Raw genomic sequence first — 115,343 nt, forward strand, 5'->3', positions numbered from 1 at the left:
TCACCTTCAAGAACGGCCTCGAATACTTCCATGCCGTCGCAGCAGGATGGAGCCTCAGAGATATGTGCATGCCCTAGTGCGAAAGCAGGGACCCATATCCACAGGGAGTGATTGTCGCGCGAAGCTGGTCACTCCGAGTCTTCGCCAAACTTTTCCCTGTGGTTATGGGTCCCGGATCTGCGCGCGCTTAGGGCGCGCTTGTCCGGGACGACGGATAGAGCAAAAGCAAAACAACAAAACGGGAAGAAACACCATGAGCAATCCTGATCTCGTGATCCGCGGCGGCACCGTTGCGGACGGCGCTGGCGGCGAGCTGTTCGAGGCTGATGTCGCCATCACCGGCGGCAGGATCAGCGAGGTCGGGAAAGTCTCGGCCAAGGGCAAGGAAGAGATCGACGCGCGCGGCAAGCTCGTCACGCCGGGTTTCGTCGACGTGCACACCCATTACGACGGCCAGGTCACCTGGAGCCAGGACATCACGCCGTCCTCGCAGAACGGCGTTACCACGGCGATCATGGGCAATTGCGGCGTCGGCTTCGCGCCGTGCAAGCCGGCCGACCACACCCGCCTGATCCAGCTGATGGAAGGCGTCGAGGACATTCCCGAGCCGGTGCTGAGCGCCGGCATTCCCTGGGCCTGGGAGAGCTTTCCGGATTACATGGACTGGCTCAGCAAGCGCGACTTCGACATCGACGTCGGCGCGCAGCTGCCGCATGCCGCGCTGCGAGTCTATGTCATGGGCGAGCGCGGCGCGCGCCGCGATCCCTCGACCGCGGAAGACAATGCGGCGATGGCCAGGCTCGCGGGCGAGGCGGTGCGGTCAGGCGCACTCGGCTTCTCGACCTCGCGCACGCTCAACCATCGCACCTCGACCGGCGATTTCACGCCGACCCTGAAGGCCGGCGAGGACGAGCTCACCGCGATTGCCGGCGCCATGCATCGGCAGGGGCGTAGCGTGCTGCAATTCGTGCTCGACCTCTCCACCATCCACGAAGACCTGCCGATGATGCTGCGGGTGGCGGACTCGACGAAATGCCCGATCTCGTTCTCGATCACGCAGAACGACAAGTCGCCAGACCGCTGGCGCCAGACGCTGGACGAGATCAATGCGGCGGCCAAGCGTGGCCTCTCCATCACCGCGCAGATCGCGGCGCGCCCGGTTGGCCTCCTGCTCGGGCTCGAGCTGTCGCGCAATCCGTTCCAGACCCATCCGAGCTACAAGGCGATCGCACATCTGCCGCTGCAGGAGCGGCTGGCGCGCCTGCATCAGCCGGAGGTGCGCAAGGCGATTTTGAGCGAGACGGCGACCGCGACCGACGATCCGCTGTTCTTCCGGCCCAACTACGACAAGATGTTTTTGCTCGGCGATCCCCCTGACTATGAGCAGCCACCGGAGAACGCGCTGGGGCCGCAGGCGCGCAAGCAGGGTCGGCAGCCGGAAGAGCTCGCCTATGACGCGATGCTGTCCGACGAGGGCCGCGGCATGCTCTACGTGCCGTTCCTCAACTATGCCGACGGCAATCTCGATGCGACACGCGAGATGCTGCTCGATCCGCAATCGGTGCCGGGCCTCTCCGACGGCGGCGCGCATTGCGGCATCATCTGCGACGCAAGCTTTCCGACCTATCTGCTGACGCACTGGACGCGCGACCGCAAACGCGGCGAGAAGCTCACCATTCCGTTCGTGGTCGCGGCGCAGTCGCGCAAGACCGCGCTCTCGGTCGGCCTCACCGGTCGCGGACTGATCGCGCCCGGCTACAAGGCCGACGTCAACGTGATCGACTACGACCGGCTGCACCTGCATCCGCCGAAGGTGCATTACGACCTGCCGGTCGGCGGGCGGCGGCTATTGCAGGATGTCGACGGCTATGACGCCACGATCGTCTCGGGCGTGGTGACGCGGCGGCAGGGCGAGGCCACGGGACGGCGTCCGGGGAAGTTGATTCGGGGGGCGAAGGGGGGCGCAAACTAGCGCTGTGGGATAGATGTGAGGCGCGAAAGCCGCGCCTCACTCTCGCTGTCGTCCCGGCCTAGCGCGCAATTGCGCGCGGGGGGCCGGGACCCATACGCCGCAGCAATCGTTTTGCGACGACTCGGAGTTACCAGCTTCGCCCCACACCACTCCCTGTGGTTATGGGTCCCGGATCTGCGCTCCGCTTCGCTACGCTTGTCCGGGACGACAGTTGTGGTTGGAGCAGCGCCCCCCCTTAAGTCGGCGACACCGCGCCCTTCAGCGCCGTGCCTTGCGCCGCCGCACCGCGGGTCAACCGGGCCCTTTCCGTGTTCGGCCAGAGCAGCAGCAGGCCGATGACGCCGGAGGCGGCCATCACCACCGCGTTGATGGTGAAGCCCGTCATGTAGCCGTCGAGCATGCTGCCGGCGCGCTGGATCACGGTGCCCATCACGCTGGGCGCGATGATGCCCGAGAGCGTGTAGAGCGCGCCGTAGATCGCGATCACCGCGCCGCGCTGCGAGGCGGGCGTGAACTCGCCGAGCATCGGCGGGCAGACCACGTAGATCGCACCGCAGAGGCCCGAGCCGACGACGAGCAGCGCGATCTGCAGACCGGCGCCCTCGACATGCGCCATCCCTGCGAGGATCAGGCCGCCGATGATCAGCGGCACCGAGCCGAGCACACCGCGCGAGATGCGCGTGGTGTAGCCGCGCGCCATCATCACCTGCGAGATCCAGCCGGTGAGGATGACGACGGTGGCGCCGAACACCCAGGGCAGGATCGAGATGAATCCGGCCTGGCTCTGCGAGAAGCCGAGCCCCTTGACGATGAAGGGCGTGAACCAGGTGAGGCCGAGCGACAGCGCCCAATAGGCGCCGAAGGTCGCGATCACGCAGCCGAGGAAGGTGCGCGAGGTCAGCAGCTGCACATACGGAATCTTCGGCTCGGTGACGGCGAGGACCTGGGTGTCCTCCAGCGGACCTTCCTTGCCGAGCGCGAGCCAGGCACAAACCCAGATCAGGCCGACGACGCCGAGCGCGCCGAAGGCGTAGTGCCAGGAGTGGTTGACGATGACCCAGTTCAGCGCCGGCACCGCCAGGATCACGCCGAAGGCCGAGCCCTGCGACAGGATCGCGGTCGGCAGCGTGCGCTTCTCGTCGGGGAACCATTTGTAGATCGCGTGTGCGGCAACCGAGAAGGCCGGACCTTCGCCGGCGCCCAGCACGATGCGGCAGATCAAGAGCGTGGTGAAGGAGACGGTGCCGACCATCGGGAACTGCGCCAGCGCCCAGATCACCGCCAGCGTCAACAGCACCCAGCGCGTCGGCACCTTGTTGACGATGAAGCCGACCACGATGGCCGAGATCGAGAACAGGAAGAAGAACGACGACCCGAGCAGGCCGAATTGCTCGGCGCTGAGCTTCATGTCGGTCATGATCGGCACGCCGGCCAGACCGACGACGATCTTGTCCGCGAAGTTCACCACCATGAAGAGAAAGAGGAGAAATGTAACGGTCCAGGCGCCCTTTGGCGTCGCCCCGGAATCCCCTGCCGTCCTGCCCATTTCGGGCGTTCCCTGAGCGCTCATCATTCTCCCCATATGTCTTTATTGTCGGCACTTTTTGATTTGGCCGTCCTGGGAGCTAACAACGGCTTGAAAGCCAACGCAACCCCGGCATTTCCACGGCAGGTGTGCTACGCAACATTGAGGCAAATTCCGTCCGGCGCATTGATCTTGCTGAGCATCCGAAACCTCTCAAAGACCTTCTCCTCGGCCGGCGAGCCGGTCCACGTGCTGCGTGGGGTCGACCTTGACCTCAGGGCCGGCGAGCGCGTTGCACTGACCGGGGAATCCGGCAGCGGCAAGAGCACGCTGCTGCACCTGATCGCCGGGCTCGACGCTGCCGATGGCGGTTCGATCCGGCTCGGGGACACCGAGGTCACCAAGCTCTCGGACGCAGGCCGCGCGGAGCTTCGGCGCGACCGCATCGGCCTGGTGTTCCAGCAGTTCAACCTGATCCCGAGCCTGTCGGTCGCGGACAATCTGGCCTTCCAGGCGCGGATCGCCGGCCGGCATGATGCGGCCTGGACCAAGGAGCTGGTCGAGCGTCTCGGGCTCGCCGGCCTGCTCAAGCGTTATCCAGAGCAATTGTCGGGCGGCCAGCAGCAACGGGTCGCGATCGGCCGGGCGCTGGCGACAAAGCCCTCGCTGCTGCTCGCGGACGAGCCGACCGGCAATCTCGATGAGGACACCGCCGAGGACGTGCTGGCGCTGACGCGCGACCTCGTGGCGCGTACCGGCTGCGGCTTCCTGATGGTGACGCACAGCCTGCATCTGGCCGGCACGCTCGACCGGCATCTCACCTTGCACGCGGGACGAATCGCATGAGGCGCGCGCTGTGGGTCCTCGCGGTGCTCCTGAGCCATTGGCGGCGCCACGGGATGCAGTTCGCGACGCTGCTGATCGGGCTGATCGCAGCAACCGCGCTGTGGAGCGGCGTGCAGGCGATCAACCAGCAGGCCCGCAATGCCTATGATCGTGCCGCGGCGACCTTTGGCGGCGTGCGCACGGCGATGCTGGTGGCGCCAAATGCCGCGACGTTCCCGCAGGAGCTGTTCGTCAAGCTCCGTCGCGCCGGCTGGCCGGTGTCGCCGGTGCTGGAGGGACGCGTCCAGATCAACGGACATTCGGTGCGGCTGCTCGGCATCGAGCCGGTGACGCTGCCGGTCGATGTCGGCAATGCGCCGCGCCTTGGTGCCGCGGATCTGAGCAGCTTTGTCGCGCCGCCCGGCCAGACATTGGTGGCGAAGGAAACGCTGACCGATTTGCAGCAGACGGAAGGCGCGGCACCTCCGATCAGCAATGGCGCAAAGCTGCCGCCGCTGCGCGTGCTGCCGCAGCTGGTGCCTGATGTGCTGGTGGTCGATATCGGCGTGGCGCAGCGGCTGCTCAACAAGCCGGATCAGGTCTCGCGGCTGCTGATCGGCAAGCCGAAGGGCAAGCCCGCGCCGCTCGCGAGCGTCGTCGGCGAGCAGTTGCAGCGGGTCGAGCCGACCGCGGAGACGGAGCTGGAGCGTCTCACCGACAGTTTCCATCTCAACCTCACCGCCTTCGGTCTGCTCTCGTTCTTCGTCGGCCTCTTCATCGTCAACTCGGCCGTCGGCCTCGCCTTCGAGCAGCGGCTGCCGATGCTGCGCACCTTGCGGGCCTGCGGCGCCTCGGCGCGGCTGGTCAACACGGTGCTGGTGATCGAGCTGGTGGCGCTGGCGCTGGTGGCGGGACTGATCGGGCTCGTCTGCGGCTATTTCATCGCGGCTGCGCTATTGCCTGATGTCGCGGCGTCACTGCGCGGACTCTATGGCGCGCAGATCCCGGGGCAGCTTAGCTTGCAAGGCGAATGGTGGCTCGCCGGCATCGGCATCAGCGTTGCCGGCGCGCTTGTTGCCGCGGCGACCAGCCTGATCAAGGCGATCAGGATGCCGGTGCTGGCCACGGCGCAGCCGCGCGCCTGGCAACAGCGGCAGCGCCGCTGGCTGGTCTTACAAAGCGTTGCGGCGTGCATGGTGTTCGCGGTGGCGTTGCTGCTGCTCCACTACGGTGAATCGCTGATCGCAGGTTTTGGCGTGCTGGCAGCGCTGATGCTTGGCGCTGCGCTGATCCTGCCGGCGTTCCTCGACATCATCCTGCTCGTCGGCCAGCGCAGCGCGCGAGGGCCGATCGCGCTATGGTTCTGGGCGGACAGCCGGCAGCAGCTCTCGGGGCTGTCACTGGCGCTGATGGCGCTGCTGCTCGCACTCGCCGTCAATGTCGGGGTCTCCACCATGGTGGAAACGTTCAGCCGCACCTTCATTGGCTGGCTCAACGGACGGCTCGCGGCCGACGTCTACATCAGTGCCTCCGACAACGCACAAGGTGTCGCGATCCGCAACTGGCTGAAGGAGCGCAGCGAGGTTCAGGCGATCCTGTCGGGCGGACGCGCCGAGACGCAGGTGCAGGGCCAGCCGGTGGAGCTGTTCGGCCTGCCCGATCACCCGCTCTATCGCGAGCGCTGGCCGCTGCTGGAGACTGCACCGCGCACCTGGACCCAGCTCGTACCGGGCAATGCCGCCTTCATCAGCGAGCAGCTGAGCCGCCGCCTCAACGTCCGCGTCGGCGACGTGATCGAAGTGCCGGCGCCGGGCGGGAGCTGGGAGCTCGACATCGTCGGCATCTATGCCGATTACGGCAACCCAAAGGGCCAGCTCGCCGTCAACGTCGCGGCGCTGATCCGGCATTTTCCGCAAACGCCGCAGACGCGGATCGGGCTCATTGTCGCGAAGGAAAACATCCCCGGCCTGATCGCGGCGTTGCAGAAGCAGTTTGCGCTCGACGACCGCAGCGTCGCGGATCAGGCGACGGTGAAGGCGGAATCGATCCGCATCTTCAACCGCACTTTTGCGGTGACCTCGGCCCTGAACGCGTTTACGCTCGGCGTCGCCGGCATTGCGCTGCTGACCAGCCTGCTGACGCTGGCGAATTCTCGTCTGCCGCAACTCGCCCCGCTGTGGGCGGTCGGCCTGACGCGGCCGCGCCTTGCCGCGATCGAATTGACCAAGACGCTGTCGGTGGCACTGTTCACGGCACTGCTGGCCGTACCGCTTGGACTGGTGGTGGCGTGGTGCCTGATTGCGATCGTGAACGTGAAAGCGTTCGGCTGGCGGCTACCGTTCCATGTATTCCCGCTGCAGCTGATCGAGCTGGTCGCGGTCGCGCTGCTGGCCTCGCTGCTTGCCGCGCTGCTGCCGATGCTGCGGCTGGCGCGGATGCAGCCGGCGAACCTCGTCAAGGTGTTTGCCAATGAGCGCTGACAAAATATCGCGGCGCGCCTTTGCCGGCGGCATCGCCGCACTCGCTCTCGCACGCCCGGCGCAAGCGCAAGGCTATGCCGGACTTGGCGAGACCGCCGACGGCTTTGCCAGAGTCACGCCGGGAAAGACATTCGCCTTCCCCGGAGATCATGGGCCGCATCCGGAATTTCGCATCGAGTGGTGGTATCTCACGGCGAATCTCACAGATAGCAGCGGCGCGGCCTGCGGCCTGCAATGGACGCTGTTCCGCCAGGCGGCGCAGCCGGGTCCGCAAGGCGAAGGCTGGGCCAATCAACATATCTGGATGGCACACGCGGCGGTGACGCGCGCCGGCACGCATCGCTTCAGCGAGGCGTTTTCGCGCGGCGGCATCGGGCAGGCCAGCGTCACGGCAAAGCCGTTCGCGGCCTGGATCGACGATTGGGAGATGAAGGGTCTTGAGCGCACCGACGATCGCACCCTGGCACCGCTGACGCTGAAAGCGTCCGGCACGGACTTCAGCTATGCGCTGACGCTGGAGGCCGATCGTCCGGTGGTGCTGCAGGGCGATCGCGGCTTCAGCCGCAAGTCGGAGCGCGGGCAAGCGTCCTACTATTACAGCCAGCCGTTCTACCGCGCGCGCGGAACGCTCAGCATCGACGACAAGCCGGTCGATGTCACGGGGCAGGCCTGGATGGACCGCGAATGGAGCAGCCAGCCGCTCGACACTGATCAGACCGGCTGGGACTGGCTGTCGCTGCATTTGTCGACCGGCGACAAGCTGATGCTGTACCGGCTGCGGCAGAAGGACGGCAAAGACTATCCGTTCGGCAACTGGATCAGCGCCGTCGGCGAGACGCAGATGATTGCGGGCGGCGACATCCAGATGGCACCAAAGGCAACGGCTGAGGTTGCCGGACGCAAGCTGCCGGTGGAATGGCAGATCGCGATCCCCTCGCGCTCGTTCTCGATTGTGTGCAAGCCGCTCAATCCGAATGCCTGGATGGGGACCGGCTTCTCCTATTGGGAAGGGCCGATCAGCTTTGCCGGCACGCATGACGGCGTTGGCTATCTCGAGCTGACCGGGTATTGAAGCGCGGTCTGCCTGGATTCTAGTTTGACGCGTTTTCTTTACGCGAACCGGTATCCACTTCGCTGGAAAACGCTCTGGGGAAATTCGCGATGTATCATCTCACCGCCCTCGTCACGCTGCTGGCAATTGCATTTTACTTCTTCACCAGCATCAACGTCTCGCGCGCGCGGTCGAGGACCGGTGTCAAGGTGCCGGCGATGTCGGGCCATCCGGATTTCGAGCGCGCCTTCCGCATCCAGATGAACACGCTGGAGTGGATGCCGATTGTCCTGCCGGCGCTCTGGCTGTTCGCGGCCTATATCAGCGACGCGATTGCAGCGGGACTCGGTACGGTGTGGATCATCGGCCGCATCGTCTATTTCATCGGCTATTCGCAGGCCGCCGCAAAGCGCGGCCCGGGATTTGCGATCCAGGCGCTCGCCGCGATTGCGCTGTGGGCGGGGGCGCTGGGGGCGGTGGTGTTGCGGTTGGTGTGAGGCAACGACGCCGCCACACATTCCGCCGTCGTCCCGGACAAGCGCGCCCCAAGCGCGCGCCGATCCGGGACCCATAACCACAGGAAGTAGTTTGGCGCGAGCTGATCACTCCCAGTCCCCGTAACCACGTCTGCCTGTGGTTATGGGTCCCGGATCGGCGCTACGCTCCCGACAACGCTGGCGCGTTGCCTGGGCTCCGCTTGTCCGGGACGACAGTGAGGGTGTGGCGCTCGCTGTGCCCTCTTCCACTACTTCGTCAGCGGACACCCGCTTTCCTTGGCAGTGAAGAAGGCCTTGTCGCCGGGGACGGTGGCGAGGAGCTTGTAATAGTCCCAGGGCTTCTTCGACTCCGAGGGCTTCTTGACCTCGAACAGGTACATGTCGTGGACCATGCGGCCGTTCTCGAGCACCTTGCCGCCCTGCGCGAAGTCGTCGTCGACCGGCAGCTCCTTCAGCTTCTTGGCGACCGCATCCGGATCCTTGGTGCCGGCGGCCTTGACGGCCTTCAGGTAGCTCAGCGTCGCCGAATAGGTACCGGCGTGGATCATGCTCGGCATCCGGCCAGTGCGCTTGAGGAAGCGTTCGCCGAGATTGCGTGTCTTGTCGTTGAGATCCCAGTAATAGCCCTCGGTCAGCACCAGGCCTTGCGCGGCCTGCAGGCCGAGGCCGTTCACTTCGGCGAGCGTCATCAGCAGGCCGGCGAGCTTCTGGCCACTGGCGACGATGCCGAATTCGGAGGCCTGCTTGATCGAGTTGGTGGTGTCGAGGCCGGCATTGGCGAGGCCGACGATCTTCGCCTTGGAGCTCTGCGCCTGCAGCAGGAAGGATGAGAAGTCCGAGGAGTTGAGCGGCACGCGCACCGAGCCGAGCACCTTGCCGCCATTGGCGGTGACGATCTCGGCGGTGTCCTTCTCCAGCGCGTAGCCGAAGGCGTAGTCGGCGGTGAGGAAGAACCAGGTGTCGCCGCCGGCCTTGGTCAATGCACCGCCGGTGCCGACGCCAAGCGCGCGGGTGTCGTAGGCCCAGTGGAAGCCATAGGGCTGGCAGGCATCACCGGTGAGGCGCGAGGTCGCGGCGCCGACGACGATGTCGATCTTCTTCTTTTCCTTGGACAGCTCGTGAATCGCGAGCGCGACCGATGAGGTCGTCAGCTCCGTGATCATGTCGACATTCTCGACGTCGTACCAGCGCCGCGCGATCGAGGTCGCCAGATCCGGCTTGTTCTGATGGTCGGCGGTGACGAGCTCGATCTTCTGGCCGAGCACCTCGCCACCAAAGTCCTCGATCGCCATCCTGGCCGCTTCGACCGACCATTTGCCGCCGTAATCGGCGTAGACGCCGGACTGGTCGTTGAGGATACCGATCTTGACACCTTGCGCGGACGCCGACGCTGCCAGCAGCAGGGCCGAGGTTGCGACGGCGACCAAAAGGGGTGATTTCATTCTGTTAGCTCCCAGCAGTGTTCTGTTTTGAAATCGCGCGGATACTAGTGAAGAACCCCGTGCGTGCCCATCCATTGCATGTTGGTCGTTAGTATGAACGGCGCACCACACAATCGGTGTCGTCCCGGACAAGCGCAGCGAAGCGGAGCGCTGATCCGGGACCCATAACCACAGGGAGGAGTTTGGCGAAGACTCGTGGTTGCCAGCTTCGCGCTACAACTTCTCCCTGGGGTTATGGGTCCCGGCCCCGCGCGCGCAATTGCGCGCTAGGCCGGGACGACACCGAGAGTGTTGAAGCGCCATCCCACTCCAACCGGCAACTCGTCAGGCCACCACCTCCGGCTTCTTGTCCCGCCGTCCTTCCGCGAGGTTCCGCACCACCACGTAGAAGATCGGCGTGAACAGAAGCCCGAACAGGGTGACGCCGATCATGCCGAAGAAGACGGCGACGCCGACGGCCTGGCGCATCTCGGAGCCGGAGCCGGTCGAGATCACCAGCGGCAAGACGCCGAGGATGAAGGCGAAGGAGGTCATCAGGATCGGCCGCAAGCGCAGGCGGCAGGCGTCGATCACGGCCTCCAGCCGCGGCTTGCCTTCGTTCTCGATGTCGCGCGCGAACTCGACGATCAGGATCGCGTTCTTCGCCGCCAGTCCCACCAGCACGACGAAGCCGATCTGAGTGAGGATGTTGACGTCCTGCCCCATGATGCGGACGCCGATGGTGGCCGCGAGCAAGCACATCGGCACGATCAGGATCACCGCGAACGGCAGCGTCCAGCTGCCATATTGCGCGGCGAGCACGAGATAGACGAACAGCACGCAGATCGGGAACACGAGCAGGCCGGCATTGCCGCCGGTGACTTGCTGATACGACAGATCCGTCCATTCGAAGGTGAAGCCGCTTGGCAAAGTATCGTCCGCGAGCTTCTTGATGGTGTTGAGCGCGGTGGTCGAGCTGGTGCCCGGCGCCGGCTCACCCTGCAGCTCGGACGCCGCATAGAGATTGTAGCGCGCGACGCGGTCAGGACCCGAGACGTCCTTGAACTCGACCACGCTGCCGAGCATCACCATGTCACCGGAGGCGTTGCGGGTGCGCAGGCGCGAGAGGTCGCTCGGCTCTTTCCGGAACGGGAAGTCTCCTTGTGCCGTGACGTGATAGGTGCGGCCGAACAGGTTGAAGTCGTTGACATAGGTCGATCCGAAATAGGTCTGGATCGTCTCGTTGATGTTGGCGATGGGCACGCCGAGCTTCTGAGCCTTAGTACGGTCGATGTCGACGAAGAGCTGCGGCGTGTTGGCCGAGAACGGAGAGAACACCGTGGGGCCGAGCAGCAACGGCGATTTGCGCGCCGCGGCGACAAGCTCGTCGGTGGCCGCGGCGAGCAGCTCAGGCCCTCGGCCCTGCCGGTCCTGGATGCGGATGGTAAAGCCGCCGCCGGTGCCGATGCCAGGCACGGCCGGCGGCGGAATCACGATAATGAAGGCGCCCTGGATCGCGGACAGGCGCTTGCGCAGCTCGACCGTGATGGCGTTCGCAGACAATCCCTTCTTCATCCGTACCTCCGGCTCGTCGAACACCGGGAACAGCGCCGCGGCATTGCCGGCCTGCGTGCGCGTGGCGCCGGAGAAGCCGGCGAAGGCCGCGACGCGGACGATGCCCGGCGTATCCAGCGAGATCCGCTCGATCTCGCGCACGACCTCGGTGGTGCGCGCCAGCGAAGCCGCGCCGGGCAATTGCACTGATATGATGACGTAGCCGCGATCCTGCGCCGGGATGAAGCCCTGCGGCGTGGTCACGATCAGCCAGCCGGCGCTGCCGATCAGCACGACATAGATCAGGAGCATCACCACCGAATGCCGGATCACGAAATTGGCAAGGCCGGCATAGCCGTGCGAAAGCCGGTCGAACGTGCGGTTGAACACGCCGGTGAAGGCACCCCACGCCCGCGCGATGACATTCCAGCTCGCCGGCGGCCGCTTCTCTTCATGCGGGGTGAGGATCTGCGAGGCCAGCGCCGGCGACAGCGTCAGCGAGCAGAAGCAGGAGATCGCGGTCGCAACCGCAATGGTGACGGCGAATTGCTGGAAGAACTGGCCGGAGATGCCACCAAGGAAGGCGGTCGGCACGAACACCGCACACAGCACCAGCGCAATCGAGACCAGCGCGCCGCCGACCTCCTCCATGGTCTTGAGCGCGGCATCGCGCCGGCTGAGGCCGTGCTCGAGATGGCGTTCGACATTCTCGACCACCACGATGGCGTCGTCGACCACGATACCGACCGCAAGCACGAGGCCGAACAGCGTGAGATTGTTGATGGAGAAGCCGAGCGCCGCCATCACTGCGAACGTGCCGACCAGCGAGACCGGGATCGCGATGATCGGAATGATCGCGGGCCGCCATCCCTGCAGGAACACCAGCACCACGATGACCACGAGCAGCATCGCTTCGTAGATGGTCTTGATCAGCTCATGGACCGACTGGGCGATGAACTCCGTCGGATTGTAGCCGATATTGTAGTCGAGGCCTCTCGGAAAGCTCTCCTTCAGCTTCGACATGGTGTCGGAGATGTGCTTCGCGGTCGCGAGCGCGTTCGACCCGGGCCGCTGCGTCACCAGCATGGCCACCGCCGATTTGCGCAGCAGGAAGCTGTTGGTGGAATAGGCCAGCGCACCGAGCTCGATGCGGGCGACGTCGCGCAGCCGCACCGTGCGGCCGTCGGAGCCGGCCTTGATCAGGATGTCCTCGAACTGCTTCTGGTCCTTCAGGCGCCCCGTGAAAGTGAGGTTCGGCTGGAAGGCGCGGTCGGCAATCGGCGGCTCGGCGATCTGGCCGCCGGCGATCTGCACGTTCTGGGCGCGGATCGCCGCCAGCACCTCGGTCGAGGTCAGGCCGAGATTGGCGATACGGTCGGGATCGAGCCACAGCCGCATCGAATAGTCGCGGGCGCCGAAGATCTGGATGTCGCCAACGCCGTCGATGCGCAAGAGCTGGTCGCGGACCTGGAGCAGCGCGTAGTTGGAGATGTAGAGCTGGTCGAACGTGTCGTCGGGCGACAGCATGAACACGACCATGAGGATGTCGGGTGAGTTCTTGCGGGTGGTGACGCCGTTGCGCTGGACCTCCTCGGGCAGTCGCGGCTGCGCGATCGCGACGCGGTTCTGCACCAGCACCTGAGCCTTGTCGAGATCGGTGCCGAGCTTGAAGGTGACGGTGATGGTGAGCTGGCCGTTCGAGGTCGCCTGGCTGTAGAGATACAGCATGTCCTCGACGCCGTTGATCTCCTGCTCGATGGGAGCGGCGACCGTGTCGGACACGGTCTGCGCGGAGGCGCCGGGATATTGCGTGGTGACCACCACGGTCGGCGGCACCACCTGCGGATATTCGGAGACCGGCAGCGTGGTGTAGGCGAGCGCGCCGACGATCAAGAGCACGATCGACAGCACCATCGCCAGGATGGGCTGATTGATGGAGAGACGGCCGAGATTCATGACTTGCCACCGGCCGGCGCTGGAGCGGTCTGCGGAGCGACCTTGGCGCCGACGCGGGCGCGCTGGATGCCGTTGACGATGACGCGGTCGTCGGCCTTCAGGCCTTCACGGATCACGCGCAGGCCTTCGTCGAGCGGCCCGAGCACGACGGGCCGCGCTTCGACGGTGTCATCAGGCTTGACCACGAACACGATCTTGCGGGACTGGTCGGTCGCGATCGCAACGTCAGGAATCAGCAGCGCCTCGTAGGGCGCGCTGCCGATCAGGCGGACGCGGCCGAACTGGCCGGGCAGGATCGACAGATCGGTGTTCTTGATGACGGCGCGGCTGCGCAGCGTGCCGGTGGAGACGTCGAGGCGGTTGTCGAGGAAGTTGATGGTGCCTTCATGCGACGGCTTGGTCTCGCCGGCGAGAGTCACCTGCACCGGGTTCGCCGTATCGCGCGAGCTCGGGCGCTTACCTTCGAACCACAGCTTGCTGTATTTGATGAAGGTCGCCTCATCCATGTCGAAATAGACGTAGATCGGATCGAGCGCGACGATCGAGGTCAGCAGCGTCGAGGTGCCGGTATCGCTGCCCTGCACGAGATTGCCCGGGCTGACGAGATGGCGGCTGACGCGGCCCGTGAGCGGCGCGGTCACATGCGTGAATTCGATGTTGAGTCGTGCGGCCTTCAGCACGCCCTCGGCCTGCGTCACCGCGGCGTGGGCGGCCTGCAAGGCCTGGCGGCGCTGGTCGACGACCTGCTCGGACACGGCGCTGGTTTGCACCAGGTTCAAACCGCGGTCGAGCTCGCGCTTGGCCAGCTCGACCTTGGCGCGGGCGTCGGAGAGCTGGCCGTCGGCCTGCTCCGCCACCGCCTCGAACGGACGCGGGTCGATGACGTAGAGCAGATCGCCCTGACGCACGATGGCGCCATCCTGGAATTCGACCGAGTTGACGAAGCCGCCGACGCGCGGGCGCACCTGCACCTCCTCGACCGCCTCGAAGCGGCCGGTGAACTCGTCCCAATCGGTGACGGTGCGCTTGACCGGCTGGGCGACGGTCACGGGCGCGGGCGGCGGCGCAGACGCTTGCGAAGTTGGCTGTCCGCAGCCGGCGAGCGCGAATGAAGCGGCGAGGAGGCTCGCTACTGCGTAATGTCGCAACTGAACGAAATCGTGCTTTTTGACAAACGGCTCGCTTCCGTCCGGTCCAGTCATCCCAGGTCCTCACTCAAAAAACCGCGGAAAAAGCAGGGTATTCGCCATCGCGCGGGCCCTACAGGATGGGCGGCAATGATGAACACTTCAAGACCAATGCGCGTGCAATGCTCAAACGAGCGCCCTGGCCGGATGGCGGGTTGACAGGGGCATTAGCCGGCCTCGCGCACGATGATTAGCGGGCGGAATGCGATTGGACTTATTCGCGGGGCTCATGAATGGAGCGCGCGATTTCCGCGTTGCACTTACCACCCTCCCCTGGAGGGCGAGGGTAAGGAAGATGGCCAGCGTCTTCGCACATGACGGGCGGCGGCCGCTCGGCTAGACTTCTGCTTACAAAACAAGACGAATTGTCCAGGGAGGACAGGCGTGCACCAGGGACGTGTCGTTTACGGCGCGATCGAGGAGGTCGTTTTCGGCCATCCGGCGGCCGGCGCCATCGTCGCGCAGATGGACCGGCTGGGAACCCGCCGCGCCTTCCTGATGGTCTCAGGGACGCTGAACCGGCAGACCGACGAGATCACGAAAATCAAGGACGCGCTCGGCCCGCGCTGCGCCGGCCTGTTCGACGCCATGCCGGCGCACACGCCGCGCGAGGCGGTGATCGCCGCCGCCAATGCGGCGCGTGAGGCGGGTGCCGACCTGATCGTCACCGTCGGCGGCGGCTCGATCACCGACGGCGCCAAGGCGGTGCAGCTCTGCCTTGCCAACGGCATTGACACAATCGAGGGCATCGAGCGTATCCGCGTGCACAAGGGCGTCGCGCCCGAGATGAACGCGCCGACCGTGCGCCAGGTCAGCGTGCCGACCACGATTGCCGGCGGCGAGTTCTCATCAATCGCCGGCGTCACCGACCGCAGCACCAACGTGAAGCAGATGCTGCGGCATCCGCTCGCCGTGCCGCGCGCGACCATCCTCGACCCCGCTATCACCGTACACACGCCGGAATGGCTATTCCTGTCGACCGGCATCCGCGCCGTCGACCATTGTGTCGAGGCGATCTGCTCGCGCGAGACGCACCCCTACGCCGATGCGCAATCGGTCAAGGGCCTTGCCATGCTTGCCGATGCGCTGCCGCGGGTGAAGGCCGACCCCAGCGATCTCGACGCACGCATGGACGCGCAGATCGGGACCTGGCTGTCGATGGGCGCGCTCGCCGCCGGCGTGCCGATGGGCGCGAGCCACGGCATCGGCTACGTGCTGGGCGCCGCCTTCGGCGTGCCGCACGGCCACACCTCCTGCGTCATGCTGCCGGCGGTGATGCGCTGGAATGCGCGCGACAATGCCGAGCGCCAGGTAATCGTCGCCGCCGCGATGGGCTTTCCCGGCCATGACGCCGCCGACGTGCTCGATGCCTTCATCCGCTCGCTGGGCATGCCGCGCAGCCTCGCGGACGTGCGCGTGTCGCCGGAGCATTTCGACGCCATCGCCAAACAGGCCATGCGCACGAACTGGATCCCGCGCAACCCGCGCAAGATCGCAGGTCCCGCCGATATCCGCGAAATCCTGCTTCTCGCCGCATGATCCAAGCCGGAGGATAGATGTACACTGGTCACCATGCCCGCCTGCGTCCGCTGCAGCCCGCCTTCATCATGGCCGCGACCGGCGAGGCCGTCACCTATCGCGAGTTGGAGGCACGCAGCAATCGGCTCGCGCATCTGTTCCGCAGGCACGGCTTGAGACGGCTCGATCACTACTCGATCTTCATGGAGAACAATTCGCGCTATCTCGAGGCCTGCGGCGCCGGCGAGCGCTCCGGACTGTACTACACCTGCATCAACTCCTTCCTGACGCCGGACGAACTCACCTATCTCCTCGTCAACAGCCAGTCGAAGATCCTGATCACGTCAGTGGCGAAGCTCGACATCGCGCGCGAGGCGATCAAGGCCTGTCCCGACGTCAAGCTCTGCATCGTCGCCGACGGCCCCGGCGAGAGCGAGCGCATTGTCGGCCTCGCCGAGGTGAGCGCCGACTTACCGAAGACGCCGATCGCCGATGAGTGGCTCGGCACGGCGATGCTGTATTCATCGGGCACGACGGGACGGCCGAAAGGCATTTTGCGGCCGCTGCCGGAGGAGCCGCCGAGGCACAATCTGCCGCTGTTCGATTTCCTCACCAAACTCTGGCAGTACCGCGAGGGCATGGTCTATCTGTCGCCGGCGCCGCTTTATCACGCCGCGCCGCAGGCGGCCGTGAATCTCACGATCCGCACGGGCGGCACCGTGATCATCATGGAGAACTTCGATCCGGAGCGTTACCTCCAGCTCGTCGAGCAATGGGGCATCACCCACACCCAGTTGGTGCCGACGATGTTCTCGCGCATGCTGAAGCTGCCGGAGGAGGTGCGCAAGCGCTACGACCTGTCGTCACTGGAGATCGCGATCCATGCGGCGGCGCCCTGCCCGGCCCTGGTCAAGGACGACATCATCAAATGGTGGGGGCCGATCATCCACGAATATTACGGCGCCACCGAAGGCCTCGGCTTCACCGCCTGCAACAGCGAGGAATGGCTCGCCCATCGCGGCACGGTCGGCAAGGTGCTGCTGGGCGATCTCCACATTCTCGATGAAGATATGAAGCCATGTCCAATCGGGACCCCCGGCCAGGTGTGGTTCAAGACGGGATCGCCGTTCGAATATTTCAACGATCCGGAGAAGACCAAGGAGGCGCGCTCGGCCGACGGTAGCATGAGCACGGTTGGCGATGTCGGCTATGTCGATGCCGATCGCTTCCTCTACCTCACCGACCGCGCGACCTTCATGATCATCTCGGGTGGGGTGAACATCTATCCGCAGGAGTGCGAGAACCTGCTGATCACGCATCCGAAGGTCGCGGACGCCGCGGTGTTCGGCGTGCCCAATCCCGATCTCGGCGAGGAGGTGAAGGCGGTGGTGCAGCCGATGCCGGGCGTGGTGCCGGGCGAGGCGCTCGCAGAAGAGCTGATCGCGTTCTGCGGCCAGTCGCTGTCGCGGCAGAAGGTGCCGCGCTCGGTGGATTTCGAGAAGGAACTGCCGCGTCTGCCGACCGGCAAGCTGTACAAGCGGCTTCTGCGGGACCGGTATTGGGGGAACAAGACGTCGCGGATTGTGTGAGGGGCGTTGCTGCGTAACGTGCGCGAGCAAGCGTCACAAGCTCCGCTGTCGTCCCGGGCAAGCGTAAGCGCAGACCCGGGACCCATACTCCCAGGGAGGAGTTACGGCGCGCGGCTGGCAACCACGAATCTTCGCCAAACCACGTCCTGTGGCTATGGGTCCCCGGATCTGCGCGCGCTTAGGGCGCGCTTGTCCGGGACGACGGTGGAGTTTGTTGCGGCAGTCGAGACCAGCGCCCGCGCAGGAACCGTTCGCACCTGCACTCTCACATTGTGAGAGAGCTAAACCCGCGACCTTCCGTCATCCGAATTGTCGAGAGCGCGGCTGCCCTTGCCCGTTGCCTCCCTCCACGCCCGTCGGCTATCGTCCTGACAAACAGGCCGGAAAAGGCCGTTGGTCCAGGGAGGACGAGGATGCGGAGCGTGCGGGCGTTCGCCGCGACGGCGGCGCTATCTTTGCTGGCGTTTTCGACCATTGCACTCGCCGGCCAGCCCAAGCAGGGCGGTATCCTGCGGATGTATCATCGCGACAGCCCCGGCAATGCCTCGATCCATGAAGGCGCGACCTACTCGCTCAATGTTCCCTTCATGCCCGTGTTCAACAACCTCGTCATCTACAAGCAGGACGAGGCGCAGAACCGGATGGACAACATCATTCCGGAGCTTGCCGAGAGCTGGGCCTGGGTGAACGACAACAAGACGCTGTCCTTCAAGCTGCGCCAGGGCGTGAAATGGCACGACGGCAAGCCGTTCACCTCGGCCGACGTCAAATGCACCTTCGACATGCTGATGGGCAAGTCGCAGCAGAAGTTCCGGCAGAACCCGCGCAAGACCTGGTACGAGCAGGTCAACGACATCTCGACCAACGGCGATTTCGAGGTCTCGTTCAACCTGAAGCGGCCGCAGCCCTCGCTGCTGGCGCTGCTGGCCTCCGGCTATACGCCGGTCTATCCCTGCCACGTCTCGCCCGGCGACATGCGCACGCACCCGATCGGCACCGGCCCGTTCAAATTCGTCGAGTTCAAGGCCAATGAATCAATCAAGCTGGTCCGCAATCCCGACTACTGGCGCGAGGGCCGCCCCTATCTCGACGGCATCGAGTTCACCATCATCCCGAATCGCTCGACCGCGATTCTCGCCTTCGTCGCCGGAAAGTTCGACATGGCGTTCCCGACGCATATTACGATTCCGCTGCTGAAGGACCTCAAGTCCCAGGCACCGGGCGCGGTCTGCGTGGTCGAGCCAACCAACGTCTCGACCAACATCATCGTCAATTCGACCGCCCCGCCATTCGACAATATCGACATCCGCCGCGCCATGGCCATGGCGCTCGACCGCAAGGCTTTCGTCTCCATCCTGTTCGAGGGGCAGGCGGATGTCGGCGGCACCATGCTGCCGCCGCCACAGGGCCTCTGGGGCATGCCGAAGAACATGCTGGAGAGCATTGCGGGCTACGGCCCCGACGTGAATGCCAACCGCGAGGAGGCGAAGAAGCTGATACAGAAGGCGGGCTATGGCCCGGACAAGCATCTCGCGGTGAAGATCTCGACGCGCAATCTCGCGGAGTATCGCGATCCCGCTGTGATCCTGATCGACCAGCTCAAGAGCATCTATATCGACGGCGAGCTCGACGTGGTCGAGACCGCGAACTGGTTCCCGAAGATCGCCCGCAAGGACTACATGCTCGGGCTCAATCTGACCGGCAACGCCGTCGACGATCCCGACCAGTCCTTCTACGAGAACTATTCCTGCGGATCCGAGCGCAACTACACCAACTACTGCAACAAGGAGATCGAGAAGCTGTTCGACGTGCAGTCCCAGGAGACCGATATCACCAAACGCAAGAAACTGGTGTGGGACATCGACAAGAAGTTGCAGGAGGACGTGGCCCGCCCGATCATCTTCCACGCGCGCACCGGCAGTTGCTGGCAGCCCTATGTGAAGGGCGTGACTGTGATGTCGAACAGCTCGTATAATGGGTACCGGTACGAAGACGTTTGGATGGACAAGTAGCGCGGCGGACGGGCGGATAACGGCTCGCCGGGAGGGCGCAAGATGTTTGCCTATCTGGTGCGGCGCCTGTTCCTGATGCTCGTGACCCTGTTCGGGATCTCGATCGTCATCTTCTTCCTGCTGCGCATCGTGCCCGGCAACATCGTCGACATCCTGTTTGCCGCCGCCGGCTATGTCGACCCCGCCGACAAGGCCAACCTGGAGAAAGAGCTCGGCATCGACCGTCCGCTGATCGTGCAATATTGGCACTGGATCAGCGGCTTTCTGCGCGGCGATTTCGGCTATTCCTACGTCTCGGAGAAGCCCGCGCTGCAGGAGATCCTGCCGCGGATTCCGATCACGGCGCGGCTCGCGGGCCTCGCGCTGTTGTTCTCGGCCTCGATCGGCATTCCCTTAGGCGTCATCAGCGCGGTGAAGCAAGGCACACGGCTGGATTACGCGCTGCGCGTCGTCAGCCTCAGCGGGCTGTCGCTACCCTCGTTCTGGCTTGGCCTGCTCATTCTCACCGCGGCGGTGGCGATGTTCGGCCAGATACCGATCTTCAATCCCAATCCGGCCACGTGGCTCGAGGCCTTTGCGACCTACGCCGTGCCGGCCGCCGCCGTCGGCTTCCGTAGCGCGGCGCTGACCATGCGCATCACGCGCTCCTCGATGCTGGAGGTGTTGCGGCAGGACTATATCCGCACCGCGCGCGCCAAGGGCGCCTCCGATGCCGCCGTGAACTATCACCACGCGCTCAAGAATGCGATCCTGCCCGTCATCACCGTGATCGGCATCGAAGCGGCGTTCCTGATCGGCGGCCTGATTGTCACCGAGACCGTGTTCAACATCCCCGGCGTTGCGCGCTTCCTGGTCGAGGCGATCCGTTGGCGCGACTATCCGATCGTGCAGAACCTCGTGATGTTCATAGCCGTTGTGGTGGTGAGCGCGAATTTCATCGTCGACATGCTCTACGCGGTGTTCGATCCGCGGATCAGGTACACGGATTAGGAGAGCCGCTTGGCCGCGATCGATTTCGAGGTTGAACTGAGGCGGGCCGGGGCGCATGCGACCGGTGGGTGGCGGCGCGTGCTGTTCATGGCGCAGCGGCACGTGCTGGGCGCGGCCGGGCTCGTCATCATGGCGGCGTTCGTGCTCACTGCGATCTTTGCCGACTTCATCGCGCGTTATGATCCCCTCACGGTCGACTCCGCCCGCGCGCTGGCGCGCCCGAGCCTGGCGCACTGGATGGGAACGGACTCGTTTGGTCGCGACGTGTTCAGCCGCATCATCCACGGCGCGCGCATTTCGCTGGCCGTCGGCATCGGCTCGACCGCGCTCGGCGGCACGATCGGCGTTATCGTCGGGCTCACTTCCGGCTATCTCTCCGGCTGGGTCGATCTCGTATTCCAGCGCGTCTCCGACGTGCTCCAGGCACTCCCGCTGCTGGTCCTCGCCCTGATCATGACGGCGGCGCTCGGTCCGTCCTTGCCGAACGTGATCATCGCCATCGCTATTCCGCTGATCCCGACCGTGTCACGCGTCATCCGCGCCAATACGCTGGCGCTGCGTGAGCAGCCCTTCGTCGAAGCCGCCAAGTCGATCGGCATGAGCGAGATGCGGATCGCGCTCCGCCATGTGTTGCCGAACACGCTTGCGCCGCTGATCGTGCTCGCCACCGCCCAGCTCGGCTCGACCATCCTCACCGAAGCCTCGCTCTCCTTCCTCGGCCTCGGCATTCCCGAGCCTTATCCGTCATGGGGGCGCATGCTCTCCGAATCCGCCGCCGAATATGTCCGCACGGCACCGTGGCTGGTGATCTTCCCTGGCATCGCGATCAGCCTCGCCGTATTCGGCGCCAATTTGTTCGGCGACGCCCTGCGCGACATCCTCGATCCCCGGCAGCGCGGCTGATGGCACAGAAATCCGATATCGTGCTCGAGGTGAAGAACCTGAAGACGGTGTTCTTCACGAACTCCGGCCTGTTCAAGGCGGTGGACGACGTCTCCTTCACCGTGAAGCGCGGCGAGACGCTGGCGATCGTCGGCGAATCCGGCTGCGGCAAGAGTGTGACCGCACTGTCCCTGATGCGGCTCGTGCCCGATCCGCCCGGCCGCATCGTCGGCGGCTCCGTGACGCTCGAAGGCACCGACCTGCTGGCCCTGGATGAAACGCAGATGCGCGCCGTCAGAGGCAATCGCATCTCCATGATCTTCCAGGAGCCGATGACCTCGCTCAATCCGGTGATGCGGATCGGCGACCAGATCGTCGAGGCCGTACGGCTGCACCGGAACATCTCGTCGAAGGAAGCGCAAACTATCGCGGTCGATATGCTCCGCCTGGTGCGCATCCCCGAACCGGCGCGGCGGGCGCGCGAATATCCGCATCAGCTCTCCGGCGGCATGCGCCAGCGCGCGATGATCGCGATGGCGCTGGCGTGCCGGCCGGCGCTGCTGATCGCGGACGAGCCGACCACCGCGCTCGACGTCACCATCCAGGCGCAGATCCTGGCGCTGATCCTCGATCTGCAGAAGGAGCTCGGCACCGGGCTCGTGCTCATCACGCACGATCTTGGCGTGGTCGCGCAGACCGCGCAGCGCGTGATCGTGATGTATGCGGGCCGCAAGGTCGAGGAAGCCAGCGTCGAGGCGCTGTTCGCAGCACCAAAGCATCCCTACACGCGCGGGCTGATGGCCTCGATCCCGGCCGTGCCGGCCTCCGGCGTTCCCACTCAGGCGCGCTTGAACGAAATTCCGGGCACCGTGCCCTCGTTGGTGCGGCTGCCGCAAGGCTGCGCCTTCGCGCCGCGCTGCAAGCTCGCGATCAAGCGCTGCGAGGCCGAATATCCACCGCTCGCGGATTGGGGCGGCGGCCATCTCGCCGCCTGCTGGCGCGCGGAAGAAGTCGCGGAGGTGGCATGACCGAGGCGCTGCTCGAAGTCACCGAGCTCAAGAAGCACTACCCGGTGCGCGCCGGCGTGCTGCGCCGGCAGGTCGGCACCGTGCATGCGGTGGATGGCGTCTCGTTCTCGCTTGGCGCCGGCGAGACGCTGGGCCTCGTCGGCGAATCCGGCTGCGGCAAGTCGACGGTGGCGCGCAGCGTGCTGCGGCTGGTCGAGCCGACCTCGGGCCAGATCCGTCTCGACGGCGAGGACATCACCCATCTGTCCAAGACGGCGCTGCGCCCGCATCGCCGCTCGATGCAGATCGTATTCCAGGACCCGTTTGCCTCGCTCAACCCGCGCATGACCGCGGGCGACATCGTCGGCGAGCCGCTGGCTGTGCACGGGCTTGCAACCGGCAAGGACCTCGAGACGCGCGTCGCAAGGCTGTTCGAGCAAGTGGGCCTGCGGCCCGACCAGATGCAAAATTTCCCGCATCAATTCTCCGGCGGACAGCGCCAGCGCATCTGCATCGCACGCGCGCTGGCGCTCGAGCCGCGCCTGATCGTCTGCGACGAGCCGGTCTCCGCGCTCGACGTCTCGATCCAGGCGCAGGTGATCAACCTCCTGATCGACCTGCAGCGGCAGCACGGCTTCTCCTATCTCTTCATCGCCCACGACCTCGCCGTGGTCGCCCATATCAGCCACCGCGTCGCCGTGATGTATCTCGGCCGCATCGTCGAGATCGCCGACAAGGACGAACTGTTCCGCAATCCCAGGCATCCCTATACGCAGGCCCTGCTCGCCTCCGTACCGATCGCCAATCCGCTCGCGAAGAAGCTGGCGCCCTTGGTGGACGGCGACGTGCCGAGCCCAGTCAATCCGCCGTCAGGCTGCGCGTTTCATACGCGCTGCCGGTTTGCGATGGAGCGGTGCAAGACGGAGCGGCCGGCGCTAATGGATGCTGGCGACGGGCACCAGGTGGCGTGTTTGCTCAATGAGGGGACGGGGCGGAGCAACGCGATTCCGTAGGGTGGGTTAGCCCTGCGGGCTGCGCGACGCGCAGTTCGCAGAGCGTAGCCCACCACCCCTTTCGCCGCGAAGATCAAAGAGCGCGGCACACCGCGGCAAACATCATCTTGAAAGTGTGTATATTTTTGAGGTTGCGGCAACCAGAACACAGGTGCCGTAGGGTGGGCAAAGCGAAGCGTGCCCACCATCGCAATGCAATCGCCGAGCGTTGGTGGGCACGGCGCGCGAAGAGCGCGCCTTTGCCCACCCTACGATTGCGGAGTTCGCCGCGCTTACGCTGCCCCGATTTCCGCGACGATCCTGCCCGTCGTGACCTGCTCGCCCTCGGCGACGTCGATCGCGGCGATCACGCCGTCGATGCCTGCCTTGTGGACGTGCTCCATCTTCATCGCTTCCAGCGTCAGCACCGGCTGGCCCGCGGTGACGCGGTCGCCCGGCTTGACGAGGACAGCGACGACGCGGCCGTTCATGGCGGCGCGAACCTTGCCGTCGCCGCCATTCGTTGCCGCCGCTTTCGGCGCGGCGAGGGTGAGATCACTGACGGCGAACGGAATGCCGCGGTGCTGGAGGTAAAGCCGGTCGCCGTCGCGCAGGAATTTCGCGCTGTCCATCACGCCGTCGTGGCGGAAGCGGACGGCGTCGGGATCGAGCTGGTCGATCTCGAACTTGTCCCGTCGCCCGTTGGTAGCGACGCTGTAGCTGCCATCGCGCTCGCGCGTGACATCGAGTTCGTGCGCGTGGCCGGCGATCTCGATTTTCGCTGGCAGCGGAAAGGTGGCGGCGAGGCTCCGCCCGCCCTGCCATGACGGCGCACGCGGGTTGGTGACGTAGAGCAGCAGCCCCGCCAGCGCCATGTCGAATGCCGCGTCCGCGCGCGGTGCCAGCAACTCGTCGCGCTGCGCGCCGATGAACGCCGTCGTCGCCTCGCCCCTGGCGAAGCCGGGATGGCGCAGGCAGGACATCAGGAACGCCTGGTTGGTGGTCACGCCAAAGGCGGTGAGTTGCTCGAGGCCGACGATCAGCCGCCCCCTCGCCTCCTCGCGGGTCGCGCCATGGCTGATCACCTTGGCGATCATGGAATCGTAGAACGGCGGAATCTCCGAGCCCGATTGCAGGGCGTGCTCGATGCGAATGCTGTCAGGCACTTGCCAGCGCGCCATGCGGCCGGACTGCGGCATGAAATCATGCGCCGCATCTTCCGAGCACAGCCGCACCTCGATGGCGTGGCCGGAGAACTTGATGTCCTGCTGCTTCACCGGCAATGGCTCGCCGCGCGCCACGCGCAGCTGCAGCTCGACGAGATCGAGCCCGGTGATCGCCTCGGTCACGGGATGCTCGACCTGAAGGCGCGTGTTCATCTCCATGAAGTAGAACTCGCCGCGCTCGTCGAGCAGGAATTCCAACGTGCCGGCCCCCTCGTAGCGCAGCGCCTTGACCGCCGCGACCGCGACCTCGCCCATCTTCGCGCGCAGCTCGGGCGTGACCGCGGGCGACGGCGCCTCCTCGATCAGCTTCTGGTGCCGCCGCTGCACCGAGCAGTCGCGCTCGCCGAGATGGATGGCGTTGCCGTGGCTGTCGCCGAACACCTGGATCTCGATGTGGCGGGGATTCTGGATGGCGCGTTCGAGAATGACGGTGGGATCGCCGAACGCCGCCTTGGCCTCCGACCGTGCGCTGCGCAGCGCATCGGGAAAAGACGCTGCGTCACTGACGAGCCGCATGCCACGGCCGCCGCCGCCGGCGACCGCCTTGATCATGACAGGGAAGCCGATTTTTTTGGCTTCCGCGAGCATGACCTCGTCGCTTTGATCGGCGCCTTGATAGCCGGGCACGACGGGCACGCCGGCCTTCCTCATGATCTCCTTGGCACCGGCCTTGTTGCCCATCGCCTCGATCGCCTGCGGCGACGGGCCGACGAAGACGAGGCCGGCATCCTTGCAGGCTTGCGCAAACTCCTCGTTCTCGGCGAGGAAGCCATAGCCGGGATGCACGGCATCCGCGCCGCTCGCCTTGGCCGCTGCGATGATCGCGGAGATGTTGAGATAGGATTGCGCCGGCAACGCTTCGCCGATGCGCACGGCCTGATCCGCGTGCTTCACATGGAGCGCATCGCGATCCGCATCGGAATAGACCGCAACGACGCTTAAGCCCAAGCGCCGCGCGCTGCGCATCACACGCAGTGCGATCTCGCCGCGATTGGCAACCAGAACCCTAAAGAACGGCCGGTGACGCACTGATCCGTTCCTCATGGGCGGGCCACCGAGAACTGCATACGCTGGGGCGAGCGCGCATCGCCCTCGCGACAGATCGCGAGCACCTCGGAGAGAACCGCGCGGGTATCGCGCGGGTCGATCACGCCGTCGTCGAGCACGCGCGCGCTGGTCGAGAACACATCCATCTGGCCGTCGAACACGCCGATGATCTGCGCTTTCATGGCGTCGAGCTTGTCCTTCTCGATCGGCTTGCCGCGGCGGGCGGCGGCGGCCTCGGTCACGATCGCCATGGTCTCGGCGGCCTGCTCGCCGCCCATCACCGCGGTCTTGGCGTTAGGCCATGAGAAGCAGAAGCGGGGGTGGAAGCCGCGCCCGCACATGCCGTAATTGCCAGCGCCGAACGAGGCGCCGCAATAGATGGTGATCTGCGGCACCGTCGCCGATGTTACGGCCTGGATCATCTTCGAGCCGTGCTTGATCATGCCGGCTTCCTCATAGGCCTTGCCGACCATGTAGCCGGTGGTGTTGTTCAGATAGAGGATCGGCGTGCGGGTCTGGCAGCAGGCCTGGATGAAATGCGTCGCCTTGTTGGCGCCGGCGGGATCGAGCGGACCGTTGTTGGTGACGATGCCGATCGCCTGGCCCTCGATGCGGGCATGGCCGCAGACCGTGGCCGGGCCGTAGTTCGGCGCCATCTCGGTGAAGTCGGAATCATCGATGATCCGCGCGATCACCTGCTTCATGTCGACCGGGCGCTTGTGGTCCATCGGCATGATGCCGAGCAGCTCGTCCTGGTCGTAGCGGGGCGGCTTGAACTCTGGAGCCGCCCGGCCTGGCCGCTCCCATTCCATCGCCGCCATGATCTCTCGCGCGATGCGAAGTGCGTCGCGATCATCCTCGGCGAGATAGTCACCGAGGCCGGAGATCTGCGTATGCATCTCGGCGCCGCCGAGCTCCTCCTCGGTCGCGATCTCGCCGGTCGCGGCCTTCAGCAGCGGCGGGCCCGCGAGGAAGGCCCGGGTGCGACCGCGGACCATGACGATGTAGTCGGACAGACCGGTCTGGTAGGCGCCGCCTGCGGTGGAGGAGCCGTGCGTGACGGTGACGACCGGCAGCCCCGCCGCCGACAGCCGCGCGAGATTGCGGAAGATGTTGCCGCCGCGGACGAAATCCTCGACGCGGTAGCGCAGCAAATTGGCGCCGGCGCTTTCGACGAGCTGGATATAAGGCAGCTTGTTCTCCAGCGCGAGCTCCTGCACCCGCAGCGTCTTGTCGAGGCCGAAAGGTTGCAGCGCGCCGGCGTCGATGCCGGAATCACTGGCGCTCACCATGCAGCGGATGCCCGACACGAAGCCGATGCCGGCGATGACGCCGCCGCCGGGCACGCTCTTGTTTGGATCGGGGACGTCGAACATGTAGCCGGCGAGCGTCGACAGCTCGATGAAGGGCGCACCGGGATCGAGCACCAGCGCGACGCGCTCGCGCGGCAACAACTGGCCGCGCTTGTGGAAGCGGTCCTTCGCCGCAGCCGACGCCGCGCGCGTGCGCTCTTCCAGCGCGCGCATGCGGTCGATCAGGCCGAGCATGCCGTCGCGGTTGGCGTGGTAGGCGGCGCTGCCGGGGGAAATGGTGTTTTCGATGGTAGACATTAGTGCTCCTGCCCGTCATTCCGGGGCGCGCGGAGCGCGAGCCCGGAATCCATACTCCCGATCGTGGTTATGGATTCCGGGCCTGGCCCTTCGGGCCATCCCGGAATGACAGAGTGTGGCTTACCTGTTCGTCCCAAAGATCTTCCGCGCCTCGGCGGGGCTTGCGATCTCGCGGCCGGCACGGCGAGCGCACGCGGCGACCGCTTCGATGAGCTGGCCGTTCGAGGTCACCTTTGTGCCGTCGGCGAGATAGAAGGTGTCCTCGAGACCGGTGCGCAGATGGCCGCCGAGCTCGGCGCAACGCTGGTGCAGCGGCCAGATCTCCTCGCGGCCGATGGCGGTGACCTGAAAATGCGCCTCGGGCCGTTTCAGCTTGATCAGGATCGGCAGCAATTCAGGATCGGCAGGCATCCCCGAGGCGACGCCCATCACAAAGTTGTATTCGAGCGGGCCCTTGTACATGCCGACCTGGTGATACATGCCGACGCAGCGGACGATGCCGACGTCGAAGCATTCGAACTCGGGGATGGTGCCGACGGCGTTCATGACGTCGAGATAGTCCTTCACCTTCTCGACCGCGTTGTCGAACATCATCGGCGGCCAGGCCCAATTGTTGTCGGCCTTCACCTTCAGGTAATTCAGCGAGCCGGCGTTGCAGGCGGCGATCTCCGGCCTGGTCTCGCGGATGCAGTCGAGCGCGCCAGAGTAGTTCGGCCCCGACACGCCCGAGGTGTGGTTGATGATGACGCCGGGGCACGCTTCGCGGATCGCCTGCTGGATCTCCTTGCTGACCGCGACCTCCCAGGACGGCAGATGCCCCTTGCCCGGCGCTTGCTGGCGCAGGTGGATGTGCATGATGGACGCGCCGGCATCGAAGGCAGCCCTGGCCTCGCGCGCCATCTGCTCGGGCGTCACGGGCACGTTGTGTTGCTTCGGGTCGGTAAGCACGCCGTTCAGCGCGCAGGTGATGACGGCCTTGTCGCTCATGCCAAAAATGTCTCGCACGTTGAGAATTCAACGCTTGGGATCATGTGACGCGCGACATGCGGCTTCTTGCGCGGAGAAGCTGGGAAAACGAGATGCCGTAGGGTGGGCAAAGGCGCCCTTGCGCCGTGCCCACCACGTCTCGGTGTTTGGCAAAGATGGTGGGCACGCTTTCGCTTTGCCCACCCTACGAGAGTTGCGCTAGCTCGCCTCCGCCAGCCGCACCGTCTCGGTGCTGCGGTAGATCGCGAGATCCCGCGAGCCGACGAAGATCGCGCGCGGCTTCAATCCATAGAAGCGGCGGATCGAGTGGCTGAAATGCGTGGAATCGGGATAACCGATGTCCTGCGCGAGATGGGCGAGGTTGAGGTCCTGGTTGGCGAAGTGCAGCAGGTGCCGCGCGCGCTTCCAGGCCCGGAAGGAGCGGAACGAGATGCCGGTCTCTTCCTTGAACAGGTGCAGGAAGCGCGAAGCGGAGAGGCCTGCCTCAGTGGCGCAGGTGTCCGCCGTCACCGGCTCGCCGGAGAAGCGCTCGATACGGGCGACCGCACGCGTGACGCGCGGGTCGAGCACGCGGCGCGGCAGCGCCTCGCCAAAACACATCTCGTCGAATTCGGCGGTGGTGATGTCGCCGTAACGGCGCTGGCGCAGCAGCGCGTAGGCGGCGAGAATCTTGCGGGCGTAGACGGCACGATCGGGTCCGGTCAGCCGCTCGGCCAGGGCCTCGATCACGCCATCGGGCATGCTCTCGGGCTCGAGCGTCACGCTGATTGCGGTACGATAGTCGCTGGCAATGGAATGCCGCTGGTTCGGCAGGGTGACGAACAGCTCGCCGGTGGCGAGGGTGTCATCGATGGTCAGGTGCAGATTGCCCTTCACCGCCACATAGACGTGGCAACAGCCCGGGGTCCGCTTGCGGGGGCGGCCGAGCAGGCCGGCATAAAACACCCGCTCCGGCGTGATCAGCATCAGGTGGTCGGATTCGCGACCGTTATATTCCATTGGGCTCCTCCTCGCGCGGCTCTCTGGCCGCTGCGGACGGAGGTCACCTTAGCGGAAATTTGGGCGCTGTCACGACGGGATAGCGCTGTCAGGAAAACATGCGCAGTCGTTCCGGGGCGGTCCGCAGGACCGAACCCGGAACCTGGAGATTGTTGCACGAGATTCCGGGTTCGATGCTTCGCATCGCCCCGGAATGACGGCCTCCCTTTACGCCCTCACCCGCGGCGCAACATTCTGCTCGACGCCGGCCTTTTGCTCCGCAGCAACGGCGCGCTTGAAACCGTCGCGCTGCTGCAGGCGGGCCCAATAGGCTGCGACATTTGGCCCAAAATCCTTGGCGAGGCCGATACTGACGGCGAGGCGCAGCGCATAACCAATGACGATATCGGCGGCGGTAAAGCGGCCGGCGCACAAGGTTTCGGCATTTGCGGTCGCTGCCTCAACGGCGCGCAGCCGCCCCAGGAACCACTTTGCATAATCGGTGGCGACCTGCGGATTGCGGCGCTCCTCCGGCTCGAGCTGGGTGTATCGGAGCACCAGCGTCTGCGGGAAGGTTAATGTGGCGTCGGAAAAATACATCCAGTTCAGGAACGCGCCATAGGCGGGATCCTCGGGGCCGACCATCAGGGGCGTCGGACCGTATTTGATGCCGAGGTAGTGGCAGATGCCGGAGGATTCCGTCATCTTCGTCTCGCCGTCGATCATGAAGGGGATCGTGCCGAGCGGGTTGAGCGCGAGATAATCCTTGGCGAAGACGCGCGGCGGGAATGGCAGCATCTTCAGCTCATAGGGCAGCCCCATCTCCTCCAGCATCCAGAGCGGGCGGAACGAGCGCGCGGCGTCGCAGTGATAGAGCGTGATCATGATGCATTCCCCTTGCTGCCTGGCAGCGTGCCCATCATCTTGCACAGGACCATCAGCATGACCTCGTCGGCACCGCCGCCGATCGAGGTCAGGCGGCTGTCGCGATAGGCACGGCTGACCGGCGTCTCGTTGGTAAAGCCCATTCCGCCCCAATATTGCAAGCAGGCGTCGGTGAGCTCGCGGCCGAGCCGGCCGGCCTTGAGCTTGGCCATGGTCGCAAGCCGCGTCACGTCCTCACCGGCGACCAGCTGCTCGGCGGCGCGATAGATCAGTGCGCGCAGCAGCTCGACCTCGGTCTGCATCTCCGCCAGCTTGAAGTGCACGACCTGGTTGTCGAGGATGCTGTGGCCAAAAGCCTTACGGTTGCGCGTGTACTCGATGGTCTGGTCGATGATGTATTCGTGCGCCTTCAAACATGCCGCCGCACCCCAGAGCCGCTCTTCCTGGAACTGGATCATCTGGTAGGTGAAGCCCTTGCCCTCCTCGCCGATCCGGTTGCGCTTGGGCACGCGGACATTGTCGAAGAAGATTTGCGCGGTATCGGAAGAACGCATGCCCATCTTGTCGAGCTTGCGCGCGACGGTGACGCCCTTGCTCTTCATGGGCACGCAGATCAGCGATTTGTTGCGGTGAACGGGCCCGTCGCCGGTGTTGGCGAGCAGGCAGATCCAGTCGGCCTGGGTGCCGTTGGTGATCCACATCTTGCCGCCGTTGATGACGTAATCGTCGCCATCGGCGCGGGCATTGGTCTTGATCGAGGCGACATCGGAGCCGGCACCGGGCTCGGAGACGCCGATGCAGGCGACGTAGTCGCCGGAGATCGAGGGCGCCAGAAACTCGCGCCGCACCTCATCCGAGCCGAACCGCGCCAGCGCGGGCGTCGCCATGTCGGTCTGCACCCCGATCGCCATCGGTACGCCGCCGCAGGTGATCGCGCCCAGCTCCTCCGCCATCATCAGCGCATAGGAATAATCGAGCCCCGAGCCGCCGAATTCGACCGGCTTGTTCAGGCCGAGGAAGCCAAGGCTGCCCATCTTCTTGAACAGCTCATGCGCCGGGAAGATGTCGGCCTTCTCCCATTCATCGACGTGAGGATTGATCTCGTTGGCGATGAATTTTTTTAAGGAGCGGCGGATGTCGTCGTGGTCGGCGGTGAATAGCATTGTCTCTCAGCCTCGTCATTCCGGGACGCGCCTCTTGGCGCGGGCCCGGAATCCATAACCACGATCGTGAGTATGGATTCCGGGCTCGCTCCGCTTCGCTCGCGCCCCGGAATGACGCGAGGAGAGAGCGTTCATAGACCCATCTGCCGCGATGCCAGATCCTTCATGATCTCCTCGGTGCCGCCGCCGATGGCGTTGACCTTGACCTCGCGGTAGATGCGCTCGGCCTTGATGCCGCGCATGAAGCCGGCGCCGCCGAAAATCTGCACGGCTTCCGAGGCGCAGAACGCCATGGTCTGCGTCGCCTGGTTCTTCATCATGCAGATCTCGGCGACCGGACTCTCGCCCTGCTCCAGCCGCCAGGCCAGCATCTCCAGCATCGCCTGGGACGCTGCGACCTTCTGCGCCATGTCGACGATCTTGTGGCGGATGACCTGGTGCTGGGCCAGCGGCTTGCCGAAGGTCTTGCGTTCCTTCGCGTAGGCGATCGCTTCGTCGAGGCAGACGCGCGCAAAGGCGGTGCAGCTCGCGGCCATGCCCATGCGCTCGCTGTTGAAGTTCTGCATGATGATCTTAAAGCCCTGGCCCTCCTCGCCGATCAAATTCTCGGCCGGCACGCGGCAGTCGTCGAAATGCAGCGTCGCGGTGTCGGAGGCCCACCAGCCCATCTTCTTCAGTTTTGTCCTGGATAGGCCGGGCGTATCGCCCTCGATCAGGAGCAGGCTGACGCCGCCGGCGCCCTCGCCGCCGGTACGCACGGCAACAGTCAGATAATCGGCGCGCACGCCCGAGGTGATGAAGGTCTTCTCGCCGCTCACGACGTAGTGATTGCCATCGCGCCGCGCCTTGGTGCGGAGGTTTGCAACGTCGGAGCCCCCGCCCGGCTCGGTGATCGCGAGCGCGGAGATCTTCTCGCCTGCCAGCACCTGCGGCAGCACGCGCGCCTTGACCTCGGAACGCGCCGCACGGGCGATCGGCGGCGAGCCGATGGTGTGGCTCATCAGGCTGGCGCTGACGCCGCCGGCGCCGGCCCGCGCCAATTCCTGGCTCGCAACGATCTTCATGAACTGGTCGGCGGCGATGCCGCCATATTCCTCGGGGAATCCGAGCCCCAACAGGCCGATTTCGGCCGCCTTGCGATAGAGCTCGCGCGGGAATTCGCCGGCTTCGTCCCATTCATGGGCGAACGGAGCGATCTCCTTCTCGACAAAGCGGCGCATCACGTCGCGAAACGCATCGTGCTCGGAGGTATAGAACGGGCTCTTCATCGTGGTCTCGCCCTGTTGGCGGATTCGTCTCGTCCACCATGGCTGGAACATTTGCCGTTCACTTGCGCAGAGTGGCTGACCGGAGGAACCGCTCTGGAGCAGCTCGTGACCTAGCAACTCAACGCAAGACGATTTTCGCTCCTCGCTGGCCAACTCCAAATCAAAAAAGACGTAGTGCACAAACTCCGGCTGGCCCTCGCGGCCACGCCGGGCATGGTGCCCGGCAATAGGACTATGGCGGCACGAGACCGCCGAGGGAGGGATTTTTGGCCGTTCGTTACTACGACTGGATCGCCCACCATGGCCGCCGCACGCCCGGCAAGGTCGCGCTCATCGATCTCGCGAGCGAGCGCCGCTTCAGCTATTCGCAGCTCGACGCCCGCGTCTCGCGCCTCGCCTCGTTCCTGCGTCACACGCTGAAGGTCTCGCGCGGCGACCGCGTCGCGGTGCTGGCGCTGAACACGACCGATACGCTGGAGGTGCAGTTCGCCTGCGGCCGGTTGGGCGCCATCTTCGTGCCGCTGAACACCCGCCTCACCGTCCCCGAGCTCCAGTTCATCACCGCCGACTGCGCGCCGAAGGTGATGATCCACGACACCGATCTGGCCGAGACGGCGCTGAGCGTCGCAAAACTCTGCAACGTCGCGACCAGCCTGCTGCTTGGCCCGGGCGGCGCCTATGAGGCCGGCATCGCCGCTGCAAAGCCGCTCGACCGTATCGAGGAGGTCACGCTCGATGACGTCTCGACCATCATGTACACGTCGGGCACGACGGGGCATCCGAAGGGCGCAACCATCACCCATGGCATGACCTTCTGGAATTGCGTCAATCTCGGCGGCCCCGCCTGCATCGGGCCGTCGTCGGTGCTGCTTACCGTGCTGCCGCTGTTCCACACCGGCGGGCTCAATTGCTACACCAATCCGGTGCTGCACGCCGGCGGCACCGTGATGATCATGCGCGCCTTCGATCCCGGCACGGCGCTCGGCCTGATCAACGATCCCACGCAGGGCATCAACGTGTTCTTCGGCGTGCCCGCGATCTACCAGTTCATGGCACAGCATCCGGCCTTCGCGACGACCGACCTCAGCCGGCTGATCGTCGGCGGTGTCGGCGGCGCACCTATGCCGGTCCCGTTGTTGAAAGTCTGGGAAGCTCGCGGCGTCGCGCTGCAACAGGGTTACGGCATGACCGAGACCTCGCCGGCCGTGCTGGTGCTCGACCGCGAGGATGCGGCGCGGAAAGCAGGCTCCGCCGGCAAGCCGGTGCTGCACACCGAGGTGCGCATCGTGCGGCCCGATGGCAGCGATGCCGATGTCGGTGAGCTCGGCGAGCTCTGGGTCAAGGGGCCGAACATCACGCCCGGCTACTGGAACAGGCCGGAGGCAGACAAGACGTCCTTCACCGACGGCTGGCTGCACACGGGCGATGCGACGCGCGTCGACGAGGAAGGCTTCTACTACATCGTCGACCGCTGGAAGGACATGTACATCTCCGGCGGCGAGAACGTCTATCCGGCCGAGGTCGAGAACGTCCTGCACCAGCTCGGCGCGATCGCGGAAGCCGCCGTGATCGGCATTCCCGATCCGCAATGGGGCGAGGTCGGCCTTGCCATCGTCGCGGTCAAACAGGGCCAGCGGCTGACCGAAGCGGATGTGTTCGCGCATTGCGCGGCCAATCTGGCGCGCTTCAAATGTCCGCGCCAGATTCGCTTCGTCGATGCGTTGCCGCGCAACGCCACCGGCAAGATCCACAAGCCGACCTTGCGCAAGGACTTCTCCGTCGCCTCGGAGGTCGACAGGAAAGTCGCCAACGCCTGATCGAAGCGCCCCTTGCGGGCGCTTTTCTTTTTTGAAGTGCCTGCCCCAACCAACAAGAAACCCCAAGGAATTTCCATGAAGAACAAGAAACTCTCCCTGCTCGCCGCGGCGGCGGCCCTGACATTGCTCTCGACCCAGGGCGCCGAGGCGCAAAAGAAATACGACACCGGCGTCACCGACACCGAGATCAAGATCGGCAATGTCGAGGCCTATTCGGGTCCTGCCTCCGCCTACGGCATCATCGGCAAGACCGAGGAAGCCTACTTCAAGATGATCAACGACCAGGGCGGCATCAACGGCCGCAAGATCAACTGGATCTCCTATGACGACGGTTATTCGCCGCCGAAGACCGTGGAGCAGGTCCGCAAGCTGATCGAGAGCGACGAGGTCTTCCTGGTGTTCAACGCGCTGGGCACACCGACCCAGACCGCCGTGCAGAAATATCACAACACCAAGAAAGTGCCGCAGCTGTTCCTCGCCACCGGCGCCAGCAAGTGGAATGACCCGAAGAACTTCCCCTGGACCATGGGCTTCCAGCCCAGCTACCGGGTCGAGGCCCAGATCTTCGCAAAATACATTCTGAAGGAGAAGCCGGACGCGAAGGTTGCGATCTTCTATGCCAACGACGATTTCGGCAAGGATTACGTCGCCGGCATCAAGGACGTGTTCGGCGACAAGGCCTCGAAACTGATCGTGGCCGAGGAGAGCTACGAGACCTCGGAGCCGTCGATCGACGCCCATATCGTCAAGCTCAAGGGCACAGGCGCCGATGTCTTCGTCAACATCGCGACGCCGAAATTCGCGGCCCAGGCCATCAAGAAGATCGCGGAGCTGGAGTGGAGGCCGATGCATCTGATGACCGACGTCTCGGTGTCGATCGGCGCGGTGATGAAGCCGGCGGGCCTCGAGGCATCCGAAGGCGTACTGTCGGCCGGCTATCTCAAGGATGCGTCGGATCCGCAGTGGAAGGACGACGAGGGCATGAAGAAGTTCATGACTTTCATCGACAAGTACATGCCCGGCGCAAACATCTCCGACGCAAATCTGGTTTACGCCTATGCCGCGGCCCAGACGATGGCTCAGGTGCTAAAGCAGTCCGGCGACAATCTCACCCGTGAGAACGTGATGAAGCAGGCTGCCAGCCTGAAGGACTTCGTCCCCGACACGCTGATCCCGGGAATCAAGATCAACACCTCGTCCGCGGACTTCGCGCCGATCGAGCAGCTCAAGATGTGGCGGTTCAAGAAGGGCCAGTGGGAGCTGTTCGGCGACATCATCAGCGCGGAGCCGAGCGGCTAGCTCGCGGCGAACGGTCTGTGCATGGGAGTTGGCGACCGCGAGGCCGCCATCTCTTTATCCGCGGACCTCCGGGGAGAACCTATGCCGGCAGGAAGAGCGCGAACGGCTCTTCCACCGTGCGGCGCAGGTGCTTTCGGTACAGCTCATAGTTGGGATCGCCGGGCGCGACCCGTCCCAAGGACGGCTTCGGAATATTCCCGATCGGCACATACGCGATCGGCGCGGCGATCGGCGTCAGCTGCGAGCCGGGGCCGGCGCGGAGCGTCGAGATGATGCCATACATCTCGCCGGCGACCGTCGGCCGCGACACCGTGATCACGCGATGCTGACCGTGCTTGATGATGACGAGGTAGATGAAGCCGGACTGATGGGGAACGGCGACCTCGCCGGTGTGCTCATAGGCGGTATCGGTCCGATCGCCCTCGCGGAAGACCAGCGAGGAGACTTTCGGCTCCCAGACGATCTCGGTGCGGTAGGCGAAGATCGCGTCCTTGTCGCCGAAGGACGGGCGCAGCGTGATGTAGACGTCCTCGAGCCAGGTCACCGCGCGGTGCGCATAGGAGCCGAGGCTGTCGGGCGCGACGTCGTTTGCGGCAGGAGGCGTCACCACGGCGGCGCTCTTGCGCAAGGACACGCCCAGCGCCTGCTCCAGCCGGACCGTCGTCGCCAGCGTGAACGGCCGGCGGCCGCCGAGAACTTTTTCCAGCGTCGACAGACTAAGCTTGGCCTGCTCGGCCAGCGCCTGCCGGGAGATCCGGCGTCTGGCCAGCTCCTCGCGAATGGTCTCCGCGATCTCGCGGCTCTGCTCGTCTGAAAGCTGCTTGTCGGCCTGCATCTGCATCGTCAACCCTGCCCTGGGGAGTGCCATCCTAGCAGGGCGGACAAACCAGCACAAAACCGCACATGGCCGCCCCGGCGGCGGGCCCGTCCGGCTGGCGGCGGCGGAACATTGCCGATCATTCTGCTCGCGAAATCAGGCCCTCCCGGCGGATGCTGAAGGCCAGCGAACATGCCTCGGGAGCAGGCCAAATGAGCACCTACGACACTGCCGACAGCGACGAACACCCCCTGCTGGGCCGGCTGATCAAGATCGGATTATTCCTTCTCGCGCAGGGCATCGCGGTGATGCTGGTCGCGTTCGTGGCGCTGCTGGTGAGCTTCGGGACGGGTTGGTCGGCAACGACCGAACAGGCCAGCCTGCTCCAGCCCGGCGAGGCCAAATCCGGCAGCCTGCTGCTGAAGGAAGACGGCGCCTACACCGAGGCTATCCGCCTCGGCACCGACATCGACATCACGGTGTCAGGCCCGACGCTGCGCGCCCGCGTCACCCAAGTGTTCCGCAATCCGACCAAGGACTGGGTCGAGGCCACCTATGTCTATCCGCTCGCAACCAATGGCGCGGTCGACACGCTGAAAATGGTGGTCGGCGACCGCGTCATTGTCGGCGACATCAAGGAGCGGCAGCAGGCCCGCGTGATCTACGAGCAGGCGCGCAGCGCCGGCCAAAAGGCTGCGCTGACCGAACAGGAGCGGCCCAACATCTTCACCAATTCGGTCGCCAATATCGGCCCCGGCGAGACTGTGCTGGTGCAGATCGAATACCAGGAGCCGGTGCACCAATCCGGCAATGAGTATTCGTTGCGCCTGCCGCTGGTGGTTGCTCCCCGCTACAATCCGGCGCCGATCGTGCAGAGCGTGGACTTCCGCCAAGACGGCTCCGGCTGGGGCGCGACGACGTCGGAGCCTGTGCCGGATCGCGACCGCATCTCGCCGCCTGTGCTCGATCCTGCCAGGAATGCGCCGGTCAATCCGACCAGCATCACGGTGCGCCTGAAGGCCGGCTTTGCGCTCGGCGAGGTCAAAAGCCACCACCATAACGTCAAGACGGAAAGCCCTGATGATGCGACGCGCATCATCACACTCGCCGACGGCGCTGTTCCCGCCGACCGCGATTTCGAGCTGACCTGGAAGCCGGCTGCCGAGAAGGCACCGTCGGTCGGCCTGTTCCGCGAGCATGTCGGAGATGCCGATTACCTGCTCGCCTTCGTCACCCCGCCGAATGCCGAGCAAGCGACGCAGAAGCCGCTGCCGCGCGAGGTCGTGTTCGTGATCGACAATTCCGGCTCGATGGGCGGCACCTCCATCGTTCAGGCCAAGGCGAGCCTGCTCTATGCGCTCGGTCGCCTGCAGCCGAATGACCGGTTCAATGTGATCCGTTTCGACGACACCATGGACGTGCTGTTCCCGGCCTCGGTGCCCGCGGATGCCGCCCATGTCGGCGAAGCCACTTCGTTCGTCAGCGCGTTGCAGGCGCGCGGCGGCACCGAGATGGTGCCGGCAATGCGTGCGGCACTCACCGACAAGATCAGTGACACGAACATGGTTCGCCAGGTCGTATTCCTGACCGACGGCGCGATCGGCAACGAGCAGCAATTGTTCGAGACCATCACGGCGATGCGCGGCCGCTCGCGCGTGTTCATGGTCGGCATCGGGTCCGCGCCCAACACCTATCTGATGACCCGCGCCGCCGAGCTCGGCCGCGGCGCCTTCACCCATATCGGCTCGGTCGAACAGGTCGAGGAGCGCATGCGCGGCCTGTTCGCCAAGCTGGAAAACCCCGCCGTGACCGGCCTCACCGCAAAATTCTCCGAGGCCAAGGCCGACATCACCCCGGCGATCATTCCCGACGTCTATCGCGACGAGCCGCTGGTGCTGGCGGCGAGGCTCGACAAGCTCGCGGGCTCGCTCGAGATCAAGGGCCGCGTCGGCGACCGTCCGTGGTCGGTGACGCTGCCGCTGCAGAACGCGGCCGAAGGCAAGGGCCTCTCGAAGCTCTGGGCTCGGCGCAAGATCGGCGATGCCGAAGTGGCGCGCACCCTGCGCGAGATGACGCCCGAAGACTCCGACAAGGCGATCCTGGCGCTTGCGCTCGACCATCAGATCGTCACGCGGCTCACCAGCCTCGTCGCGGTCGACAAGACGCCGAGCCGACCCGAAGGCGAACCGCTCAAGCTTGCCGACCTGCCGATCAATCTGCCGGCCGGCTGGGATTTCGAGAAGGTCTTTGGCGAGCGGCCGCATCTGGCGCCGACGCAATTGCGCGAACGCCATGCCGATGCGCGCAATCAGCCGGCGACGCGACGGCCGACGCCCGCCGCACCCGATGCGATCCGCCTGCCCAAGACTGCGACCTCGGCCGAGCTGAAGATGATCGCTGGCTTGATCCTGATCGTCCTCGCCCTGGTCTTGTTCGTGTTCAACCGGCGTCGGCCCTTGCTCACCGACGCCGCTTGAGAGAGGAGCACCCCGAACTCCTCTGTTAGCGCGCGCGGCTGCCCGTCCCATAACGGCCGCGCGCGCCTTTTTTGGAAGAGCACGGAAACAATGCCCCGCCTCATCTCTCCGCTGGTATTGGCGCTGATCGGCCTCTTTCTGTTCGGCGACGGCGCCTATATCCACGCCAAGGCGTGGCTGGCGCAGGTGTTGCTGGAGCGGGCGTTCGACCGAAGCATTGCGACGGGCCAACCAGTCAAGCCGTGGTCGTGGGCCGACACCTGGCCGGTCGCGCGGATCGAAGTCAAGCGGATCGGCGCCAGCGCCATCGTGCTGGAAGGCGCGAGCGGACAGGCGCTCGCTTTCGGACCCGGCCATATCCAGCACACGGCTGACGCGGGCGAACGCGGGATTGCCGTCTATGCCGCGCATCGCGACACGCATTTCCGCTTCCTGCGCAATGTTGCCGTGGGTGACATCATCGATGTCACACGCAGCGACGGTCAACATTTTCGCTATCGCGCAGATTCCACCGCCGTGGTTCGCTTCGATGAATCAGGTCTCGACGCCACGGCAGGCGGATTCGAGCTTGTTCTCGCGACCTGCTGGCCATTCGACGCGGTCACGTCCGGCCCCGAGCGCTACATCCTGCATGCAACATTGATTGGAGCCGACAGATAGATCGCCCGCCGGACAGGCGACACGCGTGAACTTCATTCCACCACACGGCATACCGCCCACATGGTTGCCACTCCGAATGACTCGCCATAGAACAGAGTGACGCGCCACCAAATAAGAACAACAGGTGAGGTCACGCTATGGAAGCCCATGTGTCTGCTGCGTCCGCGTCCCGTCCATGGTCTCCGCCCCCCGACGCCAGCGACATCGTCAAGAATATCCACGCCATGCTGCACCCGCACAACATCGTGCTGGTGGGCGCGACCGACAAGCCCGGCAATTATGCCGAGCGCATCTGGAACAATCTGGTCAAGTACGGTTTCGAGGGCGGGCTCTATCCGGTCAACGCCAAGCGCGAGACGATCTGGGGTGTCCCCTGCTACAAGGATTTTTCCAGCCTGCCGGAAAGGCCGGATCACGTGCTGGTGCTCGTGCCGGCGCGCTTTGCCGTGCAGGTGATCCGCGATGCAGCCACAGCCGGCGCGCGCTCGGCCACCATCGTCACCTCGGGCTTCAGCGAACTGCAGGACGACGAGAGCCAGAGGCTCGCCGCCGACTTGCAGTTGGCGGTGCGCGAAACGGGACTTGCGGTCACCGGGCCGAACTGCCTCGGCAATTTGAGCGCCGGCGAAAGGCTCTTCACCAACATCGACGACCGCATCGTCACCATGGAACAGGGCGCGGTGGCGATCGCCGGCCAATCCGGCGCCATCGTCATGGCAATCCGCCAGGCGCTGGAGGATCGCGGCGTCGGTGTCGGCTACATGGTGACGACAGGCAACGAGGCCGGGCTCGAGACGCCGGACCTGATGCGCTATTTCGCCGAAGATCCGAGCATCAGCGTGATCGTCGTTTATCTCGAAGGCGTGCGCAACACCAAGGCGTTCCGCGATGCCTGTAAAGCGGCGCGCGCCGCCAGCAAGCCGGTGATCGCGCTCAAGCTCGGCGCATCCGAGGGCGGTCGCGCGGCGGCGATGGCCCACACCGGCGCGCTGGCAGGATCGATCGAGACGTTCGACGCCATCGCGACGCGCGAAGGCGTCATCCGGGTCGGCGGGCTCGACGAGTTGATCGAGACCACCGAATGCTTCGTCCACTCAGCCGTGCCTAAAGGCGATCGGCTCGCCGCCGTGACGCTGTCCGGCGGCAAGCGCGGCATGCTGATCGATGCCTTCTACAAGGAAGGCCTGAATTTTGCGCCGCTGAGCCCGCATGTCAGTACGGAACTGGCAAAGATGCTCGGGCCGGGCTCGATCGTCGGCAATCCGCTCGACGCCGGCTTTGCCGCGGTGGTCGACCCTTCCGTCTACATGAAGTCGATCAAGCTGATGATCGACGACCCCGATATCGACATCGTCATCATCGATGCCGAGCTGCCGAAGGCGCCGCACGAGGTGCGCGAGCGCAATTTGCGTATCGTCAACGAGATGGCGAGCCGGGCCGCCAAGCCCGTGATCTATATCAGCGCGATGTCGATCGGCTTCACGGAATTCACCAAGACCTTGCGCAAATCGCTGCCCCATCTCGCAGTGATGCAGGGCATGGACCGCGCGGTGACCGCGATCAAGTCGCTGCTCGCTTATGCGAGGCTGCGGAAAGAAGTGCCCGACATTGTCTCGAGCTCGAAGCCCGCCGCGCGCGCCGTGCTGGAAAAGGCGCTGAAATCGGCGAATGGCGCCGCACTCGACGAAATCGCCTCGAAGAAGCTGTTGAAGGCCTATGGCATCCCGATCTCGAAAGAAGCGATCGCGCAGACGTCGGCGGAGGCGGTGAAGATTGCCAGGCAGATTGGTTTTCCGGTCGTGGCGAAAGTCGTCAGCGCCGAGATCCTGCACAAGTCCGACATCGGCGGCGTGGTGCTGAACCTCAACGGCGCGGCTGACGTGAAAAAGGCGTTCACCGACATCACCGCGCGGGTGAAAAAGCTGAAGGGCAAACCGAAGCTCGACGGCATCCTGATCGCGCAGCAGGTCAAGGCCGATCTCGAGCTCGTGGTCGGCGCCTCGCTCGATGCCGAAATGGGTCCGGTCGTGCTGTTCGGCACCGGCGGCATCGACATCGAGCTCCTAAAGGACGTGGCGCTTGCCGGCGCGCCGCTGGACGAGGCCGAGGCGCGGTTCCTGATCGACCGCACCAAGGCCGGCATCAAATTGCGCGGTTATCGCGGCAAGCCGGCCTTGCACGAGGTCTCCGCGGTGAAGGCGCTGGTCGGCCTGTCCAATCTGATCGCGGATGCCGGCGACCGGATCGCATCGATCGACATCAACCCGTTCCTGATCAACACCAGGACGGGTGTGGCCGTCGATGCCCTGATCGTGCTGAACAATGCTGCGGCAAAGCGCGCAGCAGGACATTGATGTCGCGTAGGGCGGGTTACGCTTCCGCCTTCGCTCTGCGAGCTTCGGCGGGACAAGTCGTTAACCCGCCCGATGTACCATTGCGGCCTCCTTCCAACTTCCCCGCTTTGGTCGTAGACTCAGCCTCATGGCACGCGCGAGCAATCTTGTGATCGGAACGGCGACGCTGGCGGTGATCGCCGTGGCGTTCGGCGGCCTGCTCGGGGTGCAGAAATGGCGCACCATCCAGAGCCGCAGCCAGTTGCGCGTGGTGTTCGAGGGCGGCTCCGCCAGCGGCCTGCGCCGCGGCGGCCCGGTCAATTTTGACGGCGTGCTCGCGGGCCAGATCCTGTCGATCAAGCTGGACAATCCCCGCAAGGTCGTGGCGCTGGTGATGCTCGACAACTCCGCGCCGATCCGCAAGGACACCGTGGCCGGTATCGAGTTCCAGGGTCTCACCGGCGTCGCCGCGGTCTCCTTGATCGGCGGAGCGCCCTCCGCGCCGCCGGTACCGCTGGATTCGGACGGCATTCCCGTGCTCACCGCCGATCTCAGCGACGTCGAATCCATCGTCGACACCCTGCACAGCGTCGACCGCACCATCGTGAGCAACGCCCCTGCGATCAAGGAGGGCCTGCGCACATTCGAGACCACTACCGCCGATCTCAGGAGCAAGGGTGGCGAGATCGATTCCGTGATGGCCAAGGTCGACACCGCCTTTGCGGGATTCGACAAGGCCGTCACCAAGATCGAGGGCGTAGTGCCCGGCTTCGTCGACGGCAAGGTCGACGAGCTGTTCGAGAAGGTGCAGGGGCTGCGCGAGCTCGCGGACACCATGAAGAAGAAATCGGCTGTTTACCTCGAGGATATTCGCCGTTCGCTGCTCGACGTCAGCGAGACCGCCAACAAGATGGCCGGCACGCCCGTGCCCGCTGTCGTCCCGCGCCCGCCACGCAAGCCTCCGCAGAAGAAGCAGTAGCCTTCTTACCCTCCCCTCGAGGGTGGCAGTCCCGCCTGATCCAGCGACGAGTCCTACCACGCGTAGCGCACGACGCCCTTGCCGGCATAGGACCGCGTGACGTTCGAGAACTCGCCTTCGAAAGTTGCCGACGCGGACCAGCCGTTCATCCAGTTCATCTGCACCGACGCCGTGGTCAGCGCGGAATCACGCGCCTGAGCGGCGCCGTTCACGACAAAGGCCGAACCCGGCAGCGTCTGGAACACCGCACCGACGGTGCGGTCCGGATTGAAGTCATGCGCCCAGGCGAGCCGGCCGCGCAGGGTCATCAGGCCGCCGGCCGCCGCAAATGACCTGTCCGCGCGCAGGCCGAGCTCGGTGCGGGTGCTGGTCACGTCCTTGGCCGCATAGTTGAGCGCAAAGGTGTTGTTGCCGACCACTGCGAATTCCGAATAGTTCGGAAGGCTGAACATGGTGGCCTGGAGCGCGGCATAGGGCGTGAGACCGATCCACTGCGTGGCATAGCGATAACCGCCCTCGACGCGTCCCGAGATCGAGTTGGCGTTGAACTGCGCCCGCAATTGATCGACGCCTGCGGCGATGACGATGCGGTTCGTGGTGACGTCCTGCCAGCCATAGGCGAGCGCGGCGGTGATATAGGCCGATCCCGCCGTGTGCCGCACGAAGGCGCCGGCCTGGAACAGGTCGGAGCGGCCCCAGCCGAGTCCGTTGGTGTTGAAGCCGGTGCCGCCGCCGGCCAGCGCGACACCGGCGATCGTCGACGGCGAGAAGCGGTAATCGAGGCCGACCGCCGTACCGTAGACGCTGCTGCTGCTGGTGTTGGAGCCGAGGGCAGTGTTGCCGTCGGTGGTCTGCGAGCCACCATAGCTGGCTGCCCAGACGTCCCAGCGCTGCTCGAAGGTCGCAGGCGGCGCCTTGCGGTAGATCGAGGCGAAGGCATCGCGCGCGCTTCTGTCACGCGCGTTCTTGCCGGTCGCGGCATAGGCGCTCGCCTCGTCGGCAAACGGAGTCGCATCAGGTGCACCGCTACGCCCCGAGCCGAACACGTCGGTCAGCAGATTGATGAACAGGTTCATCGCGTTGAAGGTCGCCTGCTGTGAGCCCGTGCCCGATTCGCCGGAGGCCTGTGTGAGGCCGGCCGGAGAGAGATTGGCGAGCGCCACGGGAAGGCTGCCGGTGCTGTTGAAATAATTCGTCAGCACGTTGGCGACGTTCTGCTGATTGATGTTGAGGCCGCCGCCATAGCCCAGCGCGAGGTCGAGGTAGACGTTGTGAAGATCGTAGCTGAGCGTCGCGTGCAGGTTCGACGAGAGCCCCGCAACGACCGGGTTGAACGCATCGGGGAGCGTCGTCGCAGTCAGGATCGTGTAGTGCTTGGCGATCGAGCCGGTCGGGACGACCACGACCGTTGCACCGCCGAGCGTCGCCGTGCCCGTGACGACCGCAAGGCCGTTGCTGGCGCCCGAGACCTGCACCATGTAGCTCGACGCCGACGTGAAGGTGAGGTCGCCCGATACGGTGAGCGTGCCGGTCGGATTGCCCGGCGCCAGCGTGCCGCCATTGATGGTGGTCGTGCCGACCGTGCCGACGCCGCCGAACGTGCCGCCGCTCGCGACGGTCACGGTGCCGTTGATGGTGCCGGCGAGCAGAAGCGTGCCGCCGAGCACGGTCCAGTCCTGATTGCCGGTGCCGGTCACGGTCCAGGTCGAGCTGTCGATCTTGTTGAAGGTCGCAAAGCCGTCGTACTGGAGGCCAGTGCCGATCAGGTCGAGATTGAACGTATCCTTGCCGGTGCCGCCGAGCTGGAACGTGTCAGTTCCGGATGCAAGCACCTGGCCGTTGATCACGCTGCCGGGGCCAAGGGTGAGCGTGTTGTTGCCGCAGCCGCAGAAGTCGATCGCAATAGCACCCGACGCGCCGGCGTCGATGGTGCCGGAGTTGAAGACGCTGCCGCCACCACTCAGCATGATGCCTGTGCCATTGGCGCCGACTGTGATGGTGCCGGTGTTGACGATCTGGTTGGTCGTGCTGAAGGAGCTTACGTCGACGCCGACGCCGAACGTGCCGACGGTGATCGTGCCGCTATTGGTGATGGTGTTGGAGTCGCCGACCGCGAAGATGCCTTCGGTCGCATCGCCGCCCGTGATCCGCCCGCTGTTTGTGATCGTGGAGGACGAGCCGTTATAGAGGATGCCCCAGCCGGCCTGGCCGACAGTGATCGTGCCGCTTTGGCTGATCGTGGCCCGGTCGCCCTGCAGCGAAATGCCGGCCGATCCGGTGTCCCCCACCGTGATCGTGCCGCCATTGGTGATCTTCGAGTCATCGCCCAACACGGCAATACCGACGCCGAAATCGCCCGCCGTGATCGTGCCGAAATTGCTGACGGTCTGAACGTTGCCTTGCATGTAGATGCCGGCGGCGTTCTGCCCGACCGTGATCCTGCCGGTGGCCGTATTGGTGATCGTGTTGTTGTTGCTGATCACGAGAATGCCGCCGGAGAAGCCGGTGGAATCGCCGACCGTGATGGCGCCCGCATTGGTCATGGTCACGCCGCTAACCGCGTAGATGCCGATCGAGTCATCCACGCCGGTGATCGTGCCCGTCGCGGCGTTCGTGATCGTGTTGTTCTGGCCGGCGAAGATGCCCGCCCCCGACGCCCCGATCGACAGCGCGCCGCTGTTGGTGACGGTGTTGCTGTCACCGACCGAAATCGCAATGCCGCTGTTGCCGGCCGCGATCGTCCCGGCATTGGCAATGACGTTATGATCGATCGCAAGGATGCCGCGACCGTTGTCGAGCACCGTGATGGTACCGTTGTTGGTCACGGTGTTCGCGCTGTCGACACCGATACCGATCAGGCCCGAGCCGGCCGACAGACTGCCGTTGTTGGTGACCGTGCTGGAATTGTTGACGCCGATCGAGAGCGTCCCGTTGTCGTTCACGGTCGCGCCGGAGAGCACGTTGACATTGAGGCTGTCGACCCCGACGCCGGCCTGAAAGCCGTCGGCATCCGTGCCGCTGCAGGTGACAGTCTGGCCTGTCGTGGCCGGATCGGGTGCACAGAGTGCGTTGGCGGGCGTCGCGCAAAGGCTGAGGCCGACGAAGACCGCCGATACGCCGGCGAGCAATGCAGCGACGAATCGGCGCAGTCGACCCTGCCGCCTCCCTGGCCCCTCGCCTTGCACGCCACACCCCCATTCCCAGCAATTCCGGCGGGAACTTAGGCCAGGACGAAGCTCCGCAAAACTACGGGGCCGCTGAAATGCGTCCGTTTGGACCACAACCGAAGCAGAATCCGAGCGCCATGTTGCAACCGCGCCACGGTTTTGCAGGGCCAATACTCTCATTCTGCGCACCGGGTTCGCGCCAGCGTCGCGCCCGGCGGCATCCGCGGCGGCTCAGTAATTGCTGGCCGCTGCCCCATTCGGGATGCCGTCGATCGGGCACTCGTCGGTGCCCGGCGTCGAGCGGGTCATCGCCTCGACCATGTCGCGCGTGCCTTCGGGGTCTTTGATCCAGTTCTTGTAGAAATCATACGGGCACGCTGCGACGCCGCGCGGGCTGTCGCCGGAGTTGATCATGCCGGTGTAGCCGCGGTGGACCAGCTTGTAGAGATGGTTCTGCGACTGACCATTGCGGCGCGCATCGCGGATCAGATGTTTCGAGAGCTGCGCGTACTGGATGCCGTAATCCTCCTCGCCGCACTCGCCGAGCGTACGGCCGTCAAAGCCGATGATCGCGGAGTGGCCGAAGTACGAGTAGACGCCGTCGAAGCCGGCGGCATTGGCGACCGCGACATAGACGTTGTTGGCCCACGCCATCGCCTTGGAGATCATGACCTGCTGCTCCTTGGCCGGATACATGTAGCCCTGGCAACGCACGATCAGCTCGGCGCCCTTCATGGCGCAATCGCGCCAGATCTCCGGATAATTGCCGTCGTCGCAGATGATCAGGCTGACCTTGAGGCCCTTCGGGCCCTCGGAGACATAGGTGCAATTGCCGGGATACCAGCCTTCGATCGGCACCCACGGCATGATCTTGCGATACTTCTGCACGATCTCGCCCTTGTCGTTCATCAGGATCAGGGTGTTGTAGGGCGCCTTGTGCGGATGCTCCTCGTGGCGTTCGCCGGTGAGCGAGAATACGCCCCACACCTTCGCCTTGCGGCAGGCCTCGGCGAAGATCGCGGTTTCTTCACCAGGCACCACGGACGCCGTCTCGTACATCTCCTTGGAGTCGTACATGATGCCTTGCGTGGAATATTCCGGAAAGATCACGAGGTCCATGCCGGGCAGGCCGACCTTCATGCCGACGATCATGTCGGCGATCTTGCGGGCGTTGTCGAGCACCTCGGCCTTGGTGTGCAGGCGGGGCATCTTGTAGTTGACCACCGCGACGCCGACCGTGTCGTTGCTGCTGGAGATATCACCGTGAAGCATGTTGAGCGCTCCTGTCTTTTATTCGTGTGAGATCATCGCGTGGGTTAGTGGCTGATCATCCAGGGCCGCGCGGTCGGAAAGCCCTTGGCGCCGCTTTTGCTCTGGGTCATCAGCCGTGCGGGCTTCTTCTTCTCGGCCCCGTTCTTGTCCTTCACGGTCTTGCCCGAGGAACAGCAGCCGCAGCCCGGGCCGTGCGAGGCCTTGTATTGCGCCAGCGTCTGCGGCGCGTGCGAGCTGCGCTCGTTGACGGCGTGCGCCTTGCGCTTGTCCGCCGGCATGCAGAAGAAATTCGGCGCGGTCAGGATCACCCGCGGCGCCATGGTCTCGCAGTGCGGGCAGCTTTGCGGATCGTCGCATTCTGCCATCGGGCGGAGGTCTTTGAACGGACCGCAGTCGTCACAGAGATATTCATAGACCGGCATCGCATCATCCCTAACGCGTGTTCAACACAGCTCACGGCTACCGCTTATGCGGAGACAGCCCCTCACCCCAACCCTCTCCCCGTGAGAACGGGGAGAGGGAGCGCAGCGTCACTTGTCCGGCGAGATCGGCATCTGGATATCGCCGGTGATGTGCTTAATGGGTCCGGCCGCCGACGGCATCACGTCGAAATCGAAGATCTCGGTCGGCAACCATAGCGTGGCGCAGGCATTGGGCACGTCGACCACGCCGGAGATGTGGCCCTGGCACGGAGCGGTGCCGAGGATCGAATAGGCCTGGGCGCCGGAGTAGCCGAACTTCTTCAGATACTCGATGGCGTTGAGGCAGGCCTGGCGATAGGCGATGTGAACGTCGAGATAATGCTGCTTGCCGGCTTCATCCACCGAGATGCCCTCGAAGATCAGATAGTCCTTGTAGTTCGGCGTGATCGGCGACGGCTTGAAGATCGGGTTCTTGATGCCGTATTTCGACATACCGTCCTTGATCACCTCGACCTTCAGATGCAGCCAGCCGGCCATCTCGATGGCGCCGCAGAAGGTGATCTCGCCGTCGCCCTGGCTGAAGTGCAAATCGCCCATCGACAGACCCGCGCCGGGCACGTAGACCGGGAAGTAGATCTTCGAGCCACGCGAGAGATCCTTGATGTCGCAATTGCCGCCATGCTCGCGCGGCGGCACCGTGCGCGCGCCCTCGGCGCCGATCTTGGCCTTGACATCGCCCTTGGCACGGCCGCCATGCGCGGTCGCCGCGAACGGCGGATTGGCAAGGCCGGGCACGCGGGTCGGGTTGGTCGAGATCAGCTCGGCCTCGCGCTTGTTCCAGGTCTCCAGCATCTTCGGATCGGGCAGGCAGCCGATCAGGCCGGGATGGATCAGGCCGGCGAAGTTGACGCCGGGCACGTGCCGCGACGAGGTGTAGAGGCCCTTGATATCCCAGATCGACTTCTGTGCCAGCGGGAAATGGTCGGTCAGGAAGCCACCGCCATTCTGCTTGGAGAAGAAGCCGTTGAAGCCCCACAGGCTCTCCTTGAGTGGGCCGACGTCGAGCAGATCGACAACGAGGAGGTCGCCGGGTTCGGCACCCTTGACGCCGATCGGACCGGAGAGGAAGTGCACGATCGACAGGTCGATATCGCGCACGTCGTCGGCGGAATCGTTGTTCTTGATGAAGCCGCCGGTCCAGTCATAGGTCTCGATGATGAAATCGTCGCCGGGATTGACCCAGGCCACGATCGGGATGTCGGGGTGCCAGCGGTTGTGCACCATATCATTTTCGTAAGCCGACTTGGTGAGATCGACCTTGATCAGTGTCTCTGGCATCGAGATGCTCCCCTTTTACTACGGTTGGTTAGACGGACAGATATTTCGAGACCTGCGCGGCATCGACGGCATCGCGCGGATCGTCGCGCACGATCTCGCCGTTCTCGATCACCAGGACGCGGTCGGCGATCTCGAGCGCGAAGCTCAGGACCTGCTCGGAGACGACGATCGACAACCCCTTTTCGTCGCGGATGCGCTTCAGCGTGCGCGCCATCTCCTTGATGATTGACGGCTGGATGCCTTCGGTCGGCTCGTCCAGCAGCAGCACCTTCGGCTTGGTCGCGAGTGCGCGTGCAATCGCGAGCTGCTGCTGCTGTCCGCCGGAGAGGTTGCCGCCGCGGCGGCCCTTCATCTCCAGCAGCACCGGAAAAAGCTCATAGATGTCTTCAGGCACTTCTGACCCGCCGGAGACGACGAGACCGGTCTCGATGTTCTCCTTCACGGTCATGGTCGAGAAGATCATGCGGCCCTGCGGCACATAAGCGAGGCCCTTGGCAACGCGCTCGTAGCTCGGCAAGGAGCCAAGCTCGGCGCCGTCCATGGTCACCGAGCCGCTCTTGGTCGGCAGGATGCCCATCAGCGACTTCATCAGCGTGGTCTTGCCCATGCCGTTGCGGCCCATGATCGCGACGATCTCGTTCGGCGCGACCTTGACGTTGAGCCCGTGCAGCACCTCGCTCTGGCCGTAGGCAACGTGAAGATCGGAAATTGCCAGCATGATGCGCTCCTAGGCTCGGTATGCCTTCCTTCTCCCCTTGTGGGAGAAGGTGGCGCGGGCGAAGCCCGCGACGGATGAGGGGTATGCATCCACGGATGCGAGAGGCAGTTCGACTCGCGGAGAGATACCCCTCACCCGGATCGCATCTGACGATGCGATCCGACCTCTCCCACAAGGGGAGAGGTGGACCGTCACCGCCGCAGCAGACTCGCCCGACTTCGTCATCTCAATGCCCCAGATAGACTTCGACGACCTTGGGGTCGTTCTTCACCTTCTCCATCGTCCCCTCCGAGAGGATCTGGCCCTGGTGAAGCACGGTGACCTTGTGCGCGATGTCCTCGACGAACTTCATGTCGTGCTCGATCACCAGCACCGAGCGGTTCTTGATGATGCGGTTGAGCAGCTCCGCCGTCTGGGCGCGCTCGGACACGCTCATGCCGGCGACGGGCTCATCCAGCATCAGGAGGTCCGGGTCCTGGATCAGCAGCATGCCGATCTCGAGCCACTGCTTCTGGCCGTGGCTGAGCAGATCGGCGTTCATGTGCAGCCGGTCCTTCAGGAAGATCATCTCGGCGACCTCATGCACCCGGTCGCGCACGGCGGCGTCGCGAGTGAAGGTCAGCGCGCCGAACACGGAGCGGCCACGCGGATAGGAGATCTCGAGATTCTCGAACACGGTGAGATCGTCGTAGATCGACGGGTTCTGGAACTTGCGCCCCACCCCGGTCTTGACGATCTCGTTCTCTCTCATCCGCGTCAGCTCCTTGCCGCGGAACTGGATCGAGCCGGACGTGGCCTTGGTCTTGCCGCAGATCAGGTCGAGCACGGTGGTCTTGCCGGCGCCGTTGGGACCGATGATGACGCGGATCTCGTTCTCGTCGACATAGAAGGAGAGATCGTTGACCGCCTTGAACCCGTCGAACGAGACGGTCAGCGCTTCGACGGCGAGCAGAAACTCTTTGGGCTGATGACCGACGAGCATGACCTATCTCCTCATTCCCAGCGCGGCATCGGCATCGTGGTGACCTACGAGCATGATGATCTCCTCACTCCGCCGGGGCGCCGTCGGCGACCGAGCTGTCGGTCCAACCGTCGGGTTTCGATTTGCGCGAGGCGATCAGGCGATCGATGCGTGGCTGCACATAATCGCCCCAGATCCCGGCAAGGCCGTTCGGGAAGGCCAGCACCACGGCGATGAACAGGCCGCCGAGACCAAACAGCCACAATTCGGGGAAGGTTTCCGACAGGCTGGTCTTGGCGAAGTTGACCAGCAGCGTGCCGTAGATCGCACCCAGGATCGACAGCCGGCCGCCGACCGCGGTGTAGATCACCATTTCGATCGAGGGCACGATGCCGACGAAGGACGGCGACATGAAACCGACATTGAGCGCGAACATGGCGCCACCAATCGCTGCGAACATTGCGGCGATGCAGAAGGCGAAGATCTTGAAGTTCGCGACGCTGTAGCCGGAGAAGCGGACGCGGTCCTCCTTCTCCCGCATCGCCACCAGGATGCGCCCGAGCTTGGAGTGCCGGACGAACTGCGCGATCATGATGCAGGCGAACAGGAGACCAACCTCGAAGAAGTACAGCACGACCTTGGCGTGGTCGGGCCGGATGTCCCATCCCTTCAGCGTGCGCAGGTCGGTCATGCCGTTGATGCCGCCGGTGTAGCCCTGCTGCCCAACGATCAGGATGGTTAGGATGGCCGCGACCGCCTGGGTGATGATGGCGAAATAGGTGCCGCCGACCCGGCGCTTGAACATCGCGGTGCCGATGATGAGTGCGAAGATGCCGGGCACGAGGATGATGGCGGCGATGGTGAAGGTGAGGCTGTTGAAGGGTTTCCAGAAGAACGGCAGCGCCGTGATCTGATTCCAGTCCATGAAATCGGGGATGCCCGGGGTCGACTGGATCTTGGTGTTCTCCACGCTCGAGGCCTCGAGCTTGAGGAACATCGCCATGCAGTAGCCGCCGAGCCCGAAGAACACGCCCTGGCCGAGGCTCAGGATGCCGCCGTAACCCCAGCAGATCACGAGGCCCAGCGCGACGAAGGCGTAAGTCAGATATTTTGCGACCAGGTTGAGCCTGAAGACATCCAGCGTGAGCGGCAGGACCACCACGAGGAAGACCGCGAGCACCAGAATTCCGATCAGCTCCGATCGATTGAAGAACCGATTGTCGGTCATAACATCAGCCCCATTTCTCACTTGCGGACCTTGAGGGCGAACAGCCCCTGCGGCCGCAGCATCAGGATTCCGACAACGGCGAGCAGCGTCAGCACCTTGGCCATCGAGCCCGACATGAAGAACTCGAGGGTGGATTGCGTCTGCGAGATCGAGAAGGCCGAGGCGATGGTGCCGAGCAGGCTCGCAGCGCCGCCGAACACGACGACGAGGAACGTGTCGACGATGTAGAGCTGGCCGGAGGTCGGCCCCGTGGAGCCGATCATGGTAAAGGCGCTGCCGGCGATCCCGGCGATGCCGCAGCCGAGACCGTAGGTGTAGCGGTCAACTTTCTCGGTGTTGATGCCGACGGCGCCGGCCATGATGCGGTTCTGCACGACGGCGCGCACCTGGCGGCCCCAGCGCGACTTGTACATCACATAGGCAACACCGACCGTGATTAGCACGGTGAGGCACATCACGAAGACGCCGTTGATTGGCACTTCAATGCTGTCGGTGACGTGCAGCGAGCCGAGCATCCATTGCGGCAGCTCGACGCCGACCTCACGCGCGCCGAACACGGAACGGTACGCCTGCTGCAGCATCAGGCTGAGCCCCCAGGTCGCAAGCAGCGTATCGAGCGGGCGCTTGTAGAGATGCCGTATCAGCACCCATTCGACCAGCATTCCCAGCGCGCCGGATGCTAAGAATGCGAGAATCATCGCGAGGAAGAAGTAGCCGCCGAACAGGCTCGGCATGTAGGTCTGGAACAGGTTGGAGGTCATCCAGGTGACGTAGGCCCCGAGGATCATGAACTCGCCATGGGCCATGTTGATGACGCCCATCTGGCCGAAGATGATCGCAAGACCGAGCGCCATCAGGACGTAGACCGAGAACAGGATCAGTCCTGCAAAGCCCTGCATGACGAAGATGGAGCCAAGGTCACCAAGCGAGTAGTCGCCGAACATCGATGTCCTCCGTCGGGGAATAGGGTCCCGCGTCGCGATGCAGAGTCGCGACGCGGGGGTCTTGGGCATGGACTTGCGATCCACGCCAGGGAGCGGTTTTTGCCTTTGGGGAAACGGCGCCGAACGCCGCTGCTCTTACTGGTAGCCCTTCGGGAACGGATCCGGCTCGACGAGATCGGCGGTCTCGTAAATCAGCTCGAACTGGCCATCGAGCTTGGCGCGTCCCACCCGGGTCTTCGACCAGAGGTGATGGTTTTCGTGGATGCGCACGTAACCTTCCGGCGCGCCCTTGAACTCGACACCAGGCGAGGCCGCCGCGATCTTGTCGACGTCGAAGGAGCCGGCCTTCTCGACCGTCAACTTCCACAGCCACGGGCCGAGATAGGCAGCCTGGGTGACGTCTCCGATCACGGTCTTCTCGCCCCACGCCTTCTTGAACGCCGGCACGAAGGTCTTGTTGTTGGCATTGTCGAGCGACTGGAAATACTTCATGCAGGCATAGGCGCCCGCGATGTTCTCACCGCCGATGCCGTCGATTTCGTCTTCAGTGACGGAGATCGTCAGAAGCGGCTGCTTGGCGAGATCGATGCCGGCGGCCTTGAGCTGCTTGTAGAAGGCGACGTTGGAGCCGCCGACGACGTCGGTGAAGATCACGTCGGGCTTGGTCAGCTTGATCTTGTTGATGACCGAGTTGAACTGGGTCGAGCCGAGCGCGTAGTACTCCTCGCCGACGACCTTGCCCTTCAGCACGTTCTCGACGTGCTTGCGCGCGATCTTGTTCGAGGTGCGCGGCCAGATGTAGTCGGAGCCGATGAAGAAGAAGGTCTTGGCGCCCTTCTCCTTGGCGATCCAGTTCAGGCCGGCGAGGATCTGCTGGGTCGCCTCCTGGCCGGTGTAGATCACGTTCTTGGACTGCTCGAGACCTTCATAGAAGGTCGGGTAATAGAGCATGCCGTTGTACTGTTCCATGACCGGCAGCACGGCCTTGCGCGAGGCCGAGGTCCAGCAGCCCATGATGGCCGCGACCTTGTCGTTGACCAGCAGCTTCTTGGCCTTCTCCGCGAAGGTCGGCCAGTCGCTGGCGCCGTCTTCCTGGATGAACTTGATCTTGCGGCCGAGCACGCCGCCCATGGCGTTGATCTGCTCGATGGCGAGCTTCTCGGCCTCGATCGAGCCGGTCTCGGAGATAGCCATGGTGCCGGTGGCCGAGTGCAGGATGCCGACCGTGACCTCGGTGTCGGTAACCGCAAGACCGGTGGTGTTGACCGCCGAGGTCGCCGGGGCCTGCGCGAAAGACGCCTTCGGCAGCATCGTGATGGCCGGCACGGCCGCCATTCCCATCAATAGTTTGCGCCGGAGCGGCGACAACAGGCCCTTGTTTGCTTCGTCTGACATGAGCACCCCACTTTTGTTCGAGAACACTGGATTGGTGCCGTGAGGATGGCTCGAATTTGTGCAGCGCAAGCATACGCAAGATCGCGTATACTGCACCGCAAAATACCGACGTAGGCTTTTGGTACGGGATTTGCGAGGGCTCCGGGTCCGTATCGGGAGTGGGGTAAAGAGTGGCAGGGCGGCAGCGAATAGACCGCGTCAGGCGCCAGTACAACCAATGGGTCGCCAACCAGACGCTGGAAGACTACGCGCTGCGCTTCACCGCCAAGAGCGCGCGGCGATGGTCCGCCGCCCGCGTCGCCAACACGGCGATCGGCGCGATCTCCTTCCTGGTGCTGGAAGCGATCGGCGGCACCATCACCCTGAATTACGGCGTCACCAACGCCACCGCGGCGATCCTCGTCGTTTCCACCATCATCTTCTGCTGCGGCGTGCCGATTGCCTATTACGCCGCCAAATGCGGCATCGACATCGACCTCCTGACCCGCGGTGCCGGCTTCGGCTATATCGGCTCGACCGTGACGTCGCTGATCTACGCCTCCTTCACCTTCATCTTCTTCGCGGTGGAGGCGGTGATCCTGGCAACGGCACTGGAGATGTGCCTCGGCATTCCGCGCCCGATCGGCTACCTCATCAGCGCCGTGGCGATCATCCCGCTCGTGACCTACGGCATCACGCTGATCAGCCGCTTCCAGCTCTGGACGCAGCCGCTCTGGGTCGTCCTGCACATCCTGCCCTTCGTCGCGATCGCCTGGGCCAACCCGCACTCCTTTACGGAATGGCGCAAGTTCTCCGGCGAGCACGGCGACCTCAACGGGCATTTCGATCTGCTGCTGTTCGGCGTGGCGTCGTCCGTGGTGTTCTCGCTGGTGGCGCAGATCGGCGAGCAGGTCGACTTCCTCAGGTTCCTGCCGCGCGATCGCCGCGCCTCCAAGGCTTCGTGGTGGATCGCGCTGATGAGCGCGGGGCCGGGCTGGATCGTGCTCGGCGCGCTGAAGCTCCTGGCCGGCTCGTTCCTGGCCTTCTTTGCGCTCAGCCACGGCGTGCCGCCCGAGGAGGCCGCCGAGCCCGCGCACATGTACCTCGTGGCGTTCCGCTACGTGCTGTCCGAGCCGGACCTCGCGCTGGCGCTGACCGGCATCTTCGTGGTGCTGTCGCAGATCAAGATCAACGTCACCAACGCCTATGCCGGCTCGATCGCCTGGTCGAATTTCTTCTCGCGTCTGACCCATAGCCATCCCGGCCGCGTGGTCTGGCTGGTGTTCAACGTGATGGTGGCGTTGCTGCTGATGGAGATCGGCGTCTACAAGGCGCTGGAGCAGACGCTGGCGCTCTACTCAAACGTCGCGATCGCCTGGGTCGGCGCACTGGTGTCCGACCTCGTCGTCAACAAGCCGCTCGGCCTGCGTCCGCCGCAGATGGAATTCAAGCGCGCGCATCTCTACGACATCAATCCGGTCGGCGTCGGCGCCATGACGCTCGCGATCATCGTCTCGGTCGCGGCGTTCTACGGCCTGTTCGGCCCGACCATGAAGGCGCTGGCCGCCTTCGTCGCGCTGACGGTCGCCTTCGTCACCGCGCCTGTGATCGCCTGGCTTACCGACGGCAAATTCTACATCGCGCGCAAGCCGAAGCGGAGCTGGGCCAATATCGAGGCCATCCAGTGCTGTATCTGCGAGCACAGCTTCGAGCCTGAAGACACTACCTCCTGCCCGGCCTATGCCGGCCCGATCTGCTCGCTGTGCTGCTCGCTCGATGCCCGCTGCCACGATCTCTGCAAGCCGCATGCGCGGGCGCAAGTGCAGTTCGCCGAGGCGCTCGGCAAGATCCTGCCGCAGCCGATCTATCAGCGGATCAACTCGCAATTCGGCCATTACATCGGCGTGTTCGTGGTCTCCGCCGGTCTCGTCGCGCTGGTGCTCGGGCTGATCTATCTGCAGACCTCGGCAAGCGTGCATGGCGAGAACATGCTGGTCTCGAATGTGCTGTGGAAAGTGTTCTTCTCGCTCAGCATCATCATCGGCGTGGTCGCCTGGCTGTTCGTGCTGGCGCAGCAAAGCCGCCGCGCGGCGGAGGCCGAGACGCGACGACAAACCACGCTGCTGATCCAGGAGATCGACGCGCATAAGCGTACCGACGCCGAGCTCCAACGCGCCAAGGAAGTCGCCGAATCCGCCAACCTCGCCAAGAGCCGCTATGTCGTGGGCCTCAGCCACGAGCTGCGCTCGCCGCTGAATGCGATCAGCGGCTATGCGCAGCTGCTCGAACAGGATTCGACGCTGAGCACCAAGCCGCGCGACCAGGTTCGCGTCGTCCGCCGCAGCGCCGATCACCTCTCCGGCCTGATCGACGGCATTCTTGATATCTCCAAGATCGAGGCGGGGCGGCTGTATCTGTCGCGCGACGAGGTTCGCTTGAGCGAATTCCTGGACCAGCTTGTCGGCATGTTCCGTCTTCAGGCCGCCGCCAAGGGCATCGACTTCGTGTTCAGACGCCCCGCGCATCTACCGGTCGTGGTCTATGCCGACGAGAAGCGGCTGCGCCAGGTGCTGATCAATTTGCTCTCCAACGCCATCAAATTCACCCAGACCGGCAGTGTGCAGTTCGTCGTGCACTATCGCAGCCCCGTTGCCGAGTTCGAGGTGATCGACACCGGCCCGGGCATCCAGGGCGACGATCTCGAGCGCATCTTCGCGCCATTCGAGCGCGGTGCGCTCGGTGTCGCGCAGCCGCAGACCGGAACGGGCCTCGGCCTGACCATCAGCCGGCTGCTCGCCGGCGTCATGGGCGGCGATATCAAGGTCACGAGCACGGTCGGCACCGGCAGCACGTTCAAGGTCAAGATCCTGCTGTCGGAGGTCACCAATCCGCAACGCATCGCGCCGGTGGAGGCGCCGGTCTCCGGCTATCACGGTGCGCGCAAGACCATCCTCATCACCGACGACGACCCCGTGCATCGCGACCTCTTGCGCGAAGTGCTGACACCGCTCGGCTTCATCCTGCTCAGCGCGCCCGACGGCGCGGGATGCCTGGCACTCGCGCAACATTGCCGGCCCGATCTGTTCCTGCTCGACATCTCCATGCCGGCCATGGACGGCTGGGCCGTTGCAGAAGCCTTGCGCGCCAGCGGCCATCACCAGGCGCGCATCCTGATGGTGTCGGCGAGCGCGCTGGAGGCGCACGGCACGCCACTGGCGCAACCTTTCCACGACGGCTATCTGATGAAGCCGATCGACATTCCGCGGCTGCTGGAGACGATTCGCCAGCTTCTCAAGATCGAATGGCAGTACGGCTCCGACGAGATCGCGGTGCCGTTCTGGCGGCCCGAGAGCGGCTCGCGGCCGCCGGCGCGGCACATCGAGGCGTTGATCGGGCTCGGCCAGATCGGCTACGTCAAGGGTATCCAGCTCAAGCTGGACGAGATCGGCAGCGAGCATCCGGAGCATGCCGACTTCGTCGCGCAGATGCGGTCGCTGGTCGACCGCTTCGATCTCGACCAGTACATGGCCACATTGAAGACGTTGCATGCTTATGAGCATTGAACCAAAGAAGCGCGACGTCGCGCTCGTTGTCGATGACTCGCCCGAAACGCTGCGGCTGCTCACCGATGCGCTGGACGGCGCCGGCATGACTGTGATGGTGGCACTCGACGGCGCGAGCGCGATGCGCATCGTCGACCAGATCACGCCCGACATCGTGTTGCTCGATGCCGTGATGCCCGGCATTGATGGATTCGAGACCTGCCGCCGCCTCAAGCGCGATGCGGGCCTCGCCAATGTTCCCGTGATCTTCATGACCGGCCTTGCCGAAACCGAGCACATCGTGCGTGGGCTGGACGCCGGCGGCGTCGACTACGTAACCAAGCCGATCGTGATCGAGGAGATGCTGGCGCGTATCCGCGTCCATCTCGGCAACGCCCGCCTGACCCAGAGCGCGCGTGCCGCGCTCGACGTCTCCGGCCGCTTCCTGTTCGCGGTCAACCGCCAGGGCCATATCCTCTGGGCGACTCCGCAGGCACAGAAGCTGCTGGCCGATCATCACGGCGCGCAGGCCGACGATTTCGTCCTGCCGCCGTCGCTGCTGCAATGGCTGGAGCAGGTCAAGGGCAAGGGCAGCGCGAAGTCGCAAGCCGCCTCCCTGCCCGACAATCCGCAGCTGCGGTTCTATTACATGGGCGAGACCGCGCCGAACGAATTCCTGCTGCGGCTGTCCAAGGAAGCCGGCACCGCGCTGCCGCCCGAGTTCACCAGCGAGCTCGGCCTCACCACCCGCGAAGGCGAGGTGCTGGCCTGGCTCAGCAAGGGCAAGACCAATCGCGACATCGCGCAGATCCTGGGATTGAGCCCGCGCACGGTCGACAAGCATCTCGAGCAGATCTACGCCAAGCTCGGCGTGGAGAACCGGACGGCCGCGGCAGCGATTGCGGCGAATGCGACGCGAAGGAATTCGTAGCTCGCAGGTGAGTTGGTACGCCGTTCACCCAACAAACGGTGTTGTCCCGGACAAGCGCAGCAAAGCGAAGCGCAGATCCGGGACCCATAGCCACAGGACGTAGTTTGGCGCGAGTTGGCAACTCCGAGTCCCCGTAACCACCTCTGCCTGTGGTTATGGGTCCCGGGTTCGCTTCGCGCCCCGGGACGACAGCGGTGTGTGTAGCGCCGTTTACTGCCGCTTACACAAACGCCTCCCTCACCCGTACACAAACGCCTTGTCGTCCAGATCCGTCTTCGGGATCTCGTTCATCTCGGTCCAGTAATCCTGGCTGTGCTGCCATTCCGGCTTGTCGCCGCGCTTGGGCAGCAGGTTCATGTTGCGCATGATGTAACCGGGGTTGAAGTTTTCCGGATCGATCCAGGGCAGGATCGGCATGTTGTGATCTTCGGGGCGCAAGCTCACCTCGACCTTCTTCTTGCCCTTGGCCTTCATGTGGCCGAGCAGGCGGCAGACGAAATCGGCGACGAGATCGACGCGCAATGTCCAGCTGGCGCGGAAATAGCCGAACACCCAGACCATGTTCGGCACGCCCGTGAACATCATGCCGCGATAGGTGACGGTGTCGCCGAAGGCGAGCGGCTTGCCGTCGATCTCGAAGGCGATGTCGCCGAGAGCCGAGAGATTGAAGCCGGTCGCGGTCACGATGACATCGGCCTCCAGCAGCTTGCCCGATTTGAGCTGGATGCCGTTCTCGACAAAGCATTCGATCTCGTCGGTGACGACGGAGGCCTTGCCGCTGGCAATGCCCTTGAACAGATCGGCGTCCGGCACGAAGGCAATGCGCTGCCGCCACGGCCGATAGCTCGGCGTGAAATGTGTCTCGACGTCGTAATCGGGGCCGAGCACCGCGCTGATCTGGCCGATCAGTTCTTTCTTCACCTGCTCGGGCTTGGCCAGACAGAGCTTCGTGAACGCATCCTGCTCGAACAGAATCTTGCGGCGGACAATCTCGTGAATCCATTCCTCGTCGACCTGAAGCCGGCGCAGTTCCTCCGCGATCTCGATGGCGTTGCGGCCGAGCCGGAAATAGGTCGGCGAGCGCTGCAGCATGGTAACGTGCGCGCAACTGTCCGCGATGTTCGGCACCAGCGTCGCCGCGGTCGCACCCGAACCGATCACGACGACTTTCTTGCCGGCGAGATCGATATCGTCGGGCCATGTCTGCGGATGGACGATACGGCCCTTGAAGCGGTCCATGCCCTTCCATTCCGGCGTGTAGCCTTCCGAATGGCGGTAATAGCCCTGGCACATCCAGAGGAAGTTTGCGGTGAAGGTCCTTGCCTCGCCCGTATCGGTGGTCGTCGCCTCGATGGTCCAGAGATTCTGCTCGCTCGACCAGCTCGCGGAATTGATCTGGTGCTTGTAGCGGATGTGGCGGGCGATATCGTTGTCGTCGATCACCTCTTTCATGTAGGAAAGAATCTCCTCGGCGGTCGCGATGGGCGGGCCGACCCAGGGCTTGAAGCTGTAGCCGAAGGTGTGGAGATCGCTGTCCGAGCGGATGCCGGGATAGCGATGCGTGCTCCAGGTGCCGCCGAACGTCGCCTGTGTTTCGAGGATGACGTAGCTCGTGCCCGGCAGCTGCTTTTCGATATGATAGGCGCTGCCGATGCCGGAGATGCCGGCGCCGACGATCAGCACGTCGAAATGTTCCGAGGCCTGCTTGGTGGTGGCGTGACTGCGTACAGCGACATTCATTGTTGCTTCTATGCCTTGCTTGTTTTTGTGGCCGCCCTTGACCGGACGGCGCGTTTCCTCCGCGACGGGCATGGTCGCCCATCGCGCTTCCGCTACAAAATGACATAGATCAAGTCGCGATCAAACTACAACGGCGCACCCCAGCTCCGCGCGGTCTGCAAAATCCAGTCGCGATAGAGCGTGAGCGGCGTGACGCCGGTCAGGCCACCGCAGCCGGCGGCGCCGTTCGGTCCCGTGGACCAGCTGATGACGCCGACGAGCATCGCACCATTCGGCTTGTCCTCGAACACGGGACCGCCGGAATCGCCGGTACAGGCGCCAATTCCATCGCGAACTCCGTTGGTTACGGGATCGACCAGCCGGATCTGCAGCGTGCCAGGCTGCCCTGTCGCCACAAGGCCTGCAACACGCGTCGCGCCGCCGCTCTTGCCGTCACCGCGCACGGTGACGCCGATACCGGCGATGACGAAGCGACTGCCGACCTGGATCGGAATATTCGGCATGCCGACCGGCACCGTCGATTTTCCCTTGAGTGGAATTTCCAGTTGCAGCAATGCAACGTCCGCGGTGGCGCGATGCGCCTGCATCGCCTGCATGTTGAAGTTCGGATGGATCGCGACGGTGCGGACGTTCAGCAGTTGCGGCTGACCGTCGGCGCCGCGATCGACGATCTTGTAGTCGGCACCGGGCTGCACACAATGGGCGACCGTCAACACCAGTTTTGGCGCGATCAGGGTGCCGGTGCAGAAATTCCCGCGCGAGCCAACGATGGTAACGACGGCGCGCGCGACGCCATCGGCCTGCGGCGTGCCGCCGCCGACGATGGCATAGGCGGGCGTGGCGAGCAGCAGCGAGGCTGCGATGAACGTGGCAAGCTTCTTCATGGGAACACGCATCGGCATCGGTGAGGGCGGACGATTGCTTCGGACTGGCCCTTGCCGATAGCGCATGCTAGCCCTCTTGGAAAGGAATAGACGAGGGCAGGACTTTGGCGATCGAGGCGGTGATCTTTGATTTTGGCGGCGTGCTGACGAGCTCGCCGTTCGAGGCGTTCACGCGGTTCGAGACCGCGCGCGGCCTGCCCGCCGACATCATCCGGCGCACCAACGCAGCCAATCATCTGGAGAATGCCTGGGCCAAATTCGAGCGGGCCGAGGTCGACATCGAAACGTTCGATCAACTGTTCGCCGACGAATCGCGCGCGCTCGGCGCGGAGGTCCGCGGACGCGACGTGCTGCCGCTGCTCCAGGGCCATCTGCGGCCGGAGATGGTCGAGGCCTTGAAGCGGATCAAGGCGCAATTCAGGACGGGCTGCATCACCAACAATTTGCCGGCAAACGCCATCGGCAGTATGACCGGACGCTCCCTCTACATCGCCGAGGTGATGGTGCTGTTCGATCACGTCATTGAATCCGCCAAGATCGGCCTGCGCAAGCCCGATCCGCGCATCTACCAGCTGATGGTCGAGACGCTGAAGGTCGATCCGAGGAACTGCGTCTATCTCGACGACCTCGGCGTCAATCTGAAGCCCGCGCGCGACATGGGCATGACCACGATCAAGGTGACGGGTGGGGCGCAGGCAGTCGCGGAGCTTGAGAAGGCGACGGGGTTGAAGCTGGCATAGTTCGCAAATGCCGTAGGGTGGGCAAAGCGAAGCGTGCCCACCACAAGCAGATGGTGGGCACGGCGCTTCCGCGCCTTTGCCCACCCTACGGGAGCCTACTCCGCCGCCGCAGCGATGCGCTCCGGAAACGCGGCCGCCAGCGCGGCGCGGTCGGGCTTGAGCACGCCGCGCTCGGTGATGAGGCCGGTGACGAGCCGCGCCGGCGTCACGTCGAAGGCGTAGTTCGCGACCGGCGAGTTCTCCGGCACGATGCGCACCGTCTCCAGCCGTCCATCCGCGGTGCGGCCGGTCATGTCGGTGACCTCCACGCCGCTGCGCTGCTCGATCGGGATGTCGCGGATACCGTCACTCACGGCAAAATCGATCGTCGGCGACGGCAGCGCGACGTAGAACGGCACGCCATTGTCGTGCGCGGCGAGCGCCTTGAGGTACGTGCCGATCTTGTTGCAGACATCGCCATTGGCGGCGACGCGGTCGGTGCCGACGATGGCAAGATCAACCATACCATGCTGCATCAGATGCCCGCCGGTATTGTCCGGAATCACCGTGTGCGGCACGCCGTGATGGCCGAGCTCCCAGGCGGTGAGAGATGCGCCCTGGTTACGCGGTCGGGTCTCGTCGACCCAGACATGGATCTTGATGCCGCGCTCATGCGCGAGGTAGATCGGCGCGGTCGCCGTGCCCCAATCGACGGTGGCGAGCCAGCCGGCGTTGCAATGGGTCAGCACGTTGACCACCTCGCCCGGCTTCTTCGCCGCGATCGCTTCGATCAGCGCAAGGCCGTTGCCGGCAATGCCGCGGTTGATCTCGACGTCCTGCTCGACGATCTCATCGGCACGCGCATAGGCGGCTTCCGCCCGTTCCAGCGGATCGATCGGGATGAGCGCCGTGCGCATCTCATCCAACGCCCATTTCAGGTTGATCGCGGTCGGCCGCGCCACGACGAGCGTGTCGTAGGCGCGCTTCAGGCCGGCATCGGAGGCATCCTCGCGCATCGCAAGCGCCATGCCGTAGGCTGCGGTCGCGCCGATCAGCGGCGCGCCGCGCACCAGCATGTCGCGGATCGCAACGGCGGCGTCCTCGCACGAGGTCAGGCGCGCGATGACGAATTCATGCGGCAGCCGGCGCTGGTCGATCGCGCCGACCGACCAGCCGTCACGCTCGCGCCAGATGCTGCGGAAATGCTTGCCGTCGACCTTCATGGCGTTCTGCCTTTCTTATCACGCCCGCAGGATGCGCCCTGCCACCGCATCGAGCTTCTTCAGGAGCTCGGGATCGCGCGCCTCGGGCGCCGTGATCAGTGCGGTATCGAGCGCGCGGTCCGAACCGATCGGGCACGGCTCGTGCTCGCGCGGAAAATCCTTGGCCAGCCGCGCCACCAGCGCCTTCGCCTTGTCGGCGTTCGAGGTCAGCACGCGGATGATGTCCTGCACGGTGACGGCATCGTGATCGGGATGCCAGCAATCGAAATCCGTCACCATCGCGACAGTGGCGTAGCAGATCTCGGCCTCACGCGCGAGTTTGGCCTCGGGCATGTTGGTCATGCCAATCACCGAATAGCCCAGCGTCTTGTAGGTCATGCTTTCCGCATAGGTGGAGAATTGCGGTCCTTCCATGCAGACATAGGTACCGCCGCGCGCGATCGCGATGCCTTCGGCTTCGGCTGCCGCGGCAAGATGGATGCGCAGCCGCGGCGAGACCGGGTGCGCCATCGACACATGCGCGACGCAGCCGCGGCCGAAGAACGAGCTTTCGCGCTTGTGGGTGCGATCGACGAACTGGTCGACGAGAACGAAGGTGCCGGGCGGCAGTTCCTCCCTAAAGGAGCCGCAGGCCGAGAGCGAGATCAGGTCGGTGACCCCAGCCCGTTTGAGCACGTCGATGTTGGCGCGATAATTGATGTCCGATGGCGACAGCCGGTGGCCCTTGTCATGCCGCGGCAGGAACACGATCGGCAGGCCGGCGATGGAGCCGCGCCGCAACGGAGCCGACGGCTCGCCCCAGGGACTCTCGATCACCTCTTCGCGCGCGCCCTCGAGACCCGGCAGGTCGTAGATGCCGGAGCCACCGATGATGCCCAATACCGCCTGCGTCATACTCGCTCCACCCTGTTCGCCACGTGCGACATGGTTAAAGCTATGCCAGTTTTGCGGCGGTTTTGGAACGGGGGATGGCGGTGTCGTGAGGAGCGCAGGCGCTTGCCACACACTCGATGTCGTCCTGGCGAAAGCCAGGACCCATACCGCGAGGTCTATCGATGGGGCGCTATTATCAATCCCGAACGACCAATCTTCGCCAAACTACTCCCTGGGGTTATGGGTCCTGGCTTTCGCCAGGACGACCCCGGAGAATGATCAAGCCGCGGTCGCGAGCCGCAGCTGCGTCGCGACCATCCGCTCCAGCGTCTCGACGGACTGGAAATTCTCCGGCGTGATCTCGGACTGCGGGATGGTGAAGTCGAACTCGGCTTCGACGCCGAGCATGAGATTGACCATGTCCATCGAGGTCAGGCCGACGTCGACGAGCTTGGCCGACGGGGCGACGTCGGCGAACAGCGCGTTCTGCGCGAGGATGCCCTTCACCAGCTTGATGATGCGATTGCGCAATTCGGGTTCGAAGGCCTGCATCGGTAAATTCCCATCTGTCTATGAAAGGTCGGGCCGGACTACCGGGTACGATGGGCAGGGACGGCCGATCCCGCAATGGGCGTCACCATTACTTCCCGTTTCTTAGTAAACGATGACTCAGATTGTCTGAAATCGATGCCTCTTCCAGTTCACTAACGCGATCGCGGAAATCCGGGGGATGCGAAAAACCGGACCTTAACTGTCCATTCGGAATAGGGCTTTGTTTACCCTCTATTTCATCGACGAATTTGAATTAAATCCGTAGCCTCGTCTCACAAGCAAAGATGGTCGGAGGATTGCTTTACACGGCGTCGCGAATGATGCCGGCGATCCTGAACGGCAAACCGGAGGCGGACGAGTATGAACGTGCGTGAAGCTGTTCTCACTGTCGACGAAACGCAAGCCAGCTTCCTCGAGCAGGGTCCCTCCCTGATCGAGCGCACAGCCCGGACCGCCGCAGCGGCCGCGGCCGATGCAGACGGGGTCGATCGCGACGCCCGCTTCCCTCACAAAGCCTTTGACGTCGCGCGTGAGCAGAAGCTGCTCGGCGTGATGATCCCCGTCGAGTTCGGCGGCTTCGGCGCCTCGATCCACGACGTCACCGACATCTGCTACACGCTCGGGCGCGCCTGCGCTTCGACGGCGATGATCTACGCGATGCACCAGACCAAGGTCGCCTGCGTCGTCAGGCACGGCCACGGCATTCCGTGGATGGAGACCATGATGCGCCGGGTCGCCCGCGACCAGTGGCTGCTCGCCTCCTCCACCACCGAAGGCCAGAACGGCGGCAACATCCGCGCCAGCGCCGCCGCCGTCGACCATGCCGGCGACACCGTCTCGCTGGTGCGCGACGCCACCGTGATCTCCTACGGAGCCGAGGCCGACGGCCTCGTCACCATCGCCCGCCGCGCCACCGACGCCGCCGCCTCCGACCAGGTGCTGCTGGCGCTCGCCAAGGACGATTATTCGTTGAAGCAGACGCAGGGCTGGGAAACGCTCGGCATGCGCGGCACCTGTTCGACCGGGTTCGAGCTGAAGGTCGACTGCCCCGCCGACCGCGTCTTCCCGGAAGCCTACGACAAGATCCACGCCCAGACCATGACGCCGTTCGCGCATCTGTGCTGGTCCTCGGCCTGGGCCGGTATCGCCGCCGCGGCCGTGACGCGCGCGCAAGCCTTCATCCGCAAGGCGGCCCGCTCTTCCGGCGGGCAGATGCCGCCGGCGGCTGCGCATTTCACCGCCGCAAAGATGTCTCTGGCAAAACTGCGCGCGCTGATCTCCGCCAACATCGACGCCTTCGCCCGTGCCGAGCATGACGAGCGGGCGCTCGGCTCGCTCGACTTCCAGTCCTCGATCACGCTGCTGAAGGTGCAAGCCTCCGAGCTCGCGGTCGAGACCGTGATGCATGCGATGCGCACTGCCGGCCTTTCCGGCTACCGCAATGACGGCGAGTTCACCATGGGCCGTCACCTCCGCGACGTGCTGTCGTCGCCGATCATGATCAACAACGACCGCATTCTGGCCAACGCCGCCACCTCGACGCTGATGAGCGGCGTGCCATCGAGCCTTCATGACTGACGTGCCTTTCCCGACCAGAGCAACAAGAAAAATTTCGAGATAGCAGGACATCGACCCATGAATATTGCCGTCCTCCCCAGTTCGCCCGAAACCGCGCCTGAGATCGCGGATCCGCTCGATCATCTCGCCGACAAGCTGTTCCACCGCATGGGCTCGGACGGCGTCTACGCCCGCACCGCGCTCTATGAGGGCATCGTCGAACGGCTCGCCGCGCTGATCACCAGCCATCGCGAGGCCGGCACCGAAGCGCTGCGCTTTCCGCCGGTGATGAGCCGCGCCCAGCTGGAGAAGTCTGGCTATCTCAAGAGCTTCCCGAACCTGCTCGGCTGCGTCTGCGGCCTGCACGGCACCGAGCGTGAGATCAACGCGGCGGTGAGCCGCTTCGATGCCGGCGGCGACTGGACCACGTCGCTGTCGCCCGCCGACCTCGTGCTGTCGCCGGCGGCCTGCTATCCCGTGTATCCGATCGCGGCGAGCCGCGGCCAGTTGCCGAAGGGCGGCCTGCGCTTCGACGTCGCCGCCGACTGCTTCCGCCGCGAGCCGTCAAAGCATCTCGACCGGCTGCAATCGTTCCGGATGCGCGAATATGTCTGCATCGGCACGCCCGACGACGTCGCCGATTTCCGCGAGCGCTGGATGGTGCGCGCACAGGCGATCGCCCGCGACCTCGGCCTGACATTCCGCGTCGACTATGCCAGCGATCCCTTCTTCGGCCGCGTCGGCCAGATGAAGGCGGTGAGCCAGAAGCAGCAGCAGCTCAAGTTCGAGCTTCTGATCCCGCTGCGCTCGGAAGAGCAGCCGACCGCCTGCATGAGCTTCAACTATCACCGCGAGCATTTCGGCACGACCTGGGGCATCCAGGACGCCAATGGCGAGCCGGCCCATACCGGCTGCGTCGCCTTCGGCATGGACCGCCTGGCCGTCGCCATGTTCCACACCCACGGCACCGATCTTTCCGCCTGGCCCGCCAAGGTGCGGGACATGCTGGGCCTGCAGCCGCAAGCCGCGACTGCAGCCCATGGCGAAGGCTGGCGCTAGAGCATGATCCGGACCCGAAGGGCCGCGTTAGCGCAAAGTGCGAAGCGGTCTTCCGGAATGATCACGCTGAAACGATAGACCAAACGAGGCCGACCATTTCCACGGGCAAGACGAGCGTGATCCATACCAAGGTCCGTTGCCGCGAGATCACCGAGTCCGACGTCGAGAAGATCGCGGACTTGCTGACGCGCGGCTTCGTCGGCCGTTCACGCGAATACTGGATGCAGGGCCTGCGCCGGCAGGCCTTCCGGCCCGTGCCGGAGGGCTATCCGCGCTTCGGCTACATGCTCGACAATGACGGCGAGCCCGTCGGCGTGCTGCTGCTGATCTACACGACGCGAAAGCACGGCGAAGAGACCGCCATCCAGTGCAATTTGTCGAGCTGGTATGTCGATCCGGCCTACCGCAACTACGCCCCGTTCCTGACCAAGGTCGCGCAGCGACACAAGGACGTCACCTATCTCAACATCAGCCCGGCGCCGTGGACCTGGCCGATCATCGAGGCCCAGGGCTTTCGCAATTATTGCCGCGGCATCTTCTTCTCCGTGCCGTCGCTGGCGCGCGCCCCGCGCTGGAGCAAGATCGAGGTGATCTCGCAGCACGCCAAGGCGATCGACGGGCTTTCCCAGGACGAGATCGAGCTCCTGACGCGGCATGCGCGTTACAATTGCCTCAGCCTCGTCTGCCGCACACCGAAGGGCACGTTCCCCTTCATCCTGCAACCGGTGCGCATCCGCCGCGGCTTCATCGCACCGCCCGCGATGAAGCTGATCTACTGCCGCAGCGCCGCCGAATACGCCGAATGCGCCGGCCGCATCGGCCGACTGCTGCTGCGGCTCGGCAAGATCTCGGTGGCGGTCGACGCCAATGGCCCGATTCCCGGCCTCGCCGGTATTTATACCGAGCGGCGCGGCCGCAAATATTTCAAGGGCCCGCACCGGCCGCAGCTCGGCGATCTCACGGATACGGAGCTGGTGCTTTACGGGCCGTAGGGAAGCGAGCTGTCCTGTAGCCCGCATGAGCGCAGCGACATGCGGGAACGGCCGCCCCGGATATCGCTACGCTCATCCGGGCTACGGGCTATCGCCTTGTCAGCTGGCCATTTGCGCGCCCACTCTCCATCGCCGGTCACCCTCCGTAAACTACTGCGCTTAAGGGAATTTTCCCGGCTCTTCGCTACCCTCGGCAGCGGAATTACGTTGCGTTAAGTCTATTGCCCGCCGAGATCATGCCGACCCCATGACGTCGACCCGCGACAACGAGCTTGGTGCACACCGCGAGCAAGGCCCGGAGGCCCTGGTCGCGCTGAGCCAGCTTGCGCTCGATCGCATGGAGCAAGGCGTCTGCGTCTACGATGCCGACAACAGGATCGTGCTGTTCAACCAGCGTTACCTCTCGCTGTTCGACCTGTCGGCCGAAATCGTGCGGGTCGGCACGAGCTACCGCGAGGTGCTCGCGCACAGTGCGAGCCGCGGCAACTTCCCGGAGAGTGAGCTCGACGCGCTGTATTCGGCGCGGATCGCAGAGATCGCAGGCGGCAAGCCGTTCCGGACCGAGCAGCGGCTGGCGAGCGGCCTCGTCATGTCCCTCGAGCTGAAGCCGCTTCCCGGCGGCGGCTGGATGACGATCTGCGACGACGTCAGCCGCCTCGCCCGGCTCGAGGCGGAATTGCACGTGCAGACCGAACGCAGCCAGCATGCGCTCGCCAACATGTCGCACGGCCTCATCATGTATGACGCCGACAGCCGCGTCGTCGTCTGCAACGAGCGCTTCCTGAAGCTGTACAATCTCGACCCCGACATCGTGAAGCCCGGCGTCGCACACAGCACGGCCATCGACCACTGGCTCTCGCGCGGCAACATGGCGGGCATGCCGGCGGAGGAATTCCACGTCACCAGGCTCGAGGATGTGCGCGCCAGGAAGGCAAAGACCCTGCTGGTGATGCGCTACGACGGGCGGATGGTGCAGGCGGTCTCCCGCTTCCTCCCCGACGGCGGCTGGGTGACGGTGCACGAAGACGTCACCGAACGGCTGCAATACGAGGAGACGCTGCGGCAGCAGAACTTCATCCTCGACGCGGCGCTGGAGAACATGGCGCACGGGCTGGCCTTCTACGACAGCGACATGCGCTTGCGCGTCTGCAACACCACTTACCGCAAGATCTATCTGCTCTCGCCGGAGGAGACGAGGCCCGGCACGCATCTCGGCGAGCTGATCGAGCGATCGATGGCGAACGGTGCGTTCGCCTCGGAACATAGCCCGCAGCAGATCCTGGAAACCGCCCGCGCGCGGATCGCGAGCCGCGACTGCTCGCCGATGCGCCGGCGCATGTCGAACGACACCGTGATCTCGGTCCGCTACTGCGCGCTGGACGAAGGCGGCTTCGTCGCCACCTATGAGGACATCACCGAGCGCGAGCACGCGGTCGAGGAGCTGAGCGAACAGTATCGTCGCTTCGATGCGGCGCTGAACAACATGAGCCAGGGCCTGTGCATGCTCGATTCGAGCCTGCGCGTCATCGTCTGCAACCGCCGCTACATCGAGATGTACGGCCTGTCGACCGACGTGGTGAAGCCGGGCGTCTCGATGCGCGAGATCATGGAGCACAGCTGCGCGCTCGGCATCCATCCGAACATGTCCGGCGCCAAGCTCTATGCCGATTATGTCGAGCGGCTGCGCGAGGGCGAGCACACGCTGCATCGGCATTTGAGCGACGGCCGCATCATCAAGCTCAATCACAAGCGGATGGAGCATGGCGGCTGGGTCGTCACCTATGAGGACGTCACCGAGCGCCACAAGGCCCAGGCCCGCGTGGCGCATATGGCGCGGCACGACTCCCTGACCGACCTGCCCAACCGCACCCTGTTCCGCGAGAAGATGGGCGAGGGATTGAACCAGGTGGCGATTGCCGGCGGCGCAATGGCGGTGCTGTGCTTCGACCTCGATAATTTCAAGACCGTCAACGACCGCCTCGGCCATGCCGCCGGCGACCGGCTGCTGCGCTGGGTCGCGGCGCGCCTGAAGGAGAATGTCGGCGAGCACGACACGGTCGCGCGGCTCGGCGGCGACGAGTTCGCCGTGCTCCAGCGCGGCCCGCAGCCACAATCCGCCGAGCAGCTCGCCCGCCGCCTGGTCGAGATCATCGGTCACCCGCCGCCGCTGGAAAACCAGGCGATCCATGTCGGCGTCTCTGTCGGCATCGCGATCGCGCCCGACCACGGCTTGGACGCCGACGAGCTGATGAAATGCGCCGACCTTGCGCTGTACCAGGCCAAGGCCAAGGGACGCGGCGCCTACCAGCTGTTCGAGCCCGAGATGGAGGAAGAGGCACGCAGCCGGCACGCGCTGGAGCACGATCTGCGCGGCGCGCTGGAATCCAACCAGTTTCATCTGGTGTTCCAGCCGCAGATGCGGCTCGATTCGTCCGAGCTCACCGGCTTCGAGGCGCTGCTGCGCTGGAAACATCCCTCGCGCGGCTTCGTCTCGCCCGCCGAGTTCATCCCGATCGCGGAGGAGAACGGGCTGATCGTTCCGATCGGCGAATGGGTGCTGCGCACGGCCTGTGCCACCGCGGCGTCCTGGCCCGACGTCACCGTCGCAGTGAACCTGTCACCGGTGCAATTCCGATCCCGCGGGCTGGTGACGTTGGTCACGAGCGCACTTGCAGAAGCCGGCCTGCCGCCGCAGCGGCTCGAGCTCGAGGTCACCGAGACCGCACTGCTCGACGACAGCGAGGCGACGATCGAGATCCTGCATCAGCTCCGCGCGCTGGGGGTGCGCGTGAGCCTCGACGATTTCGGCGTCGGTTATTCCTCGCTGAGCTATCTGCGCAAGTTTCCGTTCGACCGCATCAAGATCGACCGCTCCTTCGTCGGCACGCTCGGCGACAGCCCGGAAAGCGTCGCGATCGTCCGCACCATCGCCAGCCTCGGCTCGGTGCTTGGCGTCGAGACCACGGCCGAGGGTGTGGAGACCGAGGAGCAACTCGACTTCGTGCGCGAATGCGGCTGCACCGCGGTGCAGGGCTATTATTTTGGCAAGCCGTGCCCCGCGGCGGAGGTCGGCCGCACCATCGAGACGCTGAACGCAGTGCGGCGCGTGGCGTAAGGGCTTCAGGCCTCCTCAAATTCCGCCTCTCGGCACACGTCCAAACGACCAATTGTCGCACGTCTCGTTTTGCGCGGGGGCGCTGCCTCGCCCGTGCGGGCGATCCGCTCAATGCGCTTTTCTTCTCCCATGATTTCGGGGACAATCCCCTCATAACAATGAGAAACGGCGGTCCACCGAGACCGCTGCGAGGGAGGTATTTCGATGTCGCGATACGGGCTGAAGACGATTGCCTTTGCCACCATGCATGTTGTGGGCGCCTTGCTCGCGACCGCCGCCAGTGCCCAGGACTATCCCACCAAACCGGTCACGTTGATCGTGCCGTGGCCTGCCGGCGGCTCGACCGACATCTCGATGCGCGCGATCGCCGACAGCGCCTCGAAGGTGCTGGGGCAGCCGATCGTGATCGACAACAAGGCCGGCGGCGGCGGCACGGTCGGCCCCGCGACCATGGCCGCCGCAGCAAAGCCGGACGGCTACACCATCTCGCAGATTCCGATCACCGTGTTCCGCCTCCCCCTGATGCAGGAGGTGTCATGGGATCCGGCGAAGGACTTCACTTATATCATCCACCTCACCGGCTACACCTTCGGCGTGACCACCAGCACGGAATCGCAGTTCAAGTCCTGGAAGGACGTCGTCGAGTTCGCGAAGGCGAACCCGGGCAAGGTGACCTATGCGACGCCGGGCACCGGCACCTCGCTGCATATCGGCATGGAGCAGATCGCGGCGATGTCCGGCATCAAGCTCACGCAGGTGCCGTTCAAGGGCGGCGCCGAGACCAACGCGGCCGTACTGGGACAGCACACGATGCTGCAGGCGGATTCGACAGGCTGGCGGCCGCTGGTCGACGCCGGCAAGCTGAAGCTGCTGATGGTGTGGACCGGCGCGCGGTCGCCGAACTATCCCGATGTGCCGACGCTGAAGGAGCTCGGCTATCCCATGGTCTATGATTCCCCGTTCGGCATCGCGGGGCCGAAGGGCATGGATCCAAAGATCGTCGCCAAGCTGCACGACGCCTTCAAGAGAGCGGTCGAGGATCCCGCGGTGATCGCAACGCTCGCCAAATACGACATGGTGCCGAACTATAAGAACACCGAGGACTACAAGAAGTTCGTCGTCGAGGTCACCGAGTCCGAGCGCAAGGTGATCGACACGCTCGGGCTCGCGAAGAAGTAGGGCTGGGCCACACGCGTGTCCCGGACGCGGTGCAGCGCTTCTTCAGCGGTGCACTGCAGAGCCGGGACCCATCTTTTTCGTCCACACTCATGGGCCCCGGCTCTGCAGCGCATCACTTCGTGCTGCGCGGCGTCCGGGGCACGAGAGGATAGCGATGACCAACCAAACCAACGTCAAACTCCGCCTCAACAACTCCGAGCTCTGGGGCGGGTTGATCGGGCTGGCACTCGGCGGCTTCGTGATCTGGCAGGGCTTGAAGCTGAAGCTCGGCACCATCAACGATCCCGGCTCCGGCTATGTGCTGTTCTACACGGGCATCCTGATGTGTGTGTTCGCGGGCTCCATCATCATCTCGGCGATCACCGAGGGCGGACCGACGCTGGCCTCGCGCTGGGAGAACGTGCGCTGGAGCAAGCCGCTCCTCGTCATTGCCTGCCTCGCGGTGTTCTCCTTCGCGCTGGAGCCGCTGGGATTCCTGCTGTCGTCGATCCCGTTGTTGCTACTTCTTTTGCGCCTGATCGATCCCGTGCGCTGGACGCTGGCGATCCCGATCGCCGTGCTGGTGCCATCAGGGATGTGGTGGGTGCTCAAGCGGCTGCTGTTGATCCAGCTGCCCTCCGGCCTGTTCGGGATCGGCTGACCGCATGGATACGCTGCTCAACGTCGCGCACGGGTTTGGCGTCGCCCTGCTCCCGATCAACCTGCTCTACTGCTTCATCGGCGTCTTCATCGGCACGCTGGTCGGCGTGCTGCCGGGCATCGGGCCGATCTCGGCGATGTCGCTGCTGCTGCCCGTGACGCTCTCGGGCACGCCGGAATCCGGCATCATCATGATGGCCGGCATCTATTACGGCTCGATGTATGGCGGCTCGACCACCTCGATCCTGGTCAACATCCCCGGCGAGGCGGCCTCCGTCGTCACCTGCATCGACGGCCACCAGATGGCCAAGCAGGGCCGCGCCGGCCCTGCGCTCGGCATCTCCGCCTTCGGCTCCTTCATCGCCGGTACGTTCGCGCTGGTCGCCTTGATGCTGGTCGCCCCAAAGCTTGCCAGCATCGCAATCGCGTTCGGCCCGGCCGAGTATTTCAGCCTGATGGTGCTCGGCCTCGTGGTGCTTACCTTCCTGACCCAGGGCTCGATGCCGAAGGCTCTGCTGATGGCCTGCATCGGCGTGGTGCTCGGGCTGATCGGGCTCGACAGCATCACCGCGCAGCCGCGCCTCACCTTCGGCCGCATGGAGCTGATCGACGGCATCGGCCTCGTCCCCGTGGTGATGGGCCTGTTCGGCGTCGCCGAGGTGCTGCTCAACACCGAGCAGGCGATCAGGCGCGACATCATCAACGCGAAGATCACGCAGCTGTTGCCCAACAAGGAGGACTGGCAGGCGAGCGCCGGCCCCGTGGCGCGCGGCACGCTGCTCGGCTTCCTGCTCGGCATTCTCCCGGGCGGCGGCGCGGTGGTGGCCTCGTTTGCGTCCTATGCGCTGGAGAAGCGGCTGTCGAAAACGCCGGAGCGTTTTGGCCATGGCGCGATCGAGGGCGTTGCGGGCCCTGAGTCGGCCAACAATGCGGCGGCCGGCGGCGCATTCATTCCACTGATGACGCTCGGCATTCCGCCGAACGTGGTGATGGCGCTGCTGCTCGGAGCCTTCGTCATCCACGGCCTGCAGCCGGGCCCGCTGCTGATCACGCAAAACCCCGGCCTGTTCTGGGGCATCGTCGCCAGCATGTATATCGGCAACGTCATGCTGCTGATCCTCAATCTGCCGATGATCGGCATGTGGGTGCAGCTCCTGAAGCTGCCCTACAACATCCTGTTCCCGCTGATCATCCTGTTCACGATCCTCGGCGTGTACTGCTCGAGCAACAACGTGTTCGACGTCTATGTGATGATCGCGTTCGGCATCATCGGCTATTTCATGCGCAAGCTCGGCTACGAGCCGGCGCCGCTGGTGCTCGCCTTCGTGCTCGGACCGATGCTGGAGAACAATTTGCGCAAGTCGCTGATCCTGTCGCAGGGCGATCTCTGGACTTTTGTGCAGCGGCCAATCTCGGCGGCCTGCCTGACGCTTGCGCTGGTGCTGCTCATCGCGCCGCTGCTGCCGTCACTGCGCAAGAAGCGCGAGCTGGTGGCGCTGGATGAGGGGGCGTGAAGGTCTCGTAGGGTGGGCAAAGGCGCACTTGCGCCGTGCCCACGATCTGCCTGAGTTGGAGAGAGGGGGTAGGCACGCTGCGCTTTGCCCACGCTACGGCATCTGCGCGAGAGGCGCAGCAATCAACCCTCGCCGGTTTCTTCAAGCCGGTCACGCAGAGCGCTAATCACGCGATGGGCCGTCTCGATCTCCTTCACTGACAGACCATCCGCCAAGCCGTTGACCCAAGGGGCCTGCAAGCGGCCGGCGGCGTCAAAGATCTGCTGGCCCTTTTCGGTGAGCACCACGAGCTGCGCCCGGCGATGATGCGGATTGACCTCGAACACAACGAGGCCATCGCGCTCGAGGTCGTTGACGATGCGCTGCACGTTCTGGCGATTGGCGCCGAGATTGCGCGCGAGCCAGGCGACCGGCTCCGGACGCTCGGCGGCGACGATGGCTCCCAGAATCTGCCAGCGCGCGCTGGTGAGGCCGAGCGTGGCGACCAGCCGATCACCGGCGGTCAGAAGCAGGCCGTTGGCCCGGAACAGGTCGAGGACGAGGCCGGTCAGGGCTTCGCCCGGCGGGGTCCGCTTAGTCTTGCTCATTTGGCACCAATGTTCCGTATTGACATCATAATGTCAATTGACTATATCACGACCGTCGAATTGACATGATGATACCAAATTGACCGGAGTAATGTCATGCCCCATATGCGTCCCCTCGACCCTGCCTTCCCGATCGACCGCCAGATCGCGCTCGAAACCGGCCCCGTGGTGCTCGTGAACGTATTCACACTCGCCCCCGAAGATGAGCAGAGCTTCCTCAAGACGTGGCAGGACGACGCCGTCTTTATGAAGCGGCAGCCCGGCTTCATCTCCACCCAGCTTCACCGCGCCATCGGCGACAGCCCGACCTATCTGAACTACGCAGTGTGGGAGTCCAACGCGCATTTCCGCGCCGCGTTCACCCACCCGGAGTTTCGGAAGAAGATTTCCGCCTACCCGGCATCGGCAAGCGCCTCCCCTCATCTGTTCCAGAAGGTCGCGGTGCCCGGCATCTGCGTCGGCTGACCTGCGACACGTCGAAAGGAGGACTGCGGCATGAGGCTGAAGAGCACGGCGGATCGCTACGGCGCCATGGTCATTGCAATCCATTGGCTCACCGCGGCATTGATCATCCTTCTTCTCGCATCGGGATTCCGGGCCGCGGACGTAACCGATGCGGCTGCAAAGGCGGCGATCCTGCGGGCGCATGTCCCGATCGCAATCGCCGTGCTCGCTCTGACCTTGGCGCGCGTGGTCTGGTGGTGGGGTTTCGATCGAAAGCCCGTTGCGGTCGGCGGATCACCGCACTGGCAGGCACGCAGCGCGCAAGCCGTGCATCTCGCCTTCTACGTCGTCATCCTCGGCATGATCGCCAGCGGGATCGGCATGATGGCGCTCAGTGGCGCGGCCTCGACCATCTTCGGTGGAAGCGGCGCGCTGCCGGATTTCTGGAGCTACCGGCCTCGCTTCCCGCACGGCATCGGCGCACGCGTGCTGGTCGCCCTGCTGATCCTCCACGCTGGTGCTGCCCTGTACCATCAATTCGTGCGCAGGGACGGTCTGATCCGGCGCATGTGGTTTGGCCCGTAGTGTCGAGGGATTGGCGGGGTGATCCCTATCCCGCCGCGGGCAGCACGCTATCGGCCGCCACGTTCCACGGCCGCTCCGCTGACGCGAGCCCGATCAGGCGGCCCTGGATGTAGTCGCAACCCCAGTCGCGCAGCATGTTGGCGGCTTCTTCGTCCTGCACCCATTCGGCGACGGTCTTGATATCGAGGCGGCGGGCGAGGTCGATCAGGGTATGGACGAAGGCGCGATCGTCGGCGGAGTGGGTGATGTTCTGCACGAAGGCGCCGTCGATCTTGACGATGTCGACGCCGAGCTTGCGCAAGTTTCGGAACGAGGTGTAGCCGGCGCCGAAATCGTCGATGGCGATGCGGCTGCCGAAATTCTTCAGCCGCGTGACGAAGCCGCGCACGTCATCGATGTCCTGGATCGCGACCGTCTCGGTGATCTCGACGATCAGCCGCTCGGCGACGCCGGGATGGGCCAGCATCAGCGACTCGATTCCCGCCCACCAGTCCGGATCCATGGTGGTGTCGGGCGAGATGTTGAGGCTGAGGCTGACCTCTGGCGCGGCCGCGAGCTCGGCGACCACGAGCTCGAGCACGCGGTGATCGACCAGGCGGATGAGGCCGAGCCGCTCGGCGACCGGCACGATGTCGGGCGCGAGCAGCACCTGGCCGTCGCCCTGATCCATCCGCACCAGGCATTCGTGGAATGCGCGCTGGCGCGAGACGGCTGCGACCACCGGCTCATAGGCGAGCTTGATGCGGCGCTCGTTCAGCGCCGTGACGATCTCGTCGGTGACACGGATATTGACGCGGCGCTGCGCATCGCGCGTGGCATCCGGACGCCATGCCGCAAACGAGCCGGCCCGCCGGCGCTTGGCGGCATCCAGCGTCTCATGGGCGCGGTTGACCGCCTCGTCGGTGTTGCGGGCATAGCGCGGCAGACTGACCGCGCCGATCGAGGCGGTGACCGAGACCGGACCGGATTTCGTCGGCACCACCTCGTCGCGGATGCCGGCGAGGAAACGCTCGGCGGCGACGTTCATGTCGTCGACGGTGCAGTTCTTCAGGATCAGGCCGAACTTGTTGCCGGAGAAGCGTCCGAGCACGTCGCCGCCGCGCAGGCGCGCGCGGATGCGCTTGGCGATGTCGAGGATGACCGCATCGGCAACATCGAAGCCGAAAGCGTCGTTGACGCGGGCGAGGTGATCGATGCCGACCAGCATGAAGGCCGCGGTCGAGCGGAAGCGGGTCGTCTCCTCGATCGCCTCGGCCAGCGCCGCGATCAGATGGGAGCGGTTGAGTTCGCCGGTCAGCGGATCGAGCCGGGCGAGCTTGGTCAATTCCTCGTCGCGGGCGTGGCGCTCATTGTTGATGCGGACGGAGCCGATCGCACGCGTGGGGCGGCCATCGGGGCCGGCGAACCAGCGGCCAGTCTCCTCGATCCAGACCACGGGATCGGAGGCGCTCATGCGCACGCCGTACTCGACCCGGTAGGGCGTGCCGTCGGTGCCGTGCACGGGGGAGGTCTGCGCCAGCGCGGCGGTCCGCAGCGACTGCGCGGGCTCGATCAGCTTGGCGAATTCGGCGCCGGTTGCGAGCCGCTCGGCGGGAATGCCGGGGAATACGGCGCTGACCTGCTCACCCCAGACGATGACGTCGCTGGCGATGTCCCAGGCGAACACGGCCTGGCCGAGGGCGGCCAGGATGTCGGAGGCTTGCGGCAATGCAGGGGTCAAAATCGCCTCATTTCGGGACAGCGGGAGTCCTGAGCCAACACAGGATAAAGCCAGATTCGGCTTGGACCCTAGGCAAAGTTGATAAACAATTTGGAAACCACGTTGTGAAGCGAGGTGGGAACCAAACCGGCCCGTCCGGCATAGGCCTTGCGAGTACTGACACGCACCGGCGCCCGCGTCCCGAAACGCGACAATGTCCGCCGGATCAACGGTGATCGCGATGTTGAGTACGGATCGATCGGATGAGGCGGCAGGCAGCATGGGCACGGCTCTGGTGCCGCTGATCCCGACTGTGCAATGGCTCCACAAGGTGCCGGTGCCGCGCCCCGATCCGAGCTTCGTCACCCAGCTGATCGCCAATGCCGAGCACCTGCCCCAGACCAGCCGGCTCCGCCGCGGCTCGTCCGAAGATGCGCGGATGGCCTATGGCAGCAAGCGCCCGCTCGGAAGCGTCACCGCGCGCACGCGGCAGGTGGCCTGATAAGCAGGCGAATTCACTTCACCTCGCCCCGCTTGCGGGGGGACTCTCCGCGAGTCCAACTCTCACCGTCCCCGTGGAGCCTCCCCCTCACCCCAGCCCTCTCCCCGCGGGGCGAGGGAGCGCACCGACATTGCGGCGACAGACTTAGGTGATCAGCGCGGCGTATCGGGGGATGACGGCGTACCGTTGCCCGGCTGCAGATGCGGCGTGGGGATTTCCGGCGAGGGCGGGCTCACCGGCTTCGGCGCGGGATGATCCATCAGCACGGATTCGGCGACCGACTGTGCGGAGGGCGCAGGCGGCGCGACCGGCGCCTGCTGCTCGGACAGCGGCCTGAAATTGGACTCGGCGACGGCTTCCTCGGCCGGCGGCTCGGCCTGGCGCTTGGCCTTGCGCGGCGCCGGCACTGTCGTCTCAGCGACATAGGTGACGCGGCGGCGCGTGCGCTGGGCGATGCCGCCGAGGAAATCGGCCATCGCCAGCAGCACCAGCAGGAAAAAGGTGGAGTTGCCGAATTTGGGCCACATCACGAATTCGGCGGCGGCCGCGCCGAACACGATCAGCGACAGCAGATGGTCCATCAGGAATTTCGAGCCGGGCCGCGCGCCCTTGACCACCTCGAGCAGCAGCAGCACCACGCCGAGCGCGAGCAGAAGATCGGCGAGCGTGACCGGCCAGGCCTCGCCCGTAATCATCGGTACCTTGAACAGCACGTCCGAGAAGGACACGCTGGGCATCAGGAAGGCGATGATGTTGTAGACCGCGAGCGGAATCAGGAGCAGCGGGAAACCGACCATCGGCGAAATGCCTTCTCGATCAAGATATCCGGACAGAACAATGCAGCGGCGAAGCATTGGCTCCGCCGCCGTCACCGTCATATCTCATGGGTTGGCCGAAATCAGGCAGGTCACATCATCCTGATTGAGGATAACCCTGCCCGAAGAAGAGTCCGACCTCAGGACTCTTTCTTCTTCAGGACCTGACGGCCCTTGTACATGCCGGTCTTGAGGTCGAGATGGTGCGGACGACGGAGTTCGCCGGAGTCCTTGTCTTCCACATAGGTCGGCTTCTTGATGGCGTCTGCCGAGCGGCGCATGCCACGGCGCGACGGCGAGGTTTTTCTTCTCGGAACGGCCATTTCAATATCCTCTAGGGATTGGTGTTATCGGGGCATCGTCCGGAGGGGACGGCTCAGCACCCGCAATACGAGGCGAGCTGAATGCCGATCAAGGCCGGGCTTATAGAGGAAGGCTGGCCGTAAAGCTAGGCTTTTGGCCCGGAAAATGCGCCCAAAAAGGGCCCGGAATCAGCGATTTTCGCGCCAGCAGGTCACAAGCGAGCTCGCCTGCCCCCGCGCCATATAGGTGGCCGCCAGCCGCCGGACACCCGGTCCCGGGGTCCGGGCGCTGCGTTTGACCGGATTCGGCAGGATCGAGGCCAGAAGCGCGGCCTCCCGGGGCGAGAGGTTTTCGGCCGATTTGCCGAAGGCATAGGCGCTGGCCGCCTCCACCCCGAACTGGCCCTGGGGGCCGAGCTCGGCGATGTTGAGGTAAATTTCCAGGATCCGCGGCTTGGGCAGCACAAGGTCGATCCACAGCGCCAGCGGAAATTCGAGCGCCTTGCGGATGAAATCGCGCCCCTGCCAGAGGAACAGGTTTTTCGTCACCTGCTGGGTGATGGTGGAGGCGCCCCGGAATGGGGTGCCGTCCTCCTTCGCATCGTCGATCGCCTCGCGGAGCGCGCCCCAATCGATGCCGCGATGCTTGCAGAAATGGGCGTCCTCGGCCGCCACCACCGCGCGCGGCAGATAGGGCGACATATCAGCCAGATCGATCCACTCCCGCTGCATCGGCGCGCCCCGCAAGCTGCGCCAGGCCATCAGCGTCGAAACCGGATGACCGGCGCGGTAGAACGGCGCGATCACGTAGGGTGCGAGGACTGCGACCGCGAGCACCACCAGCAGGATTTTGACGATGCGCAAATCGACCTTTCCGGCGCAAACTGAACCGCGGCCACGGGCTGGACCATTAAGTCTGTGATAATTCGGGCCTTTTCCAGCACTTTTTAGGCCTTCCAAACGATTGACTGGGGCGGGCGCATAAAGGATTGTCCCGCCGAATTTTAGTTCTGGAGCCTTTCTTGATGACCGGCACGTCCCCGTCCGATTTCGCCAAACGTCTGGACAAGACCGCTGATGATACCGAAGCCCTGCTCGGGCGCCTGCTGTCGGACGACATCCTGCACGATGAGATCGCCCGGCCCAAGCGACTGATGGACGCAATGCGCTATTCGAGCCTGAATGGCGGCAAGCGCCTGCGGCCGTTCCTGGTGGTCGAGAGCGCAGCAGTGTTCGGCGTGCCGCGCGAAGCCGCGCTGCTCGTGGGCGCCGCGCTCGAATGCATCCACTGCTACTCGCTGATCCATGACGATCTGCCGGCGATGGACAATTCCGACCTGCGCCGCGGTCGCCCCACCCTGCACAAGCAGACCGACGACGCCACCGCGATCCTCGCCGGCGATGGCTTGCTCACGCTCGCCTTCGACATCGTCACCCGCGACGAGATCCATCGCGACGCCAATGTGCGGCTGCTGCTGACACGCGCGCTGGCGCGCTGCGCCGGCATCGGCGGCATGGTCGGTGGCCAGATCCTCGATCTCGCCGGCGAAGGCCGCTTCGGCGGCAACGAGCCGATCGATGTCGCCCGCATTCAGCAGATGAAGACCGGCGCGCTCTTGCGCTACGGCTGCATCGCCGGCGCGATCCTCGGCCAGGCCTCGCAGAAAGAATATCAGGCGCTCGACGATTACGGCCGCGCGCTCGGCGAAGCCTTCCAGATCGCCGACGATCTGCTCGACGTCGAAGGCGATGCGGCCGCGCTCGGCAAGCCGGCCGGCGCCGATGCCGCGCTCGGCAAGACCACCTTCGTCACCCAGCTCGGCATCGAAGGCGCCAAGCAGCGCGTGCGGGACCTGCTCGCGCGCGCCGACAGCGCGGTGTCGATCTTCGGCGATCGCGCCGCCGTGCTGCAGGCCGCCGCGCGCTTCGTCGCCGAGCGGAAGAGCTGACGTTGGGTTTTTACCTCTCCCGCTTGCGGGAGAGGTCGGCGCGAAGCGCCGGGTGAGGGCTCTCTCCTCTTGGGGGTTCTCGCTTGTGGAGACACCCTCTCCCCAACCCTCCCCCGCAAGCGGGGGAGGGAGCACAGCGCCGCCGCGGCCACGGCAGACCTCCTCTCCGAGAGCGTTAGCAGTGATGGAAAAAGAAGATCCCGTCCTCGCCCGCTTCCGCCGGATGTCGCGGCCGGTGCGGCTGATCTATGCACGGCCGCGGACCTTCATTGCGCTCGCGGCCGGCATCCTGGTCAGCCTGCTGCTGCCGGGCTCGCACCGGCTCGTGACGCGGCTGTTGTTCGGCTGGGATGCGCTGATCGCCGTCTATCTCGTGCTGGTCTATGCGATGATGCTGTGCAACGACCACCAGCACATCCGCCGCGCCGCCGCGATGCAGGACGACGGCCGCTTCGTGATCCTGCTGGTGACGGCGACCGGTGCCTTCGCCAGCATCGCGGCGATCGTCTCCGAGCTCGGCACGCCGCATCGCGGGGCGCTGGAGCTGACCATCGCGATCACCACGATCGCGCTGTCATGGGCCGCCGTGCACACGACCTTCGCGCTGCATTACGCGCACGACTACTACCGAAACGCCAAGCCGGGCGGCTTGCAATTCCCGAGCGGCGACAAGGAGGACCATGCCGACTATTGGGACTTCGTCTATTTCTCGTTCGTCATCGGCATGACCGCGCAGGTCTCCGACGTCGGCATCACCGACAAGTCCATCCGCCGCACCGCCACCGCCCACGGCATCGTGTCCTTCATCTACAACACGGCCTTGCTGGCGCTGACGGTGAACATCGCGGCAAGCGCGATTTCAAACTAATTGTCGTCCCGGCCTAGTGGTGTCAGCGACAAACCTCGACATTGGCGTCGTTGCCGGGACCGCCGCCGCCGCGAAATTCGAGATGGCAGCCGCGGCTGACCGGACGGCAGCCGCCGCTGTTGCAGAACACCTGCCCACCCGAGGGACGGCTGGCACCGGCGGCGGCAGCAATGCCGGCAGCGGCACCATAACCGCCCGCAGCCGCACCGCCGGCCTGGCGACGCTGCCGGGCGGGTCGTTCATCGCCATCATCGCGCTTCGCGGTCGCGGGCTTGGCCGACTTGGCGGCGCGCTGCTTTTCGCATTCATTGTCGTCGTTGATCGCATAGCCGTCACGGCAGACGATCTTCGTGCACTTGTCGCCGTCGGCCTTGAAGCCGTGCTCGCAAACCAGCGGACAGATCCGCGACGGTTTTGACTTAACCGCGTCGAGCGCGTCGGTGCTTGCGACCTTCACGTCGAGCTTGGTGCCGGCATAGCGGTTGAACTGCGACAGCGAGCGCTGCGAGGACGTATTCCAGTTGCCGTCGGCCTGTCCGGAGAAACAGCCGACCCGGCCAAGCTCGGTCTGCACCGAGCGGCTGAGATCGGCCGGATTGGTCGCCGGCGTCAGCGAGGCAACGTTGGTGCCGGCCGGGCTCGCGGTGCTGGCCGGCGCAGTGCTCGGCGCCGCGGCAGCGAGATTGACGCGCTGCTGCTCGGCGGCGGCCGCCTGCTGCTGTGCCTGCTCCTTCGCCTTCTGCGCGGCAAGCTGGGCCTGCTCGGCAGCCTTTGCATCGGCCGCGGCCTTGGCCTGCGCCTCCTTCTGCGCGCCGAGAGCGGCAAGACGATCGCGCTCGGCCTCGGCCTGCTTCGCCTTCTCGATCGCCGCCGCGTGGGCCTGCTCGGCCTGGATCTTGTCGATCTGCAGCTTGGCGAGATTCGCGTAGAAGCCGTCAGGGTGCTGGGCGAGGAAGGCTTCCCACGCCGGCTTGTTGCCGACCTGGAGCGCGAGCTCGTAGTCGCGGCGGATGTCGGCCTGCGGGTTCGCCATAGGCATCGCGGGCGCCGCAGCGACCGCCTTGACCGGCACCAGCGGAACATCGTCGCCGCCGAGCGAGCCATAGACGAACGGCTCCTGCTTGTTGCCGGTCGACTTCAGCACGTCGTCGCGCACAAAGCCGAAGGCGCGGCGGACATCGAGACCCGGCGTCGTCAGATGCTTCGACAGCGCGACCGTAAACGGGCTGTTGGCGCCGTCACCGTCCTGCGCCGTGAAGCCGGCCTTGGCCGAATAGGCGATCAGCGTGTTGGGGCTGGTCGGCTCGACCTGGGCGAGGCCGCGGCCGATGCCGCGCGAGGCGATCGTGCGCTTCATGGTCTTGCCGAAGGGATTGTCACGGCAGGCGTCCAGGATCACCAGGCGAAGCTGCTTGGCGGGCTCGACCGCGACCAGGATGCGGTCGAGCGACAGCGCTTCGTCGTAAACGTCGGTGTCGCGCTCGAGCTTGGCGTCGACGGGGATCAGATAGTTGGAGCCTTCGACCTCGATGCCGTGACCGGCATAGTAAACCACGGCAATGTCGGCATTGCGGGTCGCGTCGGCAAAGTCGCGCAGCACACGCCGCGTATCCTGGGCGGACAAATCGTGCCGGGAATCGACGACGTCGAAACCGGCCTCCTTCAGCGTCTTCGCCATCACCGCACCGTCATTGACGGGGTTGGCCAGCGACGGCGCGTGCTGATAGGCCGAGTTGGCGAGCACCAGTGCGACGCGCTTTCCGGCAAAAGCGGGATCAGTGCCAAACAGCAGCGCGGCAGCAAGGAGAAGCGGGCAAAGTCTGAGCAGGTTGCGCATGACACGACTTCCGAAATTCGGGGCCCTAGGCCCCTTTGGGATCGCTTTAGCAGGACCCATCGCCGGGGCTTGTGATGGAGGTCACGAAGGCGGCATCGACGACAGGCCGAAAGACCCTCTATGTTTGTCGCGCCAGCTCGGTCGGGGTTCGGCGACATAAGCGGGCGCGCGCCGGGTTCCCTCTAGGGATCGCCGACATGCCCCCGATACTGCGGCAGATTGTCCGTAATCTCGTACCAGGGCGCCTTCGAGCCCACGAAAATATGGGCGCTCGGCCGGATCGAGGGCGCATCGACCAGGGTTCCCATGGCGACATGCATCCATTTTCCCTCCCGCACCCGGGAATAGAGCAGCGAGCCGCAGCGGGCGCAGTGGGCGTCATGGGTGGTGTCGTCCCCGTAGATCATGCGCTGGTCATCGCCCTGGACGATGCGGAGCTTGTCCTGCGCGATGCCGGCGAACGGCTTGAAGGCCGAGCCAGTGGTGCGGCGGCAGTTCGAACAGTGACAGTTCATCGCATAGGAGAAGGCGTCGGCCACCTCAAAGCGCACCGTGCGGCAATAGCATTCGCCGCGCAGAATGCGAGCGTTCGAATTTTCTGATCCGGTCATGGCAGGCGCCTTCGCGCAAATGGCTGACACACCCATAGCGCATTTCAATGTGTACGACTAAGTTCCGCCGAAGCCATCATGCAAAGGGATGACCCATGAGCCAGAACCGATCGAGCGTCGAAGCCGTCGTGCAATCCTATTTCGATGGGCTCTACGAGGGCGACGCCGAAAAGCTCGGCGCCATCTTCCATCCCTCCGCCGATCTGCGCTGGGTCGAGAAGGGCGAATTGCAGGTCCTGACCGTGCCCGACTGGCTCGACCGCGTGCGCAAGCGCCCCTCCGGCAAGGCCGAGGGCAAGCCGCGCGAGGATTTCATCGTCACCATCGACCGCTCCGACGACAAGACCGCCTTCATCAAGGTCCGCTGCCAGCTGCCGCCGCGCTATTTCACCGACTATCTGGTGGCGATGAAGCTCGCCGACGGCTGGCAGATCGTGTCGAAATCGTACAGGTATGACCTGAGGGAGTGAGGGGCTCTCAACTTCCCGCTGCCCAAGATCTGCCGCGCTCGCCCTCCTTTCTCCGTCATTGCGAGCGAAGCGAAGCAATCCAGAATCTCTCCGCGGAGACAGACTGGATTGCTTCGCTTCGCTCGCAATGACGACGCGGATGCAGCATCCGCTACATTTCCCGCCTCTACTCACCTGAAAGTCCCCCATGCTTCTCGACCGCCGTTCCCTGCTCGTCTCGCTCGCCTGGATCGCCGCTTCTCCCGCGCTGGCCGCAGAGGCGCCGCCTGAACTCGAATCCTATGAGCGCGAAAGCGGCGGGCGGATCGGGCTCTATGCGGAAAATCTCGCGACCGGCAAGAAGCTCGCCTGGCGCGCCGATGAGCGGTTCGTCATGTGCTCGACCTTCAAGGCTTCGCTCGCGGCCTGCTTGCTGGCGCGGGTCGATCGCGGCGAGGAGCAACTTGCGGCCATGATCGCTTACGGTCAGGCCGACCTGCTCGACTACGCGCCCGTCGCCAAGCAAAATCTCGCGGCCGGCAAGATGTCGGTCTCCGAGATGTGCAAGGCGATCGTCGAGCTCAGCGACAACACCTGCGCCAATCTGCTGCTGGCGCGGATCGGCGGGCCGGCCGCCCTCACGACATTCTGGCGGTCGCTCGGCGACACCACCTCGCGGCTCGACCACAACGAGCCCGAGCTCAACCGCTCGCCGCCCGGCAATCCCCAGGACACCACGACGCCGGCGGCGATGGCGAATAATCTGCGCCGGCTGGTGCTGGGCGAAGCCTTGTCGGCGCAATCGCGGGTCCAGCTCACCGACTGGATGGAGAACTGCAAGACCGGTGCAAACCGGCTGCGTGGCGGCCTGCCGGCGGACTGGAAGATCGGCGACAAGACCGGCTACAACGGCAAGGACGCAGCAGGCGACATTGCGGTCGTCTGGCCCAAGACTGGTACCAAGCCGGATGCGCCGATCCTGATCGCGGCCTATACCCAGGGCGGCACGCCGAACGCCGCGCAGATCGCGGCCGTATTCGCCCGCATCGGACGCATGGTGGCGGAGCGGCTGGCGTAAGGCGGCCGCATTGACCTCATGTTGACCTCTTGGCCGCTTCCGGGTGAAGACAGGCCATGATCGCAGCGAAATTCCAGACCTTCCTGATCCTGCTCGCGGTGCTGGCGGGCACCGCGCTTGTCGCGCGCCGTTTCAACATCGCGCCTGCGATCCTGCTGATGCTCTCCGGCGTCGGCCTCGCCTTCGTGCCGGGCATGCCGCCGGTCGAGTTGCCGCCGGAACTGGTGCTGCTGATGGTGCTGCCGCCGCTGATCTACTCGGCGAGCGTCGCCATGAGCTGGCGCGAGTTCAGGAACAATCTGCGTCCGATCGTGCTGCTCGCGGTCGGCGCGGTGATCTTCACCGCGGCACTGGTGGCGGCCGCCACGCACTATCTGATCGGCCTGCCCTTGACGGTGGGCTTCCTGCTCGGAGCCATCGTCGCGCCGCCCGACGTGGTGGCGCCGCTAGCGATCGCGCGCCGCCTGAACATGCCGCGCCGGCTGCTGGTCATCCTCGAAGGCGAAGGGCTCGCCAACGATGCCACCGCACTGATCCTCTACCGCTTCGCGCTCGCCGCGATCATGGTCGGGCATTTCTCGCTGCCGCTGGCGGCCGGCGAGTTCGTGCTGATCGTCGCCAGCGAGATCGCCTTCGGTATCGGCGTCGGCTGGCTCTCCCTTCGCTTCCGCAAATGGTCCAGGGATCCCCAGGTCGAGCTGACGCTGTCGCTGATCACGCCCTACATCTCCTACTGGCTGCCCGAGCATGTCGGCGGCTCCGGCGTGATCGCGACCGTCGCCTGCGGCCTCTATGTCAGCTGGAACGGCCCGCTGCTGATCTCTTCGGCGACGCGCCTGCAGGGCATCTTCTTCTGGGACCTCATCATCTACCTGATCGAGGGCCTGCTGTTCCTGCTCACCGGCTTCCAGATGCGCGCGCTCTACGAGAAATCGAAGGCGTTCCCGCTCGACGACATCCTGATCGCGACCGCCGTCGTTCTGACGATCATCGTGACCGCGCGCTTCGCCTGGCTCTATCCCGCGACCTATCTGCCGCGGATCCTCTCCAAATCGCTGCGCGAGCGCGACCCGTCGCCGCCATGGCAATGGCCGTTCGTGCTCGCTTTCACCGGCGTACGCGGCGCGGTGTCGCTGGCGGCGGCGCTGGCGCTGCCGTTCACGCTGCCCGGCGGCGAGGCCTTTCCCTATCGCGACCTGATCCTGTTCGTCGCCTTCGGCGTCATCTTCGTAACGCTGATCGGCGTCGGCTTGACGCTGCCGCCGGTGGTGCGCTGGCTCGGCGTCGCCGAGGCAGGCCGCCACGAGCATGTCAGCGAGCACGAGGCCGAGATCGCCGCGCGACGCCAGGCGCTCGAGGCCGCGTTGAAATCGCTCGATGCGTTGACGGCGGAAAGGGAAATCTCCGACGAGGTGATGCGGCTCCTGCGCGCCCGCCACGAGATCCGCGTCAACCAGCTCCCGGATTCGCTCGATCCCGCCCATCACGATGTCTCAGCCGCAGGCACCGCACTGACCCGCAGCCTGATCGACGCCGAGCGCAAATTCATCCACGACCTCCTCCGCGACGGCCAGATCACGGACGAGACGAGGCGCCGGATCGAGCGGGATCTGGATCTGGAAGAGGCGAGCCTCGCGAACCGGGAGTATCGGGGCGGGCCGCTGTAACTTCCTGTCACCACAATCGATCGTCGTCCTGGACAAGCGAGCGGAGCGAGCGCTGATCCAGGACCCATTACCACAGGATTGGGTTTGGCGACGACTCGCGGTTGTCAGTTTGCGACACGACTTCTCGTCGGGGTAATGGGTCCTGGCTTTCGCCAGGACGACGACGACGAATATCTTCGCCAGCCACCTATCGCTACCGCCTCTCGCAGAACTCCCCGACCGCCGCTGCCACGGCCCCTGCGATCATCTCCTGCCGCTCGGCCGAGTTCATCTCCATCTCCTCGTCGCGATTGATGATGGAGCCGGCTTCGAGCAGCACGGCGGCACTTCTCGTCTGCGACAGCACGACAAGCCCGTCATAGCGGTAGACGCCGACATCCTTGTCGAGCAGTTGGCGCCGGTAACGGCCCATCACCGGCAGGGTGTATTGGCTGGCGTAATGCAGGCCCTGCTCCTTCAACTGCCTGCCGATCATCCGCGCCAAGTTCAGGCTGGTGGTGAAGTGCGGATTGCGCTCGGAGACGAACAGCGAGTGACCAGAAAAGCGATCGCTGAAATAGCTCTTCGCACCGTCGAATTCCCAGGTCTCGAGCAGCTTGTCCGGCACCGAATCGTGGTGAACCGACAGGAACAGATCGGCTCGGCCGTCATTGGCAGCACCGACCCGCTTGAACAGGCTCGGCCGCGCCTTGCCGTCCGTGACGAGCAGGCGGGTTGCGGCAAAGCCCTCGGACTTGAGCTTCGCCGTGATGAGCCGTGCGAGCCGGAAGTTGAAGCCGAACTCCGGATCGTTGCGCGCACTCAGGGCGCCGTAGGAGTCCGGGGTGTGGCCGACATCCACGACGATCCGGAATTTCGGCGCCTCACATTTGGCTGGTGCGGGCGACGGCTTAGGTCTGACTTTCGCGACCTTCCGGACCGGAGCAGCACGGCCCGCGTCGATCGACGGCAGCAACAGCGCGGCCAGCGACACGAGAAGAATTGCGACGATGCCACGTCCTAGCGACAAGCCTTACTCCGCTGCCGCAATCCGCGGCCGGCCGACGAAGCCCGTTCCGGAACCGGACTCGGCCAGGAATTTGTTGCCCTCGGCACGGAGCATGGCTGGCCCTCCCGATTTATTTTCGGGAAGATTGGCGCGAGAGCGGGAAGACGTCAACGCAAGGATGATCTCGTGTCCCGGACGCGGCGCGGCATGAAATGACGCGACGCAGAGCCGGGACCCAGCTTGCCGCTAGAATGGGCCCCGGCTCTGCAGCGCACCGCTGAAGAAGCGCTGCGCTGCGTCCGGGGCACGAGAGGGTTAAACCGGCCGTTCCCCCTTCACCGTCACGCGCGTGCCGGAGCGCGTATGCGGCCAGTAATCCCACATCGCGCGGTGCTGGGTGCAGCGGTTGTCCCAGAAGGCGACGGCATTCTCGGTCCAGCGGAAGCGGCACTGGAACAGCGGGTTTTCGGCGTGCTGGTAGAGATAGGCGAGGATCGCGTCGCTCTCGTCGCGCGGGATGCCGTTGATGTGGCGGGTGAAGCCGCGATTGACGTAGAGCGCCTTCCTGCCCGTAACCGGATGCGTGCGCACCACCGGATGCTCGGCGTGCGGATAGGACGGACGGTCGGCGACGCCGTAATTCGCGTAGAGCCCGCGATAGATCGGTTCGCCGTCATGCAGCGCGGTGAGCCCGTCGAGGTAAGTCTTCATGCGATCCGACAGCGCCTCGTAGGCTGCGTACATATTGGCGAACAGCGTATCGCCGCCGCGCGGCGGGCATTGCTTGATGTAGAGGATCGAGCCCATCGGCGGCTCGAGGTCGCAGGATACGTCGGAATGCCAGCCTTCGCCATTGGCACGCGGCGAGTTCTTGTCGGCGTAGATCTTCATCAGCGCCGGGTCTTCGTCCTCGTGCGGAGCTGCCGGATGGAAATGCAATTCGCCGAACTTGCGGCCGAAGGCGAGATGCTGCTGCGGCGTGATGTGCTGGTCGCGGAAGAAGATGACGAGGTTTTCGGCAAGCGCGCGGTGGATCTCGTCCATCTGCCGGTTGGAGCGGGCATCGCCATCGACGAGCTTGCCGATGTCGACGCCGGAGATTTCGGCGCCGATGATGGGCGTGAGCTTTTCGACCTGAAGCGTCTCGTAGGGCGCGCCGTCGTCAGCGGCGTGGCGATAGCGCGGACCTTGCTTGCCGGCGAGTGAGCTCATGGCGTGTCTCCCGATCGTTGTTGATTGGGAGTCATCGTAACGCGCGGAGAGGGATGTGCAATCTGCAACGCAAACACAGCTCGTCGTCCCGGACCAGCGTAAGCGCAGATCCGGGACCCATAGCCACAGAATTAGGTTTGGCGAAGACTCGGAGTGACAGCCCGTCATAACCACACAGTCCTGTGGTTATGGGTCCCGGATCGGCGCGCGCTTGAGGCGCGCTTGTCCGGGACGACGGAGATGTGTGGGGTGCTAGCGGAGTGAAATCACTCCGCCGCAGGCGCCGGCACCTTGGCGCCCTGGCCGTAACGCTGGTCGATGTAGTCGATCACCAGCGCCTTGAAGTCGGCGGAGATGGTGGGCCCGCGCAGCGTGCGGAACTTCTTGCCGTCGACGAACACGGGCGCGGCCGGCGCTTCACCGGTGCCCGGGAGCGAGATGCCGATATTGGCGTGCTTGGATTCGCCGGGGCCGTTGACGATGCAGCCCATCACCGCGACGTTGAGCTCCTCGACACCAGGGTATTTCGTCTTCCAGGTCGGCATCTCGTCTCGGATGAAATCCTGGATCGAGCGCGCCAGCTCCTGGAACGTGGTCGAGGTGGTGCGGCCGCAGCCGGGGCAGGCCGCAACCAGCGGCACGAAGGTGCGGAAGCCCATGGTCTGCAAGAGCTCCTGGCCGACCTGCACCTCACGGGTGCGGTCGCCGCCGGGCTCCGGCGTCAGCGAGATGCGGATGGTATCACCGATGCCCTGCTGCAAGAGGATGCCGAGCGCGGCAGAGGACGCCACGATGCCCTTCGAGCCCATGCCGGCCTCGGTCAGGCCGAGATGGATGGCGTAGTCGGAACGAGACGCGAGGTCCTGATAGACCGCGATGAGATCCTGCACCGCCGAGACTTTGGCGGAGAGGATGATGCGATCCTTGGGCATGCCGAGCTCTTCGGCGCGCGCGGCAGAGAGCAGCGCGGACTGCACCATAGCCTCGCGCGTCACCGCGCGGACGTCGCGCGGATTGGGCGACGCGGCATTCTCGTCCATCAGCTTGGTCAAGAGCTCCTGGTCGAGCGAGCCCCAATTGGCGCCGATGCGCACCGGCTTATTGTTCTTGTTCGCGATCTCGATGATGTCGGCGAACTGGGTGTCGCGCTTGTCCTTGAAGCCGACATTGCCGGGATTGATGCGGTACTTGGCGAGCGCCTCGGCGCAGGCGGGATAGGCCGCGAGCAGCTTGTGGCCGATATAGTGGAAGTCGCCGATCAGCGGCGTGGTGATGCCGCGCTTGGCGAGGCCGTCGCGAATGTGCGGGACGGCGGCGGCGGCCTCCTCGCGATCCACGGTGATGCGGACCATTTCGGAGCCGGCGCGCGCGAGCGCTGCGACCTGGGCGATGGTGCCGTCGATGTCGGCGGTGTCGGTGTTGGTCATCGACTGCACGACGATCGGTGCGCCGCCGCCGACGGCGACGTTGCCAACCTTGACCTGGGTGGTCCGGTGCCGGGGCGCGGGGCCCGCGATGTCGGAATCGATAGTGTTTTCGAGCTTGTTCATGGCGTCCAAATATCAGGTTTTGGTGACGTTCAGCAATGCATCGCGTGGCGCCGCAGCCGTTTGGCTGGGACGGTTAACCAGAAAAAGCCCAGCAATTACAAGGACCGCAGCGGCGCCGAATGTCAGGCTCAGGGTGTCGTGCATGATGAAATAGCTACCCACCACGCCAAACAAAGGGGTGATGAAGGTAAAAGCGGACAATTTGCTGGCCGAATAGGCCTTCACCAGTGCGAACCAAAGCGTGAACGTGGTTCCGACCACCCAGATCGCCTGGAAGGCCATCAGGGCGAGAGACAGCGGCGCTGGCGTGTGGGTGATGGATTCGCCAAACAGCCAGGCCGCCAACCCCAGGATCGGGATCGAGGTCGCGACCTGATAGCCCAACGCCTTCTCGGGCGCTGCGAAGCGCAACCGTGTGCCCTTGGCCACCAGCGTCGTCGCCGCCCACAGCCCGGCGCCGCCGACGATCAGAAGATCGCCGAGCAGGACATGCGAATCGACATTGGGCTGCGGCACGCCAATCGCAAGCGCGACACCGGCGAAGCTGATGGCAAGACCCAGCCATTGCGAGGCGCCAAGCCGCTCGCCGAGCACCTGGTAGGAGCCGAGCGCGACGAAGAACGGGGCGGTGTAGAGGAACACCACCGCGCGAGAGGCGGAGGTGAGGCGGAGGCCCTGGAAAATCAGCACGAACTCGATGCCGAACATCAGCCCTGCGATCAGGCCGGCCCTCCACGTCCCGTCACGCTCGAAGAATTTCACGCCACGCAGGGTGCCGATGATGAACAGCACCGGCAGCGCGCCCGTGGAGCGGATCATCGCCTGGAGCATCGGCGGGATGTCGGGCAGCACAAGCTTCACCGCGATCTGGTTGAATCCCCAGGTCAGGCACAGCATGAGCATCAGGGCGATGGCGCCGGCGCTGAGAGGACGGCCGGCGGACGGGATGGCTTGAGGTACGGGCATTTCTTCCTGATATCCGGCTTTGCGCCGTTGTTGCTTCAAGACATTTTCTGACAATGGGCGCAGACGCCCGTGATCTCCACCACAGACAGCTTTGGCGCGAAGCCCGAGCTGCGCGCCGCGGCGTTGATATCCTTCGCAAAGGAGGCCGAGGGAATTTCGCCGACGAGGCCACAGCGCTCGCAGATCAGGAACGCCACCGCCGAGGTCGCGTCATGGTCATGGGCAGCACAGGCGAGATAAGCGTTGCGGCTCTCGATGCGGTGCACGAGGCCGTTGGCCATCAGGAAATCGAGAGCACGATAGACCGTGATCGGCGCCGGCCGCGCCATCGATTTTGCCAGTTCGTCGATCACCTCATAGGCCCCGAGCGGGCGGTGGCTGGAGAGCAAGGCTCCCAGCACCTGGCGGCGGATCGGCGTGAATTTCTGCGCGCGCTGTTCGCAGACCTCCTCGGCATGCGCCAGCGCGTCCGCGGTGCAGCGGCCGTGATCATGGTCAGGCGCGGGAAAGGCCGGCTTTGCGAGCGTCATGCGGCCTGCCTTCTAGCATTTCGGCGATGGAACCCAAAGCATCACCGGCGGCAGGGCTGCCAGCCATGCTCACGCCGCGGGACTGCGTCCCGATAATCCGCCACACAATAATCATAAGCTTGCTTATAATATCTCAAGCTTATTGGAGACCAAGCTCATGACCCGCGGGTCCGTGGACCAGAACTTCCTGTTTACGCTCGCCGAGCTTTACCGCCTGCTGCGCGTCTATGCCGACAAGGAGGCCTCGCGCTTCGGCATCACCCGCGCGCAATGGGCGGTGCTGGCCAAGGTCGAGCGCAGCGAGGGCATGAAGCAGTCGGAACTCGCCGAGCTGCTCGAGGTGCAGCCGATCACGCTGACGCGCCTGATCGACAAGCTCTGCGACAGCGACTGGATCGAGCGCCGCAGCGACGCCTCGGACCGCCGCGTCAAGCGCCTCTATCTCAAGAAGGCCGGCCGGCAATTGCTGGGACGGATGAGCGGACTGAGGTCCGAGATCACGGCCAACGCGCTCGACGGCATCAGCCCGGCGGACGCGCACCGTCTCCTCACCCAACTCGAAACAATCAAGGAAAACGTGCGTAACGCGGCCCAGACATCCGGCGCGGAACAAGCGCGAAAGGAGCAGCGCTATGGCTGATCAGGTTCTCAAGTTCCAGCCCGAGCACAAGTCCGACAGCGGCAAGCCCACCAAGAAGGCAGGCACCGATCCGCGCCGCCGCCTGCTCGCTGGCCTGCGCCGCTATCGTCGCTTCCTGCTGATGGTCGTGCTGCCTGTGATTGCCGCCATCGGCGGCGTCACCTTCTATCTCCACGGCGGACGCTATGTCGGCACCGACGATGCCTATGTCGGCGCGCAGAAGGTGCTGGTGACGCCCGACATCTCCGGCAAGATCGAGAAGGTCGTCGTCCGCGAAGGCCAGTTCGTCAAGCAGGGCGACGTGCTGTTCGAGATCGATCCCGTGCCGTTCCGCCTCGCGGTGGACGAGGCCAAGGCGCAGCTGATGCAGGCGCAGACGACCTATGACAACCTTCGCGCCAACATCAAGATCTACGGCGACATGCTGAACCTCGCCCAGCAGGGCGTCGATCTGAAGCAGCGCGACGTCGAGCGCAAGCAGGCGCTGGTCAAGAACAGTTTTGGCTCGCAGCTCGACCTCGACAACGCGTCGAACGCACTGGTCACGTCGGGCTCGATCGCACAATACGTCAGGCAGCAGATCTCGACCGCCAAGACGCAATTGCTCGGCGACACCGATCTGCCGCTGGAGAAATTCCCGCCCTACGCGCAGGCCAAATCCAAGCTCGAAAATGCCGAGCGCAATCTCGACCACACCGTGGTGCGCGCCTCGATGGGCGGCGTCGCGGCGCAGGTCGAGCAGATCCAGCTCGGCCGCTATGTGGCGGCGGGCACGGCGGTGTTCTCCATCGTCGATATCGCCCATCCCTGGGTCGACGCCAATCCGAAGGAGAGCGACCTCACCTATGTCACGGAGGGCCAGCCGGTGACGCTCGAGGTCGACGCGTTCCCCAACCACGTCTTCAAGGGCAAGATCGGCTCGCTCTCGCCCGGCACCGGCGCGCAGTTCGCGATCCTGCCGCCGCAGAACGCCACCGGCAATTTCGTCAAGGTGGTGCAGCGCGTGCCGATCCGCATCTATTTCGACGAGACCGACAAATACGTGAAGAAGCTGAAAGCCGGCATGAGCGTCTATGCCACCATCGACACCGGCCATAAGCGCTCACTCGCCGGCCTGCTCGGCCTGTCGGCGACCGCGGGCCAAGACAAAGATTCAGACAAAGACTAAGACAAGGACTGACTCAATGTCCGGCCCCAATGCCAGCCTGATGGTCCCCGGCCTGCGCCGAAACATGGTGACGATCTGCGCCATGACCGCGACCATCATGCAGGCGCTGGACACCACCATCGCCAACGTCGCGCTGCCCTACATGCAGGGCACGCTGTCGGCCTCGCAGGACCAGATCAACTGGGTGCTGACCTCCTACATCGTCGCCGCGGCGATCATGACGGCGCCGGTGGGCTGGATCGCCAACCGCTTCGGCCGCAAGCGCATCTTCATCATCTGCTCGGCCGGCTTCACCTTCGCCTCCGTGCTGTGCGGCCTGGCGCAGGACATCAACCAGATGGTGCTGTTCCGCCTGCTGCAGGGCGTGTTCGGCGCGGCGCTGGTGCCGCTGTCGCAGTCGGTCATGCTCGATTATTACACGCTCCAGGAGCGCGCCAAGGCGATGTCGATCTGGGGCATGGGCGTGATGATGGGGCCGATCATGGGCCCCTCCCTCGGCGCCTGGCTGACCGAGACCTATTCCTGGCACTGGGTGTTCTTCGTCAATTTGCCGTTCGGCGCGATCACCGTGCTCGGGCTGATCGTCTTCATGGACGAGACCGGGAAGGATCTCAGTCTCAAGTTCGACTGGCTCGGTTTCGCTGCGCTGGCGATCGCGATCGGCGCGCTCCAGCTCGCGCTCGACCGCGGCGAGCAGCTCGGCTGGCTGGAATCCAACGAGATCATCGCGGAATTCATTATCTCGGCCGTCGCCTTCTATTTCTTCCTCGCACACTCCTTCACGACGTCGACGCCATTCATCCGCTTTGCACTGTTTCGGGATCGCAACTTCGTCACCGGCTGCATGTTCATGGTCGTGATGGGCCTCGTGCTGTTCTCGACCATGGCGCTGGCCTCGCCCTACATGCAGAACGTGATCGGCTATCCCATCATCACCGCCGGCCTGCTGCTGGCGAGCCGCGGTTTCGGCACCTTCTTCGCCATGATGCTGGTCGGCCGCATGATGCGCTATTTCGAGGCGCGTACGCTGATCATCACCGGCCTGTCGCTGACCGCGGGCTCGCTGTTCCAGATGACCGGCTGGACCGACCTGACCCAGGTGCCGGAGATCGTCACCGTCAGCATCATCCAGGGCTTTGGCTTCGGTCTCGTCTTCGTGCCGCTCTCGACGGTGTCGTTCCTGACCCTGCCGAACCATCTGCGCACCGACGGCACCGCCATGCTGACCCTGATGCGCAATGTCGCGAGCTCGGTCGGCATTTCGGTCGTCATCGCCGAGCTGACACAGGGCACGCGGCGGACCTATGCGATCCTGTCCGAGCACATCAACCCGTTCAACCACGCACTGCAAATGCCCGACGTGCGCGGCATCATCAACCTCTCCACCGACGCCGGCCGCGCCATGGCCGACCGGATGGTCAGCGTGCAGGCGCAGATCATCGCCTTCGCCCACGACTACATGCTGGTGATGATCTTCATCCTCTGCACCATCCCGCTCGCGCTGATGATCGGCTCGACCAAGGCCACCCTGCGGAAGCAGGCAGCGGGGCCGGAACATGCGGTGATGGAGTAGGACGCAGTCGAGCCGCAATCTCCACTGTCGTCCCGGACAAGCGCAGCGCAGATCCGGGACCCATAACCACAGGAAGTGGTTTGGCGAAGACTCGGAGTTGGCAGCTCGCGCTACGACCTCTCCCTGTGGTTATGGGTCCCGGCCTTCGCCGGGACGACACCGAGGTTACGGCGCCACGCTACCCCAACAACTCCTCGCACCCCAAATCCTCGACCGCCATCATCACCCGCTCCAGATTGTTCCACCAGATGCCGGGTGGGATGTCGATGCTCCACTGCCAGACCGGCTTGGTGATGTGCCAGAGCACCGACCAGCGATAATCCTGGTCGAGCGTGCCGCGCGTGTAGCCGGCTACACCATGTGCGAGCAGCGTCTCGTGGTAGCGATTGAGCAACGCCCGCTCGAGTGCCTGCCGGCGTTCCGGATACCATTGGATCGCCATCATGTAGGCGAGGTCGCTGGTGGGCACGTTGATGCCCCATAGGTCAAAATCGAAGATGCGCACGGTATTCGCGACGCCGGCGCGCGGCAGCAGAAAATTCCAGGTATGCGCATCGCCGTGAGCAATCGTGACGTGGCGGCGCGAATGGTAGCGCTGGGATAGTCGGGCCGACTGCTCGATGAGACGACGGTAGAGGATACGCCGCTCCTCGCTGAGGCGGTCGCCGAGCTGATCGGCGAAGCGGTCGTAATGACCGGCGAAGGTCTCCATGCGCGCCGCACTGTCTTCGGTGCTCGCCCAAGTGCCGACGGTCTCGCCGAGGCTGGCATGATTCCACCACGCCGCATGCATGCGCGCCAGCGTCGCGACGATAGCCATCGCCTGATCGCGTGACGGCGGCAGTGTCGGCACGGTCGCGAGTTCATGGCTATCGGTGAGGTCTTCGAGCAAGAGATGCCAGGCTCCGCTCTCCTCGTCGAAATGCCCGTCGAAGCAGCGCGGCACGAGTCCCGGTGGCATGTTCGGCGCAAGCTGCGTGTAGAAGGCAACTTCGTGCTCGCCGCGATCTGCAAGTGTCTTGGCGAAGGCAGCATGCGCCATTTTCAGGATCAGCGACTGCGGAGCGCCGGCGGATTCGCCGACATAACGCAGGCCGAGCCTGACGATATGTGACACGACGGTGTCGCGCTGATGCAGCACCTTCACTTCGCGCACAGCGCCGGCGTCCAGCACGCCGCCCCGGCGCAGTGCAGCCGTCAGTTGGGCGGGCTCAACGACCGCCGGCAATTGTGGAGGTGTCATGACCACGATGCCCCTGTCCCGCGCCATACTGCACGATCACGATCCCGGGCACCAGCGGCCGACTGACTTATGCCGCGGCGGTCGAGTCCCGCACGGTCCGGACCACGACCGATCGAAGCTGATCGAGATTGGCCGCCATGCCGGCGATCGCCTGCCTGACCTCCGCGGCGCGCTCGTTCACGGAAGCCGCGTCGCGGCTGACATTGCCGATCTTGGCCGAGACGTCCTTGGCGGCGGACGCCGATTCGGAAATCGACCGCGCGATCTCCCGCGTCGCCGCATCCTGCTCTTCCATCGCCGCGGCAACCGAGGTCGCAACGCCATCGATCTCGACGATGTGACCGCCCATGGCCTCGACGGCGTCCACGGCCGCCTGTGTCGAGGCCTGGATCTCGGCGATCAGGCGCGTGATCTCCTCGGTGGATTTGGCAGTCTGGTCGGACAGTGATTTGACTTCGGCTGCGACCACGGCGAAGCCGCGGCCGGCCTCGCCGGCCCGCGCCGCCTCGATGGTCGCGTTGAGCGCCAGAAGGTTGGTCTGGCCGGCGATGCCGCCGATGAGATCGGAGACCTCGGCAATCTTCTTCACCGATCCGGCCAGCGCCTGGATGGTCGAACGCGCCTGCTCACGGCCCGCGACCGCCGACCTCGTGACGGTCGAGGTGCGTGCGACCTGGGTCGCGATCTCCCGGATCGAGGCGCTCAGCTCCTCGGCTGCGGCCGAAACCGTCTGCGAGCTGCCCAGTGCCTGCGTCGAGGCCGCAGCGACAGCCTGTGATTCCGTGGACAGCGAACGGGCGATCTCGGACAGGCTGGAGGCGACCCGTTCCACGCCCTGGCTCGCGGCGCTCGCGGTATCGACCGAACGGCCGGTTTCGCGCTCGACCGTCTCGGCCATCTGATGCAGGGCGGAACGCTTGGCGCGCGCGGCCTCCTGCTCGTTCTGCAATTGCTCCTCGCGCAAGCGGGAATTCTCGATCGCCCCCTGCTTGAACACCTCGAGGGCGCCCGCCATCGAGCCGATCTCGTCCTGCCGATGCGCGAAGGGGATGTCGGCGGCGAGATCGCCAGTCGCGAGATTCTGCATCGTGCCGGTCATACGCACGATCGGTCGCACCACGCCGAGGGCAACGCCGAGCAGGCCGGCGGCAATGAAGGCCAGGACCGCGGCGGAAACGCCGAGCAGGATATAGAGGATCGAGCTGTCGCGGTCCGCGGCCAGCTTCTCCATGTCGGCATTCTGCTTGTTGGCGCTCTCGACGATGCTGTCGATGACGGCGCGATGCGCGGTGTAGGCGTCCTTGAGCTGCGCATAGGTGCGCTCGGCGGCAGCCATGTCCTTGGCCTTGAGGGCCGGCAGGAGCTGGTCGGACGCCTTCCAGAATTTCTGCACCTCGGCATCGGACTTCGACACCAGGGCAGACTTCAGGTCGACCGAGAGGCTGGAGGCGACCCAGTAAGCCTTGCGCTCGTCGTAGTCCTTGCGGAGCTGGACCAGCCGCTCGGCATGGGCCGCCAGCTGGTCCGGCTCGCGCATCGCGAGGGTGGCCTCGAGATAGGCCTCGATGACATATTCCGGCGGCGGCAGGATGTCGGCGATGAGGTCGTTGCCGAGCTTGATGTCGGAATAGAGGGGACCGCCGACCTTGAGCTCGCGCAGCGCGTAGAGGCTGGTGGAGACGACCGCGGTGAAGCCGATGGCGAGCACGATGCCGAACGCAATGATCGCGGAAGATAACGACAGACGAATTTTCATAAGGCAATCCAGGCGCGAATCAAATTCGCACCGAGCCTAGATCGCTGCGGTAAATACGGACTTTCTTCGCGGACAGGTTGCGGAAGGAAAAGCTCCGCAGAACTACGGGAATGGACCGTCAGTCAATCGGTTTTAGGTCAGCGAGGCTGACGCTCAATCGCGGGGGCATCGGTTGCAATTGCGCTGAATGAGAAGCGCGTCGCGGCGACGCGAAGTCGCCGCGACGCATTGCCTCACATGTCGAAGAACACCGTCTCGTCGTCGCCCTGGAGGTGCAGGTCGAGCCGATAGACCGGCTTGCCGGCCTCGCGCACCGCGGTCAGCGTGGCGCGGCGCTCAGCGGGCACCAGCGCCAGCACGGGATCGGCGGCGTTGCCGGCCTCGTCGCTGAAATAGATGCGGGTATAGAGATGCCTGAGCATGCCGCGCCCGAACACCGCGAGGACAATGTGCGGCGCCTGCGGCTTGCCATCGGGATCGGGCACCACGCCCGGCTTGATGGTGTCGAAGGAATAATTGCCGTCCTTGTCGGTGCCGCAGCGGGCGAAACCGCGGAAGCTGGCATTGGGCAGCGCGCGCTTGTCCTGCGGGTCGGCGAAACGCCCTTGAGCATCCGCCTGCCAGATCTCCAGCATGCAATCAGGCACGGCAACGCCGTCGCCGTCGAAGACCCGGCCCTCGATGCGGACACGATCGCCGGTGACGTCAGGCGTCAGCGTCGAGTTGGTGAACGCGTCGTTCCAGGCGTATTCGCCAGTCGGCGTCAGTCCGTATTTGAAGAACGGACCGACGGTCTGCGATGGGGTGATCCCGTCGGGCTTCACAGAATCCTGCACGTTAGTGGTTCTCCATGGGCGTGGCGTTCTTGCCACGCAGCACGATGTCAAAGCGGTAGCACAACGCCCATTCGGGCTGGGTGTTCTCGAGGTCGAACGAGGAGACCATCCGCGCCCGCGCCTTCTCGTCCGGCACCGAGTTGAAGATCGGATCGAACGGAAACAGCGGGTCGGCCGGGAAGTACATCTGCGTCACCAGCCGCGTGACGAAGGAATGGCCGAACACCGAGAGATGGATATGCGCCGGACGCCAGGCGTTGTGGTGGTTGCCCCAGGGATAGGCGCCGGGCTTGATGGTGACGAAGCGATAATAGCCGGCGGCATCGCTCACGGTGCGGCCCGCGCCGGTGAAATTCGGATCGAGCGGCGCCGGATGCTGGTCGCGGACATGGACATAGCGGCCGCAGGAATTGGCCTGCCAGATCTCGACCAGCGAGTTCGGTACGCCGCGGCCGTCCTCATCGCGCACATGGCCGTGCACGATGATGCGCTCGCCGATCGGCTCGCCACTGTGCTGGGTGGTGAGATCGTTGTCGCCCTCGCGCACGGTCTCATGGCCGTAGACCGGGCCGGTCAGTTCCGACAGCGTGTGACGCATCGGGATCAAGGGCTTGTTCGGCGCACGCTTGATCGAGCTCTTGTAATCGGGCGACAGCGGCAGCGGATGCGCCTTGTTGCTGTCCACGGGATAGATGAATGTCATTGGCGAACTCCTCCCCGGCCATTTTAGGTCCAGCCGGTCAACACTTCCGCCAATCATTATAGGATATAACTAATTTGGGGAAGCGGGTTTAGGCCTCCTGCGCCGCCGCTATTTGATCGGCGGACGCGGCAGCACGGCCTCGCCTGGCTCGAGCCGGTAGGTGTGGTCGAGCGAGTACCAGGGCGTCGCGACGTCGGGCGCGGTCGGGTGCGGCGTATCGTGGCGCTGGAACTTGCCGATCAACGCCTGCGTCACCCCGAACTGCACGTCGCTGTCGATATGCGGGTCGGCGGGATCGTAGACCTGCGAAATCAGCACCTTGAATCCGGGCTTGAAGATCAGGGCATGCAGATGCGCGGGTCGATAGGGGTGCCGTCCCTGCGCCTCGAGCAGGCGGCCGACCACGCCGTTGGTCGGAATGGGATAGCCGACCATCATCACCGAGCGGAAGGCGAAGCGTCCATCCTGGTCGGCCGTGAACTTGCCGCGCAGGTTCATGTCGGCCTGCTCAGGATCCTGGTTCTCATAAAGACCAACCGGAGAAGCGTGCCAGACATCGACCTCCGCGCCCGCGACGGGACGGCCCTCCTTGTCGACGACACGGCCGCTGACGAACAGCGGCGCACCCGGTGTCTCCGACCGCACGATCGATCCGCCGTTCTCGACCCGCGGCGAGTTCAGCCGCCAGAACGGCCCGAGCAATGACTGATCGGTTTCGGTATTGCCCTGATCGCCATTGTTGAGCAGGCACACCAGCGGCGAGACGCCGAGCGAGCCCGCCATCAGCACGACTTCGTTGTGCGTGTCGGTGGTCAGCTTGCCGAGCTCGGCGATGACAGCGGTGGCATCGCGAAACTCCTTCTCGGTCAGGCGAACGTCGCGCACGAAGGCATGCAGATGCTTGACCAGGGAGACCATGATCTGGCGCAGCCGCGGATCGGATGTCTGCTCCATTACCGCCAGGGCTGCGGCCGTGACGTCCTGCTCGCGCTCGATGATCATGCCGCAATCTTCTCCCTGTCATTCCGGGGCAGCCCGACAGGGCTGAACCCGGAATCTCGAGATCCCGGATTCCGCTCTAACGAGCGGCTCCGGGATGACGGGACGCTACGCGTCCCGTCAGTTCAGCTTCTCGATCGCAACGGCGACACCTTGGCCGACGCCGACGCACATGGTGGCCAGCGCCAGCTTGCCGCCGCGCTTCTCCATGCCGTGCACGGCGGTAAGCACGAGGCGCGCGCCGCTCATGCCGAGGGGATGGCCGAGCGCGATGGCGCCGCCATGCGGATTGACGAAATCGGCATCGTCGGCGACGCCGAGCTGACGCATGCAGGCGATGCCCTGCGAGGCGAAGGCCTCGTTGAGCTCGATCAGGTCGAAATCGCTGATCTTCTTGCCGAGACGCTCCATCAGCTTGCGGGTGGCCGGCACCGGGCCGATGCCCATGATGCGCGGCGGCACGCCGGCCGAGGCGAGGCCGAGGATGCGCGCCCGCGGCGTCAGGCCGTGCTTCTTCACCGCGGCTTCGGAGGCCAGGATCATCGCGGCGGCGCCGTCATTGACGCCCGATGCGTTGCCGGCGGTGACGGTGCCGGGATTGCGCACGATTGGCTTCAGTTTTGCCAAGCCTTCCAGCGTGGTCTCGGGACGCGGATGTTCGTCCTTGTCAACCGTGATAGGGCCGGCCTTGCCGCCGGGAATGGTGATCGGGATGATCTCCTCGGCGAAATAGCCGGCGGCGATCGCGGCGCCCGCACGCTGCTGCGAGCGGATCGCGAACGCGTCCTGGTCGGCGCGCGAAACCTGGAATTCCTCGGCGACATTCTCGCCGGTCTCCGGCATCGCATCGACACCATACTGCGCCTTGAGCAGCGGATTGATGAAGCGCCAGCCGATGGTGGTGTCGAAGATCTCGGCCGAGCGCGAGAAGGCTTCCTGCGCCTTGCCCATCACGAAGGGCGCGCGGGTCATGGATTCGACGCCGCCGGCGATCGCAAGCTCGATCTCGCCGGAACGGATGGCACGGCCCGCGGCGCCGACCGCATCGAGACCGGAGGCGCAGAGCCGGTTCAGGGTCTGGCCGGGAACCGAATCCGGCAGGCCCGCCAGCAGCAGCGCCATGCGCGCGACGTTGCGGTTGTCCTCGCCGGCCTGATTGGCGCAGCCGAAGAAGACTTCGTCCACCTGCGCCCAGTCGAGCTTGGGATGCTTGGCCATCAGCGCCTTGATCGGGGCTGCAGCGAGATCGTCGGCACGCACCTTGGCGAGCGAGCCGCCAAAGCGGCCGATCGGGGTCCGCACGGCATCGCAGATAAAGACGTCACGCATCGTTGTTCTCCCTGAATGCCGCGATCCGGCCAAATTCTTCAATGTCGGCGGAGTTTTAGGAGGGCGCCCGCGGCAGGTCAATTGACGGTTTCGCGGGCGGCACCGTCATTCCGGGGCGCGCCACTTGGCGCGAGCCCGGAATCCATTTGTCCGCGTGACGCGTGGCCCGATGGATTCCGGGCCTGCGCCTGTCGGCGCATCCCGGAATGACGGCCGAGAATGTGGCAGCACCTCGCTCCCACTGCGGACAACGTGGAAAACCTCCGCTGTCCGGCCAAAGCGATAGGAGCAGGAGGCGAAATTTTGTAGGTTGCGCCGCCCATGACCATGCAACAGCCGATACCCGTGCCGCCGCCCGACGAAACGCCCGCGCCGCAGGCGGAAGCCGCTGCGCGCGTCACTCCGATGATGGAACAGTACCTCGAGATCAAGGCTGCGCATCAGGGCCTGCTGCTGTTCTACCGGATGGGCGACTTCTACGAGCTGTTCTTCGAGGACGCCGAGATTGCCTCCAGGACGCTCGGCATTGTCCTGACCAAGCGCGGCAAGCATCAGGGCGCCGACATCCCGATGTGCGGCGTTCCGGTCGAGCGCTCCGAGGATTATCTGCACCGCCTGATCTCAGCCGGCCACCGGGTCGCGGTCTGCGAGCAGACCGAGGATCCTGCGGCCGCGAAAGCGCGCGGCAACAAGAGCGTGGTGCGCCGCGGCGTGGTGCGGCTGGTGACGCCGGGCACGCTGACCGAGGACACGCTGCTCGATGCGCGCGCCAACAACTACCTGCTGGCGATCGCGCGCGCCCGCTCCTCCGCCGGCGGCGACCGCTTCGGCCTCGCCTGGATCGACATCTCGACCGCCGAATTCATGGTGACCGAAGTCTCGGGCGGCGAACTCGCCGCGACGCTGGCGCGCATCAACCCGAACGAGGCCATCGTCACCGACGCGCTCTACAACGACAGCGAGCTCGGACAGACCCTGCGCGAGCTGCCGGCGGTGACGCCGCTGACCCGCGACGTCTTCGACGGCGCCACCGCCGAGAAGCGCCTGTGCGATTACTTTGCGGTCGCGACCATGGACGGGCTGGCGCAGCTCACGCGCCTCGAAGCCACGGCTGCGGCCGCTGCCGTCACCTATGTCGACCGCACCCAGGTCGGCAAACACCCGCCGCTGTCGCCGCCCGCGCGCGAGGCCTCGGGCGCGACCATGGCGATCGATCCGGCCACGCGCGCCAATCTCGAGCTGACGCGGACGCTCGCCGGCGAACGCCGCGGCTCGCTGCTCGACGCCATCGACTGCACGGTGACGTCGGCCGGCTCGCGCCTGCTGGCGCAACGTCTCGCCGCGCCGCTGACCGATGCGCCGGCGATCGCGCGGCGGCTCGACGCCGTCGGCACCTTCGTTGCCGATTCCGCCGCGCGCGAGGACATCCGCAGCATCTTGCGCGGCGCGCCGGACATGTCGCGCGCGCTCGCCCGCCTCTCGGTCGGCCGCGGTGGCCCGCGCGATCTCGCCGGCCTGCGCGACGGCATCATCGCTGCCGACCAGGTACTGACGCGGCTTGGCGAGCTCGACCAGCCGTCGCAGGAGATCGCAGCGGTGATGGCGGCGCTGAAGCGACCATCGCGCGCACTCGCTGCCGAGTTCGCGATAGCGCTCGACGAGCAGCTGCCGCTGATCAAGCGCGACGGCGGCTTCGTGCGCCAGGGCTATGAGCCCGCGCTCGACGAAGCGCGAAACCTGCGCGACGCCTCGCGCCTGGTGGTCGCCTCGATGCAGGCCCGCTACGCCGATGACACCGGCGTCAAGGGCCTGAAGATCCGGCACAACAACGTGCTCGGCTATTTCGTCGAGGTCACCGCGCAGCACGGCGACAAGCTGATGTCGGCGCCGCTAAACGCGACCTTCATCCACCGCCAGACGCTCGCGGGCCAGGTGCGTTTCACCACCTCCGAGCTCGGCGAGATCGAAGCCAAGATTGCGAACGCCGGCGATCGCGCACTCGGGCTCGAGCTCGAAATCTTCGAGAAGCTCTGCGCCAAGGCACTCGAGATCAGCGACGATCTGCGCGCTGCGGCGCAAGGCTTTGCGCTGCTCGACGTCGCGACGTCGCTGGCCAAGCTGGCGATCGACGAGAACTATGTGCGGCCTGAGGTCGACGGCTCCCTCGCCTTCGCGATCGAGGCCGGCCGCCATCCCGTGGTCGAGCAGGCCCTGAAGCGCAACGGCGAGCCGTTCATCGCCAATGCCTGCGACCTGTCGCCAAGCCCAGCACAAAAGTCTGGCCAACTCTGGCTGCTCACCGGTCCCAACATGGCCGGTAAATCGACCTTCCTGCGCCAGAACGCGCTGATTGCGCTGCTGGCGCAGATCGGCAGCTTCGTGCCGGCGACGCGTGCGCGGATCGGCATCATCGACCGCCTGTTCTCGCGTGTCGGCGCCGCCGACGATCTCGCCCGGGGACGCTCGACCTTCATGGTGGAGATGGTCGAGACCGCAGCGATCCTGAACCAGGCCGGCGAGCGCGCGCTCGTGATCCTGGATGAGATCGGCCGCGGCACTGCGACCTTCGACGGCCTCTCGATCGCCTGGGCCGCGATCGAGCATCTGCACGAGAGCAACCGCTGCCGCACGCTGTTCGCGACGCACTATCACGAGCTGACCGCGCTCTCGGCAAAGCTGCCGCGGATGTTCAACGCGACGGTGCGGGTGAAGGAATGGCAGGGCAACGTCGTGTTCCTGCACGAGGTGTTGCCGGGCTCGGCCGACCGCTCCTACGGCATCCAGGTGGCGAAGCTCGCCGGCCTGCCGCCCGCGGTGATCACGCGCGCCAAATCCGTGCTCTCCAAGCTGGAGGCGCAGGACCGTGGCCAGACCGCGCGCGCGCTGGTGGACGACCTGCCGCTGTTCGCGGTCCCTTCCCGCGCCGCGGCGGAAGCCGCTCCGCCGAGCGAGGCCGAGCTGCTGATGGACGCGGTAAAGGCGCTGCACCCCGACGAGATGTCCCCGCGCGAGGCGCTCGATGCGCTCTATGCGTTGAAGGCCAGGCTGCCGAAGCAGTAACGGTGCCGTAGCCCGGATGAGCGCAGCGACATCCGGGACGACTGTTCCCGCATATCGCTTCGCTCATGCGGGCTACGATACTTTCTGCGTCGAGAGGAAGCGCCGTAGGGTGGGCAAAGCGCAGCGTACCCACCGTGCAAATGCGAATTCGAGGATTGATGGTGGGCACGGCGCGCGAAGTGCGCGCCTTTGCCCACCCTACGATTCTGGCCTACGCCCGCGCCGCGATCGCCGCGGCTTCCGCGGCCGCGCGCTGCATGCTGGTCGACATCTCGTTCGTGACCGTGCTCTGCTCCTCGACGGCGGCGGCGGTCGAGGTCACGTATTCGCTGACATTGTTGATCGCCTGCTTGATCGAGCCGAGCGCGCTGACGACGTCGCCGGAGATGCCGTTGAGGCTGCCGATCTCCTGGCCGATCTTGTCGGTCGCCTGCTTGGCCTGGTTGGCGAGGCTCTTCACTTCGGAGGCGACCACCGCGAAGCCGCGGCCGGCCTCGCCGGCGCGGGCGGATTCGATCGTGGCGTTCAGCGCGAGCAGGTTGATCTGACCGGTGATGCTGTTGATCATCTCGACGATGCCGCTCATCGCCTGCGCGGCCTCGGTGAGGCGCTGCGCCTGGGCGTCGGCGGCGGCGACCTGATCCACCGCGCTCATCGCGGTCTCGCGCGATTTGGTCATCGCCTCGGAAATCTCCCGCACCGAGGCGTTGAGCTCCTCGGAGCCGGCGGCGACCGATTCCATCATGCCGCGGACGCGCTCGTTGCCCATGCGGACCAGCACCTGCCGCGTGGTGTCGGTGGCATATTTCACGACCTTGAACGGCTTGCCGTTGAGATCGAGGATCGGATTGTAGGAGGCCTGGATGTAGACCTCCTTGCCGCCCTTGCCGATGCGCTTGTACTCGGCCGCCTGGTACTGGCCACGGTTGAGCGCAGCCCAGAACTCGCGATAGCCGGCGCCGTCGCGCTCGGCGGCCTCGACGAACATGCTGTGATGATGGCCCTTGATCTCGGCCAGCGAATAGCCGAGCGCGCCGAGGAAGTTGGCGTTGGCGGTGATGATCGTGCCGTCCATGTTGAACTCGATCACGGCCTGGGCTTTGTCGATTGCCGCGATCTGACCGGCGAGATCGGCGTTCTTCAGCTTCTCCGCGGTGACATCGGTTGCGAACTTGACGACGCCGAACGGCTTGCCCTTCTCGTCGAGTAGCGGATTGTAGGACGCAAGGATCCAGACCTCGCGGCCACCCTTGCCGATGCGCTTGAACTCGCCGGCCTGGTATTCGCCGCGGTTCAGCGCGGCCCAGAATTCGCGATAGGAGGCGCGGTCGCGCTCGGCAGCTTCGACGAACATGCTGTGATGCTTGCCCTCGATCTCGGCCAGCGAATAGCCGAGCGCCTTGCAGAAATTCTCGTTGGCGGTCACGACGGTGCCGTCGAGCTTGAACTCGATCACCGCCTGGGCGCGGCTGATGGCGGATACCTTGGAGGCCTCCGTCATGCTCCGGATCTTCTTCGCGGTGATGTCGGTCGCGATCTTCACGACCTTGACGGGCTTGCCGGCATCATCGAGCACCGGATTGTAGGACGCCTCGATCCAGACCTCGCGGCCGCCCTTGGCAATTCGCTTGAATTCGTCGGCCTGCGGTTCGCCGCGGCCCAGCTGCGCCCAGAATGCCTTGTATTCGGCACCATCACGCTGATCGGCCGGCACGAACATGGCGTGCTTCTTCCCCTTGATCTCGTCGAGGGAATAACCGAGCACCTTCAGGAAGTTCTGATTGGCCGTCAGAACCGTGCCGTCCATCGCGAACTCGATCACAGCCTGCGAGCGTCCGATGGCGGCGAGTTGTGCGTCCGAATCACTGCGGGACTTGCGACCAAACATCAAAGAATCTCCATCTCGAAAATCACCGATGGGGACGCGCCCGTCGGAACCAGAGTGACCGCGCGGCAGCGATGCCGTATTTCAATCAGCGGTTCCCGCGGGCCGATCCTTGAACAGAGATTCGTCCGGATTTGCGCGGACGGAATCGCGCGCGGGTATGCAATCCAATTCGTACGTGAAAAGCTCGAACAAAGTTCTAATAGAAATGTCGGGATTCGGCGGCCGATGGATCAGCCTGTCCGCGCGACGAACCGCGGCGTTCAAGCCGGGAAAACACGGCAAAACTTGAAATGATGTTTCTCACTCAACGGCTTGAGGAGATGCCACCTCAACCCATCGGCGCGAATTGAGCTTGGCATAACGTATTCGCGCGACGCCATGTTGCCTTTGTCCGTAGTCTCACGGCTCCTGTCGCGCCTTGCGCATCGCACGCCGGCCGATCCCCCACAGCGTCAGATTCCAGTTGACGCAGGTGCCGAGTGCGAGAGTCAAACCGACGGCCGAGCCGAACTGCACCACCGCGACGTGCATGACGGCAATCGCCATGCCGAAACCGAGCAGGCCCCACGCGGAGTTGGCGAGGACAGCGGCTGTTGGCGGGCCGCCGATGCGCGGATGCAGGATCACCATGATGCTGGAGAACACCACCGGATACAGCGCAATGATGCCGCTGATGCGGGGGCCGACCCAGCCGGAGGTCGAGACCACGATCGCGACGAGGGTCGCAACCAGCGCAGCCCGCATGGGGACGTCATACCAGCGGCGCGTCACCAGCGGCATCTTCGCGTGGCGATAGCCTGCGAGCAGCGGAATGCAGATGCCGAATGCGATCAGATTGGCGGCAAGGCCGGCAGTGAGCGACCAGTCGAACTGGCGGATGATCGAGGCGAGCATGATCCACACCGCAAAGGCGCTTCCGCAACTCACGAGGATGCCGTGCCGCTGCGACAGCACGACATAGGTGAGGCACATGAAGACCGTCGCCGCATTCACCGGCAGGCTCGCCAGCGCGCCTTGCGCGATGAAGGCGGCATCATGGTCGATCGCGAGGAAGACGTAGGACGGACCCGCCGACACCGGCAGGGTCGCGATCAGCGCGCCGATCACCGGCCCCGAGCGTTCGGTGATGATCGACGCCGTCACCACGAACGCCGCCGCGATCGCCATGCGCAGAAGGAGGAAGATGATGAAGTGGAGGTCGGGGGACATTTTTTTGTGCCGGGCAAGCGACGCGCTGATCCGGATAGAAGGCGAAGTTATTCAGTCCGTCATTCCGGGGCGCGCGAAGCGCGAGCCCGGAATCCATAATCACAGGCCGCGATTGCTTTAAGGAGGCTGGAGCAACGACCGCCCGAAATCACGACGGCCTGGGGTTATGGGTCCCGGGCTCGCGCCAAGCGGCGCGCCCCGGGACGACACCGATTGTCGGGCTACGGTCTTCGCCTCACATCCTTTGCATCGACACCGAGACCTTCGGGCCGTTCTTGATGGTCTGGTAGACCACGCAATAGCGCTCGGTGAGCTTGAGCAGCAGATCGAGCTTGTCCTGCGGCGCCGGCGTGTCGACCTCGAAGCGGAGGCGGATCTCGGCAAAGCCGACCGGCGTCTCCTTGTCGACGCCGAGCGTGCCGCGGAAATCGAGATCGCCCTCGGCATAGACGTTGCCGGTCTTGAGCGGCACCTCGATCGCGGTTGCGACCGATTTCAGCGTGACGCCGGCGCAAGCGACCAGCGCCTCGAGCAGCATATCGCCGGAGCAGAGCTCGAGGCCGGAGCCGCCGGTGGCGGGATGCAAGCCGGCCATTGCGATGGCGCGGCCGGTCTCGACCTTGCACGCGATCCCTTCGCTGTCGGTGGAACCCTTGGCCTTCAACGTGATCAGCGCGGCCTTGGGATCGGCCTTGTAGCGCTCCTTGATCGGGGCCTGCATCTGGCGCAGTTCAGCGGCATCCATCTCGTTCTCTCCCGGAAAAATTGCACTTCGATTTACCGGCTCAGAGCAAGAATGTCACCACCACATGGCCTGACCGGGACCCTGGGTTGCGTCCCGGTCGGGCACGTTGCGGTCGAGTGAACGGTCGAGTGATGTCAGCACACTTCGCTTGAAGGTCTCGAACAGCGGCGAATTGCGGTCGCGCGGCCGGCCGAGATTGATCTCGATGTGGTCGAACAGCCGGCCCGGCCGCGGCCGCATCACCAGCACGCGATCGGCCAGCACCACGGCCTCGTCGACGTCATGTGTGACGAGGATCAAGGTCGGCCGCGTGTCGGCCCAGAGGTCGAGCAGATGATCCTGCAGATCCCTGCGGGTGAAGGCATCGAGCGCGGAGAACGGCTCGTCGAGCAGCAGTACCTCAGGCTGCGGCACCAGCGCGCGGGCGATCGCAACGCGCTGCGCCTGCCCGCCGGAGAGCTCGCGCGGCCAGGCCTGCGCCTTGTCGGCAAGGCCGACGCGCTCGAGCGCGCGCGCCACCTTCGCGCGACGTTCGGTGGCGGGCAGATCGGCGAGGCCGAAGCCGATATTGTCGGCGACGCTGAGCCAGGGCAGCAGGCGCGGCTCCTGGAAGATGATGCCGATTTTTGCGTGCGGAGAGGCTATCGCCTCGCTGTCGAGTGTCACCGTACCCGAGCTGGCGCGGTCGAGACCGGCGATGGCGCGGAGCAGCGTGGACTTGCCGCAGCCGGAGCCGCCGATGATGGCGATGATCTCGCCCTGCCTGATCTCGGCGGAGAAACGCGCCAGCGCCTCGACGCCGTTGGGATAGGTCTTGCTGACCCGGTCGAGCGCCAGCATCGCCTCAAGCTCCCTTCGCGCGGGAGAAGGCGTCCTGCCAGCGCAGGAACGGCGCGGAAGCAATCTCGATCAACCAGTCGGTGAGCTTGCCGAGGATGGCAAAGATCACGATGGCGGCGAGGATCTGCGCGGGCTTGCCGAGCTGCTGGCCGTCGAGCAGGAGATAGCCGAGTCCTTCGGAGGCGCCGATCAGCTCGGCCGCGACCACGAACATCCAGCCGAGACCGAGGCCAACGCGCAAGGAGACCACGTAAGCCGGCAGCACCGCGGGCAGCAGGATGCGGCGGATCATCGCGAAGCCGGAGAGGCGGAAGGTGCGGCCGACCTCGACGATCTTGCGATCGACCGAGAGGATCGCGCCCATCACGCCGAGATACACTGGAAAGAACACGCCGACCGCGATCAGCGCTATCTTCGAGGTCTCGAAGATGCCGAGCCAGAGGATGAACAGCGGCACCCAGGCCAGCGAGGGGATCGCGCGCAGTGCCTGCACGGTCGGATCGAGCAGCCGCCGCGCCAGCGACCAGTAGCCGGAGATCGCACCGAGCAGCGTGCCAGCGACCACACCGAAGGCGAAGCCGAGCGAGACGCGCCACAGCGTCGCAGTGATGTGGCGGACCAGCTCCCCGGAACGGGCGAGCTCGGTGATCGTGGCGAAGATGCGCGAGGGCGGCGGCACTAGGCGCCCGTTGGACCAGCCGGACCAGACCACGAGCTCCCAGCCGAGTGCGAGCGTCACCGGCAGCAGCAGCCCCAGCACCGGTCGCGCATAGCGCGACAGCCGCGACGGCGCGGCAGCGCTTTCGGCTGTATCAGAGGTTTGTTGCCGGGCTGGCGCGTCGGAGATCATGGCGATAGCAAACGCGTCTGGTCGGGGAATGCAAGGGCGCGCGGCAATCTCAGCCGTCGTCCCGGACAAGCGCGCCTCCAGCGCGCGCCGATCCGGGACCCATAGCCACAGGAAGGTGTGGTTACGGGGACTCGGAGTGACCGTCGTCGCGCCAAACCACTCCCTGTGGTTATGGGTCCCGGGTCTGCGCTGACGCTTGCCCGGGACGACGGTGGAGTGTGGTGTGCGCGCTTGCCTCTTCCCTGCGAACTAATTCGTCGGCAACGAAACCTGGTCGTCGATCAGGGCATCGAGCGTCGCCTTCACGTCGACCTTGGCATCGACGACGCTGGCCTGCTGCAGCGCGAGGCCGGCGGCGAGGATCGACTCGCGCTGGGGTGCGCCGATGCGGCTGTGGGTGAGCTCGGTGCGCTCCTTGAGCTGCTTGTCGACGACGGCCTCAGGCAGCTTGGTCACCGCGATGAAGGTCTTCTTCAGCTCGTCGTAATTCGCCAGCGAATACTTTCGCACCTCTTCATACACCGCGAGCACGCGGCGGGCGGCGTCCGGATAGTCCTTCAAGAACTGCTCGCGCACATTGAGGATGCCCCAGGTGTTGGCATCGGCCTTGCGATAGAACAGCTTTGCGCCCTCCTCGACCTCGGCCTGCGCCATCATCGGATCGAGCCCGGCCCAGGCATCGACATCGCCGCGGATCAGCGCGGTCTTCCCGTCGGCGTGCTGGAGCAGCACCGGCGTGATGTCCTTTTCAGTCAGGCCGGCACCCAGCAGCGCGCGCACCAGGAAGATGTGCGGATCGGTGCCGCGCGTCACCGCGACGCGCTTGCCCTTGAGATCGGCGACGCTTGCGATCTTGGAATCCTTGCCCGTCACCAGCGCGGTCCACTCGGGACGCGAATAGACATAGATCGACTTGATCGGGTTGCCGTTAATCTTCGCCACTAGCGCCGCCGAGCCCGCGGTCGAGCCGAAATCGATCGAGCCGGCATTGAGGAATTCGAGCGCCTTGTTGGAGCCGGCCGACTGCACCCAGGTGATGGTGATGCCGTCCTTGGCGAATTCCTTTTCCAGCAGCCCCTTCTGCTTCAGCACCATCGAGACCGGATTGTAGGTCGCCCAGTCGATGCGGATCTCCTTGAGCGGATCGGCGGCCTGCGCCGCAGGGGTGATTGCGAGCGCTACAGCCCCCGCCAGCAGAATGCGTCGTGTCATCCAGGTCATGCCCGGCCTCCTCCAAAACTTCATTGTTTTTCAATGAGTTATATCTAGAGGTCAACGAGAAAATCCGACCCTTGAAAGGCCGCCGGCCGAGAACAGATTTGTCCGAAGCCGGCCTTTTCCAGCACGGAACGACTATTGCCAGCGAATGACGGGTGACAGCGCCTGTCACCTCTTATATCCGGTGAGACATGGACAGCGTCGCAACTGAGCAGAAGCCTGAGGTGGACGATCGCTTCGACACCGCGCGGATCACCGCCGCGGTCGATGCGCTTGCCGAGAAGCACGAGGGACGCGAGGACGCGTTCCGCACCGCCATGGCGCAACTGCTCAAGGCCGAGCTGATCGCGGCGCGCGCCGCGGCGCAGGCGATCCTCCTGAAGGACCGTCACGGCCGCCGCTGCGCCGAACGGCTGTGCCATGTGCAGGACGAGATCATCCGCATCCTCTATTCAGCCGCGACCCGTCATCTCTACCGTTCGCCGATCCCGAGCGGGGCCGAGCGCATGGCGGTGGTGGCGACCGGCGGCTATGGCCGCGGCCTGATGGCCCCCGAGTCCGACATCGATCTGCTCTTCATCCTGCCCTACAAGCAGACCGCCTGGGGCGAGCAGGTCGCCGAGGCCATCCTCTATTGCCTCTGGGACATGGGGCTGAAGGTCGGTCACGCCACGCGCTCGGTCGATGAATCGATCCGGCAGGCGCGCGGCGACATGACCATCCGCACCGCGATCCTGGAGACGCGCTTCCTCACCGGCGACCAGCCGCTCTACGACGAGCTGGTCGAGCGCTTCGACAAGGAAGTGGTGCAGGGCACCGCGTCCGAATTCGTCACCGCCAAGCTCGCCGAGCGCGAGGAGCGGCATCGCCGCGGCGGCCAGTCGCGCTATCTGGTCGAGCCCAACGTCAAGGACGGCAAGGGCGCGCTGCGCGACCTGCACACGCTGTTCTGGATCGCCAAATACGTCTACCGCGTCCGCGACACCGACGAGCTGGTCGAGCGCGGCGTGTTCGACGCGCAGGAGTACCGGACCTTCCGCCGCTGCGCCGACTTCCTCTGGTCGGTGCGCTGCAACCTGCATTTCTATTCCGGCCGCGCCGAGGAGCGCCTGTCCTTCGACCTCCAGCGCGAGATCGCGGTCCGGCTCGGCTACACCTCGCATCCCGGCATGCAGGACGTCGAGCGGTTCATGAAGCACTACTTCCTGGTCGCCAAGGAGGTCGGCAACCTCACCGCCATCCTCTGCGCCAAGCTCGAGGACCAGCAGGCCAAGCCCGCGCCGGTCCTGAGCCGGGTGATGGCGCGGCTGCGGCCGACCGCGGTGAAGCGGCGCGTGCCTGACAGCGACGACTTCATCGTCGACAACAACCGCATCAACGTCGCCGCGCCCGACGTGTTCAAGCACGATCCGGTCAATCTGATCCGCATCTTCCGCCTGGCGCAGAAGAACAACCTCGCCTTCCATCCGGATGCGATGCGCGATGTGACGCGCTCACTCGGCCTGATCAACGCGGGCTTGCGCGAAAATCCCGAGGCCAACCGGCTGTTCATGGAGATCCTGACCTCCGATAACGCCGAGATCGTGCTGAGGCGCATGAACGAGACCGGCGTGCTCGGTCACTTCATCCGCGCCTTCGGCAAGATCGTCTCGATGATGCAGTTCAACATGTATCATCACTACACCGTCGACGAGCATCTG

General features: G+C 65.0%; 91 protein-coding genes (1 of these 91 running past the window's edge). 41 read left to right on the forward strand and 50 right to left on the reverse strand.

Annotated features, from left to right (window positions below; translation table 11 throughout):
- Positions 1-253 precede the first annotated feature (253 nt).
- Positions 254-1,972 carry an N-acyl-D-amino-acid deacylase family protein gene (locus JQ635_RS32100; RefSeq protein WP_211413791.1) on the forward strand — a complete coding sequence of 573 codons (1,719 nt, stop codon included), beginning with the start codon at positions 254-256 and terminating at the stop codon, positions 1,970-1,972.
- A gap of 235 nt (positions 1,973-2,207) precedes the next feature.
- On the opposite strand, the gene JQ635_RS32105 is transcribed toward JQ635_RS32100, so the two are convergent.
- Positions 2,208-3,542, reverse strand: a complete 1,335-nt coding sequence (locus tag JQ635_RS32105) for an MFS transporter (protein WP_211413792.1) — start codon at positions 3,540-3,542, stop codon at positions 2,208-2,210.
- 147 nt (positions 3,543-3,689) lie between these two features.
- Here JQ635_RS32105 and JQ635_RS32110 point away from each other — a divergent pair, with 147 nt between their 5' ends.
- The 4 genes from JQ635_RS32110 to JQ635_RS32125 all read left to right on the forward strand — a co-directional run bounded on the left by JQ635_RS32110 (position 3,690) and on the right by JQ635_RS32125 (position 8,350).
- Complete coding sequence (locus JQ635_RS32110) at positions 3,690-4,343, forward strand: ABC transporter ATP-binding protein (RefSeq protein WP_211413793.1); 654 nt, start codon at positions 3,690-3,692, stop codon at positions 4,341-4,343.
- A complete protein-coding gene (locus JQ635_RS32115) occupies positions 4,340-6,802 on the forward strand; it encodes an ABC transporter permease (protein WP_211413794.1) in 2,463 nt (820 codons plus the stop codon). Before JQ635_RS32110 ends, JQ635_RS32115 begins: the two co-directional genes overlap by 4 nt.
- Complete coding sequence (locus JQ635_RS32120; protein ID WP_211413795.1) at positions 6,792-7,874, forward strand: lipocalin-like domain-containing protein; 1,083 nt, start codon at positions 6,792-6,794, stop codon at positions 7,872-7,874. Before JQ635_RS32115 ends, JQ635_RS32120 begins: the two co-directional genes overlap by 11 nt.
- An 89-nt stretch (positions 7,875-7,963) precedes the next feature.
- Entirely contained in the window at positions 7,964-8,350 is a 387-nt protein-coding gene (locus tag JQ635_RS32125; protein WP_211413796.1) for an MAPEG family protein, read from the forward strand.
- A gap of 248 nt (positions 8,351-8,598) precedes the next feature.
- Here JQ635_RS32125 and JQ635_RS32130 read toward each other — a convergent pair whose 3' ends face one another.
- From JQ635_RS32130 to JQ635_RS32140, 3 genes are all read right to left on the reverse strand, one after another.
- Positions 8,599-9,792 carry an ABC transporter substrate-binding protein gene (locus JQ635_RS32130; protein WP_211413797.1) on the reverse strand — a complete coding sequence of 398 codons (1,194 nt, stop codon included), beginning with the start codon at positions 9,790-9,792 and terminating at the stop codon, positions 8,599-8,601.
- A gap of 324 nt (positions 9,793-10,116) precedes the next feature.
- Entirely contained in the window at positions 10,117-13,281 is a 3,165-nt protein-coding gene (locus tag JQ635_RS32135) for an efflux RND transporter permease subunit (RefSeq protein WP_211413798.1), read from the reverse strand.
- Entirely contained in the window at positions 13,278-14,483 is a 1,206-nt protein-coding gene (locus JQ635_RS32140; RefSeq protein WP_211413799.1) for an efflux RND transporter periplasmic adaptor subunit, read from the reverse strand. Before JQ635_RS32140 ends, JQ635_RS32135 begins: the two co-directional genes overlap by 4 nt.
- Positions 14,484-14,852: 369 nt before the next feature.
- Here JQ635_RS32140 and JQ635_RS32145 point away from each other — a divergent pair, with 369 nt between their 5' ends.
- From JQ635_RS32145 to JQ635_RS32175, 7 genes are all read left to right on the forward strand, one after another.
- On the forward strand, positions 14,853-16,007 hold the full coding sequence (locus tag JQ635_RS32145) for an iron-containing alcohol dehydrogenase (RefSeq protein WP_211413800.1): 1,155 nt from the start codon (positions 14,853-14,855) through the stop codon (positions 16,005-16,007).
- 17 nt (positions 16,008-16,024) lie between these two features.
- Complete coding sequence (locus JQ635_RS32150) at positions 16,025-17,575, forward strand: AMP-binding protein (protein WP_211413801.1); 1,551 nt, start codon at positions 16,025-16,027, stop codon at positions 17,573-17,575.
- Positions 17,576-17,988: 413 nt separating this feature from the next.
- Positions 17,989-19,587, forward strand: coding sequence for an ABC transporter substrate-binding protein (locus JQ635_RS32155; RefSeq protein ID WP_211413802.1), 1,599 nt, complete (start codon positions 17,989-17,991; stop codon positions 19,585-19,587).
- Between the two features lie 42 nt (positions 19,588-19,629).
- Positions 19,630-20,577, forward strand: a complete 948-nt coding sequence (locus JQ635_RS32160) for an ABC transporter permease (RefSeq protein WP_211413803.1) — start codon at positions 19,630-19,632, stop codon at positions 20,575-20,577.
- A gap of 9 nt (positions 20,578-20,586) precedes the next feature.
- Complete coding sequence (locus tag JQ635_RS32165) at positions 20,587-21,480, forward strand: ABC transporter permease (RefSeq protein ID WP_211413804.1); 894 nt, start codon at positions 20,587-20,589, stop codon at positions 21,478-21,480.
- Positions 21,480-22,487 (forward strand): ABC transporter ATP-binding protein, encoded by a 1,008-nt coding sequence (locus JQ635_RS32170; protein WP_211413805.1) that lies wholly within the window; start codon positions 21,480-21,482, stop codon positions 22,485-22,487. The genes JQ635_RS32165 and JQ635_RS32170 overlap by 1 nt, the downstream gene beginning before the upstream one ends.
- Positions 22,484-23,479: an ABC transporter ATP-binding protein gene (locus JQ635_RS32175; protein WP_211413806.1), complete on the forward strand. Its 996-nt coding sequence runs from the start codon at positions 22,484-22,486 to the stop codon at positions 23,477-23,479. The genes JQ635_RS32170 and JQ635_RS32175 overlap by 4 nt, the downstream gene beginning before the upstream one ends.
- A 272-nt stretch (positions 23,480-23,751) precedes the next feature.
- Here JQ635_RS32175 and JQ635_RS32180 read toward each other — a convergent pair whose 3' ends face one another.
- The 7 genes from JQ635_RS32180 to JQ635_RS32210 form a co-directional block, all read right to left on the reverse strand.
- Complete coding sequence (locus tag JQ635_RS32180) at positions 23,752-25,728, reverse strand: acetyl/propionyl/methylcrotonyl-CoA carboxylase subunit alpha (RefSeq protein WP_211413807.1); 1,977 nt, start codon at positions 25,726-25,728, stop codon at positions 23,752-23,754.
- The gene (locus tag JQ635_RS32185; protein ID WP_211413808.1) at positions 25,725-27,341 is read right to left on the reverse strand and encodes an acyl-CoA carboxylase subunit beta; all 1,617 of its coding nucleotides are present in this window, start codon (positions 27,339-27,341) and stop codon (positions 25,725-25,727) included. The genes JQ635_RS32180 and JQ635_RS32185 overlap by 4 nt, the downstream gene beginning before the upstream one ends.
- A 120-nt stretch (positions 27,342-27,461) precedes the next feature.
- Positions 27,462-28,328, reverse strand: coding sequence for a 3-keto-5-aminohexanoate cleavage protein (locus tag JQ635_RS32190; protein WP_211413809.1), 867 nt, complete (start codon positions 28,326-28,328; stop codon positions 27,462-27,464).
- A 198-nt stretch (positions 28,329-28,526) separates the two neighbouring features.
- Positions 28,527-29,327 carry a helix-turn-helix domain-containing protein gene (locus JQ635_RS32195; RefSeq protein ID WP_211413810.1) on the reverse strand — a complete coding sequence of 267 codons (801 nt, stop codon included), beginning with the start codon at positions 29,325-29,327 and terminating at the stop codon, positions 28,527-28,529.
- Between the two features lie 207 nt (positions 29,328-29,534).
- On the reverse strand, positions 29,535-30,191 hold the full coding sequence (locus JQ635_RS32200) for a glutathione S-transferase family protein (RefSeq protein ID WP_211413811.1): 657 nt from the start codon (positions 30,189-30,191) through the stop codon (positions 29,535-29,537).
- The gene (locus JQ635_RS32205) at positions 30,188-31,354 is read right to left on the reverse strand and encodes an acyl-CoA dehydrogenase family protein (RefSeq protein WP_211413812.1); all 1,167 of its coding nucleotides are present in this window, start codon (positions 31,352-31,354) and stop codon (positions 30,188-30,190) included. The genes JQ635_RS32200 and JQ635_RS32205 overlap by 4 nt, the downstream gene beginning before the upstream one ends.
- A 131-nt stretch (positions 31,355-31,485) precedes the next feature.
- Positions 31,486-32,622, reverse strand: coding sequence for an acyl-CoA dehydrogenase family protein (locus JQ635_RS32210; RefSeq protein WP_211413813.1), 1,137 nt, complete (start codon positions 32,620-32,622; stop codon positions 31,486-31,488).
- Positions 32,623-32,888: 266 nt separating this feature from the next.
- On the opposite strand from JQ635_RS32210, the gene JQ635_RS32215 reads away from it, so the two are divergent.
- Together JQ635_RS32215 and JQ635_RS32220 are read left to right on the forward strand one after the other, a co-directional pair.
- Positions 32,889-34,439 (forward strand): acyl-CoA synthetase, encoded by a 1,551-nt coding sequence (locus JQ635_RS32215; protein ID WP_211413814.1) that lies wholly within the window; start codon positions 32,889-32,891, stop codon positions 34,437-34,439.
- Between the two features lie 75 nt (positions 34,440-34,514).
- Positions 34,515-35,738, forward strand: a complete 1,224-nt coding sequence (locus tag JQ635_RS32220; protein ID WP_211413815.1) for an ABC transporter substrate-binding protein — start codon at positions 34,515-34,517, stop codon at positions 35,736-35,738.
- Positions 35,739-35,817: 79 nt separating this feature from the next.
- Here JQ635_RS32220 and JQ635_RS32225 read toward each other — a convergent pair whose 3' ends face one another.
- Positions 35,818-36,579 (reverse strand): helix-turn-helix transcriptional regulator, encoded by a 762-nt coding sequence (locus tag JQ635_RS32225; RefSeq protein ID WP_211413816.1) that lies wholly within the window; start codon positions 36,577-36,579, stop codon positions 35,818-35,820.
- A 188-nt stretch (positions 36,580-36,767) separates the two neighbouring features.
- On the opposite strand from JQ635_RS32225, the gene JQ635_RS32230 reads away from it, so the two are divergent.
- From JQ635_RS32230 to JQ635_RS32245, 4 genes are all read left to right on the forward strand, one after another.
- A complete protein-coding gene (locus JQ635_RS32230; protein WP_211413817.1) occupies positions 36,768-39,032 on the forward strand; it encodes a marine proteobacterial sortase target protein in 2,265 nt (754 codons plus the stop codon).
- Positions 39,033-39,122: 90 nt separating this feature from the next.
- Complete coding sequence (locus JQ635_RS32235) at positions 39,123-39,692, forward strand: class GN sortase (protein WP_211413818.1); 570 nt, start codon at positions 39,123-39,125, stop codon at positions 39,690-39,692.
- A 137-nt stretch (positions 39,693-39,829) separates the two neighbouring features.
- Positions 39,830-42,046: an acetate--CoA ligase family protein gene (locus JQ635_RS32240; protein WP_211413819.1), complete on the forward strand. Its 2,217-nt coding sequence runs from the start codon at positions 39,830-39,832 to the stop codon at positions 42,044-42,046.
- 127 nt (positions 42,047-42,173) lie between these two features.
- Positions 42,174-43,004, forward strand: coding sequence for an MlaD family protein (locus JQ635_RS32245; RefSeq protein WP_211413820.1), 831 nt, complete (start codon positions 42,174-42,176; stop codon positions 43,002-43,004).
- Positions 43,005-43,057: 53 nt separating this feature from the next.
- Here the strand turns inward: JQ635_RS32245 and JQ635_RS32250 are convergent, their stop codons facing one another.
- The 9 genes from JQ635_RS32250 to urtA form a co-directional block, all read right to left on the reverse strand.
- A complete protein-coding gene (locus JQ635_RS32250; protein ID WP_246583907.1) occupies positions 43,058-46,132 on the reverse strand; it encodes an autotransporter outer membrane beta-barrel domain-containing protein in 3,075 nt (1,024 codons plus the stop codon).
- A 270-nt stretch (positions 46,133-46,402) separates the two neighbouring features.
- A complete protein-coding gene (locus JQ635_RS32255) occupies positions 46,403-47,443 on the reverse strand; it encodes an aliphatic amidase (protein ID WP_100235893.1) in 1,041 nt (346 codons plus the stop codon).
- 44 nt (positions 47,444-47,487) lie between these two features.
- Positions 47,488-47,865: an FmdB family zinc ribbon protein gene (locus JQ635_RS32260; RefSeq protein WP_211413822.1), complete on the reverse strand. Its 378-nt coding sequence runs from the start codon at positions 47,863-47,865 to the stop codon at positions 47,488-47,490.
- A 108-nt stretch (positions 47,866-47,973) separates the two neighbouring features.
- Entirely contained in the window at positions 47,974-49,203 is a 1,230-nt protein-coding gene (gene fmdA / locus JQ635_RS32265) for a formamidase (protein WP_024336981.1), read from the reverse strand.
- Positions 49,204-49,231: 28 nt separating this feature from the next.
- Positions 49,232-49,921: an urea ABC transporter ATP-binding subunit UrtE gene (urtE, locus tag JQ635_RS32270; RefSeq protein WP_211413823.1), complete on the reverse strand. Its 690-nt coding sequence runs from the start codon at positions 49,919-49,921 to the stop codon at positions 49,232-49,234.
- A 226-nt stretch (positions 49,922-50,147) separates the two neighbouring features.
- Positions 50,148-50,903 (reverse strand): urea ABC transporter ATP-binding protein UrtD, encoded by a 756-nt coding sequence (gene urtD / locus JQ635_RS32275; RefSeq protein WP_211413824.1) that lies wholly within the window; start codon positions 50,901-50,903, stop codon positions 50,148-50,150.
- A 64-nt stretch (positions 50,904-50,967) separates the two neighbouring features.
- Positions 50,968-52,110, reverse strand: a complete 1,143-nt coding sequence (gene urtC / locus JQ635_RS32280) for an urea ABC transporter permease subunit UrtC (protein WP_211413825.1) — start codon at positions 52,108-52,110, stop codon at positions 50,968-50,970.
- Positions 52,111-52,127: 17 nt separating this feature from the next.
- The gene (gene urtB / locus JQ635_RS32285; protein ID WP_018644389.1) at positions 52,128-53,054 is read right to left on the reverse strand and encodes an urea ABC transporter permease subunit UrtB; all 927 of its coding nucleotides are present in this window, start codon (positions 53,052-53,054) and stop codon (positions 52,128-52,130) included.
- A 135-nt stretch (positions 53,055-53,189) separates the two neighbouring features.
- A complete protein-coding gene (gene urtA, locus JQ635_RS32290) occupies positions 53,190-54,449 on the reverse strand; it encodes an urea ABC transporter substrate-binding protein (RefSeq protein WP_211413826.1) in 1,260 nt (419 codons plus the stop codon).
- Between the two features lie 170 nt (positions 54,450-54,619).
- Here urtA and JQ635_RS32295 point away from each other — a divergent pair, with 170 nt between their 5' ends.
- Positions 54,620-57,991, forward strand: a complete 3,372-nt coding sequence (locus JQ635_RS32295; protein WP_211413827.1) for a hybrid sensor histidine kinase/response regulator — start codon at positions 54,620-54,622, stop codon at positions 57,989-57,991.
- Positions 57,975-58,901 carry a response regulator gene (locus tag JQ635_RS32300; RefSeq protein ID WP_211413828.1) on the forward strand — a complete coding sequence of 309 codons (927 nt, stop codon included), beginning with the start codon at positions 57,975-57,977 and terminating at the stop codon, positions 58,899-58,901. The genes JQ635_RS32295 and JQ635_RS32300 overlap by 17 nt, the downstream gene beginning before the upstream one ends.
- 237 nt (positions 58,902-59,138) lie before the next feature.
- Here JQ635_RS32300 and JQ635_RS32305 read toward each other — a convergent pair whose 3' ends face one another.
- Both JQ635_RS32305 and JQ635_RS32310 read right to left on the reverse strand, forming a co-directional pair.
- Positions 59,139-60,641: a flavin-containing monooxygenase gene (locus JQ635_RS32305; RefSeq protein ID WP_211413829.1), complete on the reverse strand. Its 1,503-nt coding sequence runs from the start codon at positions 60,639-60,641 to the stop codon at positions 59,139-59,141.
- A 125-nt stretch (positions 60,642-60,766) separates the two neighbouring features.
- Complete coding sequence (locus tag JQ635_RS32310) at positions 60,767-61,525, reverse strand: S1 family peptidase (RefSeq protein ID WP_211413830.1); 759 nt, start codon at positions 61,523-61,525, stop codon at positions 60,767-60,769.
- Positions 61,526-61,629: 104 nt separating this feature from the next.
- Here JQ635_RS32310 and JQ635_RS32315 point away from each other — a divergent pair, with 104 nt between their 5' ends.
- Positions 61,630-62,265: an HAD-IA family hydrolase gene (locus JQ635_RS32315; RefSeq protein ID WP_211413831.1), complete on the forward strand. Its 636-nt coding sequence runs from the start codon at positions 61,630-61,632 to the stop codon at positions 62,263-62,265.
- 95 nt (positions 62,266-62,360) lie between these two features.
- Here the strand turns inward: JQ635_RS32315 and mtnA are convergent, their stop codons facing one another.
- The 3 genes from mtnA to JQ635_RS32330 all read right to left on the reverse strand — a co-directional run bounded on the left by mtnA (position 62,361) and on the right by JQ635_RS32330 (position 64,892).
- On the reverse strand, positions 62,361-63,467 hold the full coding sequence (gene mtnA / locus JQ635_RS32320) for an S-methyl-5-thioribose-1-phosphate isomerase (RefSeq protein WP_211413832.1): 1,107 nt from the start codon (positions 63,465-63,467) through the stop codon (positions 62,361-62,363).
- Positions 63,468-63,485: 18 nt separating this feature from the next.
- A complete protein-coding gene (locus JQ635_RS32325; protein WP_211413833.1) occupies positions 63,486-64,361 on the reverse strand; it encodes an S-methyl-5'-thioadenosine phosphorylase in 876 nt (291 codons plus the stop codon).
- A gap of 258 nt (positions 64,362-64,619) precedes the next feature.
- Complete coding sequence (locus tag JQ635_RS32330; protein ID WP_211413834.1) at positions 64,620-64,892, reverse strand: phosphopantetheine-binding protein; 273 nt, start codon at positions 64,890-64,892, stop codon at positions 64,620-64,622.
- Positions 64,893-65,252: 360 nt separating this feature from the next.
- Between JQ635_RS32330 and JQ635_RS32335 the strand changes: the two genes are divergently transcribed.
- From JQ635_RS32335 to JQ635_RS32365, 7 genes are all read left to right on the forward strand, one after another.
- Entirely contained in the window at positions 65,253-66,470 is a 1,218-nt protein-coding gene (locus JQ635_RS32335) for an acyl-CoA dehydrogenase family protein (protein ID WP_211413835.1), read from the forward strand.
- A 57-nt stretch (positions 66,471-66,527) separates the two neighbouring features.
- The gene (locus tag JQ635_RS32340) at positions 66,528-67,508 is read left to right on the forward strand and encodes an amino acid--[acyl-carrier-protein] ligase (protein ID WP_211413836.1); all 981 of its coding nucleotides are present in this window, start codon (positions 66,528-66,530) and stop codon (positions 67,506-67,508) included.
- Positions 67,509-67,624: 116 nt separating this feature from the next.
- On the forward strand, positions 67,625-68,500 hold the full coding sequence (locus JQ635_RS32345) for an acyl-CoA acyltransferase (RefSeq protein ID WP_211413837.1): 876 nt from the start codon (positions 67,625-67,627) through the stop codon (positions 68,498-68,500).
- 247 nt (positions 68,501-68,747) lie between these two features.
- Entirely contained in the window at positions 68,748-71,615 is a 2,868-nt protein-coding gene (locus tag JQ635_RS32350) for a PAS-domain containing protein (protein WP_211413838.1), read from the forward strand.
- A gap of 204 nt (positions 71,616-71,819) precedes the next feature.
- On the forward strand, positions 71,820-72,794 hold the full coding sequence (locus JQ635_RS32355; RefSeq protein WP_211413839.1) for a tripartite tricarboxylate transporter substrate binding protein: 975 nt from the start codon (positions 71,820-71,822) through the stop codon (positions 72,792-72,794).
- A gap of 154 nt (positions 72,795-72,948) precedes the next feature.
- Positions 72,949-73,434 (forward strand): tripartite tricarboxylate transporter TctB family protein, encoded by a 486-nt coding sequence (locus JQ635_RS32360; protein ID WP_211413840.1) that lies wholly within the window; start codon positions 72,949-72,951, stop codon positions 73,432-73,434.
- A gap of 4 nt (positions 73,435-73,438) precedes the next feature.
- Entirely contained in the window at positions 73,439-74,947 is a 1,509-nt protein-coding gene (locus JQ635_RS32365; protein ID WP_211413841.1) for a tripartite tricarboxylate transporter permease, read from the forward strand.
- A gap of 122 nt (positions 74,948-75,069) precedes the next feature.
- On the opposite strand, the gene JQ635_RS32370 is transcribed toward JQ635_RS32365, so the two are convergent.
- Positions 75,070-75,534: a MarR family winged helix-turn-helix transcriptional regulator gene (locus JQ635_RS32370; protein ID WP_211413842.1), complete on the reverse strand. Its 465-nt coding sequence runs from the start codon at positions 75,532-75,534 to the stop codon at positions 75,070-75,072.
- Between the two features lie 96 nt (positions 75,535-75,630).
- Here JQ635_RS32370 and JQ635_RS32375 point away from each other — a divergent pair, with 96 nt between their 5' ends.
- Positions 75,631-75,999 (forward strand): antibiotic biosynthesis monooxygenase family protein, encoded by a 369-nt coding sequence (locus tag JQ635_RS32375; RefSeq protein ID WP_211413843.1) that lies wholly within the window; start codon positions 75,631-75,633, stop codon positions 75,997-75,999.
- 30 nt (positions 76,000-76,029) lie between these two features.
- Entirely contained in the window at positions 76,030-76,563 is a 534-nt protein-coding gene (locus tag JQ635_RS32380; RefSeq protein ID WP_211413844.1) for a cytochrome b, read from the forward strand.
- A gap of 25 nt (positions 76,564-76,588) precedes the next feature.
- Here JQ635_RS32380 and JQ635_RS32385 read toward each other — a convergent pair whose 3' ends face one another.
- Positions 76,589-78,283: a bifunctional diguanylate cyclase/phosphodiesterase gene (locus JQ635_RS32385; protein WP_211413845.1), complete on the reverse strand. Its 1,695-nt coding sequence runs from the start codon at positions 78,281-78,283 to the stop codon at positions 76,589-76,591.
- Between the two features lie 220 nt (positions 78,284-78,503).
- Between JQ635_RS32385 and JQ635_RS32390 the strand changes: the two genes are divergently transcribed.
- On the forward strand, positions 78,504-78,764 hold the full coding sequence (locus JQ635_RS32390) for a hypothetical protein (protein ID WP_211413882.1): 261 nt from the start codon (positions 78,504-78,506) through the stop codon (positions 78,762-78,764).
- A gap of 152 nt (positions 78,765-78,916) precedes the next feature.
- Here JQ635_RS32390 and JQ635_RS32395 read toward each other — a convergent pair whose 3' ends face one another.
- The 3 genes from JQ635_RS32395 to mtgA all read right to left on the reverse strand — a co-directional run bounded on the left by JQ635_RS32395 (position 78,917) and on the right by mtgA (position 80,745).
- Positions 78,917-79,561 carry a hypothetical protein gene (locus tag JQ635_RS32395; RefSeq protein WP_211413846.1) on the reverse strand — a complete coding sequence of 215 codons (645 nt, stop codon included), beginning with the start codon at positions 79,559-79,561 and terminating at the stop codon, positions 78,917-78,919.
- A 158-nt stretch (positions 79,562-79,719) separates the two neighbouring features.
- The gene (gene rpmF / locus JQ635_RS32400; RefSeq protein ID WP_007598106.1) at positions 79,720-79,902 is read right to left on the reverse strand and encodes a 50S ribosomal protein L32; all 183 of its coding nucleotides are present in this window, start codon (positions 79,900-79,902) and stop codon (positions 79,720-79,722) included.
- Between the two features lie 168 nt (positions 79,903-80,070).
- Positions 80,071-80,745: a monofunctional biosynthetic peptidoglycan transglycosylase gene (mtgA, locus tag JQ635_RS32405; RefSeq protein WP_211413847.1), complete on the reverse strand. Its 675-nt coding sequence runs from the start codon at positions 80,743-80,745 to the stop codon at positions 80,071-80,073.
- A gap of 161 nt (positions 80,746-80,906) precedes the next feature.
- Here mtgA and JQ635_RS32410 point away from each other — a divergent pair, with 161 nt between their 5' ends.
- Positions 80,907-81,830, forward strand: a complete 924-nt coding sequence (locus tag JQ635_RS32410) for a polyprenyl synthetase family protein (protein WP_018316753.1) — start codon at positions 80,907-80,909, stop codon at positions 81,828-81,830.
- 184 nt (positions 81,831-82,014) lie between these two features.
- Positions 82,015-82,698: a DUF1345 domain-containing protein gene (locus JQ635_RS32415; protein WP_211413883.1), complete on the forward strand. Its 684-nt coding sequence runs from the start codon at positions 82,015-82,017 to the stop codon at positions 82,696-82,698.
- A gap of 22 nt (positions 82,699-82,720) precedes the next feature.
- Here the strand turns inward: JQ635_RS32415 and JQ635_RS32420 are convergent, their stop codons facing one another.
- Together JQ635_RS32420 and JQ635_RS32425 are read right to left on the reverse strand one after the other, a co-directional pair.
- Positions 82,721-84,535, reverse strand: a complete 1,815-nt coding sequence (locus tag JQ635_RS32420; protein ID WP_211413848.1) for a caspase family protein — start codon at positions 84,533-84,535, stop codon at positions 82,721-82,723.
- A gap of 182 nt (positions 84,536-84,717) precedes the next feature.
- The gene (locus tag JQ635_RS32425; RefSeq protein ID WP_211413849.1) at positions 84,718-85,146 is read right to left on the reverse strand and encodes a GFA family protein; all 429 of its coding nucleotides are present in this window, start codon (positions 85,144-85,146) and stop codon (positions 84,718-84,720) included.
- Between the two features lie 95 nt (positions 85,147-85,241).
- On the opposite strand from JQ635_RS32425, the gene JQ635_RS32430 reads away from it, so the two are divergent.
- From JQ635_RS32430 to JQ635_RS32440, 3 genes are all read left to right on the forward strand, one after another.
- Complete coding sequence (locus tag JQ635_RS32430) at positions 85,242-85,616, forward strand: nuclear transport factor 2 family protein (RefSeq protein WP_008540543.1); 375 nt, start codon at positions 85,242-85,244, stop codon at positions 85,614-85,616.
- Between the two features lie 187 nt (positions 85,617-85,803).
- Positions 85,804-86,673 (forward strand): class A beta-lactamase, encoded by an 870-nt coding sequence (bla, locus tag JQ635_RS32435; protein WP_211413850.1) that lies wholly within the window; start codon positions 85,804-85,806, stop codon positions 86,671-86,673.
- A gap of 56 nt (positions 86,674-86,729) precedes the next feature.
- Entirely contained in the window at positions 86,730-88,340 is a 1,611-nt protein-coding gene (locus JQ635_RS32440) for a Na+/H+ antiporter (RefSeq protein WP_246583908.1), read from the forward strand.
- A gap of 193 nt (positions 88,341-88,533) precedes the next feature.
- Here the strand turns inward: JQ635_RS32440 and JQ635_RS32445 are convergent, their stop codons facing one another.
- From JQ635_RS32445 to JQ635_RS32465, 5 genes are all read right to left on the reverse strand, one after another.
- Positions 88,534-89,349 carry an N-acetylmuramoyl-L-alanine amidase gene (locus tag JQ635_RS32445; protein ID WP_211413851.1) on the reverse strand — a complete coding sequence of 272 codons (816 nt, stop codon included), beginning with the start codon at positions 89,347-89,349 and terminating at the stop codon, positions 88,534-88,536.
- Positions 89,350-89,643: 294 nt separating this feature from the next.
- Positions 89,644-90,540, reverse strand: coding sequence for a TauD/TfdA dioxygenase family protein (locus tag JQ635_RS32450; protein ID WP_211413852.1), 897 nt, complete (start codon positions 90,538-90,540; stop codon positions 89,644-89,646).
- Between the two features lie 266 nt (positions 90,541-90,806).
- Positions 90,807-92,090: a flavodoxin-dependent (E)-4-hydroxy-3-methylbut-2-enyl-diphosphate synthase gene (gene ispG, locus JQ635_RS32455; RefSeq protein ID WP_211413853.1), complete on the reverse strand. Its 1,284-nt coding sequence runs from the start codon at positions 92,088-92,090 to the stop codon at positions 90,807-90,809.
- A 12-nt stretch (positions 92,091-92,102) separates the two neighbouring features.
- Positions 92,103-93,056 (reverse strand): DMT family transporter, encoded by a 954-nt coding sequence (locus JQ635_RS32460; protein ID WP_211413854.1) that lies wholly within the window; start codon positions 93,054-93,056, stop codon positions 92,103-92,105.
- A gap of 35 nt (positions 93,057-93,091) precedes the next feature.
- Positions 93,092-93,586, reverse strand: a complete 495-nt coding sequence (locus JQ635_RS32465) for a Fur family transcriptional regulator (protein ID WP_183248492.1) — start codon at positions 93,584-93,586, stop codon at positions 93,092-93,094.
- A gap of 157 nt (positions 93,587-93,743) precedes the next feature.
- Here JQ635_RS32465 and JQ635_RS32470 point away from each other — a divergent pair, with 157 nt between their 5' ends.
- From JQ635_RS32470 to JQ635_RS32480, 3 genes are read left to right on the forward strand one after another with little or no spacing between them, the layout of a single operon-like run.
- A complete protein-coding gene (locus JQ635_RS32470) occupies positions 93,744-94,226 on the forward strand; it encodes a MarR family winged helix-turn-helix transcriptional regulator (RefSeq protein ID WP_211413855.1) in 483 nt (160 codons plus the stop codon).
- The gene (locus JQ635_RS32475) at positions 94,219-95,394 is read left to right on the forward strand and encodes an HlyD family secretion protein (RefSeq protein WP_211413856.1); all 1,176 of its coding nucleotides are present in this window, start codon (positions 94,219-94,221) and stop codon (positions 95,392-95,394) included. Before JQ635_RS32470 ends, JQ635_RS32475 begins: the two co-directional genes overlap by 8 nt.
- Positions 95,395-95,410: 16 nt before the next feature.
- Positions 95,411-96,967: an MDR family MFS transporter gene (locus JQ635_RS32480; protein ID WP_211413857.1), complete on the forward strand. Its 1,557-nt coding sequence runs from the start codon at positions 95,411-95,413 to the stop codon at positions 96,965-96,967.
- 178 nt (positions 96,968-97,145) lie between these two features.
- Here the strand turns inward: JQ635_RS32480 and JQ635_RS32485 are convergent, their stop codons facing one another.
- From JQ635_RS32485 to pcaF, 6 genes are all read right to left on the reverse strand, one after another.
- The gene (locus JQ635_RS32485) at positions 97,146-98,237 is read right to left on the reverse strand and encodes a phosphotransferase (RefSeq protein WP_211413858.1); all 1,092 of its coding nucleotides are present in this window, start codon (positions 98,235-98,237) and stop codon (positions 97,146-97,148) included.
- Positions 98,238-98,277: 40 nt separating this feature from the next.
- The gene (locus JQ635_RS32490; protein ID WP_211413859.1) at positions 98,278-99,966 is read right to left on the reverse strand and encodes a methyl-accepting chemotaxis protein; all 1,689 of its coding nucleotides are present in this window, start codon (positions 99,964-99,966) and stop codon (positions 98,278-98,280) included.
- A gap of 233 nt (positions 99,967-100,199) precedes the next feature.
- Positions 100,200-100,802, reverse strand: coding sequence for a protocatechuate 3,4-dioxygenase subunit alpha (pcaG, locus tag JQ635_RS32495; RefSeq protein WP_211413860.1), 603 nt, complete (start codon positions 100,800-100,802; stop codon positions 100,200-100,202).
- A 1-nt stretch (position 100,803) separates the two neighbouring features.
- Complete coding sequence (pcaH, locus tag JQ635_RS32500; RefSeq protein WP_211413861.1) at positions 100,804-101,505, reverse strand: protocatechuate 3,4-dioxygenase subunit beta; 702 nt, start codon at positions 101,503-101,505, stop codon at positions 100,804-100,806.
- 108 nt (positions 101,506-101,613) lie between these two features.
- Complete coding sequence (locus JQ635_RS32505; protein WP_211413862.1) at positions 101,614-102,507, reverse strand: dioxygenase; 894 nt, start codon at positions 102,505-102,507, stop codon at positions 101,614-101,616.
- A gap of 117 nt (positions 102,508-102,624) precedes the next feature.
- Positions 102,625-103,833 carry a 3-oxoadipyl-CoA thiolase gene (gene pcaF, locus JQ635_RS32510; RefSeq protein ID WP_211413863.1) on the reverse strand — a complete coding sequence of 403 codons (1,209 nt, stop codon included), beginning with the start codon at positions 103,831-103,833 and terminating at the stop codon, positions 102,625-102,627.
- Positions 103,834-104,154: 321 nt separating this feature from the next.
- Here pcaF and mutS point away from each other — a divergent pair, with 321 nt between their 5' ends.
- A complete protein-coding gene (mutS, locus tag JQ635_RS32515) occupies positions 104,155-106,893 on the forward strand; it encodes a DNA mismatch repair protein MutS (RefSeq protein ID WP_211413864.1) in 2,739 nt (912 codons plus the stop codon).
- Positions 106,894-107,104: 211 nt separating this feature from the next.
- Here the strand turns inward: mutS and JQ635_RS32520 are convergent, their stop codons facing one another.
- The 6 genes from JQ635_RS32520 to JQ635_RS32545 form a co-directional block, all read right to left on the reverse strand.
- Positions 107,105-108,781 carry a methyl-accepting chemotaxis protein gene (locus tag JQ635_RS32520; protein ID WP_211413865.1) on the reverse strand — a complete coding sequence of 559 codons (1,677 nt, stop codon included), beginning with the start codon at positions 108,779-108,781 and terminating at the stop codon, positions 107,105-107,107.
- A 399-nt stretch (positions 108,782-109,180) separates the two neighbouring features.
- Positions 109,181-109,990, reverse strand: coding sequence for a hypothetical protein (locus JQ635_RS32525; RefSeq protein WP_211413866.1), 810 nt, complete (start codon positions 109,988-109,990; stop codon positions 109,181-109,183).
- A gap of 235 nt (positions 109,991-110,225) precedes the next feature.
- On the reverse strand, positions 110,226-110,735 hold the full coding sequence (locus JQ635_RS32530; protein WP_080133676.1) for an OsmC family protein: 510 nt from the start codon (positions 110,733-110,735) through the stop codon (positions 110,226-110,228).
- 54 nt (positions 110,736-110,789) lie between these two features.
- A complete protein-coding gene (locus JQ635_RS32535; protein ID WP_211413867.1) occupies positions 110,790-111,575 on the reverse strand; it encodes an ABC transporter ATP-binding protein in 786 nt (261 codons plus the stop codon).
- A 4-nt stretch (positions 111,576-111,579) separates the two neighbouring features.
- Positions 111,580-112,425: an ABC transporter permease gene (locus JQ635_RS32540; protein WP_211413868.1), complete on the reverse strand. Its 846-nt coding sequence runs from the start codon at positions 112,423-112,425 to the stop codon at positions 111,580-111,582.
- Positions 112,426-112,674: 249 nt separating this feature from the next.
- Entirely contained in the window at positions 112,675-113,646 is a 972-nt protein-coding gene (locus JQ635_RS32545) for an aliphatic sulfonate ABC transporter substrate-binding protein (RefSeq protein WP_211413869.1), read from the reverse strand.
- Positions 113,647-113,834: 188 nt separating this feature from the next.
- On the opposite strand from JQ635_RS32545, the gene JQ635_RS32550 reads away from it, so the two are divergent.
- Positions 113,835-115,343, forward strand: partial view of a [protein-PII] uridylyltransferase gene (locus JQ635_RS32550; protein WP_211413870.1) — the 5' portion only. It continues 1,281 nt past the right edge of the window; 1,509 of the gene's 2,790 nt are visible here — the first part of the coding sequence; its start codon is at positions 113,835-113,837; the stop codon falls past the right edge of the window.

It is taken from the genome of Bradyrhizobium iriomotense (assembly GCF_018130765.1).
In the GTDB taxonomy this organism is placed as follows: domain Bacteria; phylum Pseudomonadota; class Alphaproteobacteria; order Rhizobiales; family Xanthobacteraceae; genus Bradyrhizobium; species Bradyrhizobium iriomotense_A.

What these genes read in the sequence shown, in the direction of transcription:
- JQ635_RS32210 (WP_211413813.1), bottom strand. Translation starts at nt 32,622, where the DNA reads ATGAAGAGCCCGTTCTATACCTCCGAGCACGATGCGTTTCGCGACGTG.
- JQ635_RS32325 (WP_211413833.1), bottom strand. Translation starts at nt 64,361, where the DNA reads ATGACGCAGGCGGTATTGGGCATCATCGGTGGCTCCGGCATCTACGAC.
- JQ635_RS32360 (WP_211413840.1), top strand. Translation starts at nt 72,949, where the DNA reads ATGACCAACCAAACCAACGTCAAACTCCGCCTCAACAACTCCGAGCTC.
- mutS (WP_211413864.1), top strand. Translation starts at nt 104,155, where the DNA reads ATGACCATGCAACAGCCGATACCCGTGCCGCCGCCCGACGAAACGCCC.
- bla (WP_211413850.1), top strand. Translation starts at nt 85,804, where the DNA reads ATGCTTCTCGACCGCCGTTCCCTGCTCGTCTCGCTCGCCTGGATCGCC.
- JQ635_RS32535 (WP_211413867.1), bottom strand. Translation starts at nt 111,575, where the DNA reads ATGCTGGCGCTCGACCGGGTCAGCAAGACCTATCCCAACGGCGTCGAG.
- JQ635_RS32130 (WP_211413797.1), bottom strand. Translation starts at nt 9,792, where the DNA reads ATGAAATCACCCCTTTTGGTCGCCGTCGCAACCTCGGCCCTGCTGCTG.
- JQ635_RS32380 (WP_211413844.1), top strand. Translation starts at nt 76,030, where the DNA reads ATGAGGCTGAAGAGCACGGCGGATCGCTACGGCGCCATGGTCATTGCA.
- JQ635_RS32480 (WP_211413857.1), top strand. Translation starts at nt 95,411, where the DNA reads ATGTCCGGCCCCAATGCCAGCCTGATGGTCCCCGGCCTGCGCCGAAAC.
- urtD (WP_211413824.1), bottom strand. Translation starts at nt 50,903, where the DNA reads ATGCTCGTCGGTCATCAGCCCAAAGAGTTTCTGCTCGCCGTCGAAGCG.
- JQ635_RS32160 (WP_211413803.1), top strand. Translation starts at nt 19,630, where the DNA reads ATGTTTGCCTATCTGGTGCGGCGCCTGTTCCTGATGCTCGTGACCCTG.
- JQ635_RS32420 (WP_211413848.1), bottom strand. Translation starts at nt 84,535, where the DNA reads ATGCGCAACCTGCTCAGACTTTGCCCGCTTCTCCTTGCTGCCGCGCTG.
- urtC (WP_211413825.1), bottom strand. Translation starts at nt 52,110, where the DNA reads ATGACCGACAATCGGTTCTTCAATCGATCGGAGCTGATCGGAATTCTG.
- JQ635_RS32120 (WP_211413795.1), top strand. Translation starts at nt 6,792, where the DNA reads ATGAGCGCTGACAAAATATCGCGGCGCGCCTTTGCCGGCGGCATCGCC.
- JQ635_RS32185 (WP_211413808.1), bottom strand. Translation starts at nt 27,341, where the DNA reads ATGTCTACCATCGAAAACACCATTTCCCCCGGCAGCGCCGCCTACCAC.
- JQ635_RS32220 (WP_211413815.1), top strand. Translation starts at nt 34,515, where the DNA reads ATGAAGAACAAGAAACTCTCCCTGCTCGCCGCGGCGGCGGCCCTGACA.
- JQ635_RS32175 (WP_211413806.1), top strand. Translation starts at nt 22,484, where the DNA reads ATGACCGAGGCGCTGCTCGAAGTCACCGAGCTCAAGAAGCACTACCCG.
- urtB (WP_018644389.1), bottom strand. Translation starts at nt 53,054, where the DNA reads ATGTTCGGCGACTACTCGCTTGGTGACCTTGGCTCCATCTTCGTCATG.
- JQ635_RS32350 (WP_211413838.1), top strand. Translation starts at nt 68,748, where the DNA reads ATGACGTCGACCCGCGACAACGAGCTTGGTGCACACCGCGAGCAAGGC.
- rpmF (WP_007598106.1), bottom strand. Translation starts at nt 79,902, where the DNA reads ATGGCCGTTCCGAGAAGAAAAACCTCGCCGTCGCGCCGTGGCATGCGC.
- JQ635_RS32425 (WP_211413849.1), bottom strand. Translation starts at nt 85,146, where the DNA reads ATGACCGGATCAGAAAATTCGAACGCTCGCATTCTGCGCGGCGAATGC.
- JQ635_RS32520 (WP_211413865.1), bottom strand. Translation starts at nt 108,781, where the DNA reads ATGTTTGGTCGCAAGTCCCGCAGTGATTCGGACGCACAACTCGCCGCC.
- JQ635_RS32245 (WP_211413820.1), top strand. Translation starts at nt 42,174, where the DNA reads ATGGCACGCGCGAGCAATCTTGTGATCGGAACGGCGACGCTGGCGGTG.
- JQ635_RS32470 (WP_211413855.1), top strand. Translation starts at nt 93,744, where the DNA reads ATGACCCGCGGGTCCGTGGACCAGAACTTCCTGTTTACGCTCGCCGAG.
- JQ635_RS32105 (WP_211413792.1), bottom strand. Translation starts at nt 3,542, where the DNA reads ATGAGCGCTCAGGGAACGCCCGAAATGGGCAGGACGGCAGGGGATTCC.
- JQ635_RS32205 (WP_211413812.1), bottom strand. Translation starts at nt 31,354, where the DNA reads ATGCTATTCACCGCCGACCACGACGACATCCGCCGCTCCTTAAAAAAA.
- JQ635_RS32300 (WP_211413828.1), top strand. Translation starts at nt 57,975, where the DNA reads ATGCTTATGAGCATTGAACCAAAGAAGCGCGACGTCGCGCTCGTTGTC.
- JQ635_RS32240 (WP_211413819.1), top strand. Translation starts at nt 39,830, where the DNA reads ATGGAAGCCCATGTGTCTGCTGCGTCCGCGTCCCGTCCATGGTCTCCG.
- JQ635_RS32390 (WP_211413882.1), top strand. Translation starts at nt 78,504, where the DNA reads ATGTTGAGTACGGATCGATCGGATGAGGCGGCAGGCAGCATGGGCACG.
- JQ635_RS32365 (WP_211413841.1), top strand. Translation starts at nt 73,439, where the DNA reads ATGGATACGCTGCTCAACGTCGCGCACGGGTTTGGCGTCGCCCTGCTC.
- JQ635_RS32115 (WP_211413794.1), top strand. Translation starts at nt 4,340, where the DNA reads ATGAGGCGCGCGCTGTGGGTCCTCGCGGTGCTCCTGAGCCATTGGCGG.
- JQ635_RS32430 (WP_008540543.1), top strand. Translation starts at nt 85,242, where the DNA reads ATGAGCCAGAACCGATCGAGCGTCGAAGCCGTCGTGCAATCCTATTTC.
- JQ635_RS32135 (WP_211413798.1), bottom strand. Translation starts at nt 13,281, where the DNA reads ATGAATCTCGGCCGTCTCTCCATCAATCAGCCCATCCTGGCGATGGTG.
- JQ635_RS32460 (WP_211413854.1), bottom strand. Translation starts at nt 93,056, where the DNA reads ATGCCCGTACCTCAAGCCATCCCGTCCGCCGGCCGTCCTCTCAGCGCC.
- JQ635_RS32155 (WP_211413802.1), top strand. Translation starts at nt 17,989, where the DNA reads ATGCGGAGCGTGCGGGCGTTCGCCGCGACGGCGGCGCTATCTTTGCTG.
- urtE (WP_211413823.1), bottom strand. Translation starts at nt 49,921, where the DNA reads ATGCTGGCAATTTCCGATCTTCACGTTGCCTACGGCCAGAGCGAGGTG.
- JQ635_RS32530 (WP_080133676.1), bottom strand. Translation starts at nt 110,735, where the DNA reads ATGGATGCCGCTGAACTGCGCCAGATGCAGGCCCCGATCAAGGAGCGC.
- pcaH (WP_211413861.1), bottom strand. Translation starts at nt 101,505, where the DNA reads ATGACATTCATCTATCCCGTGGACAGCAACAAGGCGCATCCGCTGCCG.
- JQ635_RS32125 (WP_211413796.1), top strand. Translation starts at nt 7,964, where the DNA reads ATGTATCATCTCACCGCCCTCGTCACGCTGCTGGCAATTGCATTTTAC.
- JQ635_RS32540 (WP_211413868.1), bottom strand. Translation starts at nt 112,425, where the DNA reads ATGATCTCCGACGCGCCAGCCCGGCAACAAACCTCTGATACAGCCGAA.
- JQ635_RS32410 (WP_018316753.1), top strand. Translation starts at nt 80,907, where the DNA reads ATGACCGGCACGTCCCCGTCCGATTTCGCCAAACGTCTGGACAAGACC.
- JQ635_RS32150 (WP_211413801.1), top strand. Translation starts at nt 16,025, where the DNA reads ATGTACACTGGTCACCATGCCCGCCTGCGTCCGCTGCAGCCCGCCTTC.
- JQ635_RS32230 (WP_211413817.1), top strand. Translation starts at nt 36,768, where the DNA reads ATGAGCACCTACGACACTGCCGACAGCGACGAACACCCCCTGCTGGGC.
- JQ635_RS32180 (WP_211413807.1), bottom strand. Translation starts at nt 25,728, where the DNA reads ATGAGGAACGGATCAGTGCGTCACCGGCCGTTCTTTAGGGTTCTGGTT.
- JQ635_RS32450 (WP_211413852.1), bottom strand. Translation starts at nt 90,540, where the DNA reads ATGAGCTCACTCGCCGGCAAGCAAGGTCCGCGCTATCGCCACGCCGCT.
- JQ635_RS32505 (WP_211413862.1), bottom strand. Translation starts at nt 102,507, where the DNA reads ATGATCATCGAGCGCGAGCAGGACGTCACGGCCGCAGCCCTGGCGGTA.
- JQ635_RS32335 (WP_211413835.1), top strand. Translation starts at nt 65,253, where the DNA reads ATGAACGTGCGTGAAGCTGTTCTCACTGTCGACGAAACGCAAGCCAGC.
- JQ635_RS32440 (WP_246583908.1), top strand. Translation starts at nt 86,730, where the DNA reads ATGATCGCAGCGAAATTCCAGACCTTCCTGATCCTGCTCGCGGTGCTG.
- JQ635_RS32305 (WP_211413829.1), bottom strand. Translation starts at nt 60,641, where the DNA reads ATGAATGTCGCTGTACGCAGTCACGCCACCACCAAGCAGGCCTCGGAA.
- JQ635_RS32395 (WP_211413846.1), bottom strand. Translation starts at nt 79,561, where the DNA reads ATGGTCGGTTTCCCGCTGCTCCTGATTCCGCTCGCGGTCTACAACATC.
- JQ635_RS32195 (WP_211413810.1), bottom strand. Translation starts at nt 29,327, where the DNA reads ATGGAATATAACGGTCGCGAATCCGACCACCTGATGCTGATCACGCCG.
- pcaF (WP_211413863.1), bottom strand. Translation starts at nt 103,833, where the DNA reads ATGCGTGACGTCTTTATCTGCGATGCCGTGCGGACCCCGATCGGCCGC.
- fmdA (WP_024336981.1), bottom strand. Translation starts at nt 49,203, where the DNA reads ATGCCAGAGACACTGATCAAGGTCGATCTCACCAAGTCGGCTTACGAA.
- JQ635_RS32140 (WP_211413799.1), bottom strand. Translation starts at nt 14,483, where the DNA reads ATGACTGGACCGGACGGAAGCGAGCCGTTTGTCAAAAAGCACGATTTC.
- JQ635_RS32190 (WP_211413809.1), bottom strand. Translation starts at nt 28,328, where the DNA reads ATGAGCGACAAGGCCGTCATCACCTGCGCGCTGAACGGCGTGCTTACC.
- JQ635_RS32200 (WP_211413811.1), bottom strand. Translation starts at nt 30,191, where the DNA reads ATGATCACGCTCTATCACTGCGACGCCGCGCGCTCGTTCCGCCCGCTC.
- JQ635_RS32260 (WP_211413822.1), bottom strand. Translation starts at nt 47,865, where the DNA reads ATGCCGGTCTATGAATATCTCTGTGACGACTGCGGTCCGTTCAAAGAC.
- JQ635_RS32100 (WP_211413791.1), top strand. Translation starts at nt 254, where the DNA reads ATGAGCAATCCTGATCTCGTGATCCGCGGCGGCACCGTTGCGGACGGC.
- JQ635_RS32170 (WP_211413805.1), top strand. Translation starts at nt 21,480, where the DNA reads ATGGCACAGAAATCCGATATCGTGCTCGAGGTGAAGAACCTGAAGACG.
- JQ635_RS32330 (WP_211413834.1), bottom strand. Translation starts at nt 64,892, where the DNA reads ATGCAGGCCTTCGAACCCGAATTGCGCAATCGCATCATCAAGCTGGTG.
- JQ635_RS32545 (WP_211413869.1), bottom strand. Translation starts at nt 113,646, where the DNA reads ATGACCTGGATGACACGACGCATTCTGCTGGCGGGGGCTGTAGCGCTC.
- JQ635_RS32525 (WP_211413866.1), bottom strand. Translation starts at nt 109,990, where the DNA reads ATGTCCCCCGACCTCCACTTCATCATCTTCCTCCTTCTGCGCATGGCG.
- JQ635_RS32415 (WP_211413883.1), top strand. Translation starts at nt 82,015, where the DNA reads ATGGAAAAAGAAGATCCCGTCCTCGCCCGCTTCCGCCGGATGTCGCGG.
- mtnA (WP_211413832.1), bottom strand. Translation starts at nt 63,467, where the DNA reads ATGAAGGTCGACGGCAAGCATTTCCGCAGCATCTGGCGCGAGCGTGAC.
- JQ635_RS32340 (WP_211413836.1), top strand. Translation starts at nt 66,528, where the DNA reads ATGAATATTGCCGTCCTCCCCAGTTCGCCCGAAACCGCGCCTGAGATC.
- JQ635_RS32485 (WP_211413858.1), bottom strand. Translation starts at nt 98,237, where the DNA reads ATGGCGCGGGACAGGGGCATCGTGGTCATGACACCTCCACAATTGCCG.
- JQ635_RS32225 (WP_211413816.1), bottom strand. Translation starts at nt 36,579, where the DNA reads ATGCAGATGCAGGCCGACAAGCAGCTTTCAGACGAGCAGAGCCGCGAG.
- JQ635_RS32490 (WP_211413859.1), bottom strand. Translation starts at nt 99,966, where the DNA reads ATGAAAATTCGTCTGTCGTTATCTTCCGCGATCATTGCGTTCGGCATC.
- JQ635_RS32310 (WP_211413830.1), bottom strand. Translation starts at nt 61,525, where the DNA reads ATGAAGAAGCTTGCCACGTTCATCGCAGCCTCGCTGCTGCTCGCCACG.
- urtA (WP_211413826.1), bottom strand. Translation starts at nt 54,449, where the DNA reads ATGTCAGACGAAGCAAACAAGGGCCTGTTGTCGCCGCTCCGGCGCAAA.
- JQ635_RS32235 (WP_211413818.1), top strand. Translation starts at nt 39,123, where the DNA reads ATGCCCCGCCTCATCTCTCCGCTGGTATTGGCGCTGATCGGCCTCTTT.
- JQ635_RS32355 (WP_211413839.1), top strand. Translation starts at nt 71,820, where the DNA reads ATGTCGCGATACGGGCTGAAGACGATTGCCTTTGCCACCATGCATGTT.
- ispG (WP_211413853.1), bottom strand. Translation starts at nt 92,090, where the DNA reads ATGAACAAGCTCGAAAACACTATCGATTCCGACATCGCGGGCCCCGCG.
- JQ635_RS32375 (WP_211413843.1), top strand. Translation starts at nt 75,631, where the DNA reads ATGCCCCATATGCGTCCCCTCGACCCTGCCTTCCCGATCGACCGCCAG.
- JQ635_RS32370 (WP_211413842.1), bottom strand. Translation starts at nt 75,534, where the DNA reads ATGAGCAAGACTAAGCGGACCCCGCCGGGCGAAGCCCTGACCGGCCTC.
- JQ635_RS32475 (WP_211413856.1), top strand. Translation starts at nt 94,219, where the DNA reads ATGGCTGATCAGGTTCTCAAGTTCCAGCCCGAGCACAAGTCCGACAGC.
- JQ635_RS32465 (WP_183248492.1), bottom strand. Translation starts at nt 93,586, where the DNA reads ATGACGCTCGCAAAGCCGGCCTTTCCCGCGCCTGACCATGATCACGGC.
- JQ635_RS32255 (WP_100235893.1), bottom strand. Translation starts at nt 47,443, where the DNA reads ATGCTTCACGGTGATATCTCCAGCAGCAACGACACGGTCGGCGTCGCG.